The organism is Ponticoccus sp. (in: a-proteobacteria) (assembly GCF_048381735.1).
The window spans coordinates 1-111,547 of the sequence record NZ_JBLXGL010000013.1; the positions used below are offsets into that span (position 1 = coordinate 1).

Genomic DNA, 111,547 nt, shown 5'->3' on the forward strand with positions numbered 1-111,547 from the left:
CAGATGGAGGTCCACCAGGCCTTCTGGCCGAAGGGTTTCCCCGGCTCCTACGACGAGACGCCCTTCACCTATGATCCCGAGAAGGCCAAGCAGATCCTGGCCGATGCCGGCATCGAGACCCCCGTCGAAGTGACGCTGGACGTGATCAACGCGGCCCCCTTCACCGACATGGCGCAATCGCTGCAGGCCAGCTTCGCCGACGCGGGCATCGAGTTCGAGATCCTGCCCGGCACCGGCGCCCAGGTGATCACCAAGTACCGCGAGCGGACCCACCAGGCGATGCTGCTGTACTGGGGCCCCGACTTCATGGACCCGCATTCCAACGCCAAGGCCTTCGCCTACAACTCGAATAACGCGGACGACAACTACCAGGCCACCACCACCTGGCGGAATGCCTGGGCCGTGCCGGACGAGCTGAACACGCAGACCATGGCCGCCCTGTCGGAAAGCGATCCCGAAGCCCGTCTGGACATGTACCGTGACCTGCAGGCCAAGGTGCAGGAGAGCTCTCCCATCGTGGTCATGTTCCAGGCCTCCTACGAGGTCGCCATGGGCGCGGATGTCTCGGGTTACGTCAACGGCGCGACCTCGGACTACGTCTTCTACCGGCTGGTCGAGAAGGAGTAATCCCGCGACCGCCCGCAAGACCACAGGGTCGCCGGTTCTCCGGCGGCTCGTTTCGTTTCAGGAGTAGAGAATGTCCTATCTGATGCAGGCCCAAGAGCGCCTCTCGCGGCTGCGCGCCCGGATGGCGGAAACCGAAACCGACCTGGTGGTTCTGGGCCCCTCCAGCCACATGGCCTGGCTGACCGGGCTGAACCCGCATGGCGACGAACGCCCCGTGATGCTGCTGGTCACCGCCGAACACGCCGGCTTCCTGATGCCCGCGCTCAACGCCGCCATGGCGAAAGAGATCACCCCGCTGCCCCTGTTCACCTGGGCCGATGACGATGGCCCGATGGCGGCCCTCGGCGCCCTGCTGGACGCCAGCGACGCCCGCCGCCCCGGCCTGTCGGTGGTGCTGGACGAAACCATGCGCGCCGATTTCGCCCTGCTGCTGCTGGACAGCCTGAACAGCCCCCGCCGCCGCTTCACCGAGGATACCGTCGGCCTGCTTCGCACCCTCAAGGACGAGGACGAGGCCGCCCGCATCAAGGCCTCGCACCTGCTCAACGATGCCGCCGTCGAGGCCGCCTTCGCCGCCCTGAAACCCGGCATGACAGAGGCCCAGGTGGTCGAGCTGATCGAGGCGCATTACAAGGCCAACGGCGCCACCACGGCCTTCTGCTCTGTCTGCTTCGGCGGCAACGGTGCCTTCCCCCACCACCACCCCGGCGCCACCGCCCTGGGCCAGAACATGGCCGTGCTGATCGACACCGGCTGCGTGCTGGATGGCTACCCCTCGGACATGACCCGCTGCCGCTGGTTCGGCCCCGAACCCGACCCCGAGTTCCTGAAGGTGCGCGACCTGGTCGAGGCCGCCGTGCAGGCCGCCCTGGCCGCCGCGAAACCCGGCGCCCCCGCCAGCGCAGTGGATGCCGCCGCGCGCGGTGTCATCACCGCAGGCGGCTATGGTGACCGCTTCCTGCATCGCACCGGCCACGGCCTGGGCATCGACATCCACGAGCCGCCCTATATCACCGGCACCTCCGAAACGCCGCTGGCCACCGGCAATGTCTTCTCGATCGAGCCGGGCATCTACCTGGAGGGCAAGTTCGGCCTGCGTCTGGAAGAGATCGTGATCCTGCGCGAGGACGGCCCCGAGATCTTCTCGGAACTACCGCGGGTCTGAGCGCCCCTGGGCACGGCTTCCGAACCGGTAACATTGGGTGAAAGAGCATGTGCCCACCCGAAACCCGTCCTTGTCCTGACGCACGCGAACGCCGGGGGGCGATGCCCCCCGCATCGCCTGTCGCACCGTCAGGGGCCGCAAGACCGCTGCCGTCTGCCAACGATCGATGGCTGGACCCGTCGCATTCTCTGGACCCGTCGCATTCCAAAGACCTTTCCTGCCCGGTCCGGAAACGCTCTGCTCCACCGCGATCATGGGAACACCAAACAGGACCGCCCGGCCATTCAGGCGGCGAACGCGCATCCTCTCGCCGATCGGCATATCGGCGCAGTGCTTTCCGCAAGCTGCAACCGGATCATCGTGGATGACCATCAGGACTGCGGCCTGTCATCCCGCAACCGTTCTGCCGACCCTCGTCCCCGGCGATCCGTTGATGAGAGCCGCAACAGGCAGGGTGCAGGGCAAAAAGGCAGATCGCCGGACACCTTGCGAAGTTGATCCGGCACCCGCGGGTCACGGGTGCCGGACAGAGGGGTCAGGCGGTGCTCTTCAGGCGCGCCCGGAACATGTCTTCCATGGCCCGGCGTACGGTCACGGCTTGGCTGTCCGTGGCCTCGACATCGTCCCAGGTCAGCATTGCGCCTTCCGCCACGGCGCGCTTGAGCTTCATGCCGTGGGCCAGGCCGATGGGCAGGCCGCGCTTCTCAAGAGAATCCTCCGCACGCGCGATCCGGCCCCAGACGGTGAAGCCGCCTTCGCCATCGAGAATCTCGCCGGGCTTCAGTGCCTTCTTGGCGACCGCCACCACATCAGAGGTCAGGCTGTTGGTGCGGCCCGTGGGCTCGCCGCGCAGCGCGGCGCTGGCGACACTGACGCCAAGCTCTAGCCCGATCAGGTGGGACGGGCGATAGAGCGTGGCATAGCGACCGGAGCTGTCGGTGGTCACGCCGTATTCCCTGAAGCAGCGGCGCACGTAATCGGCACCAAGGCCGCTTTCGTCGCTCGCCTCCAGCGTCACGTAGACTCCCCAGCGCAGATCACCGACGACCTGCCGGCCGTCGCGCTCGAGGCTCGAGACCACCTCAACCATGCCCGCCTCTTCGAGCACGCCGCCATGTGCCCTGGGCTTGAGCACCTCAGGCAGGTCATGGGTGCCCGCCGGCGGGAAGAGCAGCCCGTCGCGCGGCGCGAGCAGGCCCGCCGCGTTCGAGATCGCCGCCATCTCCAGCGCAGACTTGGTGCCGTCGAGGAAAGAGTTGAACATCTGCGGATTCATCCCGCCCTTGGCCGCCTCCTCCGGCGTCAGGCCGTAGTAGTCCCACACGGTGTCGGGGGTCGAGGTGGCGTACTTGGGCAGATACTTGGTGCCCTTGCCCGCCGCGACGACCTTGAAGCCGCAGGTGCGCGCCCAGTCGATCTGCTCGCAGACCAGCGCCGGCTGGTCACCATAGGCCATCGAATAGACCAGACCCGCCTTGTCGAATTCCTGCACGAGGTAGGCGCCGGCCAGGACATCGGCCTCGACGTTGACCATGACCATGTGGCAGCCGTTCTCGGCGGCCAGCAGCGCATGACGGATGCCCGCGGCAGGGCTGCCGGTGGCGTCGATCACCACGTCGAGACCGGGCGTCGCGATCAGCGCCGCGCTGTCTTCGGTAAGGCAGGTCTTGCCGGTGTTCATGGCCTCGCCAAGGTCCGTCGTGGTTGCGGCATCCGCATCCCAGCCGGTGTCGATCATCGCTTTGCGCGCACGCTCGGCCGACAGATCCGCAATGCCGACCAGATGCATGCCGGGGGTGTGCCGCACCTGGCTCAGGAACATCGAGCCGAACTTGCCCGATCCGATCAGGCCGACGCGCACCGGATTTCCATCGTTCTGGCGCTGTAGCAACTTGGTATAAAGATTCATGTCTATTCTCCTCGGAAGAGGAGTGCAGGCCGGGACGAAGGGGGTCAAGCCAAGAACCGGGGCCGCGATCCGGTGCAAGGGCCGCATCTCGCGGGCGACGGATCCGACCGGAACGCGCACAATGGCGGACGCGACGAACAGCGTGGTGCCCCCGGGCAGCGTCAACACACCCTGGCCTCGGTCCTGGTCGCGCCCTCTGGGGCGACATGAGCCATCACGCGGTTTTCCGACTTGAAGCAACCCACCTGATCGGGTCGCGGGCTATCCGCCCCACCGAACAAGCGCCGAGGGCGGGCAACACCCTCAAGACAATGGCCAGTAGCGCAAAGAAAAAGCCCCGCCTTTTGGGCGGGGCTTTATTCATGGCTGGGGTGGTAGGATTCGAACCTACGGTGCGCGGTACCAAAAACCGGTGCCTTACCACTTGGCTACACCCCAACCGTGGCGCGCTATTTACGACGAGCTTTCCCGAGTATCAAGACCCCGAATGTCGAAAAAATCATTCTTCTGCAATGCGTCCGGCAGAAGGCTCCTCGGCGGTGCTCTCATAGAAGCGAAACTGCGCCCGGCCCGCGCGTTTCGAGGCATAAAGCGCCGCGTCCGACTGCAACAGGATCTCTTCCGGGGACGCCTTCCCGCCGTCCGACACGGTGATTCCGATGCTCAGGGACACCCGGCACTCTTCCGCGTCGACGGGAATCGGGTCCTCGACTCGCGAGATCAGGCGGCCTGCCATCTCTGCCAGGCGTTCGTGCCGGGTGAGGCCCGGGAACAGCAGCACGAATTCGTCACCGCCGATGCGCGCGACCGTATCGTCCTTGCGCGTCACCTCCAGCATCACCCGGGCCACCTGCCGCAAGACCTGATCCCCGGCGGCATGGCCCAGGCTGTCGTTGATCTGCTTGAAGAAATCGAGGTCGAGATGCATCAGCGAGAACGGCTCTCCGCTGCGGGTGACCCGGTCGAGCACCGCGTCGAGCGCGCGGCGGTTGCGCAGCCCGGTCAGCGTATCGGTGAAGGCGCGCTCCTCCGCCGCGACCATGGCCCCCTGAAGGCGGGTGTTCAGGCTGCGCGAGGCATCCAGCGCGGCGGATTTCGCCTCGACGAGGTAGAGCATTTCGACGGCAAGGTCGGTGGGCGCGAAATCGGTGTTGGTCAGGGCATAGTCCCGCACCGCATCCATGACCGAAATGCCGAAGGACAGGTTCACCACGGCCCCACCCTGCCCGTCCGGCACCATGATGCCCTTCAGCGGGGTCCGCAGGCCGCCGCGCAGGCGCAGGTGCAGCTTGCGCCCCCCGGTGGACAGAAGCTGCGCCATGCTCTCGACACGGCGGGGGCGGTAGACCTCGCAGACATCGAGAAAGCGCGCGCCGTCCAGCCCGCCCCGGCACAGCTTGCGCAGCGTCGGCCCGGCCTGCCGGATGCGCCCCCCGGGGTCGAGCACCGCATGCATCGGGCAGAGCGCCAGCAGGATCTCGGTGGGCACCCGGGTCATCCCTCCACCGCCGGCGCGCCGGACGCCGCAAGGGCGAATTGCCGCCCCTGCGAATAGGCGGTCTCGATCAGGGTGATGGCGATGGTCTGCCGTCCCAGGGTGCCGCCGTCACATTCCATCAGGACAAGCGCGCCGTAGTCGTCGGCCATGGCCCGCAGCACGCCCAGCAGGACAAAACCGAAGCCGGGCAGCCCGGCCCCGACCAGCAGCGTGAACCGGTTGGGCGCCACGTCCACAAGGTCCAGATCCGGCAGTTCCAGATCCGCGACGGCCAGCCGGGCCCGGTCTGGCAGATCCTCCAGAGAGTGCAGGAACTCGATGAAATCGACGCCGCCGAAACGCAGAAGACGGCGCAGCCCCTCGCTGTTCGGGTGCGAGACGAGGTAGGTGCCGACATCTTCCAGAAAGGCGTCCGAGGGCTTCCTCAGCTCCACCTCGGCGGCCCCGACAACCGCCGTGAAGATGTCCTGCGGATAATTGAGCATGGCCTCGAAATCCGGCGCGTCCAGCCCCGCCCCGTCGACGATCCGCCGCCATGGTTCAGGACCATAGGTGTCCTGAACGAAGACCTGAAAGGTCCGAAGGATCAATCCATGCATCATAGGCACCCTCGCCGCATGAGGGGGACCATGGGGCGGGCGGCCTTAAGAAAGGCGTAACAATCGCAATTGCGGATAAATAGTCGCCGCCGCGCCTCACTCGGGCAGGTACAGCAGCATATCCCCCAGCCAGAGCACCTCTATGGTCCGGCTTTGCGTGCCGACCCCGCCGCGATGCAGGGCCTCCAGCGCCGCGACCCGGTCCCCAGGACCCTGATCACCGTCCAATGTGATCAGCCGCCCGCCGGGCTGCCACAGGCCATCGCTCAGATGCATGGGCGTCAGGGTCACGAAGTCCTCCGAGACCTTCTGCAACAGCAGGGCCCGCGCCTCGCCCTGACGGTAGAACGCACAGCCCGGCCCCCCGGTCACCTGCCGCGCGCAGGCCTCCAGCAGACCGGATAGCTGGATCCCGTCCATCTCTGCCAGCGAGTCGCTGTCCAGCGTGGCGCCCTCGGGGTAGACCGGCAGGGCCGCGATCACCGCGGCGCGGCGCTCTGCCAGCAGCGATTCGGGTGCGGGCCGGCTGCGCCCGAGGCGCGCCAGCTCGATCTCGGCGGTCAGATCGGGCCGGGCTTCGGCGATCACATCCAACGCCGCCTGGCCCGCCCTGCCCCACTCCTGCGCCAGTTCCGGCAGCGGCAGGGTCGCACCGGCAACACCCGAGCGTGCCCGGTTCACCTGATCCGAAGCGGCTGTGCGCTCGGGCTCGAAGGCCGGGCTCAGCCACAGCAGGCAGATCGCCAGCACCGCAAGCGCCATCCATGTGTTCACCGCGCGCAGGCGCGCCATCCAGTGCCGCCCGATCAGGACCGACAGCGCATAGGCCAGCCCGTAGACCAGCAGCACGGCGGCCACGCTGGCCGCCATCAGCCGCGAGGGTGTCCAGCCGTATTGCGCCACCCGCAGCCACAGCGCCCAGCCCCCCAGCCCGGCCAGAAGCGGCACACAGAGCGCCAGCGCGCCGGTCATCATCCGCCAGGGGCGGCTGTGCACGGCCTCGCCATTGTCGCGGTCCACCGCCACGGTGACCAGAATCACCGCCGCCAGGGCCACCGCCATCAGGATCGCGGCGGGCGAGAAGCCCTGCGCCAGCCCCTCCCAGCCGCGCAGCGGCAAGGCCGCCAGGAAGACCAGCGTCACCACCAGCACCACCGGCAGCAAGAGCCGCAGAAGCCTGAGCAGCAGGACCGGAGAGACCTGCCCCGACAGCCGGAACATGACCGCCAGCGCCAGCCCGAAGACCGTGCCGGTCAGGGCCCATGCAACGGCCTCGATATCGGTCACCCACTCCAGCAGCCGCACGTCGACAAGCCTCAGCAGCGCATCCGAAAGCGACAGCAGCCCCCAGAAAAGCGCGGCAAAGAAGACACCCGCCAGCAGGCGCACCGTCGTTTCCCATGTCGCGTCGAAGAGCGCCGGGTAGTCCGTCCAGCCGCCCGGGCGCGACAGGCCCGCCACGAGGAAGGGTATGGCAATCGACAGCGCAAGGCCGAAGGCCGCAAGCGGGTAGCCCAGTTCGAGGAAGGACTGGACGTCGCCGTGCCGCCCCGACGCCCACCACAGCGCCGCCGCCAGCACCGCCCCCGCCAGCACCGACGGCAGCACCGCGCGCGCCGGCGCCACGGGCCCCGACAGGGCGAGCAGAAGCGTGAAGCCCGCCGCTGCGAGGGCGGTCAGGAAAAGCAGCGCGCGGGGCGCCAGAACGGCGCTGTCCCAGGCCTCTGTCAGGGCCCAGCCCGCCGCTCCGGCAAGCGCTCCGGCGATCATGAGGAACGGCAGCAGCCGTGCATTGGGGGTCGGTGTCATGGGCGTTGTCCCTTTCATGCGCCCTTGTCCCACGGACCGGCGGACGAGGCCAGAGGGCATGCCGCCGACCGGCGGCGCAAGGCCGGGACACCGCGCCAAAGGCCTGCACGAAGGCGCGCTCATCCGCGTCCCGGGGCGGGATCGCGCGGGCCGCGTCGCCGCATGAAAAAAGCCCGGTGCCGGTTTCTGCCGGACACCGGACCTTCAGCGGCATTCGTCCCTTGCGCCCTGCCCTTCTGGCCGGACGCGCCACCCGAATTCTTCGCGGGCACAGTCCCCTGCCCCTGTCGCACGCCGTGCCGGATGGGCTGGCTTTGCCATCGCGTGCCCGGGACCGGGCGCTTCGTCGCAAAGGGTTCTCCTCTCGGATGACGCCTCCCTAGCATGCCGTCACCTAATCCAAGGTTAACCCGGCCACCCCGCCCGGCACGGGCAGGCCTCACAGGGCTGGCCCGGGTGGGCGGGCCGCCTTTCCGCAGGAAACAGGTCCGCCCGCGCGGGCCCCGATCAGCCGATCTTCACCTTCGGGCGGGTCACCGCCACGCGCAGCGCCTCCACCAGCTCTTCCCGAGGCTGACCGGACCGGCGCACCAGCGTCCGCAGCCCGAAATGCACATGCGCCATCTGCTGGTAGTAGCTCGTATAGGCATAATTCGTGGCCGCCCCCGCCGCGGCGCCCAGCAGCGGCACCGTCTGCGTCGCCAGCTTCTGCCCCATGACCGTGGCCAGACGCGGCGCGATGCGGTTGATCAGCCCGTGAACCGTCGCCCCGGTCAGCGTCACCCGCGCCGAAAGAAAGCCCAGATCCGCCCCGTCATCCTGTGCCAGCGGCCCGGCCGAGGCGAAGACGGTCAGGCATTCCTTCGCGATCTCCGGGTCTTGCGGGTCATAGCCGTGTTCCGCCGCGATTCCCTGGATCGAGCGCAACAGCACGGTCGTGGTCACCGGCAGCTCTGCCAGCGCCGAGGGCAGCCCGCCAGCGCCGCCCGCCGCCCCCATGGCGGTGGCCAGCGCGGTGTTCAGCCAGCCCTTCTGGTCCGGCACCACCCCGCGCGACCCCTGCGCCGCGCGCATCGCCACCTCCAGCGCCCGCGCCGTGGCGCCTTCAAGCTGGTCCTTCACCCGGTCGGGCAGCCGCTCCAGAAGGTTCTCGGCCTGTCCGCCGATCAGGTTCAGCACCTGCATGCCCACGGAATTCGCGGCCCTGTACCGCTTTGCCAGCGCGGCGATCTCGGCATCGACCGAAACGGTCGGCAGGCTCATCTCGGTCTCTGCTGTCATCACGGGCACTCCTCAACATCTGTCACATCAGATGTGGCCGCCCCCGGCTTCGGTCAAGTTGACGCGGGCACGCCGGCCCTTCGCCGGGCGTCAGGCCCCCGTGCCACCCGGCTCAGGCCAGGCGCGTCACCGTGCCCCGGACGCCGTCCCATGCGCCATCGACCAGCGCCAGCCCCAGCACCCGGTCGGGATTCGTCGGCGGCGGCATCTCGACGCCTTCCAGCCGTTCGAAACCGAAGCGGGCGTAGTAGGGCGCGTCGCCCACCAGCAGGATGCGCGCGTAGCCCTGTTCTGCGGCGCGGGCCACCGTGTCGCGCACCAGCGCACCGCCCAGCCCCTCGCCCTGCGCCGTCGGGTGCACGGCCACCGGCCCCAGAAGCAGCGCCTCGTGCAGCCCCACCATCACCGGCCAGCAGCGGATCGCCCCGCCGAGGTTGCCGTACTGGTCGCGCGCCACCCGGCACAGGCCCGCCACCGGCGGCACCTCGTCGCGCAGCCGATAGGACGACAAGGCCGTGCGCCCCGGCGCAAAGCACAGATCGAACAGGGCTTCGACCTCCCACCAATCCTGCGGCATTTCCTGTGCAAGCGTGAACAAGCCGACCCCGTGCATTCCAAGCGCGAACCGCGTATCACGAGGCCGGACCCGACGCAAACCACGGAAAAGCCCGCGATGTTCTACCGCCCCGAAGACGGCCACGGCCTGCCGCACAATCCCTTCAACGCCATTGTCTCGCCGCGCCCCATCGGCTGGATCTCGACCCGTGGCGCCGATGGTCACGACAACCTCGCGCCCTACAGCTTCTTCAATGCGGTGGCCTATTTCCCGCCGCAGGTGATGTTTTCCTCGACCAGCGCCAAGCCCGACCGGGGCGATACCAAGGACAGCCTCGCGCAGATCCGCGAGACCGGGGTCTTCTGCGTGAACATCGTGGAATACGCCATGCGCGACGCGATGAACGTGACCTCGGGCCCCTGGGAAAAGGGCGCCGACGAATTCGAGCTCGCCGGGATCGAAAAGGCGCAGTGCCAGACCATCGACTGCCCGCGTGTCGCCGCGGCCCCGGCGAACCTCGAATGCAAGCTGACACAGGTTGTGCAACTGCCCGGAGCGGCCAATTTCGCCGTCTTCGGAGAGGTCACCGGCATCCACATGCGCGACGACTGCCTGAAAGACGGCATCTTCGACGTACTCTCGTTCAACCCCCTCTCGCGCATGGGCTACCGCGACTACACCGTCGTGCGCGAGAAATTCGCGCTGAAGCGCCCCGGCGAATAAACGGCCCCGGAGCTGGCAGGAGGCAGGCGGGCACCGCCGCCCTGCGCGCGCCGGATCACGGGTCCGGGGCATCCGCCCTGCGTCCCGGCGGGCAGCAGCAGCTTCCCCCATCGCCCCCCATCGCCCGGGCGCAGGACCCGGGGCCGGCAGGTGGGCGCCCTCGGCCGCAGGCCGAACAGTGCCACCCGGCGGCGCCTTGCCGCGCCTTGAAGCCCCCCCCGCCGGTGGCCAAACCGGCGCCAATCTGCTATGCACAGCCCCGCAACCGATGGAGAGCGCCGTGGACCAGCACCTTTGATCCCCTGACCTGATTTCAAGGATTCAAAGGAGGCCGCCGTGCCCGCACCCTTCGCCCTGCCCGATGCGTCGCTGACGCATCCCATCACCCTGCCCGACGGCACGCCCCATGCGGGCACCGTCTATCTGAAGAACGTCATCGACCACCCGCGCTTCGATGTCGGCGCCTACAGCTATGCCTCGGACTTCGACCCGCCCGCGCTTTGGGGCGGCGACTGGGCCGCGCGCCTCGCGCCCTATCTCTTCGCCTTCAGCCGCGAACATCTGCGGATCGGCAGGTTCTGCCAGATCGCCCACGGCGTGCGCTTCATCGGCTCGTCCGCGAACCACGCCATGGACGGGCTCACCACCTTTCCCTTCACGGTCTTCGATCCCGCCGCCATGACCGGCTACCAGCCCGACAGCCGCGACATGGTGATCGGCCACGACGTCTGGCTGGGCTATGGCGCCCTTGTCCTGCCCGGCGCGCGGATCGGCAACGGCGTGATCGTCGGGGCGGGTTCGGTGGTGCGCGGCACGGTTCCGGACTACGCCGTGGTCACCGGCAACCCGGCCCGGGTGCTGCGCCTGCGCTACACGCCGCAGGAGATCGAAACCCTCAACCGCCTGGCCTGGTGGCACTGGGAGCCCGAGCGTATCGCCCGGGCCCGCCCGGCGCTGGAAGGCGGCGACCTGCGCGCCCTCGCCGCACTGGCGCCCTGACCCCTGCAACAGGTGGTGGGAAGATTTTTCGAAAAATCTTCCCGCCCATCGGGCCGACCCGCCCTGCCGCGCCGAGGGTGCAGAGCCACCAAGGGCGCCCCCCTGCCGGATCGCAGCGCGGACCGCGCCCCGGCGCAGGGCCCGCAAAAGACAAAGGGCGGCCCGTTCACCGGACCGCCCGTTCCTGCCTGTTGCCCCGTCCGGCGCGCGCCGGACCGCGTCAGTGCCCGCCGAGGATGCCCGTGCGGACGTTGTAATCCACCGCCAGCTGGTAATCCGGATCGTCGTCCGAATCGACCATCAGGTGACCGGCCTTCGACAAGAGCCGGTGGCAATCCCGCGACAGGTGGCGCAGCTTGACCTGCTTTCCGGCCGCCTCGTATTTGCCCGCGATGGCCTCGATCGCCTGCAGGGCCGACTGATCCACCACCCGGCTGTCGGCAAAGTCGACGATCACCACATCCGGGTCGCCCTCGACGTCGAACAGCTCGGCAAAGCCATCGGTAGAGCCGAAGAACAGCGGCCCCTGGATCTCGTAGACCTTGGCCCCGGCATCGGTGACCGACTCGCGGGTCTTGGCGTGGATGCGTCGCGCGTTGTTCCAGGCATAGGCCAGCGCCGAGACGATGACGCCCACCACCACCGCGACGGCGAGGTCTTCCAGCACCGTCACCACGGTCACGAGGATGATCACGAAAGCATCCATCGCGGGCACTTTCGCGAGGATCTTCAACGAGTTCCACGCGAAGGTGCCAATCACCACCATGAACATCACGCCGACCAGCGCGGCCAGCGGGATCAGCTCGATCAGCGGCGCGGCAAACAGGATGAAGACCAGCAGGAAGAGCGCCGCCGCGATGCCCGCGATCCGCGTGCGCGCGCCGGATTTCACGTTGATCATCGACTGGCCGATCATCGCGCAGCCGCCCATGCCGCCGAAGAAGCCGGTCAGCAGGTTGGCCGCGCCCTGCGCGATGCATTCCTGGCTGGCGCCGCCGCGCTTGCCGGTGATCTCGCCGACGAGGTTCAGCGTCAGCAGCGACTCGATCAGGCCGATGGCGGCAAGGATCACCGCGTAGGGCAGGATGATTTCCAGCGTTTCCCAGTTCAGCGGCACCATGGGGATATGGAAGCTGGGCAGCCCGCCCTGGATCGAGGCCATGTCACCCACGCGCGGCGTGTCCAGCCCCAGCCCGATCACGAGGATCGCGACGATGCCGATCCCGGCCAGCGGCGCCGGAACCACCTTGGACAGCTTGGGCATGCCCCAGATGATCAGCATGGTCAGCGCGGTCAGCCCCAGCATCAGAGCCAGCGGCGTGCCCGACAGCCATTCGCCGCCACCGACCCCGTGGCCCGAGGCCTCTGCGCTGCCGGGCACCTTGAACTGGCCCAGCTGCGCAAGGAAGATCACGATGGCCAGCCCGTTGACGAAGCCCAGCATCACCGGGTGCGGCACCAGCCGGATGAACTTGCCCCACTGCATGGCCCCCGCAAAGACCTGCAGGGCGCCCATCAGGACAACGGTCGCAAAGAGGTATTCGACGCCGTGTTCCGCCACCAGCGACACCATGACGACCGCCAGCGCCCCCGTCGCGCCCGAGATCATGCCGGGCCGTCCGCCGATCACGGCGGTCACGAGGCCCACGAGGAAGGCGGCGTAGAGGCCCACCAGCGGGTGCACCCCCGCGACGAAGGCGAAGGCCACCGCCTCGGGCACCAGCGCCAGCGCGACGGTCAGGCCCGCCAGAAGCTCGATCCGGATCCGCGAGGGCGTCAGCTTGTCGCCCCCGGGAGAGATCGACAGATCCGGCATGGCAATGCGGTTGGCGAAACTCGCCAGAACGGTGTTCTTCATCAGGGGTCCTTTCGGTCGCGCGGCGGCCGGATAGCGCAAACGGCGCCGCTTCGCCACCACCTTGGCTGCACTGCAGCGCGGTTTGCGCGTTCTATAGCACCCTCTGCACGAAAATCACCCCCGGAAGCGCAGGTGTCCCTCGCCACCGGCCCATCTGTCCACCCCCCCGGATCGCCGGGCGCGGCGTCCCTGGCCTCTGCCACCTCGGGTCAGCTTGCCGCCCGGCTCGACACTCTGACCGGAGCGGCGCCCTGACCCGCGCGGCCCCGGGGCACCGCGCGCGCCGTCCCCGGCCCTGCCGCCTCAGGTCAGCAGCCATCCCATGTAAGCCGCGTATCCGCCCAGCATGACCGCGCCCTCGCGGCGGCCCAGCCGCCAGCCGGTGCGGGCGAAGACCACCAGAAGGACGGCGGCGGCGGACATCACCCAGATGTCGGCGCGGATGATCTCGGGCGGGACAGCCAGCGGCGAAACCAGGGCCGTGACCCCGAGAATCCCGAGGATATTGAAGATGTTGCTGCCCAGAACGTTGCCAAGCGCCACCTCTCCCTGCCCCCGGCGCACCGCGATGACAGAGGTCACGAGTTCCGGCATCGAGGTGCCGATGGCGACGATGGTCAGGCCGATCACCGTCTCTGACAGGCCCACCGCCTGCGCGATCTGCACCGCGCCGGTGACCAGCGCCCGGGCGCCCAGGATGGTGACCACCAGCCCGACAACAGCCAGCGCCAGCGCCAGGCCAAGGCGCATGTCCGGCCCCGGGACCGCCTCTGCCTGCCCCGCGTAGACCGGGGCCGCCGCCGCGCTGCGGCGTTCGGACCAGAGGGTGAAGGCGAGGTAGCCCGCCAGCGCCAGAAGGAAGCCTGCGCCGGTGATGCGCGGGATCGCTCCGGCCAGGACGGCCCCGAGGCAGAGCAGCGTGGCGAGAATCATCGCCACCCCGTCCCGGCGCAGGGCGGCGGGGTCGACGGCGATGGGCGCCAGCAGCACGGCGATGCCGAGGATCAGCAGCACGTTGCCGATATTGCTGCCCACCACATTGCCCATGGCGATGCCCGGGCTGCCCGAGAGCGCCGCCTGAAGGCTGGTCACCAGTTCCGGCGTCGAGGTTCCGAACCCCACCAGCGTCAGCCCGATCACCATGGGCGAGATGCCGAACCCCCTTGCCGCGCTGACCGCGCCGCGCACCAGCAGCTCTCCTCCGATCACGAGGCCCGCAAGGCCCGCCACCACCAGTCCGACCGTCTGCATGACGGAATTCCTTCTCCATTGCCCGCGCGGGGCGCCCTGCTGGCGCCGGGGTCGGGCCGCCGAGAGGTGGGAAGCCGCAGGCCCCGGCGCAATGCCGCGCAACCGGGGAATTTTGCCGCCCCTCCCCCGCCCTGTCCATCCCGGGCGCGCCTGTGCCAATCGCCGGTTGAAGGCGCTCGGCGCGCATGGCTAACTGCGCGCAAGATATCAGGGAGTTCCCCATGACAGAGACGATGATCGCCGTGATCGGCGGCTCGGGCATCTACGAGATCGACGGGCTGGAAAACGCCACATGGCAAAGGGTCGAAACGCCCTGGGGCGCGCCCTCCGACCAGATTCTGACCGGCACGCTGGGGGACGTGAAGATGGCCTTCCTGCCCCGCCACGGGCGCGGCCACGTGCATTCGCCCACGACGGTGCCCTATCGCGCCAATATCGACGCGCTGAAGCGGCTGGGGGTGACGGACGTGATTTCCGTCTCGGCCTGCGGGTCGTTCCGCGAGGAATATGCGCCGGGCGATTTCGTCGTCGTCGACCAGTTCATCGACCGCACCGTCGCGCGCGAAAAGTCGTTCTTCGGGACCGGCTGCGTGGCCCATGTCTCGGTCGCGCACCCCACCTGCCCGCGACTGGGCGAGGCCTGTTTCGAGGCGGCGCGCGAGGCCGGGATCACCGTCCACCGGGGCGGCACCTACCTGGCGATGGAGGGGCCGCAGTTCTCGACGGTGGCCGAATCCAAGATGTACCGGGAAAGCTGGGGCTGCGACGTGATCGGCATGACCAACATGCCCGAGGCCAAGCTGGCCCGCGAGGCAGAGCTTTGCTACGCCTCGGTCGCCATGGTCACCGACTACGACAGCTGGCACCCCGATCACGGCACGGTGGATGTGACAGAGATCATCCGGGTGCTGAGCGGCAATGCCGACAAGGCGCGCGCCATGGTGCGGCTCTTGCCGGGGCTCCTGGGCGCGGAGCGGGCGCCCTGCCCGCACGGCTGCGACCGGGCGCTGGACTTCGCCATCATGACCGCGCCGGACAAGCGCGACCCGGCGCTGCTGGCGAAGCTGGACGCGGTGGCCGGGCGCGTGCTGGGCGGCGCGGGCGCCTGATGCAGGCCTCGAAGGGGGCGCTGCCCCCGTCCCTGCGGGACTCCCCCGAGGTATTGTCGGGACCAAAGAAGCAGGGGGGTGCGCGGCATCTGCGACGGGGGGTTCCGGCGGTCCTCTGCCTGGGCCTTGCCCTGCCGGTATGGGCGGCGGAGGATTTCGTCGTGACCGAGGGACTGCTGTCGGATGACGATTTCTACCGGCTGGTGGCCTGCGGCGCGGCGCCGGGCGGCGACTGCGCCAAGCCCTTGCTGCGCTGGACGACCGAACGCCCCCTGCGGGTGGCGCTGGAATACGTGGATCCGGCCTTCCTTGGCGGTCGGCAGGCGCGGGCGCGGGCGGCCATCGTGCGCGCGGTGCAATACATCAACCGGGCGGGTGCCGGGATCACCCTTGCAGAGGTGGCGCCGGGCAGCGAGGCCGATATCCGGGTCTATTTCGTGGATACCGATGGCGCGGGGCCGGTGAGCGGGACCGGCATCGAGGGGGTCGACGGGGCCGTCGTCACCGGCGCACGGGTCACCGTCTGGTCTCGGCGCGACACCCGCACGATCCGCAAGGCGCAGGTGGTCTTCGGCACGCGGCTGCACATCAGCCACTACGAATCCGCGATGATCGAGGAATTGACGCAGGCGCTTGGCCTGTTGACCGATATCCGCAATCCCGCCTACGAAGGCGTGTCGATCTTTTCGCAGGACAGCAATGCGTCCAAGGACCTCGGTCCGCAGGACCTGATGGCCCTGCGCCGCCATTATCCCCCCAGGGAGTGATTTCATGGACCTGCACCTTTGGCTGACCTTCGTCGCCGCCTCGACCGCCTTGCTGCTGATCCCCGGACCCACCGTGCTGATGGTGCTGTCCTACGCCCTGTCCAAGGGCCGGTCGGTGGCGGTTGCCTCCGCCGCCGGGGTGGCGCTGGGGGATTTCCTGGCCATGACGCTGTCGCTGGCCGGGCTGGGGACGCTGGTGGCGACCTCGGCGGCGCTGTTCACCGCGCTGAAATGGGTCGGTGCGGTCTACCTGATCTACCTCGGCGTGAAACTGATCCGCTCGGCCCCGCGCGAGGGGCTGGCGCTGCCCCGGGCCGAGATCGACGCGGGCGGGGTGTTCCGCCATGCCGCCACGGTGACGGCGCTGAACCCCAAGAGCATCGCCTTCTTCATCGCCTTCGTGCCGCAGTTCGTCCGGCCCGAGGCGCCCCTGCTGCCGCAGTTCGCCATCCTGATCGGGACATTCGTCGCGTTGGGCGCCCTGAACGCGCTGGCCTATGCGCTGGCCGCGGACCGGCTGCGGGGCATGATCCGGCGGCCCGCCGTGCTGGGCTGGATCACCCGGGCGGGCGGGGCCTGCCTGATCGGCATGGGCGTCCTGACCGCCACCCTGCGCCGCGCCTGAGCCTTGCCAAGACGCAGGGCGGCAGGCTACCGCATGGGAAAAACGAGGGGGACCGGCCATGCCAGAGCCGAAGGACGTCAAGGATTACATCCGCACCATCGTGGATTTCCCGCATGAGGGCATCCTGTTCCGGGATGTCACCACGCTGTTCGCCGATCCGCGCGGGTTCCGGCTGGCCATCGACCAGCTGCTGAACCCCTATGCGGGCCTGCGCTTCGACAAGGTCGTGGGGTTGGAGGCGCGCGGCTTCATCCTTGGCGGCGCGGTGGCGCACCAGCTGTCGGCGGGCTTCGTGCCGATCCGCAAGAAGGGCAAGCTGCCCGGGGCCGTGATCTCGGAGGAATACACGCTGGAATACGGCGAGGCGGTGGTCGAGGTGCATGACGACGCCATCGCCCCCGGCGAGCGCATCCTGCTGGTCGACGACCTGCTGGCCACCGGCGGCACCGCGGAGGCGGGCATCCGGCTGGTGGAACGGCTGGGCGGCGAGATCATCGGCTGCGCCTTCATCGTCGATCTGCCGGAACTTGGCGGACGGGCCAGGCTGGAGGCCATGGGCATGGAGGTCCATGCGCTCTGCGCCTACGCGGGGCTGTAGCGGGCGTCACAGGGGGCCCTGCCCCCGTCCCTGCGGGACTCCCCCGGGATGTTTTCGGACAGAAGAAGCATGGGCGGCGCGCCTACGGCGGGATGGGCGCGGGCCGGCCTTGACGAGGGTTGCGGTGGCCCGGGGGGGGGGCGGCCTCGGGCGGCGTGGCGGGGTCTTGCCCTTGGTGGAGGGGTGGCTGGGGGCCCTGCCCCCGTCCCTGCGAGACTCCCCCGGGATATTTTCGGACAGAAGAAGCGCGGGCAGCGCACCTGCGGTGGGGTGGCCGCGGGCGGGCCTTGACGAGGGTTGCGGTGGCCCGGGGGGCGCGACGGGGCCTTGCCCGTAGCGGACAGCAGGTCGGGGGGCCCGCCGCCCGTGCCTGCGGGGCTCACGCCAAGGGTCTTGGGCAGCTGATGGCGCGCGGGGGCGGGACGGACCGGCGGGGCGGCACGGGTGGCGCCGCCGTCAGGGGTCAGGCGACGTTGGCCGCGACCGCCCTGGGCTTGGCCGCGTTGGCGTCGATGAAGTCCAGCACCAGCGGGCGGATGTTGTTGCGCCAGCTCTTGCCCGCGAAGATGCCGTAATGCCCGGCGCCCGGCTCGAGATGCGCGGCCTTCTTTTCGGGCGGCAGGCCGGTGCAGAGATCCAGCGCAGCAACGCATTGACCCGGCGCCGAGATGTCGTCGTTGGCCCCCTCGACCGTCTTGACCGCGACCCGGGTGATCTTGCCGATATCGACCCTGTGGCCCGCGACCACGAATTCGTTCTTGGCGATCTCGCAGTTCTTGAAGATCCGCTCGACCGTCGAGAGGTAGAACTCGGCCGGCATGTCCATCACCGCGAGATATTCGTCGTAGAAGCGGTTGTGGGCGTCGTAATCCGAGGCCTCGCCCCGCGCCACGCGGCCGATCTGGTCGCGGAAGGCCTTGCCGTGGCGGTCGGCGTTCATGCTCATGAAGGAGGAGAGCTGCAGGAGACCCGGGTAGACCAGACGGCCGACGCCCTTGTACTTGAAGCCAACGCGCTGGACCATGGTCTCTTCGAGCTGGCCCATGGTGACGCGGTTGCCGAAGTCGGTGACATCGGTCGGCGTCGCGTCGGGATCGATCGGGCCGCCGATCAGGGTCAGCGTGCGGGGCTGCGCATCCGGGTCGAGTTCAGCCAGGTAGGCGGTTGCGGCCAGCGTCAGCGGCGCCGGCTGGCAGACCGCGACGACATTGGTCTCGGGCCCCATGAAGCGCATGAAGTCCATCAGGTAGAGCGTGTAATCCTCGACATCGAACTTGCCGGCGGAGACCGGGATGTCGCGGGCATTGTGCCAGTCGGTGACATAGACCTCGCAGTTGACGATCAGCGATTTGACCGTCGACCGCAGCAGCGTCGCGTAATGGCCGGACATGGGCGCCACCAGCAGGATCTTGCGGGCCTGTTCCTTGCGGCCGGTCACGTCGAAGTGGATCAGGTTGCCGAAGGGCTTTTCCACCACGGTCTTGATCTCGACGAGATGGTCCTTTCCATCCTCGCAGGTGAAGGCGTGGATGTCCCAGTCGGGCTTGACCACCATGCGTTCGAAGGTGCGTTCCGTGACCTCGCCCCAGGCCGCCATCCAGGTCAGCGCCGGGTTCGGGATCGCCGCAAGCGCGGGGTAGGACGCCATCGTCCGGGCCGTCGCCCCCAACCACTGGTTGGTGTTGCGGATCGTTTCCATCAGGTCGTACGTCGCCATATAGCGCATGAGAGCCACTCCTGGGGTTGCAGGCCCTCCATGCGTTGCCCGCAAGGGGATACCCGAGCCAATTCGCCGCTTTGCTCCCCCTGCCCGCGACGGTATTCTGCACCTGCGACATTAGGGGGGAAATTTTCAGATGACAATAAACGAGGTTGACGCAGGCGAGAAACAGACCCGGCTGGAGGCGAACCTCGCCCGCGTCGAGGCGCTTTCCCAGCGGCTGGTGGCCGCCCTGACAAAACGTCACCCGACCCCCGTCGCGCTGAACGGCCCCGATGCCTCGCTCTATACCAAGGCGGCACAGTCCTACTGGCAGGAATGGGTCAACAACCCCGCCAAGCTGATCGAGCAGCAGGTCAGCTACTGGGGCAAGACCGTCACCCATTTCGTCGAGGCGCAGCAGGCGCTGGCGCAGGGCAAGCTACAGGCGCCCCCGAATCCCGGCCCCACCGACAAGCGCTTCAGGAACCCGGCTTGGGACACCCATCCCTGGTTCAACTACGTCAAGCAGCAGTACCTGATCAACGCCGAGAGCATTCACAACGCCATCGAGGCGCTGGACGAGATGGATGCCAAGGAAAAGCGCCGCCTGCGCTATTTCTCGCAGCAGATCGTCGACATGCTGGCGCCGACCAATTTCCTTGCCACCAACCCCGACGCGCTGTTGAAGGCGGTCGAGACCGAGGGCGAAAGCCTTGTGCGCGGGCTGGAAAACCTCGTCAGCGACCTAGAGGCCAACAATGGCGAGCTGATCGTGCGGCTGGTGGACGAAAGCGCCTTCGAGGTCGGCGAGAACATCGCCACCGCGAAAGGCGAGGTCGTCTACCGCAACCGGATGTTGGAGATCATCCAGTACAGCCCCACGACCGAGCAGGTCCACGAGGTGCCGATTGTCCTGTTTCCGCCCTGGATCAACAAGTTCTACATCCTCGACCTGAAGCCGCAGAACAGCCTGATCCGCTGGGTCGTGGATCAGGGCTATACCCTTTTTGTCGTCAGCTGGATCAACCCCGATCCGACCTATCGCGACGTGGGGCTGGAAACCTATGTCGAAGAGGGCTTTCTGAAGACCATCGCGGTCGCCAAGGAGATCTGCGGCGTCGAGAAGGTCAACGCGGTAGGCTATTGCATCGCCGGGACCACGCTTGCCGTGACGCTGGCGCTGATGAAGAAGCGCGGCGATGCCTCCGTGCGCTCGGCCACCTTCTTCACCGCGCTCACGGATTTCAGCGATCAGGGCGAGTTCACCCCCTTCCTGCAGGACGATTTCGCCGATGCCATCGAAGAGGAGATCGAGCAGAGAGGCGTGCTGCCCTCCTTCATCATGGCGCGGACCTTTTCCTTCCTGCGCTCCAACGATCTGATCTACGGCCCGGCGATCCGCAGCTACATGATGGGAGAGACGCCGCCCGCCTTCGACCTGCTGTACTGGAACGGCGACGGGGCGAACCTGCCGGGGCGGATGTTCCGCCAGTACCTGCGCGGGCTGTGCCAGCGCAACGAGTTCGCCGAGGGCCGGTTCGACTTCATGGGCGAGACCCTGTCGGTCAAGGACGTCGAGGTACCGCTGATGTCGATCGCCACCGAAAGCGACCACATCGCGCGGGCGGCGGATGTCTACCGGGGCGTGCAGATGATGGGCGCGAAACAGAAGCAGTTCGTGCTGGGCCAGTCCGGCCATATCGCGGGCATCGTCAACCCGCCGGGGCGGGACAAGTACGGCCATTACATCAACACCGACCTGCAGGCCGGTTTCGAGGACTGGAAAGCCGGTGCCGAACAGCACGCGGGATCCTGGTGGCCGCATTGGGAGGCCTGGCTGCGCCGGCGGTCCGGCAAGAAGGTTCCTGCCCGGACACCGGGTGATTCGAGCTATGAACCGTTGACCCCCGCCCCCGGAACTTACGTTAGGGCAAAGGCCGCCAAGCAAATTCAGTAGCTTGCGCGATTGATGCTGCACCGCAGAAAAAATTCTTGAAATGCCGCAATGCAGCATCCATATTCGTGTCAGCCGATCACGAACCGGGGTGGGCCCGGGCCGGCGAACACGAGATATGAAGGACCAGTAGCAATGGCACAGACCCAAGACTTCACCGCGATGCTGAAAGATGTCATGGGCGCGTTCCCCGTGGACACCAAGGCCATGGAAGATGCGTTCAAGACCACCGCGACGATGAACGAGAAGCTGACCGCAGTGGCTCTGGAAGCCGCCGGCAAGTCGACCGAGCTGTCCGCCGCATGGACCAAGGACACGCTGTCCAAGCTGTCCGAAATGTCGAAAGCCAAGGCAGAGCCGGCAGACTACGCCAAGGCGATGACCGATTTCGCTTCGGCCCAGGCCGAAACCGCCGCTGAGCACATGGCCGCCTTCGCCGAGATCGCGAAGAAGGTCCAGATGGACACCGTCGAACTGATGATGGCCGCTGGCAAGGACTTCTCGGAAGATGCGACCGCAGCCGTGAAAAAGGCGACCGACGACATGACCGCGACCGCCAAGAAGGCAACTGCCGCGGCCAAGTGATCTGCCTTTCACGGTAGAGACGGACTTTGCGCCCTCTCCTCCCAACAGGCGCAAAATCCCGGGGGGCGGGTTCTTCGGAACCCGTCCCTTTTTTGTTGTTGAAGAGGCGCGCGACCCGGCCATAGTGGCGGCATGAAGGTTGCCGCCCTGACCATGGTCTACCGCGATTACTGGGCCCTCGCCCACTGGTACGCGCATCACGCGGCGCAGCTGGGCGCCGAAAGCCTCTACGTGGTGGCCCATGGCCCCGACCCCCGCATTGCCCGGATCTGCCCCGGCGCCTCGGTCATCACCGTGCCGCGCGACGACCTGCAGGCCTTCGACCGGCGGCGCGGCGAGATGCTGAACGCCTTTCAGGCGGGCCTGCACCGGATGTACGACTGGGTGATCCGCACCGATGCGGACGAGCTGCTGCTGTGGGATCCTGCGCGATACGGCGGCCTGAAAGAGGCCTTGGCGGCGCAGGAGGCCGCGCCGGTGGTGACGGCGCTCGGTTTCGACCTGGTGGCGCAGGACGGCGACCCCGACAGCGGCAGACTGTTCGCGCGGCGGCGCAACCTGTGCTTCTCGGGGCATTATTCAAAGGCGGTGGCGGCGCGGCGCCCGGTGGGCTTTGTCCTGCACGGCACGCAGGTCGCGGCGCGACGGCTGCAAGGCTTCCCCTTCACCATGCCGCGCGGGCTTTACCTTGCGCATCTGAAGTACGCCGACCCCGAGGCCCTGAGGCGGGCCGTCGCGGTGCGCATGGCGGTGGCGGGCGGATCGGAGGGCGGCTTGCCCGGCGCAGGCTGGCGGGCGGCGGATGCGGATGCGGCGCGCTTCCTGTCGGACTTCGCCGAAAAGCCTGTGAAACCCTGGGAAAAGGCCGAGGCCCGGGCCTGGGAGACCCTGAGCGTCAAACCCGCGCGGCTGGAGAAATACGCGGTCGTGAAGACCCGGGCGCTGAAGTTCCCGCACCGCACCGTTCTGCCGGAGCGCTTCGCCGGGCTCTGTCCGCTGGTGGCGTGATCCGGCGGGGCGCGCCTGCGGCGCGCGCGCGATGCCTCGTTCCGGCGCCTGCGGCTTGGTCCTCGGGGTGGCGCGGGGTCGCACGGCCCGGGTCTTTGGCGGGGTTGGTGCCCGTCGCCGCGGCGGATGCCTCCGGCGGGGATATTTGGGGACAGAAGAAGAGCGGGGGGCCAGAAGACCGGAGCCTCGGCTCTGGGGCCTTCTGGGGATGCGCGCGACCGGAGCGGGGCCGGACGCGCGCGCAGGCGTCAGATGATGGTCGCCTCGGTGGCGGCGCGGATTTCGTCCTCGGTCACGCCCTCGGCGCATTCGACGATCTTCAATCCGCCCTCGACCACATCGAGCACACCGAGATTGGTGATGATGCGGTCGACCACGCCCTTGCCGGTCAGCGGCAGGGTACATTCCTTCAGCAGCTTGGATTCGCCGGCCTTGTTCTGATGATCCATGACCACCACGACCTTCTCGACGCCGGCCACCAGGTCCATGGCGCCGCCCATGCCCTTGACCAGCTTGCCCGGGATCATCCAGTTCGCGAGGTCGCCGTTCTCGGCCACTTCCATGGCGCCGAGGATCGCCGCGGCGATCTTGCCGCCGCGGATCATGCCGAAGGACATGGCGCTGTCGAAGTAGCTGGTGCGGTTCAGCTCGGTGATGGTCTGCTTGCCCGCGTTGATCAGGTCGGGGTCTTCCTCACCCTCGTAGGGGAAGGGGCCCATGCCCAGCATGCCGTTTTCCGACTGCAGCGTGATGTCCTTGTCGCCAACGTAGTTGGCCACCAGCGTCGGGATGCCGATGCCGAGGTTCACATACATGCCGTCTTCGAGTTCTTCCGCCGCGCGCGCGGCCATCTGGTTGCGATCCCAAGGCATTACGCTTCCTCCCGCTTGCGCGTCGTGCGCTGTTCGATCCGTTTCTCGTGCTGCCCCTGGATGATCCGGTGCACGTAGATGCCCGGCAGGTGGATGTGGTCGGGATCCAGCGCGCCGCGTTCGACGATCTCCTCGACCTCGACCACGCAGATCTTGCCGCACATGGCGGCCGGCGGGTTGAAGTTGCGGGCGGTCTTGCGGAACACGAGGTTGCCGGTGTCATCGGCCTTCCAGGCCTTGACGATGGAGAGGTCGGCAAAGATCCCCTCTTCGAGGATGTAGTGTTCCCCGTTGAAGACCTTGACCTCTTTGCCCTCGCCGATCTGGGTGCCGTAGCCGGTCTTGGTGTAGAAGCCCGGGATGCCGCAGCCGCCGGCGCGCATGCGTTCGGCCAGCGTGCCCTGCGGGTTGAATTCCAGCTCGAGCTCGCCGCCGAGGTACTGGCGCATGAACTCCTTGTTCTCGCCCACGTAGGAGGACATCATCTTCTTGATCTGGCGCGTATCCAGCAGCTTGCCGAGGCCGAAGCCGTCGACGCCGGCATTGTTGGACGCGACCGTCAGATCCTTGACGCCGCTCTCGACGATGGCATCGATCAGCAGTTCCGGAATGCCGCAGAGGCCGAAGCCCCCCGCGGCAATCAGCATGCCGTCGTGCAGAAGTCCGTCCAGCGCTTCTGACGCCGAACCGTAGACCTTTTTCATGGGAGCTCCCCCTCTTTCTTGACTGCCGGATATGTCGCCGCTCTGCAGCGAAGAGTCAACGCGGGCGGCGGGGGTACACCGCCCGCGTCGCGGGTCAGGCCGCGCCCTCGATCACGCCACAGGCGACACGCCCCCCGGCCCCGCCGATGGGCTGGCTGAGGTGGTCGTCGGCGCTTTCGTGGATGATGAAGCTGCTGCCGTCGGCATCCAGCAACCCTTCGACGGTAACCATGGTGGTATAGGCCTCCATCTCGCCGATGCCGTCCTCGGACACGAAGAGGTTGGGCAGATCGCCCGGTTCCGGCCCGTCCATGTTCAGCAGCCCGTGGCCGCCGTCTTCCTTGCCGACATGCCCGGTGGCCGAATCGAAGCCGCCCTCGTGTTTGCACTCGCCGACCGCATGCAGGTGCAGCCCGTGTGCGCCGGGGGTCAGCCCCTCGACCCGCAGGTGGATCAGGACGCCTGCCGGGCCCTGGGTCAGACTGGCCTCGCCAAGCGCTTCGCCGTCGGCGCCGACAAGCGCGGCCTGTGCGGTGGGTGCGGCCTTGTCCTGTGCGAGGGCGCCGGTGGCCAGCAGGGCGGCGGCGGCGGTGGTCAGGATGATACGATTCATGGGATCTCCTCTCTGGCCCGGGGTGCCCGGGCGCGCTGAGGGATCAACGCGCCCGGACGGCATCCGTTGCAGAGGGGTCCCGCAGGGTCAGATCAGGCGGACCTGCGTGCCGATCGGCGTGATCTCGTAAAGCTCGGCAACCTTCTCATTGTAGAGGCCGATGCAGCCATCCGACGAGGGGCGCCCGATCTTGCGGGTGTCGTGGGTGCCGTGGATCAGGTAGGCGGGCCAGTCGAAATACAGGGCATGGGTGCCCAGCGGGTTGTCGGGGGCGCCGCCCGCCACCGGGCGCCAGTCGGGGAAGCGTTCCATCTGGCTGGCGGTGGGGGTCCAGGAGGGGCCGACCTTCTTGCGCACGATCTTGGTGTAGCCGCGCTTGGTCAGTTCCTCGGACTTCGGCACCGAGGTCGGGTAGATGCGGTAATCCTCGCCATCCGCGGCCCAGTAGTGCAGCGCGCGGCTGGTGGTATCGCAGACGATCGCCCCCTTGCCCAGCGTGTCGAAATGGTCGCGCCAGTCCTGCGCCAGGAAGGACGAGGTATTGCGCCGCACGGGCGCGTCCTGCGCGCGGGCAGTGGCAGGCACGATCAGCGCGGCAGAGCCTGCGACCAGCAGGCCGCGGCGGGTAAGCCCCTTGTAGGACATTGGATTTCCTTTCCAGTCAGCGTGTTTGAGCGGAAGATGGATGCGGTCTGCATCAATTGGAAATCACACATCCTTGATCGTGAATATCAGTGCCGGAAAGCCACAGGCGGGGGGCTGTCGACCCCCGCCTGTCGGCTGATCACTCGGCCTTCTTGGCCGCCGGTTTCCTGGCCGCCGTCTTCTTCGCCGCCGGCTTCTTGGCGGCGGGTTTCTTGGCGGCTGCCTTCTTCGGCGCGGCCTTCTTCTTGCCGCCCTTCGAGGCCTTGGCCGCGATCAGCTCCAGCGCCTGCGCCATGGTCAGGTCGGCGGGTTCCACGTCCTTGGGCAGGGTCGCGTTGACCTTCTCCCACTTGACGTAGGGCCCAAAGCGCCCCTCCATCACGGCAATCTTGCCGCCGTCCGGGTGGTCGCCCATCTCGCGCAGCGCCTTGGCCGCCTGCCGCCCGCGCCCGGGGTTCGCGCGTTTCTCGGCCAGGAGTTCGACCGCGTGGTTCATGCCGATCTCGAAGACATCCTCGAAGTTCTTCAGGTTGACGTAGACCGGCTTCGGCTCGTCCGGCATCTGGTGCATGATATACGGCCCGAAGCGTCCGAGGTTCGAGACGATCTCGCCGCCGTCCGGGTGCATGCCGATGGGGCGCGGCAGGGTCAGCAGCGTCAGCGCCTTCTCCAGCGTCATATCCGCCGGATCCCAGCCGGGCAGATAGGCGCCGCCCTTCTTGGGCAGGCTCGCACGCGGCGGCTTCTTGTTCTCGGGCGTGGGTTCGCCGCGCTGGACGTAAGGCCCGAAGCGCCCGGCCTTCAGCCAGATCTCGTCGCCCGCATCCTCGCCCAGCAGCTTTTCCTCGCCGTCCGCGCCCTCACCCGCGATGGGGCGGGTATAGGTGCATTCGGGGTAGTTGCCGCAGCCGACGAAACCGCCGGTGCGCGAGGTCTTCAGGTGCAGACGCCCCTGCCCGCACTTGGGGCAGATGCGCGGATCGGACCCGTCGTCGCGCGGCGGGTAAAGCTGCGGCGCAAGCGCATCGTCCAGCACGTCCAGCACCTCGGCAATGCGCAGGTCGGAGGTCTCGGCGATGGCGGCAGAGAAATCGCGCCAGAACTTCGCCAGCAGGTCCTTGTAGTCGAAGGCCCCGGCGGACACCTGATCCAGCTCGTCCTCCAGCCCGGCGGTGAAATCGTATTCCACGTAGCGCTTGAAGAAGTTCAGCAGGAAGATCGTGACGATGCGGCCCTTGTCCTCGGGGAACAGGCGGTTCTGTTCCTTGCGGACGTATTCGCGGTCCTGGATCGTCGTGATCACAGAGGCATAGGTCGAGGGACGCCCGATGCCCAGCTCTTCCATGCGCTTGACCAGCGTCGCCTCGGTGTAGCGCGGCGGCGGCTGGGTGAAGCTTTGCAGGGCCAGCGTCGCGCCGTCGCCGGACAGCACGGCACCGGGGTGGCGTTGCATCCCCTGCCCGCTGTCGACCACGTCGTCGGTCTTTTCCGCCGCCTTGTCGAAGTTTTCCTGCAACGCGCCCTTGGCGAAACCGGCGGGTTCGCCCTGCATGATCTGCGGCAGGCGCTTGTCGTCATCCTCGACAGGCTCGTCGCGGCCTTCCTCGTAGACCCGCAGGAAGCCGTCGAACAGAACCACCTGACCGGTCGCGCGCAGGCCGACCTGCCGGTCCTCGCTGGCGATCTCGACCGTGGTGCGCTCCAGCCGCGCCGCCTCCATCTGGCAAGCCAGCGTGCGCTTCCAGATCAGGTCATACAGCCTGCGCTGGTCGGCGTCCTTCAGCTTCAGCGCCTCGGCGTCCTTGGTCATGTCGGTCGGACGGATACACTCGTGCGCCTCTTGCGCGTTCTTCGCCTTGTTCTTGTAGATGCGCGGGCTGCCGGGGACGTATTTCTCGCCGAAGCGGTCCTTGATCGCCTCGCGCGCCTGCGCCACGGCCTCGGGCGCCATGTCGATGCCGTCGGTCCGCATGTAGGTGATGTGCCCGGCCTCATAAAGCCGCTGCGCCGTCGACATGCAGACCTTGGCGCCCATGCCGAACTTGCGGCTGGCCTCCTGCTGCAGGGTCGAGGTCATGAAGGGGGCCGAGGGGTTGCGCGAGGCGGGCTTGGCCTCGACGCCGGTCACCGTCAGCGCGCGTTTCGCCACGGCATCGACGGCCATCTCGGCCTGCGTGGCATCGGCAAGGTCGAAGCGGTCCAGCTTGGACCCCTTGTAGGACACCAGCCGCGCCTCGTAATTCTGGCCGCGCGGCGTCGTCAGCTGCGCGCGCACCTGCCAGTATTCGCGCGGCTTGAAGGCCTCGATCTCCATCTCGCGCTCGACGATCAGCCGCAGGCAGACCGACTGCACCCGACCGGCAGAGCGCGCGCCGGGCAGCTTGCGCCACAGCACCGGGGACAGGTTGAAACCCACCAGGTAATCCAGCGCGCGGCGTGCCAGATAGGCCTCGACCAGCGGCGCGTCGATGTCGCGCGGGTTGGCCATGGCCTCGGTCACGGCGGCCTTGGTGATGGCATTGAATGTGACGCGCTTGACGTCCGTGGTCTTCTTGATCGACCGGCGCTTGGTCAGCGCCTCCTTCAGGTGCCAAGAGATCGCCTCGCCCTCGCGGTCGGGGTCGGTCGCAAGGATCAATGCGTCGTCGGTCTTCAGCGCCTCGGCAATGGCGGCGACGTGCTTGCGGGAATCGTTGGCGATCTCCCAGGTCATCTCGAAATCATGCTCGGGATCGACCGACCCGTTCTTCGCCGGCAGGTCGCGGACATGCCCGTAGGACGCGAGAACCGTGTAATCGGAACCGAGATACTTGTTGATGGTCTTGGCCTTGGCCGGAGATTCGACAACGACGACGGGCATCGGGTACTGCTCCCTTTATCTCTTGGGTCAAATGCCTTTGACGGGGCGGGATATGGCGGCGCAAGATGCAGGGTGCAAGGGGCAATCGTCAAGGCGGGCGTCCATGCCGCGCCCGGCAAAGACCCGGTCGCGGCCCCGGATGCCGCACCAGGAAGCCGCGCGCAACGCCCGTCCTTGCCCGCGTTTCGCGCCCCTTCCCGCGGCCCTCGACGCTGGGGAAACCCTCTCCCCCGGCAGCCCGGACCGCGCGGCCCCGATGGACACGGTCCGGCCCCACGCAGGGTCGGCGCATCGCGGATCTTCTGCCCCTGCGCCCGCGGAGCGGCGGCGCGGCTGCCTCTGCCGCGCCTCCCCCGCTGCGCCCCGACGGACCACAGATCGACCTGGCGACGAACCCGGTCCGCGACCGGTCCCGGGACGATCCCTTCCCATGGGACAGGGGGCGATGCAGGGGCATACCGGCAATCGGGCCGGACCCGGATCGCCGCCGTCAGGCACATGGGCCAACGGATGCCTGAAGGCCGCCCCCGGTTCTCTGCCCGCTCCGGCAAATCCCGCTGCCGGAGTTCTGCGGCCCCCGACCGGGCCGGCCTTCCGCGCCCCGGCCCAGAAAAAGGCCCCGGACCCTTGCGCCTCAGGCCCCGCCGACTGCCCGCCCGCCGGTCGCGCAACACGGGCGGCGCGCGCGATCCTGTGCTTCTTCTTGGTCCAAATACCTTCTTCTCTTGGCCACGGATTCTCTTGGCCACGGACGCCGCCGGTCCTAGCGGGGCACCAGCGCCAGCATCCCGCCCGGCTGGCGCTGCACCCGTCCTTCCAGTTCCAGATCGGTCAGCGCCGGGCTGACCGCCTTCGCCGCGGCGCCAAGGTCGCGGATCAGCTGGTCCTCCGAGACCGGCGACGGACCCAGCCGGTCGAGGATCTGCTGGTGCAGCGCCGCCGCCTGCTGCAGCGTGCGCCGGTCCTTCGGCGGCTCGGGCGGCACCTCAAGCGGCACCGCCCCCTGCCCCGGCGGCTCTGGCGGGGGCGGCAGCTGCTCGATGATATCCTCGGCGCTGCGCACCAGTTTCGCGCCGTCGCGGATCAGGATGTTGCAGCCGCCCGCGCGCCCGTCCAGCGGATGACCCGGAACCGCCATGACCTCGCGCCCCTGGTCCAGCGCGTTGCGGGCGGTGATCAGGCTGCCGGACTTGGCCGCCGCCTCGACCACCACGACGCCCGAAGCCATGCCGGAAATGATCCTGTTGCGCACCGGGAAATGCCGCGCCACGGGCTGAATGCGCATCGGCTGTTCCGACAGCCGCAGCCCGTCCTTCGCCACGATCTCGTCCGACAGGCGCGCGTTCTCCGCAGGGTAGACCACGTCGACGCCACCGGCCAGCACCGCAACCGTCCCGCCCTCCAGCGCCGCGCCATGGGCCGCCGCGTCGATCCCCCGGGCCAGTCCCGAGACAACGACATAGCCCGCCGCGCCCAGGTCCCCGGCCAGGCTGCGCGCCATCCGCAGCCCCAGCGACGAGGCATTGCGCGCGCCCACCACCGCCACCATCGGTTTCGACAGCACCTCCGCGCTGCCGATCGCCCAAAGCAGCGGCGGCGCGTCGGGCAGCGCGGCCAGCGCCCGGGGATAGGCCCCGTCGCCCCGGCAGATCATCCGCGCCCCGGCCATCCGTGCCGCCTTCATCTCTGCCAGCACGACACCCTCGGGGCACGGGCTATAGCCCTCGACCCCGGCGGCGCGGGCCACCTCGGGCAGCGCCTCCAGCGAGCGCTGCGCCGTGCCGTGATCCGCCATCAACTTCCAGAAGGTCGTCGGCCCCACCCGACGAGAGCGCAAGAGACGGAGCCAGGCCACGCGATCGTCTTCCGTGGTGGGTGGGAGTGGGGGGTGAGTGGAAGAGTAATCCTCGTCGCGCATCCCTGTCCCCGTCATCTTGCAGGCATAGCTCTAGCGCGCATTTGGTTAATCAATGGTAAACGCCGGCGAGAATGTTCAAGACAAACGGACAGGCGACTGATTTTTCGAAATATTCAATGACGCGAGATCAGCCGCGCGACGCGGGCGGCGCGGCCTTGCCCGGTGCTTTCGCCCTGCGCGGCCCGGGCAGGCTCCAAAGAACGGCCCAGCACAGCCAGCACTGCAGCGCGATGGCCAGCGCGAGGCGCGGCAGCGCCGAGGGCGCCTCTGTGGTCAGGTCGCCATGCAGGGCCCAATGGACCACCGGAAGCCCGATCAGCAGCCCCGCGGCCATGATCGACGCCAGCCCCGCCCAGCCCCGCGCCAGAAGCGCAAGCGCCGCAGCCCAGAGCAGCGGCATCAGGAAGAAGCCGACGAGGGGCGCGCCGACAAGCGCGGAGAGCACGAACAGGATCTCGTAGCGCAGGCCCCGGCTGCCCAGCAGCCCGGGCGGTCCGGCCAGGGACAACAGCGCCCAGGAGAGCAGCGCGGGCAGCAGCAGCCCCGCCGCCACCGCCAGCAGGGGCCGCAGGAACCCGGCCCCGCGCACCCCAAGGACCGGGCTGCGCCAGCCCAATGGCCGCGCGGGCGGCACGGGGGGATCAGACGCCAGAGCCGCCCACCGTCAACCCGCCGATCATCACCGTGGGCTGGCCCACGCCGACCGGCACCCATTGCCCCTGCTTGCCGCAGTTGCCCATGCCCGGGTCGAGCGCCATGTCGTTGCCGAGCGCCCGGATCTGCTGAAGCGCGGTCGCTCCGTCGCCGATCAGCGTGGCGCCCTTGACCGGCGCGCCGACCTTGCCGTCCTTCACGCGGTAAGCCTCTGTGCAGGAGAACACGAACTTGCCGCTGGTGGTGTCCACCTGCCCGCCGCCGAAGCCCACGGCGTAGATGCCGTCCCTGAGGTCGGCGAGGATATCGGCGGGGTCCGCATCGCCGCCCAGCATGTAGGTATTGGTCATGCGCGGCATCGGAATATGCGCATAGCTCTGGCGCCGCCCGTTGCCGGTGGGCGCAACCCCCATCAGCCGCGCGTTCTGGCGGTCCTGCATGAAGCCCACCAGCCGCCCGTCCTCGATCAGCACGTTCTTGCCCGAGGGCGTGCCCTCGTCGTCCACGGTGATCGACCCGCGCCGGTCGGGGATGGTGCCGTCGTCCAGCACGGTCACCCCCTTCGCCGCGATCTGCTGGCCCATCAGCCCCGCGAAGGTCGAGGCGCCCTTGCGGTTGGCGTCGCCCTCCAGCCCATGGCCGATGGCCTCGTGCAGCAGGATGCCCGGCCAGCCGGGGCCAAGCACGATGTCCATGACACCGGCGGGTGCCGGTTCGGCGCGCAGGTTCACCAGCGCGATCCGCAGCGCCTCGCGGGCCTTGGCCTGCCAGTCCTGCGGCTCCAGCAGGCCCTCCAGCGTGACGCGCCCGCCGCCGCCGGCGGTGCCGGATTCGCGGCGGCCGTTCTCTTCGACGATGACAGAGACATTGACCCGCGTCATCGGGCGCACATCCGTGACCAGCCCGCCCTCGGGGCGCAGGATGGCCACCTCCTGCAAAGAGGCCGCGATGGTTGCCGTCACCTGCACGACGCGCGAATCGAGACCGCGCGCAAAGGCGTCGATCTCTTTCAGCGTGTCGATCTTGACCGGGAAGGACGCCCCCGCGATCGGGTCGGCATCGGTATAAAGCGTGCGGTTCGTGCCCGCGGGCGGGGGCGCCATGACGCCACCGCCCTCGCCGACTGCCAGCCGCGCCGTCTGCGCCGCCCGCTTCAGCGCGCTTTCGGAAATCTCGGTGGCATGGGCGTAGCCCGCGACCTCGCCGTTCACGGCGCGCAGGCCGAAACCCTCGGCGGCATCGTAGCTGGCGGTCTTCACGCGACCGTCGTCCAGAACCAGCGACTCGGACCGGCGGCGTTCGAGGAAAAGCTCGCCATCCTCAGCCCCCGCAAGGGTTTCGCGCAGGATGGCAGAGGCGCGGTCCTGGTCCAGATGGGTCTCGAACGGGCGGAAGGGGGCGTCGCTCATGGGGTCCTCGGCTTGATCTGGATCAAAAAAAGCGGCGCTTTGCCGCAAGAGTACTGCTTTATCGTACCCCCGGAATATGGTTTTAAGCACCGCAGAACGCAATGGGAGGACCGGGCCGCGATTCCGTGGCGCGCGAAAGCCATTCCATGACCGATGACGCTAGATCAGGGTAGACCATGCAACTCAAGACGATGCTGACGGGCCTTGCCGCCGCCTTCCTCGCCGCGCCGGCCCTGGCGCAGGACCTCGATGTGGTGGGCAAGCCCCACGCCGGCGGACTGGGCTTTCAGCCCGCCGCAACCGAACTGGCCCGCGACCTGCAGTGGCTCGACGGCATGATCCTGGTGATCATCACCATCATCACGCTGCTAGTGGTGGGCCTGCTCGCCTGGTGCGTGGTGCGCTTCAACGCCCGGTCGAATCCGACCCCCAGTTCCTTCACCCACAACACCCCGATCGAGATCGCCTGGACGCTGGGCCCGATCGTCATCCTCGTCTTCATCGGCGCCTTCTCGCTGCCGGTGCTGTTCAAGCAGCAGGAGATCCCCGAGGGCGACATCACCATCAAGGTGACCGGCTACCAGTGGTACTGGGGTTACGAATACGTCGGCGAGGACCTGGCCTTCGAAAGCTACATGATCGGCTCGCCCGCCACCGGTGGCGAAAACCGCATGTCGCCGGAAGTCTCTGACATGCTTCAGGAAGCCGGGTACACGGACGAGGATTTCCTGCTGGCCACCGACACCGCCGTCGTGGTGCCCGTGGGCGCGACCGTGGTGATGCAGGTCACCGCCGCCGACGTGATCCACTCGTGGACCATCCCGGCCTTCGGCGTGAAGCAGGACGCCGTCCCCGGTCGCCTGGCCGAGCTGCACTTCACCGCCGAGCGTGAAGGCGTGTACTTCGGCCAGTGCTCCGAACTCTGCGGCATCGCGCATGCCTACATGCCGATCACCGTCCAGGTCGTCAGCCCCGAGGCCTATGACGCATGGCTTGCGGCTTCCAAGGAAGACGGCTGGCCGGTGGATGTCCGCACCATCCTGACGAACTGAAGCGGCGCGGCGGGTTGAAGACCCGCCCTGCCCCGACTTTTTGAACGACGTGACGGGTGGGCATCGGGCCCGCCCTGTTCACAGGAGAGACCATGAGCGACGCAAGCTTCGACAGCCAGCTTCGGGAGAACGAGGCGGAATTCGGCGATTACTTCGCCCTGCTCAAGCCACGCGTGATGACGCTTGTGGTCTTTACCGCCTTCGTCGGCCTGCTGGCGGCACCGGTCGCCGTGCATCCCTTCGTCGGCTTCTGCGCAATCCTCTTCATCGCCGTGGGCGGCGGCGCCTCGGGCGCGCTGAACATGTGGTACGACGCCGACATCGACGCGGTGATGAAACGCACCGCCAAGCGCCCGATCCCCGCGGGCCGCGTGGCGCCCGAAGAGGCCCTGGCCATCGGCCTGACCCTGTCGGTCTTTGCCTGCGTGTTCCTCGGCCTTGCCACCAACTGGCTGGCCGCCGGGCTGCTGGCCTTCACCATCTTCTTCTACGCGGTCATCTACACGATGTGGCTGAAGCGCGCGACGCCGCAGAACATCGTGATCGGCGGCGCCGCCGGGGCCTTCCCCCCGATGATCGGCTGGGCCGCCGCGACCGGCGACATCTCGACCGCCTCGGTGCTGATGTTCTGCCTGACCTTCCTGTGGACCCCGCCGCACTTCTGGGCGCTGGCGCTGTTCGTCCGCATGGACTACGACAATGCGACCGTGCCGATGCTGACCGTGACCCATGGTCGCCGCGCGACGCGCACACATATCCTGGCCTATACCGTCCTGCTGGCGGCCTTCGCCATCGGGCTGGGCTTCACGCAGGTCGGCGGACCGATCTACCTTGCCACCGCCCTGGTGCTGAACGCGCTCTTCCTGCGCGGCGCCTGGGCCATCTGGCGCCGGGACGAAGCCACCTGCGAGGCCGACAACTTCAAGGCCGAGAAAAGCTTCTTCAAGCTGTCCCTCGTCTATCTCTTCGCCCATTTCGGCGCGATCCTCGTCGAGGCGGGCCTCGACCGCATGGGAGCCTGGTAATGGCGGGTCTGGTCAAGGAACACGAACTTCATCGCCGCCGGAAGGGGCGCAACATGGGAGTGGGCCTCGTGCTCGTTGCCTTCATTGCGCTGATCTTCGGGCTGACCATCGTCAAGGTCGGCGGCGGCGACTATCAGGCAAGACCGGAAACGGAGGTCCAGGATGGCAATTGACGGCAAGCAGAAAACGGTTCTCCAACTCGCCGGCGTGGTCGTGACCATGGGCGCGCTGGCATGGGCCTCTGTCCCCTTCTACAACTGGTTCTGCCGGGTGACCGGTTACGGCGGCACGACCGCCGTCGCCCAGGGCTCTACCGGCGAGATTCTGAACAAGACCATCAAGGTCAAGTTCGACGCGTCGAAGGACCGCGACATGGCCTGGGAATTCAAACCCATGCAGACCGAGATGACGGTGCGCATCGGCGAAGAGGGCCTGGCCTTCTACGAGGCGCACAACCCCACCGACCGGCCCATCGCCGGTCAGGCCACCTATAACGTCGCCCCCTATGATGCCGGCAGTTTCTTCAACAAGATCGAGTGTTTCTGCTTCACCGAGCAGGTGCTGATGCCGGGAGAGCGGGTACAGATGCCGGTCAGCTTCTTCGTCGACCCCGAGATCGTCACCGACCGGGACGCGAAGTACACCAAGCACATCACCCTGTCCTACACCTTCTACGAGATAGACCTGCCCGAAGAAACGCAGGCCGCTCTCGATACCGGTGCCCTTGGCGCCGCCCCCCAAAACGATGCACAAGCATCCGATAACGAACGCCTGAACTGAGGGAACGCCATGGCGCATGCAAAAAATCACGACTACCACATCCTGAGCCCCTCCATCTGGCCGCTTGCCGGCGCCGTGGCGGGCTTCGTCATGCTGTTCGGCGCTGTGCTGTGGATGCACGACCACGGGCCCTGGGCCTTCCTGGTCGGCCTCGTCGGCGTGCTTTACGTCATGTTCGGCTGGTGGTCCGAAACCGTCGCCGAGAACCAGGTGGGCGATCACACGCCGGTCGTGCTGATCGGCCTCCGCTACGGCTTCATCCTGTTCATCATGTCCGAGGTGATGTTCTTCTTCGCGTGGTTCTGGAGCTTCTTCAAACACGCGCTGTACCCGATGGACCCGAACGGCAACTCGCCCGCCATCGACGGCCCCTGGCCGCCCGCCGGGATCGAGACCTTCGACCCCTTCCACCTGCCGCTGATCAACACGCTGATCCTGCTGTGCTCGGGCGCCGCCGCCACCTGGGCGCACCACGCGCTGGTGCACGAGAACAACCGCAAGGACATGGTGTCCGGCCTGACCATCGCGATCCTGCTGGGCCTGATCTTCTCGGTCTTCCAGGCCTATGAGTACAGCCACGCGGCCTTCGGCTTCTCGGGCAACATCTATGGCGCCAACTTCTTCATGGCGACGGGCTTTCACGGGTTCCACGTGATCATCGGGACGATCTTCCTGTTCATCTGCCTGCTGCGGACCATGCGCGGCCACTTCACCCCGGAAAACCACCTCGGGTTCGAGGCGGCGGCCTGGTACTGGCACTTCGTGGACGTGGTCTGGCTGTTCCTCTTCGCCTCGATCTACATCTGGGGCGCCTGACGGCCCCCATACAGACAGGGCTTGCACCCGCACCCTGCTGCGATAAACCAAGGCGCGCCCCATACGGCGCGCCTTTTTCGTGCCGCCTGCCCTGACCAAGACCGAGGCCACCCGTGTTGAACCGTCTTGCCGCCCCCCTGCTGATTGGCCTTCTCGGCGCTGCCGTGCTGCTGTGGCTGGGTTTCTGGCAGATGGACCGGCTGGCCTGGAAGCAGGGTGTGCTGGCAGAGATCACCGCAACCATCGACGGCGACCCGCAGCCGCTGCCGGTGCTCGTCGACCCCGAAGCGCAGCGCTACCAGCCCGTGACCCTGACCGGGCACATCGGCGACGGCGCGCTCTTCGTGTTGGTCTCGGTCAAGCGGCAGGGCGCGGGCTGGCGGGTGATCTCGCCCTTCACGACAGACGACGGGCGCACGATCCTGCTCGACCGGGGCTTTACCCCGGTGGCCGAAAAATCCGCGCCCCCGCGCAGCGGCCCCGTCACCCTGACCGGAAACCTGCACTGGCCCGACGACCGCAACGATTCGACCCCCGAGAACGACGAGGCGGGCAACACCTGGTTCGCCCGCGACATCGGCCCCATGGCCGAGGCGCTGAAGACCGAACCGCTGCTGGTCGTCGCCCGCGACATCACGCCGCCGGACTCGGGCATCGCCCCCCTGCCCGTCTCGACCGAGGGTATCCCGAACGACCACCTGCAATATGCCGTGACCTGGTTTTCCCTCGCCGCGGTCTGGCTTCTCATGACCGGCGCCTGGATCTGGCGCCGCCTGCAAGGCAAGGACTGACCCCATGCGCTATATCTCCACCCGCGGACAGGCCCCGGCCCTGACCTTCGAAGAAGCCATGCTTTCGGGCCTCGCCCGCGACGGCGGCCTCTATGTCCCCGAGACGATCCCGCAGATGTCCCCCGCCGAGATCAGGGCGCTGCACGGCCTCAGCTACGAGGAAACCGCCTTCCGCGTCATGCGGCCCTTCATCGGCGAGACCTTCGACGACGCCACCCTGCGCGAGCTGATCGCCAAGGCCTACGCCGGCTTCGGGCATGAGGCCCGCGCGCCGCTGAAGCAGCTGGCGCCCGGCCATTTCCTGATGGAGCTGTTCCACGGGCCGACGCTGGCCTTCAAGGACTTCGCCATGCAGCTGATCGGCCAGTTCTTCCAGGAGGCGCTGAAGCGCCGGGGCGAGCGCGTGACCATCGTCGGCGCCACCTCGGGCGACACCGGCAGCGCCGCCATCGAGGCCTTCAAGGGCCTCGACAATGTCGACGTGGTGATCCTGTTCCCGCATGGCCGCGTGTCCGAGGTGCAGCGCCGCCAGATGACCACGCCGTCCGAGTCCAACGTCCACGCCCTCGCGCTCGACGGCGATTTCGACGACTGCCAGGCGCGGCTGAAGGACATGTTCAACCACTTCGACTTCCGCGACGAGGTGCGGCTGGCGGGCGTCAACAGCATCAACTGGGCGCGGGTTCTGGCGCAGGTCGTCTACTACTTCTCCGCCGCCGTGTCGCTGGGCGCGCCCGAGCGCAAGGTCAGCTTCACCGTGCCCACCGGCAACTTCGGCGACATCTTCGCGGGCTTCATCGCCAAGCAGATGGGCCTGCCGATCCACCGCCTGGTGATCGCGACCAACCAGAACGACATCCTGCACCGCTGCATGGAAACCGCCGAGTACCGCAAGAACGGCGTGATGCCCTCGATCTCTCCGTCGATGGATATCGAGGTCTCGTCCAACTTCGAGCGCGCGCTGTTCTGGGCGCATGACAAGGACGGCGCCGCCATCGCCAAGCTGATGAACGAGCTTCAGACAGAGGGCAGCTTTGCCATCTCGCCCAACGCCATGGGCGCGCTGGCCGAGCATTACGACAGCGGCCGCGCCGACGAGGCGACCACCAGCGCCACCATCAAGGCGACCCGCGCCAGCGCCGGAGAGCTGCTCTGCCCGCATTCCGCCGTGGGCGTCCATGTCGGCACCGAGGCCGCCGCAAAGGCCCCCGAGACGCCGATGATCACGCTGGCCACGGCGCATCCGGCCAAGTTCCCCGACGCGGTCGAGGCGGCCAGCGGCATCCGCCCCCCTCTTCCCAATCGCATGGCCGACCTGTATGAGCGTCCGGAACGCGTGACGCGGGTCGCCAACGACCTGTCCGCACTCGAGTCCCTGATCAAGGAGCGTATCGCCCGGTGACCGTCCAGCTCGCGACCCTTTCCAATGGCCTCCGCATCGTCACGGAACGGATGCCCGGGCTGCAATCCGCCTCTGTCGGCCTCTGGGTCACTGCGGGCGGGCGGCACGAGCGGCCCGAACAGAACGGCATCGCGCATTTCCTTGAGCACATGGCCTTCAAGGGCACCGGACGGCGCAGCGCGCTGCAGATCGCCGAGGAAATCGAGGACGTGGGCGGCTATATCAACGCCTATACCTCGCGCGAGGTCACGGCCTATTACGCCCGCGTGCTAGAGGCCGATACCGCGCTGGCGGTGGACGTGCTGGCCGATATCCTGCGCAATCCCCTCTTCGAGGAGCGCGAGATAGAGACCGAGCGGCACGTCATCCTGCAGGAGATCGGGCAGGCGCATGACACGCCGGACGACATCATCTTCGACTGGCTGCAGGAAAAGGCCTACCCGGAACAGGCGCTGGGGCGGACCATCCTTGGCGAATGCGACCGGGTGCGGGGCTTTGGCCGCGACGACCTGACCGCCTTCGTCGACGAACACTACGGGCCCGACCAGCTGATCCTTTCGGCGGCGGGTGCGGTCGATCACGACACGCTTGTGCGGCAGGCCGAGGCGCTTTTCGGCGACATGACCCCGCGCCGCGCGCTGATCGCGGACACCGCGCGCTTTCACGGCGGCGAGGCGCGGCGCACGAAGGACCTTGAACAGGCGCATATGGCGCTGGCCTTCGAGGCGCCGGGCTACCGCGACCCCGCCTTCTACGCCGCGCAGATCTATTCCATCGCCCTTGGCGGCGGCATGTCCTCGCGCCTGTTTCAGGAAATCCGCGAGAAGCGCGGGCTGTGCTACACCATCTTCGCCCAGAACGGCGCCTATGCCGACACCGGCCTGACGACGATCTACGCCGGAACCTCGGGCGAAGAGATGCCGGAACTGGCGCATCTGACGGTGGACGAGATGAAGCGCGCCGCCGAGGACATGAGCGACGCCGAGGTCGAGCGCGCCCGCGCCCAGATGAAGGCGGGCCTGCTGATGGGCCTCGAAGGCTCTTCCTCGCGGGCCGAGCGCATGGCACGCATGGTGCAGATCTGGGGCGAGGTGCCGCCGATCGAGCGCACGGTCGAACGCATCGACGCGGTGACCCGCGCGGACGTTCTGGCCTTCGCGCAGGATCAGGCCCGGACGGCGGGCGCCGCGCTGGCGCTTTACGGCCCGGTGGATGGCGCGCCGACACTGGAACAATTGCAGGAACGACGGGCCGCCTGATGATCGCTTTCCGGCGCAAGCTGCGGCTCGAGACGGAGCGTCTGACGCTGCGCCCCCCGGTGCATGCGGATTACGCCCCCTGGGTCGCGCTGCGCCGGGAAAGCCGCGACTACCTGACCCCCTGGGAGCCCTCGTGGTCGCCCGACCACCTGTCGCGCAAGGCCTTCACCAATCGCGTCTACTGGGCCTCGCGGTCGATCGCCGCCGGAACCGCCCTGCCGCTGTTCCTGATCCGGCGCAGGGACGAGGCGCTCCTGGGCGCCATCACGCTGGACAATATCCGCCGTGGACCGGCGCAGGCGGGCACCCTGGGCTACTGGACCGGGCAGGCCTATGCCCGGCGCGGCTACATGTCCGAGGCCATCGCGGCGCTGGTGCATCATTCCTACGAGCGGCTGAACCTCAGCCGGGTCGAAGCCGCCTGCCTGCCCGAAAACGTCGCCTCGCGCGGGCTGCTGGAACGCTCGGGATTCAAATACGAGGGCGTGGCGCAAAGCTATCTTCAGATCAACGGGCGCTGGCGGACACATGTGCTTTATGCGGCGCTGCGCATGGACCGGCGCGGGCGCACCTCGGTCGGCTAGCACGGTCCGGGCGCGGCCCTGCCCGAGGCCCGGCAGGACAGGCCGGTGGCGCGGGCCGCTTGTCGGGTGAAGGGGACGCGCGCGCCTGACGCTCCTATCTAGGGCACATCGAAACGCCCCCGTTGCCCCGGCGCTTGGCCACATTCCGGCGAAGCCCCCCCAACCACAACCGGTGCCCCCGGCCTGCCCGTTTCCACGGCACGCCCCACCGCTGCGCCTGCCTCTGACGCCGTCGTGACTTTGGCGGCTGGGCTTTCGCGCCTAGGCTGGATGGACACCACGGGAGTCCGCCATGTTCCGCCGCAGCCTTCGGGTCCTGAGCGCCCAGATCCTGACCGCTTTGACCCTGACGCCCCTGACCCTGCCCGCATCGGCGCAAGAGCAGCGCCGCCCCAGCCATTGCATCGCCATCGCCGACGCCGCCCCGGGGCTGGAGGTCCTGCACAGGGCAAACTGGCAGGCGCCCCTGCCCCAGTACAGCGTTGGCATCCACTACATCGGCCATGCCTCCTTCCTGATCCGCACGCCGGGCGGGCTGGAGACGGTCACGGACTTCAACGGCTACTTGGGCCAGACGACGCTGATCCCCGATATCGTCACCATGAACCACGCCCATGACACCCATTGGACCGAGGCCATCGACCCGGCCATCCCGCATGTGCTGCGCGGCTGGGGGGAAGAGTTCGGCGCCGGGATCGACCACCACCTCGACCTTGGCGAGATGCTGATCCGCAATGTCTCGACCGACATCCGCTCGGCCTATGGCGGGACAGAACCCGAGGGCAATTCGATCTTCATCTTCGAAGTCGAGGGCCTGTGCATCGCCCATCTTGGCCACCTGCATCACGAACCCACGGATGAACAATACGCCGCGCTTGGCCGGGCCGACGTGCTGATGGTGCCGGTGGACGGCGGGCTGACCCTGCCCCTGCCGGTGATCGTGCGGGTGACAGAGCGGCTGAAATCCTCCATCGTGATCCCGATGCACTGGTTTTCCGGCTACGCGCTGGAGCGGTTTCTCGAAGACATCGACGAGAGCTTTGTCATCGACCGCCGGGACGGGCCTTTCATGACGGTCTCGCTGCGCGACCTGCCCGCGCGCCCGACAGTCGTGGTCCTGCAGCCGCAGTGGCTGACCGATACCCAGTGACCGCCCGGCTTGCCGCAGATAGTATCCAAGTGTATGCAATACTCAGCCCGACCGGGGCGAGAGGATTTCAGCCGCCACGAGGACCAGCATGCCGCTTTCCCCCGCCGATGACGCCTTTGCCGACAGTCTGGCAAAGACCCTGCCCGCCGATACCCTGCGCCGCGCCGAACCCCGCTATCTGGAAGAGCCGCGCGGGCACTGGAAAGGCAGCGCCGGCTGGGTCGCCCTGCCCCGCAGCGCCGAAGAGGCAGCGACGATCGTCCGTGCCTGCGCGGCGGCGGGCGTGGGCGTGGTGCCCTATGGCGGCGGGACGGGGCTTGTGGGTGGGCAGGTCTCGCCCGATCAGCCCGCGCCGCTGGTGATCTCGCTGGAACGCATGACCCGTATCCGCGCCGTCAGCGCCGTCGAGAACGTGCTGACGGTCGAGGCGGGCGCCATCCTGACCGACGTGCAGGCCGCCGCCGAAGAGGCCGGGCGCCTGTTTCCCCTGTCGCTCGGCTCGGAAGGCTCGGCGCGGATCGGCGGCCTGCTGGCGACCAACGCGGGCGGGGTGAACACGCTGCGTTACGGCAATGCCCGCGATCTGGTGCTTGGGCTGGAGGCAGTGCTGCCGGACGGCACGCTGTGGCACGGGCTGAAACGGCTGCGCAAGGACAACACCGGTTATGACCTGCGCCACCTGCTGATGGGTGCCGAGGGGACGCTGGGGCTGATCACGGCGGCCAGCCTGAAGCTGTTCCCCCGGCCCGCCGCCACCGGTGTGGCGATCCTTTCGGTCGCCGGACCGCAGGCGGCGCTGGACCTTCTGTCCATGGCGCGCGGACAGCTGGGCGAGCAGATCAGCGCCTTCGAGCTGATCCACCGCATGGGCTTCGACTTTCTGTCCGAGGCGATGCCCGAGGTCCGGCAACCCTGGCCGGAGCCGCCGGAATGGGCGGTGCTGATCGAGATCGGGCTTGGCGCCGGGCAGGATCCGGACGCGGCGCTGGAGCTACTGTTCGGCGAGGCGCTGGAGGCCGGGCTGGTCGACGACGGCATGGTCGCACAGAGCGAACAGCAGGCGGCGGATTTCTGGGCCTGCCGCGAGCAGATCCCGGAAGCCAACCGCCATATCGGCGCGATTTCCAGCCATGACATCGCCGTGCCGCTGAGCGCCCTGCCCGAGTTCATCGCGCGCGGCGGACCGGCTCTGGCGGAACTGGGGGACTTCCGGATCAACTGCTTCGGCCATGTCGGCGACGGCAACCTGCATTACAACGTCTTCCCGCCGAAGGGGCGCAAGGCCTCGGAGTTCCGCGCATTGCGCGAGGCGATCAAGACCTGCGTGCATGACGTGGTGCATGCGCTCGACGGCTCTGTCAGCGCCGAGCACGGCATCGGGCGGCTGAAGGTCGGCGACCTGGCACGCTACGGCGATCCGGCCAAGCTGGCGGCGATGCGGGCGATCAAGGTCGCGCTGGATCCGGCGGGGATCATGAACCCCGGCGCGGTGCTGCGCGGCTGACCTTCGTGGAGGGGCGCTGCCCCTCGCCCTGCGGGCTCACCCCGAGGGTATTTGGACCAAGAAGAAACCCAGGGCGCGCGGGCCTCAGCGCGCCGCCACCTGGAAGACGCAGCCGTCCGAGACCAGCATGGGGCGCGTCAGGCAGAGGCCCATGGCGACCTCGAAGGCGGCGAGCACCTTGGGCACGTAGTCGCGGGTTTCGGCATAGGGCGGCACGCCGCCATGCTGGCCGATGGAGTTTTCGCCCGCGTTGTAGCCTGCTAGGACGAGGATCGGGTCGCCGTCGAATTTCTGCATGAGGAAGTCGAGGAAGGCGACGCCGCCCGCGATATTCTGCGCCGGGTCGAGGCTGTCCGTCACGCCGAAGCGCGCGGCGGTGGCGGGCATGAGCTGCATCAGCCCCTGCGCACCGGCGCCGCTGACCGCATCCTTGCGGCCCCCGGATTCGACCGAGATCACCGCCAGGGCCAGCGCCGGCGAGACCCGGGTGCCCACCGTTTCCCGCAGGATGTCCTTGCCGTGGCGCGCCGCGATGTCCTGCAGCGCCTGAAGGCGCGGCGCAGCCACCCGTTCGCCCGCCGGCCCCTTGCCCAGCGTCATCAGCGCCGGTTCCAGCCGACCTGGACCGCTGTCTTCCTGCCTTGCGGAGACCGTGCTCCAGAACCAGCCGTAGCGGGTCGACGGGGCGGTGGGCGCAACGGCGGCGGCGGCGGTCGAGACAGGCTTTGCCTCTGGCGCAGGGGCGGATTTCTGCGGCAGCGGCGGCACCGCCGGGTTGGCGCGCGGCGCGATCTGCACGGTGATGCGCTTCCTGGCGCCCGAGGCGGGCGGTTTCACCCGCTTGGCGGAAAAATCGGCGAAGGGCTGCGGGGCTTCCGCTGCCGCGGACAGCGCAAGGGTCGCGCCAAGCGCGGCGGCGCAAAGGAGTCTGACTGCCATGGACCTGCTCGTTCTTCTGCCTGCGGCATCTTTTCCGCCAGTCTGGCATAAAACCGGACCCATTTCCACGAAGTGTTGCCCCTGCGTGAACGGCTGTGGCGGGTTTTCCCGTCCAAAGGACTGGTCTGCCGCCCCTTTCCAGAGAGAAATCCCTGAAAGAGGGGTTCAATTCCAAATACTTGTTCGCGCCCCGACAAGGCCCCGATCAAAACCCAAAATCAATCCAATCCGGTCCAAATCTCGCCGCAAAGGAAGGGCTAATTAGGGTCATACCAACGAGGGAACAGGGCAAGTGAGAGAGGCCCGCAGCAAGCCCCCGAAGGTGAATGTGAGCAAACACACTTCTACGGAGAGAGACCATGATCAACTTCATCAAGAACTTCCGCAAGGACGAAGACGGCGCAGTCACGGTTGACTGGGTTGTTCTGACCGCCGCCGTCGTGGGCCTGGCGATTGCTGCCTACGGCACCATCTCGGCCAACACCCAGACGCTGATCGGCACCGCCGCCACCGCCGTCGCAACCGAGAACACCAACTTCGGCAACTGATCTCCGGCATAGGTCCGGGGCTCTACGAAGAGGCCACAATGCGAACGCCCGCCGTACGCGGCGGGCGAGCGTGAGGAAAGCCAAGACCCCATACAGCCCCATTCCGGAGAAATGCGATGTGCAACCGCCTGTCGACCTTTTCGAACGAAGAAGACGGCGCGGTCACCGTCGACTGGGTCGTCCTGACCGCAGCGATGATCGGTCTGTGTATCGCCGCCTACACGGCGATCGAGACCTCTACGCTGGGATTGCGGGACGCTGTGGCAACCGAACTGACCGAACAGAACAACTTCTGACGTTTGCCCCTGTTTCCAGGCGCCCGTCTTCCAGACCGGAAGGCGGGCGCCCCTTTGCATTTCCGACCGAAACGACGGGCCCGGTGGCGCCGGAAAAGCACCGCGCGACCGCCCCGCTTTCGCCCCAAACCCCGGTGAGACTGGGGCAGACACTTCCCGGTCCGGCCCCGGTCGGACAGCTGTTTCAAAGGTGATCCAGATGCGACTTCTATTCGGACTTGTGCTCATCGCCGGGATCGGCCTGGCCGGTTTCGCCGTCTACATGGCGCAGAACTACATCGGCGCCTACGAAACGGCGCTTCAGCAGGAGCGCGCCAAGAACGTCGGCGCGATCCCGACGCAGCAGATCTACGTGGCCAAGCGCGCCATCGCCTATGGCGAGCCGGTGACCGCCGAGGACGTCGTGCTGGCAAACTGGCCGAAGGAGATCCTGCCCGAGGGCATCTTCGACGCCGAGACACCGCTTTTCCAGCCCGGCGATGCGCCCCGCGTTGCCATGCGCCCGATCGAGAAGTTCGAGGCCGTCATGGCGGTCAAGGTCTCGGAGCCCGGCGGCGATGCCGGCCTGACCTCGCGGCTGGATCGCGGGCAGCGCGCCTTTGCGATCAAGGTGGATGTGGCCACCGGCGTTTCCGGCTTTCTGCGCCCCGGCGACCGGGTGGACGTCTACTGGACCGGGCGGATCGGGTCCAACGATCCGAACCTGCCCAGGGGCGATGTGACCAAGCTGATCGAGACGGGGGTGCGCCTGATCGCCATCGACCAGATGGCGGTAACCGAGCTGAACTCTGCCACCATCGCCCGGACCGTGACGGTCGCCGCCAGCCCGCAGCAGGTCGCGGCCCTGGCTCAGGCGCAATCGACCGGCAACCTGTCGCTGTCGCTGATGGGCCACAACGACGACACCGTGGCCGAGGCCATCGAGGTCGACCAGCGCGCCTTGCTGGGCCTTGCCCAGGTCGAGCAGCAGGCACCGGAGGCGGCGCAGCCCTGCGTAACCCGCGTGCGCCGGGGCGCCGAAGTGGTCGAGATCCCGATCCCCTGCACCAACTGACCAAGGCCCGACGACCACGGGCAGCGCGGGGGCTTTCCGCATCCTCGGCCCCCCGGCCCGTGCGGGACCACAAGCCATGGCGCGATCCTAAACCCCTGCCCCGCCGGGCAACGGCGGGGTCGATGGCCCGGCAGCCCCTTGGCAAAGTCACGGGTTGAGGCCCGACGGGCAGACGCCCTGGGCGAGCCCGCCACAGACGCGCAACCTAAAAGAGAACACCCCGGGCCCGCCCATCACACCTGTTGCGAGATATCCACATAAAGGCCGGGCGCGAAGGCATTGATTGTTGCAAAAAATCGGGAATTGCAGCAGGCTTTGTCAAAATGCGGGCGAAAAGACCCGGATGCAGAGGCGTGATCGAAAGGCAGGTCACATGAAATTCGACTTTGTGAAGGCGGCCCTTCTGGGGCTGACCTTGGGGTTTGCCCCGCTGGCGGAGGCTGTCCAGGCCGAAACCGTGCATGTGGTCCGCACCGGGACCGAACAGATCCTCAGTGTCCCGATGAACCGGGCCGTGGTGGTCGAAAGCGACGTGCCCTTCGCCGAACTGTCCATCGCCAACCCGGCCATCGCCGACATATCCTCGCTTTCGGATCGCACCATCTACGTGCTGGGCAAGACGCCGGGCACGACGACGCTGACCATCCTCGACCCGCAGGGCCGGCTGATCACCAATGTCGATGTCCGCGTGTCGGCGGATGTGTCCGAGTTCAAGGAACGGCTGCGCCAGATCCTTCCGGACGAGAAGATCGAGGTGCGCACCGCCAACGACGGCATCGTGCTGTCGGGCACCGTGTCTTCGACCATGCGCATGCAGCGCGCGCTGGATCTTGCGGAACGCTACGCGCCCGAGCGGGTGTCGAATCTGATGGGCGTCGGCGGCGTGCAGCAGGTCATGCTGAAGGTCCGCTTCGCAGAGATGCAGCGCACGGCAGCCAAGTCGCTTGCCGCCTCCATCGCGACCGGGGGCTCTGTCCTGAACGGCGATCTGGGGCTTGAGGTCGGCACCGGCAATGCAGCCCCCTTCGCCAATGTGGACGCCGTGGCGGACAAGCTTCGGCCACGCACTGTCGACACGCAGGGCGCAACGCTTTTCGGTTTCAATGCCGGCGGGCTGGAAGTGGGCATCCTGCTGGAGGCGCTGGAGCGCAAGGGCGTCGTCCGCACGCTGGCAGAGCCGAACCTGACCGCCCTGTCCGGGCAGGAGGCCAAGTTCCTCGCCGGTGGCGAATACCCGATCCCGGTGGCCCAGCAGAACAACACGATTTCCATCGAATACAAGCCCTTCGGTGTCGAGCTGAACTTCATTCCCCGGGTGGTGGACGGCGATCTGATCAACCTCGAACTGGAAGCGGCGGTCTCTTCCATCGACACCAACAACGCGGTCGTCCTGTCCGACATCGCGGTCAATGCCTTCAGGCGGCGCGAGACCTCGACCACGGTGGAACTGCGCGACGGCGAAAGCTTTGCCATCGCCGGCCTCTTGATGGACGACTTCCAGGACCTCAACGACCAGGTGCCGTGGCTGGGTGACGTGCCGGTGCTGGGCGCGCTCTTCCGCAGCGCCTCGTACCAGCGCGAACAGTCCGAGCTGGTCATCATCGTGACGCCACACCTCGTGACGCCGACCCGGGGCGAGGCCTTTGCCCTGCCCACCGACCGCGTCGTGCCGCCGACCGAGAAGGACCTCTTCCTGCGCGGCAAGACCGTGGGCGCCGACCCGTTCCGCACCCCCGTCCGCGGCGGCGCCGGAGAGGTGGCAAAGCAGGATTACACCGGCTCCTACGGCTACGTGATGGATTGAACGGATGATGCAGACGCGAAAGACTCTCCGACTGACCATGCTGGGCCTCTCGGCCGGGGCGATGCTTTCGGGCTGCGCGGCGCGCGACGTCAACGGCTTCAACCGCGAGGCCGGGTCGCTGATCGACACCGGCGACTTCGGCAATGCCACGATGAACAATCACCAGTACATGACCGGGCAGAAGCAATACGTCTACGACCTGTCGCAGCGCTTCGCCTCGGAGGTGCTGACCACGGTCAACTTCGCCTTCAACTCGTCCACACTGGATCAGGGCGCCATCGACACCCTGCGCGAACAGGCGCGCTGGATTCGCCAGTTCCCCGAGGTCCGCTTCCGCGTCTACGGCCACGCCGACAAGGTCGGCAGCGCCGGGTACAACAAGGCGCTTGGCCTGAAGCGCGCCAATACGGTGGTGAATTTCCTCGTCAGCCAGGGCATCTCGCGCACGCGGCTCGAGGCGGTGGTCTCCTTCGGCGAGACCCAGCCGCTGATCGTGACCGAGGGCCGCGAACGCCGCAACCGGCGCACCGTGACAGAGGTTTCGGGCTTCGTGACCGGGCATCCGACCATCCTCGACGGCAAATACGCCGAGGTGATCTATCGCGAATACGTCAACAGCGCGGAACCGGAAAGCGGCCTGACCGGGCTGCAGGGCCGGGATTTCGGCATCGACCAGTAAAGGCGGCGCCGGACGGGGCACGCGCATCGGCAAAGGGGGGCGGCTGCGGCCGCCCCGTCGCGTTTCTGCCCCATTTCCGCGCGATCGACAGGCCGCTGCCCCCCCTTCACCACCCCCTTCCATGCGCGCAGGCATGCCTTGGCGCACGGTCCGAAACAGGACCGACACCCCCTCCCCGACCAGACCCGTCGTCCGGAATCACCGCACAATTTCGGTTTTTCGGCCCAAATGTTGCCGCCTTTTCCGGTGAGTTTGACCTCTCAGGACCACTCCGCCGACCCGACTCGGCGGTGGCGGTCGCGGAGCAAGAGGCCCGACAGAATGTCGTCGCCCCTCCGGGACCGAGCCAAGAAGGACGCGAGGCATGACGAGCTTGACCGATACAGAGGCAGAAGCCCCCCCCATCGTGGCCTGCACGATCAGCCGGGACGTGCAGAACTTCGACCTGTTGATCGAGGACATGGAAACCCTGCTGGGCGAGGCATGGGGCGACCTGGGGTTCGAGGAGGCCGCCGCCTTCTTTCACCAGCCCGAAGCCGCCACGCTGGAATTCATCGCCATGGCGATCGACGCCATCGACGAACCCGACCTGCCGATGCTGTCCAGCATCATCGCCAGCGCGCGGGATGCCGGCATCAAGGTCGTGCTGATCGCCGAAGACGTGACCCCGGCCTCGTTGCACCAGCTTCTGCGCAAGGGCGCCGACGAATTCGTGCCCTATCCCCTGCCCGAGGGCGAACTGGGCGCGGCGGTCGAACGGCTGCGCGCCCCGGCCCCGGCCCCTGTCGCGATCGCCCCAGAACCAGCCGCCCCTGCGCCCACCGGCGTCACGCTGAAGGGCGGCGGCGACGGCGTTCTGATCGCGGTACAGGGCCTTGCCGGGGGCGTCGGCGCCTCCACGCTTGCGGTCAACCTTGCCTATGAGCTGGCCACCTCCGGCGGCAAGGACCAGCAGCCGCGCGTCTGCCTGATCGACCTCGGGCTGCAGTTCGGTTCGGTCTCGACCTACCTCGACCTGCCCCGGCGCGAGAACGTCTACGAACTGCTCTCGGACATCGACGCGATGGACGGCGACAGTTTTGGCCAGGCGCTGTCCAGCTACGAGGGCAAGTTGCAGGTGCTGACCTCTCCGGCGGATATCCTGCCGCTGGACCTCATCGGCCCCGCCGAGGTGCACAAGATCCTCGACGTCGCCCGCGATCACTTCGACTACATCGTCATCGACATGCCGGGGACCGTCGTCCAGTGGACGGAAACGGTGCTGACAGAGGCGCAGATCTACCTGGCCATGGTCGAACTGAACATGCGGTCCGCCCAGAACGCGCTGCGGCTGAAGAAGGCGCTGAAGTCCGAGGACCTGCCCTTCGAGAAGATCCGCTTTGTGCTGAACCGCGCGCCGAAATTCACCGACCTTCAGGCGAAAAGCCGGGTCAAACGCATGGCCGACAGCCTGGAAATCGCGCTGGACGTGCAATTGCCCGACGGCGGGCGGGTGGTGGCACAGGCCTGCGACCACGGGCTTCCGCTGGCCACCCATGCGGCCAAGAACCCGCTCCGCAAGGAGATCGTGAAGCTGGCCCTCCAACTCATCGCCATCGGTGTCGACGACGCCGAGGCCGCCTGATCCCGCTGCCATAAGGACATCCGATGTTCTCGCGCTACAAGAAACCTTCCGTCCAGTCCAAAGCCCCGCAACCGGTCGCCCCGGCCAAGGCGCCGGAGGCCGTGGCCACGGCCGCGCCCAGACCCGTCGTCAAGCGCCGCGAACAACCGACGCGTGTCGCGGCGCAGGCCGCGCCGATGGACAAGGAAAAGAAGCGCAAGGAACGCATCGGCGAGATCAAGCTGGAGCTGCACCGCGCGCTTCTGGACAACCTCAACCTTGCCGCGCTGGATCATGCGACGGAACACGAGCTGCGCGAAGAGATCGGCGAGATCGCGCTGGAGGCCCTGCAGGACAAGGGCATCGTGCTGAACCGCGAAGAGCGGCGCGCGATGATGAACGACCTCTACGACGAGGTGAAGGGCCTTGGCCCGCTGGAGGCGCTGCTGAAGGACGATACGGTTTCGGATATCCTCGTCAACGGCCCGCACCAGATCTTCATCGAACGCAACGGCAAGCTCTCGCTTTCGGACATCACGTTCAAGGACGAGAAGCACCTGATGCGGATCATCGACAAGATCGTCTCGGCCGTGGGCCGTCGCGTCGATGAATCGAACCCCTATGTGGACGCCCGCCTGACCGATGGCTCGCGTTTCAACGCCATGGTGCCGCCGATCGCCATCGACGGCAGCCTCGTATCCATTCGCAAGTTCAAGAAGGACAAGCTGGGCATCGACGACCTGGTGAATTTCGGCGCCTTCACCGAGGAAATGGCGATCTACCTGCAGGCCGCCGTGGCCACGCGCCTGAACATCATCGTCTCGGGCGGTACGGGTTCGGGCAAGACCACCACGCTGAACGCGCTGTCCAGCTTCATCGACGACAGCGAACGCATCCTGACCATCGAGGATACGGCGGAGCTTCAGCTTCAGCAGACCCACGTGGGCCGGATGGAAAGCCGCCCGCCGAACGTCGAGGGCAAGGGCGCCGTGACGCCGCGCGACTGCCTGAAGAACGCCCTGCGGATGCGCCCCGACCGGATCATCGTCGGCGAAACCCGGGGCGAGGAAGTCATCGACATGTTGCAGGCCATGAACACCGGCCACGACGGGTCGATGACCACGATCCACGCGAACTCTGCCCGCGACGGCGTGGCGCGTCTGGAAAACATGATCGCCATGGCGGGCATCGACATGCCGCTGAAGGCCATGCGCAGCCAGATTTCCAGCGCCGTCAACCTGATCGTGCAGGCCAGCCGCCTTCAGGACGGCTCTCGCCGGATGACCTCGATCACCGAGATCACCGGCATGGAGGGCGACGTCATCTCGATGCAGGAGCTGTTCCGCTTCCAGCGCGTCGGCCTGACCCCCGACAACAAGATCATCGGCCACTTCACGGCCACCGGCGTGCGCTCTGCCTATTCCGAGCGCTTCCGGATGTGGGGGTATGACATCCCCGCCTCCATCTACGAACCCTTCCGCCCGGAGTAACCATTATGCTGTCCGCTGCCCCGATCATTTACGGCATGATCTTCGTGGGCGTCCTCGTGCTGGTGAATGGCGTCTATCTGGTCGCCTTCGGCAAATCGATCTCGCTGTCGAACAAGGTCAACCGCCGCCTCGAACTGCTCGACAAGGGCGAGCGCCGCGAGGACGTTCTGGCCAAGCTCCGCAAGGAGATGGACCAGCACATGGAAAGCCGGTCGCTGCCGCTGTATTCGCTGCTTGCGGACAAGGCGCAGAAGGCCGCGCTGGCCTTTACCCCGCAACAGCTGATGATGGTCATGGCGGGTGCCGGGGCCTTTGCCTTCGTGGGCCTGTCCGTCGCGACCGAGGCCAGCCTGCCGGTCCGCGTGGTGATGGCGGTGATGATGGGCGTCGGCGGAGTCTACATGTGGGTGAACCACCGCGCGAAGAAACGCCTTGGCATGATCGAAGAGCAGCTTCCCGATGCCGTGGAACTGCTGGTCCGCAGCCTGCGGGTGGGCCACCCCTTTACCTCGGCGATCACCATCGTGTCGAAAGAGCTGAAAGACCCGCTTGCCACCGAATTCGGCATCATCGCGGACGAGAACGCCTATGGCCGCGACGTCGGCGAGGCGCTCAAGCACATGGCCGAGCGGCTGGACATGCAGGATCTGCGCTTCCTCGCGGTGGCGGTGGCGATCCAGCAGCAGGCGGGTGGCAACCTCGCCGAGATCCTCGAAGGCCTCGCCAAGGTGATCCGGGCGCGGTTCCGCCTGTTCCGCCGGGTCAAGGCAATCACCGCAGAGGCGCAGTGGTCGGGCAAGTTCCTGTCGGGCTTCCCCGTGGCCTGCCTGATCTTCATCCAGGTGGCCAAGCCCGATTACTACGACAACGTGCTCGATCACCCCTGGTTCATACCGGCCTGCTTCATCGTCGGTATCATGCTGACGCTGAACGTGATTGTCATGCGCGCTTTGACGAATATCAAGGTCTGAGGAAACCCCGCCATGTTCGAACAGATCAACAACCAGATCACCGGTCTTCTGGGTCCCGCCGGACCGCTGATCGTCGTCGCGGGCCTTGCGGTCCTGCTGATCCTCGCCACCATTCCGATGATGCTGAATACGCGTCCGGACCCGATGGACAAGCTGAAGCAGTCCGGCAAGGACAAGCTGGATGCGCAGACCCGCGCGGTCCTGCGCGACAAGAAGAAGAACGAGAAGCTCAACAAATACGCGCAGTTCCTCGAACCGCAGGATGCCAAGGAACTGTCTGAAATCCGCATGAAGATGATGCAGGCGGGCTATCGGTCCAAGGACGCGGTGCAGTTCTACTACTTCGCCCAGTTCGCGCTGGGGCTGGGTCTTCTGAGCGCGGGCGTCCTTTACTTCCTGATGTTCGTCGACCCGGCAGAGGCGACGCTGAACCAGAAGCTGATGTATATCCTCGGCCCCGGCGCCCTTGGCTACATGGCGCCGAAATACTGGGTGACCAAGCGGCAGGCTCAGCGCAAGGAAGAGATCCAGCTGGGCTTTCCCGATGCGCTGGACATGATGCTGGTCTGCGTCGAGGCCGGGCAGTCGATGGACCAGTCCATCACCCGCGTGGCCCGGGAATTGCGCGCCTCCTACCCGGCGCTCTCCGACGAATTCGAGATCATCAGCCACGAGATGAAGGCCGGCAAGGACCGCAGCCAGGTGCTGAAGGACATGGGCGACCGCTGCGGCGTGCAGGATGTGTCGTCCTTCGTCACCGTGCTGAACCAGGCCCAGACCTTCGGCACCTCGATCGGCGAGGCCCTGCGGGTCTACGCCAGCGAGATGCGTGACAAAAGGGTCATGCGCGCCGAAGAAGCGGCAAACAAGCTGCCGACAAAGATGACGTTGACGACTATGATGCTGACGGTGCCTCCGCTGCTGATCATCCTGGTCGGTCCCTCCGTGGTCGGCATCACGCAGATGAGTGCAATGACGGGCAACTAGAATGAGCAGATGGTCCCGGGCGACCGCGCTGATCCTGACACTGACGCTGGCCGCCTGTTCGCAAACGGGCGGCCTTGACGCACGCGACAGGGCCTCTCCCTTCGCGCCGACGCTGGACCCGGGCGGCGAGGCCGTCGACGGGCTGACCGTCGGCCACCGGCTGATGGACGCGGGCCAGCACGAGCTTGCGCTTGACGCCTACCTGCGCGCGGCGGGCGAACAGGGGCTGACCGGCGAAGTGCTGACCGCGCTGGGGTCGGCCAATCTTGCGCTGGGGCGGCTGAACCAGTCGGAACGGCTGCTGCGGCAGGCGGTCGAGATGGACCCGGACTGGCCCGAGGCCTGGAACAACCTCGGCGTCACCCTGATGGAGCGCGGCCAGACCGCCGAGGCCTCGCAGATCTTTCGCAAGGCCTATGCGCTGGACAATGGCGAAAGTGACGCAATTCGCGACAATCTGCGCTTGGCCCTCGCAAAAATGGAAAATTCCCTCTATGATGAGGCCGCAGAACAAGATTTTCAGATCGTGCGGCGCGGCGGCGGGTCCTACCTGATCCGCTCGAAATCCGCGCTGGACGTCTGAGACAGGCAAGGGGCGCCCCTCGACGGGCGCCTTCCCCCGCAAAGGGGGGCAAGACAAAGGACCGGAACAGGTCCGGCAAAGAACAGGCACCGCCGAACACGGCGGGCACGAGGCAGAGCAGTAAGAGGACGCAGGCACATGCGCCATCCCATCGTTGTGACCCTTTGCGTGGCGGGTTTCGCCGCGCTGTCGGCCTGTGAAAAGGGCATCGACACAGCCGAGATGGACCGCAAGTTCCAGGGCGTGAACGCCATCGACGGCACCGACCTGAACGATGTCATGCTGACGGTCGGCGACCCGAACGAATCCGTGGCCTATTTCAAGCGCGCCAGCGAGGAACAGCCCGAGCGGATCGAGTTCCAGCGCAACCTCGCCGCTTCGCTGGTGCGCGCCAAGCGCATGACAGAGGCCAAGACAGCCTGGGCGCAGGTCGTGGCACATCCCGACAGCATCGACGACGACCGCGTGCAGCTGGCCGATGCGCTGATCCGCGCGGGCGACTGGGAACAGGCCGAAAAGGTCCTGAACGCCGTCCCGCCCACGGTCGAGACCTTCAAGCGCTACCGGCTCGAGGCGATGATCGCCGACAGCAAGAAAGAGTGGAAGAAGGCCGACAGCTTCTACGAGACCGCCGTGGGCCTGACCACCACCCCGGCCTCGACGCTGAACAACTGGGGTTTCTCGAAACTGACGCGCGGCGAACACGCCGAGGCGGAACGGCTGTTCACAGACGCCCTGCGCCACGATCCCAAGCTGTTCACCGCCAAGAACAACCTCGTGATGGCGCGCGGCGCGCAGGGCAACTACACCCTGCCGGTCATGTCGATGACCCAGTCGGAACGGGCGGAACTGCTGCACTCCATGGCGCTGACCGCGGTCAAGCGCGGCGATGTCGAGATCGGCAAGGGCCTTCTGCGCGATGCGCTGGAAACCCATCCGCAACATTTCGAGGCCGCCGCCCGCGCGCTCTCGGCGCTCGACAGCAGCGCCAGCGTCCTGAACTGACGGCAGGAGGACCGGACATGCAGCGCCTGCGACAGAAGACCCTGCGCCGCGGGCCGGTGCCGTGCTGATCCCCGCCAGCGCGGCGGCCTGGTTCCTGCCCTTCGCCCTGCCGATCTGCCTCTATATCTGCTACACCGACATGAAGGGGATGCGCATCCCCAACCATGCGGTGGTGGCCCTCTTCGCGGTCTACGCGATGGTTGGCCTGATCGCCCTGCCGCTCGATACCTACCTCTGGGGCTACCTGCATCTTGTGGTGGTCCTGATCGCGGGCATCGCGCTGAACGCCGGTGGCGCGCTCGGAGCCGGAGACGCCAAATTCGCCGCCGCCGCCGCGCCGCTGATCCACCTCGGCGACCTGCGCTTCCTGATGATCCTCTTCGCGGCCAACCTGCTGGCGGCCTTCTTTGCCCACCGCCTCGCCAAGCACACGCCGCTCCGCCGCCTCGCCCCGCATTGGAAAAGCTGGGACACCGGCTCCAAGTTCCCCATGGGCATGGCACTTGGCGGCACGCTGGCGCTCTACCTCGTGCTCGGCGTCTGGTACGGCCAGACACCGCCGCAGTAACCGGCAAGACCCTCGCCAATCCTTCCGGGAAACCGGCCCCTCCCGGCCACAGCGGGATGCCCCCATGGCGGTCCGCCTGACCGGCAAACCCGGCGGCATCGGGCCCATTGCGCGCAGGTATCGGGCCAGGGTCTTCACGCCCTTCGCCACGATCATGGCCGCGGCCCCTGCTGACCGCCCCGGGGCGCGCCTCCCACGCCATGCCCCCTTGCCAGCCCCGGCGTCCCCGCCCCGCGCGCCCCGACAGTCGCCCATGCCCGTGGCTCCCCCCAATGCGGCCCAGGTCACAAACCGGACGCCCCCTGCTTCTTTGGTCTTCCCAAATACCTCGGGGGGAGGCCGCAGGCCGGGGGGCAGAGCCCCCTCGGGACCACAGGCAGCCCCTCGCCGCCTCGCCCTGTGCCGCGCCCGGCAGCCACGGCGGCACCGCCCCGGTGGGTCAAACCCCCGGAATACCCCGAACCCACCCAGATCTCGCCACATTGCCCCGGCACCCTCCTGCCCAGGAACGACAGAGCAGGACCCCCGGCATGAACATGGCAACGACCACCGTGATGGCGCCCCCGGCGCCGAAGCGGATCGAGGACATGAACCTTTCCATCGTCATGATGCGCGACATCGTGCTGAAGACCATGTTCCGCAAGAACACCAACACGGTGAGCAGCCTCGCCCGGGCCGTCTGCCTTCCGGTGCCGGTGACGCAGGAACTGATCGACCTCAGCCGCGGACAGGGCCTGATCGAGGCGATGGGCACCATGGGCGCCGCCGGAGAGATCTCCTCCGAGATGCCCTACCAGCTGACCGACAGCGGCAAGGCCCGCGCCCTGGACGCATTGGCGCAGTCGGAATACTTCGGCCCGATGCCGGTGCCGCTGGAGGTCTACCGCGAGCAGGTCGAACGCCAGTCGATCCGCAACATCCAGATCACCCGCGACCAGCTGACCGGCGCCATGGGCCATCTGATCCTGCCCGACGACCTGATCGGCAACCTCGGCCCGGCCGTATCCTCGGGCCGCTCGATCCTGATGTACGGCCCCCCCGGCAACGGCAAGTCCTCGATCTCGAACGGCATCCGCGACGCCATGGGCGACCGCATCTACGTGCCCCGCGCCATCGAGTATTCGGGTCAGGTGATCACCGTCTACGACCCCATCGTGCATTCCAAGGCCGAGGAAGACGCCGAGAACCCGACCGCGCTGCGCCGCACCGCCCGCTTCGACCGCCGCTACGTGATGTGCAAGCGGCCCACGGTCATCACCGGGGGCGAGCTGTCGCTCTCGATGCTCGACCTTGTCTACAACCCCACCGCGCGCACCTACCAGGCGCCGCTGCAACTGAAATCCACCGGCGGCATCTTCATCGTCGACGACCTTGGCCGCCAGGCCGAACCGCCGCAGAAGCTGGTCAACCGCTGGATCGTCCCGCTCGAGGAGTCCAAGGACATCCTCGCCCTGCAATCGGGCGAGAAATTCGAAGTTCCCTTCGACACGCTGGTGATCTTCTCGACCAACTTCCACCCGAACGAGATCTTCGACCGGGCGGCGCTGCGGCGGATCTTCTTCAAGATCAAGATCGACGGTCCCAGCCAGGAGAACTTTCTGAAGATCTTCGCATTGGTGGCGCGCAAGAAGGGCATGCAGCTGGACGAGCCCAGCCTCGTTCACCTAATGAAGCGCAAGTATCCGACGATCGACAACCTCTATGCCAACTACCAGCCGGTCTTCCTGATCGACCAGATGATCGCGGTTTGCGATTTCGAGGGCCTCCCCTACAGGATGACGCCAGAGCTGGTGGACCGCGCCTGGGCCAATATGTTCGTCAAGGACGAGCACATCGTGAAGTGAAACCGGGCAGGTTTCCTGCCCCCGGGGCCCTGCTTCCGCCGCCCCTCTCCACCACACCGGGGGGATATGGACCGGCCAGGGCATTTTCGGCTTGACGCCAACGGCCCGCAACCTTATCCCCCGCGCACGGTCCGGCGCGGTAGCTCAGTTGGTTAGAGCGAACGACTCATAATCGTTAGGTCGGGGGTTCGAGTCCCCCCCACGCCACCACTTCCCCCCCCTACATCCGAAAACATCCCGTCAGGCTCGAACGGATGCCTTCGGCATTGGGCATGGCACCGCCTGTTCGCGATCGCCCCGGAAAACAGGCGCAGGACAGCCCGGCGAAGCCACGCAACCATTCGAAATCGTTGAAAAGGGTGGGATGTGGTCCCTGTGCGGGCGCGCCGGTCCGGTGGGACGCCGCACCCGACGCAGACCGGCCTTTGACGGCGCCCACACCGTCAGGCGCGGGCGCCGAAGCGGCAGCCCCCGACATCAAGGGCGGGGCCTGCCCCCACGGGCCGCGCGACACCGAGAGGTCAAAGCGCAGGCAGCGCGGGTGCGCTGAAACCGGGGGCGCCATCCGGACGGCGCGCCCCCGGCGTCGCGGTTTACCCGAGACAGTCGCGCAGCGTGTCGGCCATCGTCTGGATCAGCGCCGGGTACATGCCCGTGCCCGGCTTCAGATCGGCGCCAAGCGGGTCGATGATCCCGGTCCCGGCCTCCGTTCCCTGCAGGACGGTCCGCACCAGCCCCGGGTTGAACTGCGGTTCCGAGAAGACGCAGGCCACCCCAAGCTCGGAAACCTTCTGGTGCACCTCGGCGATGCGCGCCGGGCTGGGCGCCGTGGAATCGCTGAGGGAAATGGACCCGGCCGCCGCCATCCCGAACCGCTGCTCGAAGTACTGGTAGGCGTCGTGGAAGACCACGAAGGGCCGCTCGCGCACCGGCTCCAACTCTGCCGAGACCGAGCCGATCAGCATGTCCAGCTCGGCCTGGGCGCTGGCCGCGTTCTCCCGGTAGCGCGCCGCGTTCTCGGGATCGAGCTCCGACAGGGTCTCGGCGATGGCACCCAGCCAGACCCGCGCGTTCCCGGGGTCGAGCCAGACATGCGGATCGCTGCCGGAATGTCCGCCGTGCGCATGATCATGGCCCGCACCGTGGTCGTGGTCGCCGTGGTCGTGGTCGCCGTGGTCATGGTCGTGATCATGAGCCTCGCCATGGTCATGACCGTGGTCGTCACCGTGGTCATGCCCGTCACCCTCGGCATGGTCGTGGTCATGGTCATGAGCCTCGCCATGCTCATGGCCGTCACCATGGTCGTGCGCGTGGTCATCCCCGTGGCCGTGGTCATCCCCGTGGTCATGGTCGTGGTCCCCGCCATGGTCGTGCCCGTGGTCATCGCCATGATCGTGAAGATGCGCCTCGAAGGTCGCGCCCTCCCGCATCGGCAGCAGGGTTGTCCCCTCGACCGCCATCAGGCTGACGGTCCGGGCATCGCCCGCCAGCGTCTCCAGCGGGTCTTGCAGCCAGGGCGTCAGGCTCTCGCCGATCCAGAAGACCGCGTCGGCCCCGTCCAGAGCCCGCGCCTCGGACGGTCGCAGCGAATACCCGTGCGGAGAGGCCCCCGGCTGCACCAGCAGCGCAGGCTCTCCGAGGCCCGCCATCACCATGGCAGCCAGCGAGTGGACGGGCGGGATGTCCGTCGCCACGGAAGGCACCTCTGCCGCCGCCGCAGAGACCAGCCCGAGGCTGGACACGGTCCCGAGAATCAGACCCTTGCGCATATCGTTATCCTGTTATGTTGTAACACTGCCATTTCGGTATCTTGAATGTTACGATATATCAAGTCAGAGAGTCGCGGGCCGCCGCCACCGGACGCTCCGGGGCAAGGCAGGGCAGGAAGAAGGGAGAGCGTTCTTGAAACCGAGACTGACCCGGTGCACCGATTCTTGGCCCCCCGGCACGGCCCCCGTAGCGGGGCCACGCGCATGAGTCTCTTTGCCCTTTCCGATGTCAGCGTCCGCTACGGCGGCGAAGCGGTGCTGGACAGTGTCTCGCTCAGCATGGACGCCGGGGAAATCGTGACCATCGTCGGGCCCAATGGTTCAGGCAAATCGACCCTTTTGCGGGTGCTGATCGGCTCTGTCGCGCCGAACGCGGGCCGGATCACGCGCCAGCCGGGGCTGCGTGTCGGCTATGTGCCGCAACGGCTTCACATGGACCCGACCCTGCCGATGACCGTGACGCGGCTTCTGTCCCTGCGCCGCAGGCCTTCCAAAGAGGCGGTTCAGGCCGCCATGGCACAGGCCGGGGTCACAGAGATTGCCGACCGCCAGCTGAGCGTCCTGTCGGGCGGGCAGTTCCAGCGCGTCCTGCTGGCCCGTGCCCTGATCTCCAAGCCGCATCTTCTGGTGCTCGACGAGGCCACGCAGGGGCTGGACCAGCCCGGCATCGCCGCCTTCTACCAGCAGATCGAGACGGTCCGGCAGGAAACCGGCTGCGGCGTCCTGATGGTCAGCCACGATCTGCACGTGGTCATGAGCGCCAGCGACAGGGTGATCTGCCTGAACCGCCACATCTGCTGTCAGGGCGGGCCGCAACAGGTCGCCTCTGCCCCCGAGTACCGCGCCCTGTTCGGCAGCGGGACAAAGGGCACCATGGCGCTTTACACGCATCATCACGACCATCACCACGATCACCATCACCACCACGAATACCCCCACAGCCACGACGGGCCGGAGGCCGCGGAATGACCGGACTTCTCGACGATTTCATGGTCCGCGCCGCGCTGGCGGGACTGGGTCTTGCCATCGCCGCCGCGCCGCTTGGGTGCTTCGTGGTCTGGCGCCGCATGGCCTATTTCGGGGATGCCACCGCCCATGCCGCCATCCTTGGCGTCGCCCTTGCCCTGACCTTCGATGCCTCGATCTTCGGCGGGGTTCTGGCGATCTCGCTGCTCATGGCCTTCACCGTCTCCAGCCTGGCCGGGCGCGGCTACGCCATGGACACCATGCTGGGGGTGCTGGCCCATTCCGCGCTGGCCTTCGGGCTGGTGGCGGCGTCCTTCCTCAGCGGAGTTCGCATTGACCTGATGGCCTATCTCTTCGGCGACATCCTTGCCGTCTCGGCCTCGGATCTTGCGGTCATATGGGGCGGAGCCCTTGCCGTTCTGGCGCTGGTCGTCTGGCGCTGGAGCTCCCTGCTCATGGCGACCCTGAACCCCGACCTCGCCTTTTCCGAGGGCCTCGACCCGAAACGCGAGGGCATGGTCCTGACCCTCGCGCTGGCCATCGTCGTCGCCGTGGCGATCAAGGTGGTCGGCGCGCTGCTGATTACCGCGATGCTGATCATCCCCGCCGCCGCCGCGCGCCCCTTCAGCCGCACGCCAGAGGCCATGGCCGTGATCGCGACCGCCGTCGCCAGCCTGTCGGTGCTTGGGGGCCTGTGGTCGGCCTTCCGCTTCGACACCCCCACCGGACCGACCATCGTCTGCATCGTGGCGGCGCTGTTCGCGGTCTCGGTGACCGCAGCCGGGGCCCTGGGCGGCCTGCGGAAGCCGCGGCGCTGAGGGTCGCAGGTCGCCGGCCCTGCCCTGTCGCAGCCCCACCCCGACAAGGCGGTGTGCCCGCCGGGGCGGCAACCGAACGCGCGCATCCCGCCCCGCGCAGGGGCCCTTGGGGCGCGCGGGCATCCGATCCGCTTCGGCACCTGCGCGGGCTTCCGCCAACCGCGAATCGACCGGTTTCAGGGGCGGTGATGCAAGGTCCGTGTCACGGCCCCCCGCCCCGCCCGTAGGCTCGGCAGAGCCTCTTGCCGCCACTCCGGGACAACGGGCTTCGGTCAGACCGGCAGAGAGTCGCACTTGTCCTTGCCAGCCGCGCACAGGGCGTCCTGCGCGGCCCGGTTCACCTGTTCGGCGGCGGCGGTGACCCTGCCCGCCACCTCTTCCGAAGCCATGTGCCCCTGCGCCATAAGCCGCAGGGAGGTCTCGAGATATGTGACGAAATAGGCCTGCGTAGCCTGCATCGAGATCAGCATCATCTGCTGCGGCAGTGTCATGAGGGGAAACATGCGGCGGGCCTCCTTTGCTCTGGCAGGACAACCCCCGCCCCCCGATTCGCGTTGCATCGAAGGGCTGCCGGGCAGCGGGAACGCTCCGCCGCCGATCTAGAAGGCGACGCCAGGCTCGACCGGGTCCGTCACCGCGCCGGGTTCATCGGGGGACAGATCGCTTGCGCCCGCTTCGGGATCGGGCGTGTACTCGGGCTCGTCGCCGTCAGAGGCATGGGCCAGGCCGCCACCGTGCCGGTCATCGGACCCGGCCACCTCGCGCAGCATTTCGCCTTGCAGCCACCAGAGGTAATCGACCAGCTCCGGCATGGTCGGATCATTGCGGTTGATGTGCCGGATGCTCTGGCGCATCGCCTCTTGCAGCCGCGCCACGGGCACCGGCGCCAGCGCATGCGCATGGTTGTCCGGCGCGATCACCTCGGTGCCCTGGGTCGAAATGACTCCGCCGCCGCCGCCATCGGGCCAGCGCGGTCCCCCCAGCCAGACCGCCGCGAACATGATCTTCGCCCGCTTCGGATCTGTGCCGCCGACAATCAGCCCGTCGTAGAACATCAGATGGACGTCCTGCCAGTCGGCGCGGTGGAACATCGGGCCCGTCTCGTTTCCGACCCCGCAATAGGCATCGTGCACCGCCGCCGCGTTGATGTATTCCGGTGAGGTCGGCTCTCCGACGATCGAGACGAAGATCTTCGGGATAGAGGCCCCGTCGGTCAGGGTCCGGGCCGGGGCAACCCATTGGCTTCCCTTGGCATCGACGAAGTTCAACGGCTGTGCGACCGGAAAGAAGGTATAGGCCCGGTTCGGCAGGCGCACCGGTTCGTTCAGCACCCGGACCGGGCTTTGGTCGAAGCTGCACCCGGGTTGTGTCAGGCAAGAGACCTCGGGCTCGAATCCGCCGCCGCCGTGACGCGGAAGGGTTGGGGCACAGGCTGTCAGGGAAAGGGCTGCAAGGCAGAAAAAGCCGGATCTGAACATGGGATTTCCGAAACAAATTGGTTTTGCCGCAACCTATGGTGAAACCCCGGGCATGTTCAAGCCGAGGGCCTGACCTGGATCAAGGCGCCGCATCCGACCCTATGCACATGGTCCATGCACAAGCGAAAGGACCCCCCATGTTGCGCCTGGCCGGTATTCTTTACACCCTGATCTCGACCTCCCTTGCCGGAACCGCCGTCATTGCGGTTCTGGTGGCGGGCTACGACACGCTTCTGCCGATCCTGATCGCCGCAGCCCTTGGCTTTGTCGCGGCGCTGCCGGTGGCCTGGCTGGTGGCGCGCCGCCTTTACAGCTGATCCAGCAGGCCCCGCGCGCAGCGCTCTATCAGATCCAGCGTGCCGTCGAAGTCGCGCGTGTAATACGGATCCGGCACCGAGGCCCCGCAGCCCGGCGCGAAATCCGTCATCAGCCGCAGGTCGGCGCCACCGGGCGCAAGGGCGCGCAGATCGTCGAGGTTGTCGCGATCCATCGCCACGACCATGTCGAACCGGTCGAAGTCATCCCGGGTCACCCGGCGCGCCCGCAATCCCGACAGATCGTATCCCCGCGCCCGCGCCGCCTTTTGCATCGGGCCGTAGGGCGGCTCTCCGATGTGCCAGGCGCCGGTGCCCGCGCTGTCCAGGCCGACCGTCAGGCCCCGGTCCTCGGCCATCCGCCGCACCACCGCCTCGGCAGAGGGCGACCGGCAGATATTCCCGAGGCAGACAAAGAGGATGCGCTTTCCCATGCCCCTGCCCTACAATCCCGGAAAAGGGATCTCAAGGAAGACGGCATGGACAGGATCGTGGTTCTCACCGGCGCGGGGCTTTCCGCCGAAAGCGGGCTTGGCACCTTTCGCGACGCCGAGGGCCTCTGGGCGCAGCACCGGATCGAAGACGTCGCCACGCCCGAGGGCTTCGCCCGCAACCCGGCGCTGGTGCATGAATTCTACAACGCCCGCCGCGCGCAGGCCGCCGCGGCCCAGCCCAACGCGGCGCACAGGGCACTGGCCCGGCTTGCCGGGCACGCGCCGGTGACGCTGATCACGCAGAACGTCGACGGGCTGCACGAGAAGGCGGGCGCCGAGGCGATCCACATGCACGGCGCCCTGTCGCGCGCGCTCTGCGCCGCCTGCGGCCATGGCTGGGAGGCGCCCGCCACCATGGCGCCCGACGACCCCTGCCCGGCCTGCGCGGCCCGGGCCACGCGCCCGGACGTGATCTGGTTCGGCGAAATGCCCTACCACATGGACCTGATCGCGGACCGCCTTGCAGAATGCACGGTCTTCGCGGCCATCGGCACCTCGGGGCAGGTCTATCCCGCCGCCGGATTCGTGCAGGAGGCCGCCGCAAGGGGCGCCCATACGGTCGAACTGAACCTCGAAAGCACCGATGTCTCGGGCGCCTTCGACGCGCATCACACCGGACCCGCCAGCCGCATTGTCCCCCAGTGGGTCGACAGGCTGCTGGCGGGGTAAGGCACCGCGATCAGTGGCCGGCGTGACCGCCATGGCCCGAATGATCGGGCTTGCGCTCAAGGTCGACGGGGATCTCGACGACCTGCTCGCCGGCGTTTTCGAAGGTCAGCGTCACGGTGACCGTATCGCCCTGCTCCATGGTGCCATTCAGCCCCATGAACATGACGTGATCGCCGCCGCGCATCAGCCTATGCGTTTCGCCTGCGGGCAGGGCAAAGCCCTCTTCGACGTGCATCATCTTCATCACGCCACCGCCCATGTCGCGGTGGGTGTGCAATTCGACGCGCTTCGCCACGTCCGAGGCGGCGCCGATCAGGCGATCGTCCTCGGGGCCGGTGTTCTCGATCGCCATGAAGGCGGCGCCCGCCATGGCATTGGACGACCGCGCATAGGCGTCCTTGACGACGATTTCAGCGGCGGCGGGCATGGCGAGAACGGCCATCAGGCCGGTGAGCATAACGGTGTGTTTCATGAGTCTCTGCATTCGGTTTCAGGAAAGGGAAAGGCGAATCAGAGGGCGGGTGGCGGTCCCCGGGCCCGGCTGGCCCAGGGGCCGAAGCCCGCGGCACGCTGCTCTGCGGGGGCCACATGCACCACCGTTTCCAACGGGCGCCAAAGGCCCTTGGGGGTCGGGGCCGCAAGGGCGAGAATCAGCGAAAGGGCCTTTTCACCGCACAGATGCGGCGGCGCGACCGGCTGGCCGCTGGCGTCCACAGAGACCGTGACAGCCGACAGCCCGAGGCAAAGCTCCACGGTGCCCACGGCGGGCGCCTGCCCGCGCGCCCATGCTCCGCCGACCCCTGTCACCGTCAGCGACAGCAGCGTCAGCACCAGAACAAGGGGGCGGATCATGCGCATGGCAGGCTTATAGCGCGCCGCGACAGGGGACGCACGCGACAAAAGGCAACGGCCCCGGGCGTTTCCACCCGAGGCCGTCAAACCCTGGAAAAGAGAAAGGAAATCAGGCCTCTGCCTGAACCTTCGCAATCTCTTTCTTGACCTTCAGCGCGCGGTCGGACAGCTCGACGTCCTTGGCCTTCGCCAGAAACTTGTCGAGACCGCCACGGTGGTCCACCGAACGCAGAGCCGAAGCCGTGATCCGCAGCTTGATGCCACGGCCCAGCGCTTCCGAGCGCAGGGTCACGTCGTTCAGGTTCGGCAGGTAGCGCCGCTTGGTCTTGTTGTTGGCATGGCTGACATTGTTGCCAACCATCGGGCCTTTTCCGGTCAGTTCGCAAACACGCGACATGTCTTCGTCCTCGTTGTCTCAGGGCGCCGGGACAAGGCCCCACTCGCCAAAATCAAAGGGCGCCGCCCGTTTTTGAGTCGGGGGGCGCCCGGAAAGCTGTCGGGTGGCTTTAGCCGCAGCGCGCCCGCCCGTCAAGTCCCGCCCCCTCTATTCCAGCATCAGATGCGCGCGCAAAAGCTCTTCGGCGGCGGCCGAGGGGCTGATCTCGCCGTTTTCCACCTGCCCGGCCATGGACCTCATGGCGCCTTTCAGGGGCTCGCGCACCAGCCGCGCCAGCAGCCGGTCGCGCACCTCGGCCTCGAACCAGAACCGCGCCTGCGCCGCCCGGCGGGCCGCGAAATGTCCCTCGGCCCGGCGCCAGTCGGCAAGCGCGGTCATCTCGTCCCAGGCCTTCTGCAGGCCCTCTTCCTCCAGCGCCGAAACCGGCAGCGCCTTGGGGAAACCCTCGGGATCCTGCGGGCGTTTGCGCAACAGCCGCAGGGCGCCCGCGTAATCCGCGCAGGTGCGAATCGCCTGCCGCTTCAGCTCGCCGTCCGCCTTGTTGACCAGCAGGATATCCGCCATCTCCATGATGCCGCGCTTCACCCCCTGCAGCTCGTCGCCACCGGCGGGGGCCAACAGCAGCAGGAAGAGATCCGACATCTCGGCCACCATGGTCTCGGACTGGCCGACACCCACCGTCTCGATCAGCACCACGTCGAAACCCGCCGCCTCGCAGAGGTCGATGGCCTCCCGGGTGCGCCGGGCGACGCCGCCAAGCTGGCTTTGCGAGGGGGACGGCCGGATGAAGGCGCCCTTGTCGCGCGACAACCGCTCCATCCGGGTCTTGTCGCCGAGAATCGATCCGCCGGACCGCGCCGACGAGGGATCGACCGCCAGAACGGCCACCTTCAGCCCCTGGGCGGTCAGCTTCAACCCGAAGGCCTCGATGAAGGTCGACTTGCCCACCCCCGGCGTCCCCGACAGCCCCACGCGCAGGGCCTCGCGCCCGTGGCCCTTTAGCGACTCCAACAGCCTCAGCGCATCGGCGCGGTGATCCGCCCGCCCGCTTTCCACCAGCGTGATGGCGCGTGCCAGAGCCCGCCGCTCGCCCGCGAGGATGCGGGCCTTCAGATCGTCGATATCCATGCCCCTGTCATCCCGCGCCCCGGATCGAAAGTCCAGAACCCGTGCTTCTTCGGTCTCACAAATACCTCAGGGGGAGGCCCGCGAGGGCCGGGGACAGCGTCCCCCTCCCCACTGGCCAAACGCCCCGCCGCCGCGCTAAAGCGCTGACATGACCCGCCTGCCCATCGACGACGCCCTGCCCGACCTGCTTGCCGCGCTGCGCGCGACGGGGCGCGCCGTGCTGCAGGCGCCGCCCGGCGCGGGCAAGACCACGCGCGTGCCGCTCGCCATGCTCGAGGCGGGTCTGACAAAAGGCCGCATCGTCATGCTGGAGCCACGCCGCCTGGCCGCCCGCGCCGCCGCGCAGCGCCTGGCCGAACAACTGGGGGAAGAGCCGGGCCAGACCGTCGGCTACCGCATGCGGGGCGAGGCCAAGGTCTCGCGCTCGACCCGGATCGAGGTGGTGACAGAGGGCATCCTGACCCGCATGATCCAGTCCGACCCCGAGCTGCCGGGCGTGGGCGCGGTGCTCTTCGACGAATTCCACGAACGGTCGCTGAATGCCGACCTCGGGCTGGCCTTCTGCCTCGACATCGCCTCGGCCCTGCGCGACGACCTGATCCTGCTGGTGATGTCCGCCACGCTGGACGCCGCCCCGGTGGCCGAGCTCATGGGCGCGCCGGTGGTGACCTCGCAGGGCCGGTCCTACCCGGTCGAGGACCGCTGGCTCGACCGCCCGCTCGACAAGCGCAGCCGCCTGGAAGAGGCCATGTCGGACCTCATCCTGAAGGCGCTGGAGGAAACGCAGGGCGGCATCCTCGCCTTCCTGCCCGGCGAAGGAGAGATCCGCCGCACGGAAGCGCGCCTGAAGGGCCGCCTGCCCGCCGATGCCCGCCTGCACACACTCTTCGGTGCCATGCCCCTGCCCGCGCAGCGCGCGGCGATCCGGCCCGAGCCGCAGGGCCGCAAGCTGGTGCTGGCGACCGCGATCGCCGAGACCTCGCTGACCATCGAGGACATCCGCGTGGTGGTCGATGGCGGACGCGCCCGGCGCGCACGCTTCGACCCCGGCTCCGGCATGTCGCGGCTGGTGACGGAACGGGTGACCCGCGCCGAGGCCACGCAGCGCGCCGGGCGCGCCGGGCGGGTGGCACCCGGTATCGCCTACAAGCTGTGGACGAAGGGGGAGGAAGGCGCTTCAAGCGCCTTTCCCCCCGCGGAAATCGAGGCTTCGGACCTCGCTTCGCTGGCCCTGGAACTGGCGGCCTGGGGCGCCGTGCCGGATCAGCTGCCCTTCCTGACCCCGCCGCCCGCCGCCGCCTTCGGCGAGGCACAGGCGCTGCTGAAGATGCTGGGTGCCCTGGACGACAAGGGCCTGATCACACCCCGGGGAAAGGCGATTTCGCGCCTTCCCCTGCACCCCCGGCTTGCCCATATGCTGCATGAATCCGGGCCGGAAGCCGCCCGGCTGGCCGCGCTCTTGTCGGAACGCGATCCGCTCACAGGATCATCCACAGACCTTGCCCTGCGGATGGAGGCGCTGACCGATCCCCGGCGTTTCGCCGAGACCCGGTCGCAGGGGGTCGACCGCGGTGCAATTGAACGCATCCGCACAGAGGCGAAACGTCTCGCGCGCCTGACCAGGACCGCCGATGCCGGGCGCTCGGTCGCCGAGATGGCGGCGCTGGCCTACCCCGACCGGATCGGCCAGCGGCGGAGGGGCGAGGCGCCGCGCTTTATCCTCTCCGGTGGCAAGGGCGCGATCCTGCCCGAGGGCGATCCGCTTTCGGGCAGCCGCTTCCTTGTGGTGACAGACACGGATGGGAATCCGCGAGAAGCGCGAATCCGGCAAGCCATTCCAATTTCGGAAAGTGAGATCCGGGCACAGTTTTCCGATCAGATCGAATGGGTTGATCGCTGCTCTTGGGACAAGCGCGACAGGCGCGTTGTTGCAAGACGGCAAGAACGGCTGGGAGCCATCTTCCTTGACGACCGCCTCTGGAAGGATGCCAGCGAGGATGCGCTCTGCCTTGCGATGCTCGACGGGGTCCGGGATCTGGGCCTCGCGCCGGGCGATGCGGCGCGCCGCTTCATGGCCCGCGTGGCGCTGGCCCGGGAGAGCGGCGCCACCCTGCCCGACATGAGCCTGAAGGCGCTTGGCGACACCCTGGAAACATGGCTGCTGCCGCATCTTCAGGGCGTGCGGACCGCGCAGGACTGGAAGCGTTTCGACCTCTTGCCCGCCCTGCGTGCCATGCTCGACTGGGACCAGATGCAGGCCCTGGACAGGGCCGTGCCGGCGCATTTCACCACGCCGCTGGGGCGGCAGGTGCCCATCGACTATTCGGGTGAGCACCCGGAGATTTCCCTGCGCCTGCAAGAGCTTTTCGGCCAGACCACGCATCCGGTCTCGGGGCGGCGCCCGTTGAAACTGACCCTTCTCAGCCCGGCGCAGCGCCCGGTGCAGACCACCATGGACCTGCCCGGCTTTTGGGCGGGGTCCTACGCCGAGGTCCGCAAGGACATGCGCGCGCAGTACCCCAAACACCCCTGGCCCGAGGACCCGACCGAGGCCGCGCCGACCCTGCGGGCAAAACCGCGGAAGTAGCCGCTCCGGCCCCGCCCGGGACCGGAGGCCGTGCCGCTCAGACGCCCAGGCACCAGCGCATGATCGCCTTCTGCGCGTGCAGGCGGTTCTCGGCCTCGTCCCAGATGACCGAGTTGGGGCCGTCCATGACCTGAGAGGTCACTTCCTCTTCGCGGTGGGCGGGCAGGCAATGCATGAACAGCGCGTCCGGCTTGGCCGCCGCCATCAGCTCGGCGTTCACCTGATAGGGCCGCAGCATGTTGTGACGCCGCTCTTTCGCGGATTGCGCGTCATGCATGGACACCCAGGTGTCGGCGACGATCAGGTCGGCGCCTTCGACCGCCTTCTTCGGGTCGCGCTCGATGGTCACGGTGCTGCCCTGCCCGCGCGCCCAGCCGACGAATTCCGGCTCGGGGTCCAGCTGGACCGGCCCCGAGAAGGTCAGGTCGAAGCCGAACTGCCCCGCCGCATGCAGGAAGGAGGCGCAGACGTTGTTGCCGTCGCCGCACCAGACCACCTTCTTGCCCGCGATCGGGCCGCGGTGTTCTTCGAAGGTCAGCACGTCGGCCATGATCTGGCAGGGGTGCGTGCGATCCGTGAGACCGTTGATGACGGGAACGGAGGCGTACTCCGCCATTTCCTCGATCACGCTTTCGTCGAAGGTCCGGATCATGATCATGTCGACGTAGCGCGACAGCACCCGGGCCGTATCGGCGATGGTCTCGCCATGGCCAAGCTGCATTTCCGAGCCCGACAGCACCATGGTCTGGCCGCCCATCTGCCGCACGCCCACGTCGAAGGACACGCGGGTCCGGGTCGAGGGCTTTTCGAAGATCAGCGCGACCATGCGCCCCTCCAGCGGACGGGTGTCGTCCGGGGCGCCGCGCGGGCGGCCCTGACGCGCGTCCTTCATGGCGCGGGCAGTGTCGATGATGCCGCGCAGATCGGCCTTGTCGGTCTTGTGAATGTCGAGGAAGTTTTTCATTTCAAAGCTTTTCTTTTTTGCCGAGGGACGGGGGCCCTGCCCCCGCACCCCCGAGGGTATTTGGGCCAAGAAGAAGATCAGGCCGCAACGGCGCTGGCGGCCTTGTCGAGGCGGGTGACGGCCTCGGCGATTTCGTCTTCGGTGATATTGAGCGGCGGCAGCAGGCGCAGCACGTTGTCGGCGGCGGGCACCGTGATGACCTCGGCCGCGTAGCCCGCCTTGACCACCTCGGCGACATTGGCCCGGCACTTCAGGCCCAGCATCAGGCCCATGCCGCGCACGCCCTCGAAGACCTCGGGGTGGGCGGCGACGAGGCCCTCGAGCTTCTGGCGCAGGAAACCGGCACGCTGGCGCACAGCGTCGAGGAAGTCGTCGTTGCCGATGCGCTCGATCACGGCGAGACCCAGCGCGCAGCCCAGCGGGTTGCCGCCATAGGTCGAGCCGTGGGTGCCCGCGACCATGCCGCTGGCGGCCTCTTCGGTGGCCAGCACCGCGCCCAGCGGGAAGCCCCCGCCGATGCCCTTGGCCGACATCATGATATCGGGTGTGACGCCCGCCCATTCGTGGGCAAAGAGCTTGCCGGTCCGGCCGACGCCGCATTGCACCTCGTCGAGGATCAGCAGAACGCCTTTTTCATCGCAGAGCCGGCGCAGGTCCTTCAGCGACTGGTCAGGCAGGACACGGATGCCGCCTTCGCCCTGGATCGGCTCGATCAGGATGGCGGCGGTCTTGTCGGTAATCGCGGCGGTCAGGGCCTCGTGGTCGTCCCAGGGCAGATGCACGAAGCCCGGCAGCACCGGTCCGAAACCGCCGACCATCTTCGGCGCGCCCGAGGCGGCGATGGCCGCCGAGGACCGGCCGTGGAAGCAGCCCTCGAAGGTCAGGATCTCGACCTTCTCCGGCTTGCCCTTGTCGTGCCAGTACTTGCGGGCCATCTTGACCGCCAGTTCGCAGGCCTCGGTGCCCGAATTGGTAAAGAAGACCGTGTCGGCGAAGGTCCGTTCGACCAGCGCATCGGCCAGCGCCTGCTGGCCCGGGATCTCGTAGAGGTTCGAGACGTGCCAGAGCTTCTGCGCCTGCTCGGTGAGCACCTGCACCAGTTCCGGCGCGGCATGGCCCAGCGCGTTGACGGCGATGCCCGAGCCGAGGTCGAGGAATCGGCGCCCGTCCTCCTCGATCAGCCAGCAGCCTTCGCCCTTCACGAAGTGAAGCGGCGCACGGTTGTAGGTGGGCAGAACGGAGGCGATCATAGAGGTATCCTCGGGAAGTGAAGAGGCCCGATTGGTGGCAAGGCACCGGGGCCGAGTCAAGGTTTTAGGGGGGTTGCAGACGCAGAGAGAGATCGCGGCCCCGGATCGGGGCGCGGCAGGGGGCGAGGTCAGGCTCGTCGGATGCGGATCACGTGCGTCATGACCCGCAGATTGCGCAAAACGGCGCGCAATGCAAGAGGCCAGAGCGGCGGCACCCGGCCCTGCGGTGAGATCGGGGGTGGACAAGCACAGCCCGGGGCGCGGCACCGCCGGAGTGGCCTCTGGCCCCGGGGCCTCAGAAAACCGGGTCGGGGTAGCCCACGCCGGTCAGGTACAGCCCGTGCGGCGGGCAGACCGGGCCGCAGGCCGCACGGTCGCGCGCCGCCAGCGCCTCGCCGACGCGGGCGGGCGGCCAGGCCCCGGCGCCGACCCGCTCCAGCGTGCCGACAATGGAACGGACCTGGTTGTGCAGGAAGGACCGCGCCCGCAGCGAGAACCGGATTTCCGGCCCCGCCGCGCCCTCGATCTGTTCGATGCGGATCTCGTCCAGCGTCTTCACCGGAGAGCGCGACTGGCACATGACCGAGCGGAAGGTGGTGAAATCATGCTGCCCCAGCAGGAAGGCCGCCCCGGCCCGCATGGCCTCGACGTCCAGCGAATGCATCACCCGCCAGACCTGCCCGGTTTCCAGCGTTGCGGGCGCGCGGCGCATCAGCAGCCGGAACAGGTAGCGCCGCTCGACCGCCGAGAAGCGCGCGTGCCAGTCGTCCGGGACCGCCCGGCAGGCGCGGATTGCCACCGGGGCCGGCTTCAGGTGGTGGTTCAGCGCCTCCGACAGGCGGAACGGGTCCCAGTCCTTGACCATGTCGCAATGGGCCACCTGCCCGCGCGCATGGACCCCCGCGTCGGTGCGGCCCGCCGCCGCGATGGTATGGGCGCGCGGCTCCAGTCGCGCCAGCGCGGCCTCGATGGCCCCCTGAACCGAGGGCTGGTCCGCCTGTCTTTGCCACCCGGCAAAGGGACGACCGTCATATTCCACAAGAAGAGCATAGCGGGGCATGGCCGGGCCTTACCCTGACGCCCGCGCCCCCGCAACTGTCTCGGGCGGCCCGGGGTGCCGGACCCAGGGGGCAGTCGCCGCATTCAAGCCGCACCTCCGGTCCCACCCTTCCCCGCGCCGGAGGCCCGGCCTGTCCCGCCTGCCGCAGCCCCGTCCCGACGCGCCGATCGGCCCGGCCCGGGCGCCAAAGCCTTGAGGCCGGCCCGCCAAGGCCCTAACTGTTTCCCGCAAGCGCAAGGAAAGGCCCCTCATGGTCATTGGCACCATCGCCGACACCCTCACCCGCGGCGTAGAGAACGTGACGGGCACGCTCTCCGAGGCCTTTCTGGAGCCGACGCTCCGGCTGGGCGTCACCGGCCTGTCGCGCGCCGGCAAGACCGTGTTCATCACCTCTCTGGTGGCCAACCTGATGGACCGGGGGCGCATGCCCGGCCTCGTCGCGCAGGCCGAGGGCCGCATCCTCTCGGCCTTCCTGCAACCGCAGCCCGACGACACCCTCCCGCGCTTCGATTTCGAAACCCACCTCGGCGCCCTGACCGCCCGCGCGCCGCATTGGCCCGACAGCACCCGCGCGGTGTCGGAACTGCGCCTGTCGCTGCGCATCCGGCCCAATGGCCTGCTGTCCGGCCTGCAGGGGCCGCGCACGCTGCATCTGGATATCGTCGACTACCCCGGCGAGTGGCTGCTGGACCTCGGGCTGATGGAAAAGTCCTTCAGCCAGTGGTCCGAACAGATGCTGACCCGGCTCGAAACCCGCCCCGGCGGCCCCGCCCTGCTGGAACGGCTGAAGGCCACCGACAGCGCCGCACCGCTGGACGAGGGCACCGCGAGGGCGCTGGCCGAGGCCTATACCGCCCAGCTGCACGAGGCCCGCGAGGCGGGCTTTTCCGACTGTTCCCCGGGCCGCTTCCTGCTGCCCGGCGAGCTCGAAGGCTCGCCGGTGCTGACCTTCGCGCCGCTGCCGCCCAATGCCGAGGCCGGGCGCCGCTCGCTCTGGCGCGAATTCGAACGCCGCTTCGACAGCTACAAGGCGCGGGTGGTGAAACCCTTCTTCCGCGACCATTTCAGCCGCATCGACCGGCAGGTGGTGCTGGTGGACGCGCTCGGCGCGATCCATGCCGGGCCCCGCGCCGTCGAGGACCTGCGCCAGACCCTGACCGATATCCTCACAGCCTTCCGCCCCGGCGGCAACGCTTTCCTCAGCCAGCTTTTCCTGGGCAAGCGGATCGAGAAGATCCTCTTCGCCGCCACCAAGGCGGACCACCTGCACCACCTGCAACACCCCCGCCTGACCGCGATCATGGAGGCGCTGACCCGCGACGCCCGCGACCGCGCCCGCTTTGCCGGGGCCGAGACGCAGGCCTTTTCCATCGCCGCCCTGCGCGCCACGACAGAGCAGATGATGGACCATGGCGTCCAGACCCTGCCCTGCGTGCGCGGCACGCTGCTGGACACGGGCAGGCAGGCCGCCTTCTACCCCGGCGCCCTGCCCGAGGACCCGAACCACCTGCTTGGTCCCGCGCGCAAGGGCGCCCAGGCATGGCTCGACGGCGACTACTCGGTGATGCGCTTCGCGCCCGCGCCGCTGACGCTGAAGGCGGGCGAAGGCCCACCGCATATCCGCCTCGACCGCGCCGCGCAGTTCCTGATCGGCGACCGGCTATGAACACCGCAATTCTTCGCCGCGCCCGGCCCACCGATGCGGGCAGGCTGGGCGCCATGATCACCCAGGCCGCCCGGGCCAATGCCTGGAAGCCGCGCCTGCACAGCGGCGCCGAGGACATCGCCCATGCCGCCCAGATGATCGACCGCGGCTGGGTCACCGTGGCCGAGGCCAGGGGCGAGCCGCTGGCCTTCCTCGCCCGCGAGGGCAGCTATATCCACGCCCTCTTCGTCACCCCCGACGCGCAGGGCCGCGGCCTGGGCCGGGCGCTTGTCGCCGACGCCAAGGCCCGGACCGCGCGCCTCGACCTCTGGACCTTCGCCGAGAACCACGGCGCCCGCCGCTTCTACCGGCGCGAAGGCTTCACCCGCATCGCCCGCCCGCCCGCCAGCGACGAGGGCCTGCCGGAAATCCACCTCACCTGGACGCGCGACGCCGGGGCTTCTTCTGTCCGCAAATATCCCGGGGGCGCTCCGCAGGAGCGGGGGGCAGAGCCCCCCTCCCCGGCCGCCTGTCCCGCCTCCCTCAACGAAGGGCACGACGCATGACCAACCCGCCCAAAGGCCCCGTCCTCTTCGACCTCGACGAGACCGACAGCGCCCCCGGCCCCTCCGAGGCGCCGCCGGTCCCCGAACCGCATCTGGACCCGCCGCGCGGGCAGGCGATGCAAAGCGTCGCCGCCCTCACCGCCCGGCCCGGCTCGGCGCTGGCGCGCTGGTTCTGGCGGCTGCTGCTGGCGCTTGTGGGCACCTTCGCCTCCATCGCCGCGTGGAATGTCGCCACCGGGCTGATCGCCGCCAACCCGATCCTGGGCTACGCGGTCACCGCGCTGATCCTGGCCTTCGTCCTGGTCTGCCTTGCCATCGCTATCAAGGAAATCGCCGCCTTCTCGCGGCTGGCGAAGATCGACCGCCTGCATCACGCCGCGCAAGAGGTCCTTGCCGCCGAGGATCTGGCCGGGGCCCGCGCCCTGACCGACGACCTCGTGACCCTCTACAAGGCGCGCGAGGACACCCGCTGGGGCCGCGCGCAGCTGGCCGAGCGGCGGGACGAGATCTTTGACGCAGCGGGCCTCGTCGCCCATGCAGAAAGCGCGCTTCTGGCGCCGCTCGACAAGCAGGCCCGGCGCGAGGTCGAGGCCGCCGCCCGGCAGGTCGCCACGGTCACCGCGCTGGTGCCGCTGGCGCTGGCCGATGTGGTCGCGGCCCTGACCGCCAACCTGCGCATGATCCGCCGCATCGCCGAGATCTACGGCGGCCGCTCGGGCACGCTGGGCAGCTGGCGCCTGACCCGCGCCGTCATGTCCCACCTCGTGGCGACCGGCGCCGTTGCGGTGGGCGACGACATGCTGGAGCCCATTCTGGGCGGCGGGCTGCTGAGCAAGCTCTCGCGCCGCTTCGGAGAGGGCATGGTCAATGGTGCCCTCACCGCCCGCGTCGGCGTTGCCGCGATGGAGGTCTGCCGACCGCTGCCCTTCACCGCCGCCCCCCGTCCCTCGGTCCGGGGCATCATCCGCTCGTCGCTGAGCGGACTGGTGGTGACGGAAAAGGGATAGGACGCCCCCTGCGGCCAAGACACCGTTGCCCTGCGGCACACGCGGCGCAGCCGTGTGACAGGCGGCCCCGGATCGCCGGCGGGACGCTCTGGACCGGCCGCGCCGGTCCGATGAGGGCCAGACACGCCAGGCACTCCGACGCCGGTGGGGTTACCGCCAGCGCAGCAGCCCCTGCAAGACGCCCCCGGACTGCTCTCCGTTTGACAGCGCCCCCAGCGGCGGCAGCAGGTCGCCACAAACCAGCCCGGTCAGCCCCCAGAACAGCCTCGCGGCGCCCGCAGGACGGGCCCGACCGCCCTCAGTTGGACAGCGATCCCAGCGGCGGCAGCAGGTCGCCGCAGACCAGCCGGGTCAGCACGCCCGGCAGCGGTGACACCTGCGACAGCGGAAACAGCACCCGGTCGCGCAACAGCGGCAGCACGCGGCTGTCGGACTGGTACTGAGAGGTGAACAGGCGGCTCATCCCCTGATAGCCGCGCACGTGCCAGCGCCGGGCCTGCGCGTACCAGCGGGCCGCAAGCGCCACGTCGCCCTGCGCCCGCTCCAGCGCGCGGGCCAGCGCCCAGGCGTCCAGCAGCGCCATATTGGCCCCCTGCCCCAGCTGCGGGCTGGCGCGATGCGCGGCGTCGCCGATATGGACCAGGCGCCCGCCGTCCGACCAGGGGCGGCGCAGCGTACCGTGGGAATAGCGTGCCATGGTCATCTGCGCCGGATCGGTGATCTGGGCGGCGAAGGGTGCGTATTCGGGCCAGAGCGCGCTGGCCTCGGCGCGCCAGGCCTGCAGCCCGGCGGCACGCCAGTCGTCCTGCGCCCCGGCGGGCAGAGACCAGAAGATCGCGCATTTGCGCGCCTCCCCTCCCGGCAGATGCCCGACCGGCAGCACCCCCAGCATCCTGTCGGCCCGGCGATAGACCTGCCGAAGCTCGTTGTAGGGCAGCGTCGTGGTGTCGGGCCAGTCCACCGTCGCCCACAGCGCGCCATAGCTCAGCGCCCGCGCCCGCATGGGCGACAGCACCGACCCGGCGCCGGAGGCATCGACCACCAGATCGAAGGGCCCGTCCTGCCCGCCCGGCCCCTCCGGCCCGGCAGCAAACCGAACGGCGCCCGCCTCGACGGCTGTCACCCGATGGCCGGGCCGGATCTCTGCCCCGGCAGCCGTGGCGGCGTCATGAAGGACATCGAAGAGCGCCGCGCGGTGCATCGCCAGCCCGTAGCGCGGCACCCCGGGCGCGTCGTAACTGACGTCCAGCACGCGGCGACCGCTGTCTGCGTCGCGGCCCAGCATGCGGTGCACCTTAGCGCCCCGGCGCCGGGCCGTGTCGCCGACAGAAAGACCGTCCAGCACCGCCTGCCCGACCGGCTGGATCACCAGCCCCGAGCCCACCGGCGCGGGCGCGTCGAACCGGTCGAAGACCACGACCCGGTGCCCGGCGCCCGACAGCGCCGCCGCCGCAGCCAGCCCACCAATCCCAGCGCCCACAATCGCGATCGTCAAAGTCATCTCGCCCCCGCCTATGGGGGCCAGAGTCTCACCCGGACTCCCGTTAGCGCAAGCGTCAAAGGGACGCAGGCCCCCACCGGGGCGGCCCTGTCGGCCCTGGACGCTGGCCCTGGCGCTGCCGCGATGTCGATCCCGCAAAGGACAACGCCCCCGCCGGTTCGGGCGGGGGCGTGTCGGTGTGGTCGGTTTTACTGGCCCAGGGCCTCGTCGCAGCGCTTGCAGGTGCCGGGGTGCCTGTGCGTGCCCACGTCCGGCAGGATCTTCCAGCAGCGCTGGCACTTCTCGCCCTCGGCCTTTTCGAAGACCACCGTCACCCCGTCCACTTCCGGCAGGCGGAAGGCCTCGGCGGGCGAGGGATCGCCGGTCAGGCGCACGTCCGAGGTGATGATGATATCCTCGAAGGCGGTGGTCTTCAGCGCCGCCAGCATGTCGGCCTCGCGCACATGCACCACCGGCGCCGCCTCGAGCGAGGCGCCGATGACCTTGTCGACCCGCTGCACCTCCAGCGCCGCCGTCACCGCGCGCCGGGCGCGGCGGACCTGCGCCCATTTGGCGGCCAGCGCCTCGTCTTTCCAAGCTGCGGGCGTCTCGGGGAAGTCCTGCAGGTGGACGGATCCCTCGGGGAAACGCTCCAGCCAGACCTCTTCCATGGTGAAGACGAGGATCGGCGACAGCCATGTGGTCAGGCGGTGGAACAGGATGTCCATCACCGTCCGGGCCGCGCGCCGCCGCGCCGTGTCGCCGTCGCAGTAGAGCGCGTCCTTGCGGATGTCGAAGTAGAAGGCCGACAGGTCCAGCGTGCAGAAGTTGAACAGCTGCTGGAAGACATGCTGGAAGTCGAAGCGCGCATAGCCCTCGCGCACCACCGCGTCCAGTTCGGCGACCCGGTGCAGGACATAGCGTTCCAGTTCCGGCATGTCCGCCGGTTCGACCCGCTCGGCCTCGTCGTAATAGGCCACGGCGCCCAGCAGGTAGCGCATGGTGTTGCGCAACCGGCGATAACCGTCGGCCACGCCCTTCAGGATCTCGGGCCCGATGCGCTGGTCGGCGGTGTAATCGGTCTGCGCCACCCAGAGCCGCAGGATATCGGCCCCGTATTGCTTGATCACATCCTCCGGCGCCACGGTGTTGCCGAGCGACTTGGACATCTTGTTGCCCTTCTCGTCCAGCGTGAAGCCATGCGTGACCACGTTGCGATAGGGCGCGCGGCCCGTGGTGCCCACGGACTGCAAGAGCGAGGAATGGAACCAGCCGCGGTGCTGGTCGGTGCCTTCCATGTAGACGTCGGCGATGCCGTCCTCGGTGCCGTCGGGGCGGTCGCGCAGCACGAAGCTGTGGGTCGAACCGCTGTCGAACCAGACGTCGAGCACGTCGAAGACCTGATCCCAGTCGTCGGCCTTGTAGTCGGACCCGAGGAAACGCTCCTTGGCGCCCTCCATGTACCAGGCATCGGCGCCCTCGGCCTCGAAGGCCTCGTTGATGCGGGCGTTGACGGCTTCGTCGCGCAACAGGAAGTCCGGGTCGGTCGGCAGCGCACCCTTCTTCGTGAAGCAGGTCAGCGGCACACCCCAGGCGCGCTGGCGCGACAGAACCCAGTCGGGCCGCGCCTCCATCATGGAAAACAGGCGGTTGCGGCCCGATTGCGGCGTCCACTTGACCTTGTCGATGCAGGTCAGGGCACGGGCGCGGATGGTCTCGCCGTTCTGGTCCTGACCGTCGCCCACCGGCTTGTCGATGGCGGCGAACCACTGCGGCGTGTTGCGGAAGATCACCGGCGCCTTGGAGCGCCACGAATGCGGGTAGCTGTGCTTGATCTTGCCGCGCGCCATCAGCCCGCCGACCTCGACCAGCTTGTCGATCACCGCCTTGTTGGCATCGCCCTCGCCGCCCTTGCGGTTCAGGATGTATGTGCCGCCAAAGAACGGCAGGTCGGCGCGGAAGCCGCCGTCGTCCATCACGTTGTAGGTGATGACCTGTTCCAGCATCCCCAGACCACGGTAGAGCTCGTATTCCTCCATCCCGTGCGAAGGCGCGCAATGCACGAAGCCGGTGCCCTCTTCGTCGGTGACGAAATCGGCGGCGCGGAAGTCGCGCGGCTCGTCCCATTCGCCGTTCGATCCTTCGGCGCCCGCCAGCGGGTGGGCCAGCGACAGCCCGGCCAGCTCATCGGCGGGCACGTCGCGGACGCGGCGCCACTGGCCGTCCTCCAGACGTGCCTTGGCGAAGGTCTGCCCGGCCAGCTTGTCGGCGAGGATGAAGCGTTCACCCACCTCCAGCCAGCATTCGTCCGGCGTGCCGGTGACCTCGTAGAGGCCATAGGAATAGTCGGCGCCGTAGACGACGGCCTTGTTGGACGGGATGGTCCAAGGCGTCGTGGTCCAGATCACCACCTTGGCCCCGGCAAGCTCGCTCTCCCCCAGCACGGCGAACTTCACCCAGATCGTGAAGCTTTCCTTGTCGTGGTACTCGACCTCGGCCTCGGCCAGGGCGGTCTTTTCGACCGGGGACCACATGACCGGCTTCGAGCCCTGGTAGAGCGTGCCGTTCATCAGGAACTTCTGGAACTCCTCGGCGATCACGCGCTCGGCGTGGAAGGCCATGGTCAGGTAGGGATCGGCCCAGTTGCCGGTGATGCCCAGGCGCTTGAACTCTTCGCGCTGCACATCGACCCAGCCCTCGGCGAACTTGCGGCACTCCTGCCGGAAGTCGACGACGTTGACCTCGTCCTTGTTGCGGCCCTTCTTGCGGTACTGTTCCTCGATCTTCCACTCGATCGGCAGGCCGTGGCAGTCCCAGCCCGGCACGTAGCGCGAATCGTGGCCCATCATCTGGTGCGACCGCACGATCATGTCCTTGATCGTCTTGTTCAGCGCGTGACCGATGTGCAGGTGGCCGTTCGCATAGGGCGGGCCGTCGTGCAGGGTGAAGGGCGTCCGGCCCTCCTTCTCGCGCAGGCGGTCGTAGATGCCGATCTCTTCCCAGCGCGCCAGCCAGCCGGGCTCGCGCTTGGGCAGTCCCGCCCGCATGGGGAAATCGGTCTTCGGCAGATTGAGGGTATCTTTGTAGTCAGGCGTCTCGGCGCACATGTGCCTTGTCCTTGGAAACGGAAGTCTTGTCAGGGGGTGCGTGCGGCGCGGTATCCCATACGCCTTGTCCCGGCAGTCTGAGCGTTCAGAGTGCCGGGCACGTAATTCGAATGATGAAAGCCGTGGGGGTCATCATGTGCCGCCTTATAGGCGGTGCGGCGCCAAGGGTCCAGAGACCACGAAAAGGGGCGGGAACCTGCCGCCCTTCCCGCCCGGACCGGCGAAAACCCCCGGTCGCGCGCCCTGCCGCGGTGCGGCGTGGCCGAAACCCGCGCGGCGCAGGGGCCGCTTCCGGCAAACCGGCACCGATTCCGGCGCCCCGTGGCACCAACCCTTTCGACGGCGCGTTTCATCGGCATGTTCAAGGCACCGGCGCCGGAGGCCATGCCAGCGCGCCCGACAAGAGGAAAGAGACCATGACCTATCAGACCCACGATCCCTACCTGCAACGCCACGATGCCCGGCTGGAGCAGCAGGACGCCACGGGCGCCCGCTTTCCGACGACGCGCTCGAACACCGGCACGGCCATCGGCCTTGCGGTGGCGCTGGCCCTGCTGGTCGGGCTGGGGGTGATGCTGTCGCTTGGCCCCGACGCCACGACCACCCCGGTCGACGCACCGGACGGCCCCGCCGTCACGCAGCCGATGGCGCAGGATGGCATGGTTCCGGCACCGGCCGACCCTGCCGCCAACCCCGACAATACCATCACCCCGGCCGCGCCGGAGGCAGCAGCCCCCGCTGCTCCCGCCGCCACCGAATAACGGCAGCGGCTCCTCCATGACGGCCCCGAACGGCGCGCCTTCCCCCCGGCGCGCCGTTTTTGGTCGGTCCCTCGGGGGCCCGCCTTTCAGGGGACAGCGGCGGATCGGTCAGAGCGGCCCGAGCCGGGCCTGACACGCCCGGGCACAGGCCTGCACGATGCGCCCCACAGGCCGATGCGCCGCGCACCGGCATCGCGGCGCCTGACTTGCAGCGGACCAACGGAAGGCCGTCGCCCTTGGCGGCCCCGGGGCCGTTGCCCGCGCATGCGATCCCGCCCTGTCAGGCGCAGATCAGCCCCCGGGATTGGCGCGATGCGCAGGCCCCGCCACGGAAACGCTGAATTTGTTGCGTGAAACGAAGGATCATGGGTAAGCTCTTCCCCATCCCATCCGGAGAGCGCCCATGTTCCGCCGACACCTCCTGCTGACCGCACCCGCCTTCATTGCGCTGGGGGCCTGCACCGGGGGACCGCTTGGGCTGGCCATGGCGCCGAACTCGGTTCTGATCGTGACCCGCCACGCCGACCGCGAGGGCGAGGATCTGACCGCCAAGGGCCGGCAGAGAGCGCGGGCACTGGTTGCGGCGCTGGACGGGATGCCGCTCGACGCGATCTATGCGCCCGGCATCAAGAGGAACCTCGACACCGCCGCCCCGCTGGCCGCCGCCCGGGGCTTTGCGGTGCATCGCATCCCGCAGGAGGCGCCGACCGCCGCGCTGATGCAGGCGGGGGCCGGGAAATCGGTGATCTGGATCGGCAACAAGGGCAATATCGCGACCATCTGGGAGGATCTGGGTCTCTCCGATCCCGCGCCGCTGGCCTATGGCGACCTGCACATCCTGCGCAGCGACTCCGATGGCGGGCTGACCCTCGACCGCCGCCGCTACGGCCCCGACTGAGGCCGCATCGCTGGTCGTCACCGCCCCGAAAGCCCCGGCGCCACCGGCGCAGGCAGGGCCGAACCGGCCCCCGGCCCGGCTCTACGCCCGGCCCGCGGCGCTCAGGCCAGCCCCCGGTCGCGGGCGATCATCGCCGCATGGGTGCGGTTGCGCGCTGCCAGCTTGCGCGACAGCGTCTTGACGTGCAGCTTCACCGTGACCTCCTGAAGGTCGAGGTCGCGGGCGATTTCCTTGTTGGCCTTGCCCGCGCAGATCCCGCGCAGCACCTCCAGCTCGCGCCGGGTCAGCGGGCCGCCCTTGTCCGCGGGCTGCTGCTGAAGGAATTCGACCGGCACGTAGGTTTCCCCGGCGGCCATGAAGCGCGCCGCGCTCAGCAGCGAGCGCGCGCTGAGGGTCTTGGGGATGAAGCCCTGCGCCCCCGCCTTCAGCGCCGCATCGGCGATCTCGCGCGTGGCGCTGCCCGACAGGATCGCCACCGGCCGCCCGGCGTTCGCCGCCTGCATGCGCGTCAGCCCGTCCAGCCCGTTCATGCCCGGCATATTGTAGTCCAGAAGGACAAGATCGAAGCTGCCGGTCTCTTCGACCACCTGCACGGCCTCGTCGAGGGTGGCGACGGTCTGCACCTCCTCGATCTCTGTTCCGTTCAGGTAGGCGGCAATGGTTTCCCGCACCAGATCGTGATCGTCCGCCACGAGTATCCGCATAGTGTTCGTCCTGCTTCCCGCTCTGTCCGGGCTGCGCCGCCTTTCCAGCATATTCCTCTCCAAAACACGAACCGTCCGGGCGTCGTCCACCTGCCGGTGCGGCAAAGATGTGCCCTTTCGGGATTAAGGAGATGTTTAAACTGTCAGGGCATCTCGGGCAGAAATCTGCCGGCTTCGCATGTTCGTCCCGGGATGTAGCACCCCGCCTGCCCGTGCGAAAGCACACTATGCCCTGTCGGCGCAACATGTTGTAAAACGGTGGTCGTTCCGCACGCGCGCAACGCCATATTGGACCATCGCTATGCTGCCGATACCCCGTGCTCTCCTGCTTGCCATGGCCCTGCTCGTTGCCAGCGGCCCGGGCGCAACCGCCCAACCCCTGCCGGGGCCGGAAGGCCCGGTGCTGCTGACCCTGTCCCAGCCAGGGGGGCAGACGATCCGGCTGGACCGGGCGGCGCTGGCGGCGTTTCCGGCGACGTCCCTGCGGACAACGACGATCTGGACGGCGGGACCGCAGACATTCACGGGGGTCACGCTTCGCGACCTGATGACGCGGATCGGCGCAGGCGGCCAGGCGCTTCGGGCCCATGCGGTAAACGATTACGCCATCGACATCCCGTGGTCCGACGTGACCAGCGGCACTGCCCTGATCGCCTACACCCGGAACGGCCAGCCGATGTCGGTACGCGACAAGGGGCCGCTGTGGCTTGTCTACCCCTACGACAGCGACCCGGTCTTCCGGCAGGAAACCCACCACGCCCGCAGCGTCTGGCAGCTGGACCGGATCGAGGTGATCCCCTGAGACCGGCAGCGGGCGGCAAGCCCCGCACCCGATCGCCAGGCACGCGGCGCTACGGGCGATTTCCCCATGCAAGCGCGCCGCAAAGGGCTTAGGCTGCGGCCCGAGCGGTAACAGGAAAGCCCGTCAGAGGTGCAACGCAAGATCAACGTCGGATTTGCCGAGAACTACATCGTCCGCCGCGGCCTGACGGCCTTCGTGGTGTCGCTTTTCGTGACCACCATCGGCGTGCTGGTCATGGATGTCAGCCAACAGATGGGGTGGCTGTCCTCCTCTTCCTCGGACAACATGCAATGGACCCTGGGCCAGACAGAGACCGAGCTTGCGGCGCTGGAACTCGCCACCTATGCCGCCATGGCCGAGGACAGCGCCAGCGGGGCCGGCCTCGAAGAGGTCCGGCTGCGGTTCAATGTCTTTTACAGCCGGGTCCAGACCATCACCGACAGCACCCTGTTCCGCGGGCTGCGCAGCGTCCCCGAGGTTCAGGCGCAGCTGGACGAGATCCTCGCCTGGCGCGACTCCTGGGTGCCGGTGATCGACGGGCCGGATACCCGGCTTGCAGCGCAACTGCCCCGGCTGCAGACGGAATCCGCCCAGATGCGCGGCGTCGTGCGCAAGACCGCACTGGACGGCATCGCCTATTACGCGCGTTTCGACGACACCCGCCGGACCAGCATCTTCAGCACCCTGCTGCGCATCGGCGTGCTGACCCTCGCGCTGGTCGTGCTGCTGCTGGTGCTGATCCTGATGCTGGTGCGGCTGGGCCGTCAGCGCGAACTCAGCGCCCAGTCCAACCGCGAAATGCGCGAACGGCTGGAAACCATCATCTCGACCTCGCTGGACGCCATCCTGGTGGTCGACCGCGCCGGGCGCATCGTCGAGTACAACGGCGCCGCCGAACGCATCTTCGGCCGCCGCCGCGATCTGGCGATCGGCGCCGACATGGCCGCGCTGCTTCTGCCTTATGGCGCGGCGCTGGCGCCCTTCCTCGCCACCGGCTCCGGCACCCGGCAGGCCGAAGCGCGGCGCCGCGACGGCAGCCTGTTCCCGGTCGATGTCTCCTCGGCCCGGGCGCACAGCCCCGGCGGCGAGATCTTCGTGATCTTCCTGCGCGACATCTCGACCCGCGTCTCGGACGAGGAAGCCCTGCGCGAGGCCCGCGACCGCGCCATCGCCGGGGAACGCCAGAAGGCGGACCTGCTGGCGGTCATGAGCCACGAGATGCGCACACCCCTGAACGGCATGCTGGGCTCGCTGGAGCTGTTCGAGGGCGACAACCTGAACGCCCGGCAGAAGCGCTTTCTGCGGATCGTGCGGAATTCCGGCAAGGTGCTGCTGAACCACGTCAACGACGTCCTCGACATTTCGCGGCTGGACGCCGGCAAGATGACCCTGCGCAAGCGGCGCTTCGACCTTGTCGCGCTGATGGAAGAGATCGTCGAAAACCAGGCAGAGCGCGCCCGCGCGCAGGGCAACCGGATCGTGCTGGCGCCCTCCGATCCGGCGCTGCACACGGTCTACAGCGACCCCGACAGGCTGCGGCAGATCCTGCTGAACCTCGTCGGCAACGCGGTCAAGTTCACCCGCAACGGGACGATCACCCTGGAGGTCGATTGCGACGGCGGTCTGGACGCGGTCGAGTTCCGGGTCATCGACACCGGCATCGGCATCCCCGAGGCCGATCTGGACCGCATCTTCGACGACTTCGTGACCATCGACAGCTCTTACGCGCGCCGCACCACCGGCACCGGGCTGGGACTGGGGATCTCGCGCCGTCTGGCCCGGGCGCTGGGGGGCGATCTTGGCGCCGAAAGCGAGGCGGGCGAGGGCAGTGTCTTCTGGCTGCACCTGCCCATGGCCCTGCCCGGCGAAAGCCACGCGCCGCAGGCGACAGCGCCGGTCCGGCCACCGAAGGCAGAGCGGCTGCCGCCTCTTCGCGTTCTGGTGGTCGAGGACAACGAGATCAACCGGCTTGTCGCGCGGGAATTCCTGCATCGCGGCGGCCACAAGGTGACAGAGGCGCCGGGCGGGGCCGAAGGCGTGGCAGAGGCGGCAAAGACCCGTTTCGACGTCATCCTGATGGACATCTCGATGCCGGGCATGAACGGGATCGAGGCGGCCCGGGCCATCCGCGAGGGCGGCGGGCTGTCGGCCAATGTGCCGATCATCGCAACCACCGCCCATGCCCTGGCCGAGGAACGCCGCGCCTTCGACGAGGCGGGCATGGTCGGCGTTCTGGTCAAGCCGATCTCTGCCGCTTCGGTGCGCGAGGCCCTGGCAGAGGCGCTGTCGGGCAGACCGCTTTCCGTCGGCGCGACCGCGACCAGGGACGCGCCGGTTCTGGACCGCGCGCATCTTGCGGAATTGCAGGCGGACCTGCCCGCGGCGCGGCTTGCCGCCCTGCTGGCGACATTCCGCGCCGAGATGACCAGCTTTCTGGAGGGCATGGTGCCACAGACCGACCGCGCGGCGCTGGCTGCCGAGGCGCATCGCATGGCAGGCTCTGCCGGGGTCTTCGGCGCCATGCAGCTGACGCAGCGCCTGCGCGAGGCGCAGGTCTTCGTGCCAGAGGCCTCTCCGGACGAATTGACGGAACTGCGGGCCGCTCTGACCGCCTGCTGGACCGCTGCCGAAGCCGCGCTGCGGGATGTGACAGAGCCCCCGCAACGGCGCGCCGTCTGAACCCGGTGCGGCACCGGATGGGCCCCAGCCGATGCCGCCTGCCTTGACCGGCGCCCGGCTCAGGCCTTGTCCGGCGCCACCACCGCGTAGCCGCAGCGCGCGGGCTTGAGATCCAGCAGCGGCGTCCCGTCGAGGCAGTCCAGCCCCCGCACCACCAGCACGCGCCCCTCGCGCCGCAGAAGCGTGACGATCGACGTCCCGATCGGGTTCGGCCGCAGGGGCGAGCGCAACGAGAAGGTGCCCCGCTGCACCCCGTCGGACTTCGGCGACTGGGTCAGCAGGTCCCGCCGCGCCTCGTGCAGCCAGTACAGCACCTCGATCCGCGCGTGATCCTCGACCGCCAGAAGAGCGGGCTCATAAAGCGCGGCCACCTCGATCCGGCAGTCCGGCCCCTGCTCTGCGTCGCCGCGCCGGGGGCAGTCGGCCCGGGTGGCAAAGGGCGTGCGGATCACGCCGACAAAACGCAGCCCCGCGTCGGTCGCCTCTGGCAGGTCGGCGAGAATCTCCCCCGGTCTCCGGGCATCGCCGTGATGGTCCGTCATCTGCGCCCCCGTCCTCTGACCTGCCCGCCGCAGCCCGCCAGATCCCCTGCACCGGCGCAGCGACGGCGCGGGCCAGCGGGGCCGTCCATCCGCCGACCGGCCCAGACGCGCCCGGGCAGAGCCGCGCCGCGCTGCCCGCCACGGGGGCGCCGGGTCGCCGGATAGGCATGGGACCGGCCCGGCCCCCGGAACGGGGCAGCCGGTGGGCAGGCCACCCCCGGCGCCGGGCCCCCGGCGCCGGACCGACCGGACCGGCGGGGGCACTTCAGGGCAGCGGCGGTCACAGGATCACCCGGTGTTCGGCCTGCCCGCGCAGGCCCGGCTCCAGCGTGAAGGTACAGCCTGCCAGCCGGTCCTCTGCCGGGCGCCCCTCTGCCGCCGATGTCACGAACAGCCGGGACAGCTCTGCCCCGCCGAAGGCCGGGCAGGTGGTCTGCGGGGTCGGCAGATCCAGCGCCCGAAGAAAGCGGCCCTCCGGGTCGTAGCAGGCCACCCGGCCCGCCCCCCATTGCGCCGACCACAGGTTGCCCTGCGCATCGATCACCGCGCCGTCCGGGTTCAGCCCCTCGCCGCTCAGATCCAGCCAGGGAAAGGGGGTGCCCTTGGGCCAGCCCTCGGCATCGAGGGCAACGCGCTGGATCACCCCCGTGGGCAGGTCGGTAAAGAAGGCAAACTGCCCGTCCGGCGAGAAACAGGTGGCGTTGGGAATGCTGATGCCGGGATAGAGCACCCGCAGTTCACCCCCGTGGTATCGGTAGATGGCCCCCGCGCCCGCCTCGCCCGCGTGGCCCATGGTGCCGATCCAGAAGCCGCCATAGGGATCCGCCCGCCCGTCGTTCGACCGGGTGCCCGGGTTGTCGGCCTCCAGCGGCACAAGGCTGTCTGCTTTCCCGGTCGCGAGATCGAACAGGCAGAGGTCCGTCTCGGTCGCGATCAGCAGCCGGTCCCGGTCCACCCAGCCTGCGGCAGAGGCGGCACGATCCAGCGGCCATGACCGCTCGGCGGTGCCGTCATGCTCGAACAGCCGGTGGCCGAGGATGTCGAACCAGAACAGCGTCTGCCGCTCGGGGTGCCACAGCGGTCCCTCTCCCAGCGCGCATTTCGTGCGCGACAACACGCCGTCATCCGTCATCGATCCCTCCCCGGTGTCGCGGCCCATGCTGATCCGCCCCGCCCCGGGGCGCAAGGCCCAGCCGCGTCGAGGTGCCGGAAAGCGGCGACCGCCGGACGGGCCGGACAGGGCGGCGGCAGGGCAGAGGCAAACTTCACGCCGCAAGGGGCTGGATTCGCGCGCCGTTTTCGGGTCAATTCAGGCCGCAAGCCGCAGGGAGGCCCTTATGAATTGCGTTTTCGTCCAGATCCGGTGCACACCCGGCACCGCCTATCGCGTCGCCAAGGACATCACGCTGCGCGAGATCCACTCGGAACTCTATTCGACCAGCGGCGAATTCGACCTTCTGCTGAAGCTCTACATCCCCGCCGGGGATGACGTGGGCAAGTTCATCAACGACAACCTTCTGGACATCGCCGGGATCGAACGGACCCTGACGACACTGACCTTCCGCGCCTTCTGACCGGCGCAGGACATAGAACAACGGGGAAACAGACATGACCACATTCCGCAGCCTTGCCCTGGGCACGGCCCTTGCCGCGCTGACCGCCGCCACCGCCTCTGCCGAGGTCAAGGTCGGCATGATCACCACCCTTTCCGGCGGCGGCGCCGGTCTGGGCATCGACACCCGCGATGGCTTCATGCTGGCGATCGAGGGCGCGGGCCGCGACGACGTCGAGGTGGTGATCGAGGACGACCAGCAGAAGCCCGAGATCGCGGTGCAGCTGGCCGACAAGATGATCCAGTCCGACAAGGTCGACGTGCTGACCGGCATCGTCTGGTCGAACCTCGCCATGGCCGTGGTGCCCGCCGCGACGGCGCAGGGGCTGTTCTACCTGTCCACCAACGCCGCGCCTGCGCAGCTGGCCGGCCCGGGCTGCAACCCGAATTTCTTCTCGGTGTCCTACCAGAACGACAACCTGCATGAGGGCGCGGGTGCCTATGTGGCCAAGGCGGGCTTCACCAAGCCCTTCATCCTCGCGCCCAACTACCCGGCGGGCCATGACAGCCTGAACGGCTTCAAGCGCTTCTACGAGGGCGGGCTTGCGGGCGAGATCTACACCACGCTGGGCCAGACCGACTATGCCGCCGAGATCGCGCAGATCCGCGCCTCGGGGGCGGATTCGGTCTTCTTCTTCCTGCCCGGCGGCATGGGCATCTCCTTCCTGAAGCAATACGCGGATTCGGGTGTGGATCTGCCGCTGATCGGGCCGGCGTTTTCGTTCGATCAGGGCATCCTGCAGGCGGTGGGAGACGCGGCGCTGGGGGTGAAGAACACCTCGTCCTGGTCCAAGGACCTCGACAACGCGGCCAACGCCGCCTTCGTGGCGGCCTTCCAGGAGAAATACGACCGCCTGCCCTCGATCTACGCGGCGCAGGGCTATGACACCGCGAACCTGCTGCTCTCGGCGCTGGACAGTGCCGGACCGGAGGATGTCGATGGCTTCCGCGCGGCGCTGAAGGCGGCGGATTTCGCCTCTGTCCGGGGCGATTTCTCCTTTGCGGCGAACAATCACCCGATCCAGGACATCTACGTGCGCGAGGTGATCAAGGAAGGCGACCTGCTGACCAACAAGATCGTCGAGACCGCCATCGAGGACCGCGACAACGCCTATCTCGACCAGTGCAAGATGTGAGCCGCAAATTCCCTGGAAGGAATTTGAAAAATCCTTCGAAGGATTTTGGTCCCGCCGGGGTTCCGGCGGGCCACCCGGAATGAGACGATGACCCTGACCCTATTCGCCGAGCAGGTCCTAAACGGCCTGCAATCCGGCATCATGCTGTTCCTCATGGCCGCCGGCCTGACGCTGATCTTCGGCGTCATGGGGCTGATCAACCTTGCCCATGGCTCGCTTTACATGGTCGGCGCCTTCTGCGCGGCGGCGGTTTCCGCGGCGACGGGATCCTTCCTGCTGGGGCTGGTGGCGGCGCTCGCGGGGGCGGCGGCCATGGGTGCGCTGATCGAGCGGGTGGTGATCCGCCGCCTCTACGCCCGCGACCACCTCGACCAGGTCCTGGCCACCTTCGCCCTGATCCTGATCTTCTCCGAGGGCACGCGCTGGCTCTTCGGCTCCTTCCCGCTGTACCTCGACGTGCCCGCGGCGCTGTCCGGTCCCGTCACCCTGCCGGGCGGCATCCAGTATCCGCTCTACCGGCTGACGCTGATCCTGGTCGGCCTTGTGGTGGCGGCGGGCCTGTTCTGGCTGATCGGCCGCACCCGGCTGGGCGTGCAGATCCGCGCGGGCGAGAACGACCGCGAGATGATCGCGGCGCTGGGGGTGGATATCGACCGGCTCTACACGCTGGTCTTCGCGCTGGGGGCGGCACTGGCGGGGCTGGCGGGGGCGCTGGTGGGTGTCCTGCAGTCGGTGCAGGTTGGCATGGGAGAGCCGGTGCTGATCCTGGCCTTCGTGACCATCGTGATCGGCGGCATCGGCTCGATCCGCGGCGCGCTGGTGGGCGCGATCCTCGTGGCGCTGACGGACACGCTGGGCGGGCTCTTCCTGCCGGAACTCTTCAAGCTGGTGCTGCCGCCCGCCGAGGCGACCCAGACCGGTGGCGCGCTTGCGGCCATGGCGATCTACGTGCTGATGGCGGGGGTTCTGATCTGGAAACCCACCGGGTTGTTCGGAGCGCGGGCATGAGGGGTTTGGTGCGTGGCGCGGGCCGCTTGGGGTGCGTTTCCGTGCCCTCCGCGTGCCCGGCGCTGTCCGGCAGCGGTTGGAGGGGGCGCTGCCCCCGCTGCTGCGCAGCCCCCCCGGGATATTTCCGGACAGAAGAAGCTGGGCGGCGCTTCGACAAGGGCCTTGCTGCAGGAGAGGCGCGGGTATGAGCCGAGAGACGCTGTTGAATGCCGCGATCCTGCTGGGGCTGGTGGCGGTGCCGCTTTGGGCGCATCTGTCGGAGGAGCCCTTCACCGTCACGCTGGCGACGCGGGCGGCGATCCTTGCGCTGGCCGCCGTGGGGCTGAACATCGCGCTGGGGATCGGCGGGATGGTCTCGCTGGGCCATGCGGCCTTCTTCGGGATCGGCGGCTATGCCATGGGCATCCTTGCCTTCCACGCGCAGAGTTACACACCGGTGGCCGAGTGGCCCCTTGTGGTGCCGGGAACGAAGTCGATGCCGGTGATCTGGCTGGTGGCCGTGGCGGCCTCGGGGCTGGCGGCCTTCCTGATCGGGCTTCTGAGCCTGCGCACGGGCGGCGTCTATTTCATCATGATCACGCTGGCCTTCGGGCAGATGTTCTATTTCTTCACCATCAGCTGGGGCACCTATGGCGGTGAGTACGGCATGTCGATCTACCTGCGGAACGGTTTTCCCGGGCTGAACACGCTGGTGCCGATCCAGTTCTACGGGCTGTGCCTCGGGGCGCTGCTGCTGGTGCTGGGCCTGACCGCCCTGCTGCGCCGCTCCGCCTTCGGCCTGGCCCTGAACGCCGCGCGGCAGGCGCCCGAGCGGGCGCAGGCGGTGGGGCTGGATCCCTACCGGCTGCGGCTGGCGGGCTTCACCCTGTCGGGCGCGGTGACCGGGCTGGCGGGGGCGCTTTACGCCGACCTCAACCGCTTCGTCTCGCCGTCGATGTTCAGCTGGCAGCTGTCGGGCGAGCTGATCGTCTTCGTCATCCTCGGCGGCGCGGCGCGGCTGTTCGGGCCGGTGGTCGGCGCCGTGGTCTTCGTGGTGCTGGAGCATGTGCTGGGCGGGGTCACCGAGTTCTGGCACATCTGGTTCGGGCTGATCCTGCTGCTGGTCGTGCTGTTCGGCAGGGGCGGGCTGATCGGGCTGATCGCCGGGCGGGCGCGGCCCCATGGCTGAGCCGGTTCTGGAAACCCGCGGGCTGGTGCGCCGCTTCGGCGCCCTGACGGCGACGGACGGGGTATCGATCACCCTGCGCCCCGGCGAGATCCATGCGGTGATCGGGCCCAACGGCGCCGGCAAGTCGACCCTGATCGCGCAGATCTGCGGCACGCTGGCGCCGGACGCCGGGTCGGTCTGGCTGGCGGGCCGCGATGTGACGGCCCAGGCCGCGCCGGCCCGCGCCCGCGCCGGGCTGGCGCGGACCTTCCAGGTCAGCCGTCTGGCGCTGGAGGACAGCGTGCTGGAAAACGTGCTGCTGGGCGCCGTGGGGGCCGCCGGGGCCGCGTGGCATCCCTTCCGCCCGGTCCTGCGCAACCGTTCCCTGCGCGCGCGGGCCGAAGCGGCGCTGGCGCGGGTCGGGCTGGAGGCGCAGGCCGCCACCCGGGCCGCCGATCTGTCGCACGGGCAGCGGCGGCTGCTGGAGGTCGCGGTCGCCCTGACCTTGTCGCCCCGCGCCTTTGTCATGGACGAGCCCATGGCGGGTCTCGGGACCGAGGGCTCTGCCATGCTGACAGGCCTGCTGGACGGGCTGCGCGCCGAGGCGCCGATCCTGCTGGTCGAACACGACATGGACGCGGTCTTTGCCCTTGCGGACCGGATTTCCGTGCTGGTCTACGGCAAGGTCATCGCCTCGGGCACCGTCGCCGAGATCCGCGCCGACCGGGCCGTGGGCGAGGCCTACCTGGGGGATGCATCGTGACGCTTCTGACCGTGCGCGACCTAGCCGCCTTCTACGGCGCCAGCCAGGCGCTGTTTTCCGTGTCCTTCGACATCGCCGAGGGCGAGGTGCTGGCGCTTATGGGGCGCAACGGCATGGGCAAGACCACGACCATCCGCAGCCTCTGCCGCCTGCTGCCCGCCTCCGGCACCCTGCGCTTCGCCGACCGGGACCTGTCGCGCCTGAAGCCGCATCAGGCGGCGCGGCTGGGCATCGGGCTGGTGCCCGAGGGGCGGCGCTGCTTCGCGGACCTGACCGTGACCGAGAACCTGACCGCCGCCGCCCGCCCCGGGCCGTGGGACCGCGCGGCGGTCACCGCGCTGTTCCCGCGGCTGGCCGAGCGGTCCGGGCAGGTGGCCCGGTCGCTGTCCGGCGGCGAACAGCAGATGCTGGCCATCGGGCGGGCGCTGATGACGAACCCGCGCCTGCTGGTTCTGGACGAGGCGACAGAGGGTCTGGCGCCGATGATCCGGCAAGAGATCTGGACCGCCCTGTCCCGGCTGAAACGCGAGACCGGCATGGCCATCCTGATCGTCGACAAGTCCCTGAAGGAGCTTGCGCAGGTCGCCGACCGCGCGGTGATCCTCAGCCGGGGCCGGTCCGAGTGGACCGGGCCGCTGGACAGGCTGACCCCGGAAGAGACGACGCGCTACCTGGGAGTCTGACGCCCCCCTTCCGCCACGCAGGGGCAAGCGCTGACCGGCCGCCGCGCCCTTGCCGACGGGCTTGTCGCGGGGACCGGGCGCATGGAACAGATTTCTCAAGGGTTTGGCGGAACCATTCCGCGTGATCCGCGTTGCCCCCGCGAATGACACCAAAGGAAAGGCGCGCCGCCTGACCCGGACAGGCGCGACCGGGACGCCGCGAATGAACACTGCCAGGCTCGTCGAGCTGACCCGCCTTCTGCCCGAAATCATCGCCCTTGCCAAAGGCCATATCCAGACAGAGCTGCTTCTGGCGCGCCGCGAGATATCCGAGAAATGGGCCAGGGCCGGGTCCGGCGTGGTCCTCTACATCGCCGCCGCCGTGCTGGCGATGGTCATGCTGCAGGTGCTGGCCGCCGCCGCCGTGGCACTGATAGCCGCCAGCTTCGGCCTGTCGGTCGCGCTGTCGGCGCTGATCGTCGCGGGCGTCCTGCTGGGTCTGGCGCTGGTCTGCCTGCTGATGGCGCGCAGGCGCCTGTCGTCGCGGGCCCTGACCCCGGACAAGACGCTGGCCCAGCTTCGCGCGGATATCGCGGCGGTCGAGGAGGTGCTGCGTGCCCGGCGAGACCTCTAGACGCCTTGCCCAGCTGGCCGAGGCCGAGCGCGAGGCGCTGGCCGCGCGGCTGCTGGTGCTGGTGGCTCCGGCGCCCGAGGAACCGCAAGAGGCGCCCGTGCGCCCGGTCGAGGCCCCCGCGCCCCGGCGAACCCCGTGGAAGACGCTGGGCCTTGCCTTCGGCGCGGGCCTCGCCACCGCATGGCTGATCCGGCGGCGGCGCAAATGACGCCGGACCGCGCCCGGGCCGCCGACCCGCCCTTCCCGCCCCTGCCGGTGGCCCTGAACGCTGAAGGCCGCCCCCGCCGCACGGGTGTCGAGGTGGAATTCGCCGGGCTGGACGAAAGCGAAGTTGCCCGCGTCCTCTCCGGGGTGCTGGGCGGCGAGATCGAGCAAAGCGGTCCCTATCTCTACAGCCTCTGCGGGTCCCGGATCGGCGATCTGACCGTCGAGCTCGACACCGCGCTGCGCAAGAATTCCGACCGGCGGCTGGTGCAGGAGGGGCTGGACCTTGCCCGTGGCATCATCCCCGTCGAGGTAATCACCGCGCCCATCCCCGCCAGCGCCCTGCCCCGGCTTGACGCGGCCCTCTCCGCCCTGCGCGACGCCGGGGCCAAGGGGTCTGGTCAGGGGGTGTTCTACGGCTTCGGCGTGCACCTGAACCCGGAGATCGCGGGGCTGGATCACCCGCTGACTCCGGCCACGATCCGCGCCTACGGGCTGATCGAGGAACACCTGCGCGCCGAGGACCGCATCGACGGCACCCGGCGTTTGCTGCCCTTCGTCGACCGCTGGCCCGCCGCGCTGATCGACGCGCTGGCCGGGGCCGCGACCGCCTCGCTGCGCGACCTGATGGTGCTTTACGCGCGCCATACCACCAGCCGCAATCACGGGCTGGACCTGCTGCCGCTGTTTCGCCACCTCGACGACCGCCGCTTTCAGCGGCTCTTCGGCGGGGGCGACGGCGGCACCACCCATGCCCGCCCGACCTTCCACTTCCGCCTGCCCGACAGCCGCATCGACGAGGCGAACTGGTCGCTGTCGCAGGCATGGCGCGACTGGCTGCTGGTCGAGACGGTGGCCGCGGACGAGGCGCTGCTGGACCGGCTGGCCGCGGCGCGGCTGCGATACCGGGACCGCCTGCTCAGCGGGCGCGGCGACTGGCGCAACGAGTCCACCGCGATTCTGGCAGAGGCGGGGCACCGGGCATGAAACCCGTCATCGGCGTCACGACCTCGCGCCGCTCTGGCTGGCGCATCTTCCCGCTGGTGGCCTTCAACATCTGGTTGGCCGGGGGCAAGGCCGTCCGCTGGGACACAAGGCGCCCGCCCCGGCTGGAGGCGGTCGACGGGGTCGTGATCGGCGGCGGGGACGATATCTCGCCGGATCTCTACGGCGGGACCCTTGGCATCAGCGCCCGGCTTGATCCTGAACGCGACGCCTTGGAATGCGAACTGGCGCGGCAGGCCTTGGCGCGCAACCTGCCGGTGCTGGGCATCTGCCGGGGCGCGCAGATGATCAGCGTTGCCCTTGGCGGGACGCTGGATCAGAGCGCCTGGCAGACCTTCGGGATGGAGCACAAGATCCGCACCGTCCTGCCCCGCCGGGCGATCCGGATCGAGCCGGACACAAGGTTGGCGCGGATCGCAGGGCCAGAGGAGATGACGGTCAACGCGCTTCACACGCAGGCGGTCCGCGATCCCGGAAAGGGCGTGCGCGTCGCGGCCCGCGACATGGCGGGGATGATCCAGGCCATCGAGCGGCTGGACGATCCCTTTGCGCTTGGCGTCCAGTGGCACCCGGAACATCTGTTCTATTCCCGGCGCCAGCGCGCGATTTTCCGGGCGCTGGTCGCTGCGGCTGCCGCGCGGCGCGGCAACCTGCGGCAGGTCGATGCGGCTTTGGCATCCGGAAGGCGGGGGCTGGTTTGACGCGCAGTGCTTGCCATCGTGCCCCGCGCCTGATGGATGGCGCGAGGCCCGCACAGTTGTCCGGCGCATGCACAAGCGGATGGGATGTCCTGGGCCGTGTGCCATTCGCGGGGAACGGCGCGGCCTGCCAGGGGGCGAGGCGGGACACCCGCCGCCAGATGGCTCAGGCCTCGGGTCGCCCGCCAGCCTCTGCCCGGCGACTCGGCGGCACCGGATCGTTGCCGACCGTCGGCCTGCGAATAGCCGAGCGCGCGACGAAATGGCTGTTGCCTTCCGGGATGTGGCGCATCGCCTCGATGTTGATATGCAGCGTCACGCCCCCGCCCTGCGAGACCTGAAGCTGCCGCAGGGCCGCGTCACGCTCGTTGATCTCTATGTCGCTGATGCGGCCCAGCTCTCCCTCCGAGGTGAAGAAGGGCTTGCCGGTCACCTCGCTGCCCCAGACCCAGCTGGCCGGGGCATTCGCGGGCTTTTCCGGGACCGTCGGGCGCCAGGCCCGTTCCAGCAGGCTGAGCACCCGGCGGACCCCCCGCAAGGGCGGCCCGTCGGTGTCGGGACCGTCGGCGGCAAGCACATCCGGCAGCGTGCCGGTGGCCAGAGTATCCTCGTCCAGACCCTCGGCGGGATCGCCGCTTTCCAGCACCGCCGCGTCCGACAGCTCCAGCCGGACCGAATCCTCACTCAGCGCGGACCGGCTGGCGGATACCAGCACGGAACGCCGCGCCTTGCTAAGCTGCACCGACCAGTAGGTGACCCTGCGGTGCTGCATGTCCAGAAGCCCGTCACGGATGAACCCGACAGGCTGCGTCTCGCCAGAAATCATGACGGGCAGGGTCTTTATCCGGGTCAGTCGCATGTGCACCTCGATCCTTGCAGCGCCAATCGGCGCCCGTTGCAATCTGCCCAACGCCCCCGGACCGCTCGGGTTCCCGGGATGGTGCCGCAGCGCGGCAGAGCCTTCCCCCCTGCCCGTCTATTCCAGCTCCACGGTCGAGCGGCGCGGCGCTGTCCGGGCGCGCGGTCCGGGCGCCATGTCCCGGCGCAACAGGGCAGCGTTGCGGCGGTTTGCCTTCAGCGCGACGTCGGCAAGGTCGCCGAGGATCGGGACAGAGCCCAGCATCACATCGGCACAGGTGTTCAGGGCCATGCGCAGCAGGGTGCCACGGCGGGCGCCCATGCGGTGCGCTTCGGTCAGGATCCACAGCGACGGCAGCGCCGCGACCACGTCGCCCACCACGGGAACGAGACCGAGAATGCTATCCCAGCCAAAGCGGATGCCCAGCACCGGAACACGGTATCCGGCGTCCATCCAGTTGGCGAGCTTCTCGACCCGGCGCAAGCGGACGGCAGTTTCAGGGGCGTGCAGGCTGCTGTCCTGCACGCCGGTTTCAGCGGCGTGCGATGATGTAGACGGCATGGACGATACCCGGAATGTAGCCAAGGATGGTTAACAGGATGTTAATCCAGAAGTGCTTTCCGATGCCCACCTCCAGGAAGACGCCCAGCGGCGGCAGCAGGATGGCGGCGATGATTTTCAGAAGTTCCATGGTGCGTTATCCCTTTGTTCAAGGGACGAACGCCGGGGCGGGGCGGCTGTTCCCGCATGCCCGCCATACCCGGTTCGAAAGAGGATCCCTGTTGCGACGCCGCCGCTGTCAGGCCGCGGCGCGGCGGCCTTCTGCATCCCTTGCGAATTCGCGGCGCGAGAAGACCACGTCGTAGAGGTATTGCCCCTCGTCCTCGACAACCTCCGCCTCGCCCTCGATCTGCATCACGAAGGCCTTCATCAGCCGCGACCCAAGCCCGCTTGTTCCCGGGCCTTCCTCGTTCTGCACGGTGACCGGCACACCCTTGGTATTGGCAATCCGCAACCGCAGCCGGTCGCCGTCGTCCAGCCGCACAAGGGACACGCAGATGCGCGGGTCCGATCCGTCCGCCGGACGACCCACGTATTTGACCGCATTGGTCAGCGCCTCGGCGGACAGCATCGACAGGGGCACCGCCTGATCGGGGTAGAGGTCGGCCGGGATCACGTCCACGGACAGCGACACATCCGGCGGCAGCGACACCTGCGCCACGTCCTCGACAACCGCGCGCACCAGCTCTCCGCCGTCGACCGTGGTCATGTCGGGCGAGGCATAGAGCGTGCGGTGCAGCGTGGCGAGCCCGCGCACCCGGCGCTGAAGCCCGCGCAGCATGCGCCGCGCCTCGGGGGTCTCGGCGTTGCGCATTTCCATGTTCATGATGGAGACGATCAGCTGAAGATTGTTCTTCACCCGGTGGTGCACCTCTTTCAGCAGCACCTCCTTGTCCTGAAGGTCCTTCTGCTGGCGGATCTCGGCCTCGGAGATGATCAGCGCCATACGGCTGAAGGCGCGCGCCGCCTCGGCCAGTTCCTCGGGCGGGTCGTCCAGGGTCAGGGCGGCCACGGTGCGGTCGCCCAGGGCGAAGCGCCGCATCGCCGAGCGCAGCCCGCTGACGTGCCGGATCACCAGCCGTTGCAGGCCGACATAGGCCACCGCGATCCCGGCGATCCACATGACGATCGGGAAGACCAGCGCCAGGCCCGACTGCAACCCGCCGATCACGGTTTCGCCGTCCTCGACCGGCCAGCTTCCCACCATGACGACGCTTTGCGGCAGCACCGAGCTGACCGCGTAAAGACGGCGCTCGCCATCGTTGCTGACCGCCTCGAAGGTTTCGTCGCGCAGCTCGGACAGGCCCTGGTTCGTGATGTCGCGCGGCAGGAACCCCTGCGCCTCTTTCACGGTATTGTTGGCGACAACGATATCGCCGTTCGAATTGATCGTGGCGATGCGCACGGTCTCGACGCTCGACGCCTCGGCAATCAGCGCGCTGATGATCCGGTGCGGGATCGAGATCGAGATCATCCCCACGAGCTCTTCGCCGCGCCGGATCGGCTGAACCGCAACGGTCACCGCCTCGCCCGAATAGGTGCCGCGAATGGTGAAATCCACATAGGGCCGCTTCGCCTCCACGGCGCCCAGGATCGTCGGGCTTTGCGAGACGTCCGTGGGGGTGGCGGCGGAATTGCAGTCGGTCTGCAACTCCGGCGTGATCAGCCCGGCGAAGCTGAAGGTTTCATGCGACCGGACAAATTCCTGCATCACGGCGTTGCAGCTGTCCACCGGCATGCCGACCACCGCCGCGCCAAGGCCCTGCGCGGCGCCCAGCGCCTGCTGGATCAGCTCGCGCCCGGCATGGCTGGCGGCCACGGTCTCGGACATCAGCGAGGCGCGGGTCACATCCTGCGCATCGTCGATGACCTGTTGGGTCTGGTAAAGCGAAATCAGGCCAAGCGGCAACAAGGCCAGCGTCAGCAGCAACGCCAGCCTTGTCGAAATGCGTTTCCCGAAGGTCGAGACACGGTTCATCCACCGCGCTCCTATTCTAAGCGGCGCTCTGGTTGTCCGACACGATGCCCGCGGTCACGCTATCGGTCAACTCGAGCACGTCGTCCTCAAGATGCATCAACTTGGACAGTTGCGCCCGTGCGCGGTTCACCCGGCTCTTTATCGTGCCGACGGCGACGCCGCAGGTCTCTGCCGCTTCCTCGTAGGAAAAACCCGAGGCGCCCACAAGGATCAGTGCTTCGCGTTGCTCGTCGCTGAGGGTCGCAAAGGCGGTCTGGAAGTCGCGCAGGTTCAGACGCCCGTCGTGATCCGGCTTCTGTGCCAGCTGCGCGGACATCTCGCCCTCGCTGTCGGACACCTCGCGGCGGGCCTTGCGGTGGTGCGAATAATAGGTGTTGCGCAGGATCGTGAACAGCCAGGCCCGCATATTGGTGCCGGGCTGGAAGGTGTCGATCTTGGTCCAGGCCTTGACCACCGCATCCTGCACCATGTCATCGGCCAGCGCGGAATTGCGCGTCAGGCTCATGGCGAAGGCGCGCATGGCGTTGAGGTGGGTGACGATCTCGTCACGGGGATCAGTTGCCATCTGCACCGCTCCCGCTGGACGACGCGCTGTTATCCTGCGCGCGAAGCTGGTTCAGCAGGTCCGTGAAGCGGTCGGGAACATCCTCTTTCAAAACATCGTTGTAGGCGCGGCGAAGGTTTTCGTCGATCTCGTCCTGAAGCCGTGTGTGTTTCTTTGCTTGGGTCATTAGGGGGGCTGGGCCTGCGTTGATTTTTTACACATTCTCGCGGAACCAACCCGGGATATCCATGTTGGTTCCGTGACAGACCGAAAAAATGGGACGAAAATTATGACCGACGCCACAACCGGCACACTGACAGAGCAGATCGGTGCGCAACTGCCCTTCCTTCGGCGTTATGCCCGGGCATTGACCGGTTCCCAGACACGCGGCGATGGCTATGCGGCGGCCACGCTTGAAGCGATCCTGACAGACCCCTCTGCCTTTGATCGCAGCGCCCCCGCAAAAGTGTCTCTTTTCAAGGTCTTCCATACCATCTGGTCGACCTCCGGCGGCTCGATGGAGACCGAAGAGGATGGGCTGCGCGGGCAGGCCCAGAAGCATCTCGCCGGCCTCACCAGCGGCACCCGCGAGGCGCTGCTTCTGCACACCATCGAGGAAATCCCCATGGGCGATGTCGCCACGATCCTGGACCTCTCCGAGGACGAGGCCTCGAAGCTCGTGGATATCGCCTATGCCGAGATGGCGAAATCGCTGTCCGGCTCTGTCATGATCATCGAGGACGAGGCGATCATCGCGCTTGACCTCGAATCGACCGTCTCCGAAATGGGCCACCGCGTCACCGGCGTCGCCCGCACCGCGGATGGCGCGCGCGAATTGTTCGAGCGCGAGAAGCCCAACCTGATCCTCTCCGACATCCAGCTGGCCGACAACTCCAGCGGCATCGACGCGGTCAACGACATCCTGAAGGCCTCGCCCGATATCCCGGTGATCTTCATCACCGCCTTCCCCGAACGTCTGCTGACCGGCGAAGGGCCGGAACCCGCCTTCCTGATCCCCAAGCCCTACACGGTCGAGCAGGTGCGCTCGGCGGTCAGTCAGGCGATGTTCTTCTCGTCGACGGAAACCCTGCGGGTCTGAGACGTCGGCCCATGCAGACGAAAGGCCCGGGATCGCGCCCGGGCCTTTCGAGTCTAACGTGTCAGTCCAGAGCGTTCCGAGGCGCGGACAGGGCGGTACAGCTCGTGCCGACTGCGGCGGGATGGCGATCCCCCGTTCAGGTGCCGCGCCAGCAGCGACAGGAGGAAGAGCGCCCCGAAGATCAGGCACAGAACCTGGGCAACCGGCGCCGAAGCAGCGCCGAGGCCTGAAAAACCGAAGACACCGGTTACCACCGCAAGCGCCAGAAGAACGGATGGCCAGAAAGGCATCGTCGTCTCCTTTTCACTTGGTACTTGGTCATTCACTTGGGGAAAGAACGGCCATGCCCGGCCCGCCGTTCCCCATCCCGGCGCGAAGAATTTGTCGCAAAGGCAGGGAACCCGGAGCGCCATCGCGCGTTGCCGAGGTGAAGCATTCTCGAAGGAGAACCATCCGATGGCACTGAGCAAATCGAAAAGCAACGGGACCGACCGCCAGGCCGACTTCCAGGCGGTGAAGAAGCAGCTTCAGAACGCTGCGGCGGAAGCACAGGATGCCGTGCGCCACAGCGCCGCCGAGGCAGAAGAGCGGCTGCGCGACGCGACCCGCCAGGCGCAGGCGCTGGCCCGCGACACCTATGCCGAAGGATCCAACCGGGCGATGGCCCTGCGGGACGAGGTCGAAACCGGCATCCGTCGCCATCCCGGGCTGGCCATTGCCGGCGCCCTGGGTGGCGGTGTCCTGCTCGGGATGCTGCTCAGGCGCAGGCGCTGACGGCCCGCAACACATTCTCTCTCTGCGTGATCAAAGGCACTCTTCGCAGCAGATCAACTGGGCGGTCTCATTCGGGACCGCCTTTTTTATGGGCAATCGCAGCGGCATGGCCCGCGACACCCGCCGCCCTGCCCGGGAAACGGCCCCGGGTCAGCGCACCGTGAACGCGCGGAAGGCGAAGCTGGCCGTGCCGCCAGTGACCGCCACCTCTCCGACAAGGGTGCCGCCCATGACGCGCTCGATCACCGGGCGCAGCCACTGGCGCACATCCTGATCCTCTGGCCCGCAGGCAAAGCCCAGCCTGTGCGTGCCCTTCTCGTCCTCTTCCACGACCACCAGCCCGTATTGCGCCGCCGGAGAGGTCTGGAACCGGGTCTGCAGCGCGCTCAGCGTCACCTGCTGGAAGATCTCACTGGGCAGCGGCACCAGCCGCCCGCTGGGCGCCACGTCGTAGAACAGCGGCGTGCAGTCCGCAGGCACATCGGCGGCGACCGAAAGCTCCTCGCCCACCCCCAGCACCTCGGGATACAGCGACATCACCAGCGGCAGCGGTTTGGGCGCTGCCGCGGCGGTCGCCTTCAACACCCCGGACTGGCCGAGGATCAGCGCCATCGGCACGCCGAAGTTGATCCCCACACGGTCGTTGCCCGCATTGTGCAGGCCGATCACCTGCCGCGCCGAACTGTCGAAGATCGGCGAGCCGGAATTGCCGCCCAGCGTGTCGCAGGTGTGCCGCAGCCGGTTGCCCTCTGACGGCGGTCGCGCCGCCCGACAGCCCTCGCGGCTGATGCGTTGCGATTCCCCCTTGGGGTGGCCGATGATCCAGTAGGGCATGCCCTCCTTGGCCACCGCATCGGTCAGCGGCAGCACCGGGTAGCGCGACGCGGGATCGCCGCGCACCCGCAACACCGTGTAGTCAAGCTCTTGCGAGGTCTCGACCGGCGTCACGTCGACGTCGAAGCTTTCGGCTTCCTCGATCATCCCGGGATGGGTATAGCCCGCCATCCAGGTGACAGAGAGGATCTCTGTGGCCGTCACATCGGGATGCTCCAGCACGCCGGGGACGCAATGGTTGTTGGTCAGAAGATGCGTCTCGGAAACGAGGAAAGCGGTGCAGGGAAAGGTCCCGCCGTCGGTCTCGATCCGCAACAGGCCGACCCCCCGGCCCAGCTTCACGAAGTCCGCCTCGGCGGAATAGGTGCTGATCGGCTCGTTGTTGTAGCCCTCGATGGCCACCTCGTTGTCGATCCCCGCCTGCGGACCGGCAAGCCCCCCTGTCGCAAGCCCCCCGCAGGTGAGAGCAAGACAGGCAAGAGACGGCAAAAGGCGCATGACAATCCTCCGGGCGACAATCTATGGCCGGACCCTATCGCAGTTTGCGTTTTATTTGAATCGAAAGACGTGGCCTCGCCCGGCAATCGAACGGCACCTGTCGTTCCCTCCGGTCCGGATCGCGCGCAGGAGCGCAACAGCCCGCCCGGTCCGCGCAGGCAGGAAATCCCCCACTGGACCGCAACGGGGCACATGCGGCATGATGCCGACAGCATTTCCGGGAGCCTGCCATGCCCAAAGCCCTTTCGATCCTCGCCGCCCTCACCCTGCCCGCCGCCGCGCTTGCGCAGTCGACGGTGACACTGGACGACTTCTCGCTCGACGACCTGACCGACACAGCCCCGGCGCAAGCGGCGCCACAGGCAAAGCCGGACAGCGAAATGCGCGACTGCCTCATGGATCAGGCCAGTTGCGCCAGCGCCGAATTCGGCAATGCCGCGGATTTCACCCTGGACGATGTCTACAACCTCGGGGTCATCGACCGCTCGCAGCAGCAACGGATCGCCGCCGCCAACCCCGACCCGGCACCGCTGCCCTCGATCGACCTCGAAGTGCTCTTTGCCTACAACTCCGACGATCTGACACCACAGGCCATGGCCAAGCTCTCGACGCTGGCCACAGCGCTTGGCGACCCGCGCCTTGCGGGCAGCCAGCTGCTGTTCATCGGCCATACGGATGCGGTCGGCAGCGCCCCCTACAACACCGACCTCTCGCAACGCCGTGCACAGGCGGTGGCCAACTACGTGCAGGCGACCATGCAGCTGTCCTCCTCCCGGATCGAGGCGGTGGGCGTCGGCTTCTCGCGCCTCAAGAACACCATCGACCCGACCTCGGCGCAGAACCGCCGGGTGCAGCTGGTGCTCGTGCCCGGCGCCTGAGCCGCGCCACCGCACCGCGCAGCCCCCGGACCCGCCTTGCCCCGGAGCCTGCCGTCGCCTGCCCCGCATCGGACGGGCCCGCCCGCCGGGGGCCAGCGCAATCGCCGAGGGCCCCCCGCAGGGGGATACGGCTATTGCGCTTGCGCCCAAGGCCGGGTTCGTCACGAAAGGGCAAGGCGAGGGCAGGCTCCGGGGCTTTTGCCCGGGTGGGACCAGAGCTGCCTTTCCAACCCCGCCACCCCAAAGGGCCGGCGGGCGGGCGATGTGGCGCAGCCACGAGTCCCGCCCCGGCCCGCCGCGCGCAGCGCGCATAGACCGGGCAAGGGCTGCGGATCGGAACACCGCGCCATCCCCGCCATCGGCACCCCAAAATTTTACCAATTGATAAAATTTCGGACTGTGGCACTCTGATCCCACAAAAAAACAAACCGACAGGGAACCGCCATGCCCAGCCCACATTCGCCCGGCATCACCCCGGGGCGTCTCGACGCCGAAACGCTGACCCGCAATTTCTCCGATCTGCACGCGCCCTACGACGCGCATGAGGCCGCCGTCGCCGCCGACCGCTGCTACTTCTGCCACGACGCGCCCTGCGTGACCGCCTGCCCCACGGAGATCGACATCCCGCTCTTCATCCGGCAGATCTCCACCGGCCAGCCAGAGGCCGCGGCCCGCACGATCCTCGAACAGAACATCCTCGGCGGCATGTGCGCCCGGGTCTGCCCCACCGAAACGCTCTGCGAACAATCTTGCGTGCGCGAAACCGCCGAGGGCAAACCGGTCGAGATCGGCCGCCTGCAGCGCCATGCCACCGACAGCGTCATGGCGCGTCAGGACCACCCCTTCACCCGCGCCCCGGACACCGGCAAGCGCGTCGCCGTGGTCGGCGCCGGCCCCGCAGGGCTCGCCTGTGCCCACCGTCTGGCCATGAAAGGCCATGACGTCACCATCCTCGAGGCGCGGCCCAAGCCCGGCGGGCTCAACGAATACGGCATCGCCGCCTACAAGAGCACCGACGACTTCGCCGCGCGCGAGGCGGCCTGGCTGATGCAGATCGGCGGCATTTCCGTCGACTATGGCAAGACGCTGGGGCGCGACGTGACCCTGGGCCAGTTGCAGGCCGACTACGACGCCGTCTTCCTTGGCCTGGGCCTTGGCGACGTCAACCCGCTGGGGATCGAGGGCGCGGAGCGTGACGGCGTGCTCGACGCGGTGGCCTGGATCGCCGAGCTGCGGCAGGCCTCGGATCTTGGCGCCCTGCCCGTGGGCCGCAACGTCGTGGTGATCGGCGGCGGCATGACCGCCGTGGACGCCGCGGTGCAGGCCCGCCTGCTGGGCGCGGAAACCGTGACCATCGCCTACCGGCGCGGGCAGGACCGCATGGGCGCCAGCCGCTACGAGCAGGACCTCGCCACCTCGAAGGGCGTGCGCATCCTGACCAACGTGGCGCCGGTGGCCGTGCACGGCAATGGCGCGGCGACCCAGATCGAACTGGCCTATATGGCCGAGGGCGCCAAGGGTCTGGAGCCCACCGGCGAGACCCTTCGCCTGCCGGCAGATCAGGTCTTCCGCGCCATCGGTCAAAGCCTCGTCCCGCCCGAGGGTCTCGACCTCGACGGTCGCAAGATCAGGGTCGACGCGGCGGGCCGCACCTCGCTGCCCGGTGTCTGGGCCGGCGGCGACTGCACCCCGGGAGAGGATCTCACCGTGGTTGCCGTGGCCGAGGGCCGCGATGCCGCCGAGGACATCCATCGTGCCCTGGTGGCATAAATCCCTTGCCGCCCCCGCGCTTCCGGGCGCGGGCGACACGCGTCTGACCGAAAGGGGCCCTGCGGGGCGACCGGCGAGAGAAAAACCGGACCTCCGCGCACAAGCCCCTGTTTCGAAATGCCTACCCCTTTGGCGCTCCCGGATCGTTGCCGCTCGACTGCCCTGCCACAGGCGCGGGATCGACGGTGGCCCGGACTGCCCGATCATTCTTTCCCGCCTGCTAGCCGCAGCGCCCTCTTGAGAGGAGAAATACCATGGCCGACCTCACGACAGACTTCATCGGAATCACCTCGCCCAACCCCTTCTGGCTGGCCTCCGCGCCGCCGACCGACAAGGAATACAACGTCCGCCGCGCCTTCGAGGCGGGCTGGGGCGGCGTCGTCTGGAAGACGCTGGGCGCCGAAGGCCCGCCGGTCGTGAACGTCAACGGCCCGCGCTATGGCGTGATCCACGGCGCCGACCGCCGGGTGCTGGGGATCAACAACATAGAGCTGATCACCGACCGCCCGCTGGACACCAACCTCGAGGAAATGGCCCGCGTGAAGGCCGACTACCCGGATCGCGCGCTGATCGCCTCGATCATGGTGCCCTGCGAAGAGGCCGCTTGGAAGGCGATCCTGCCGCGCGTGATGGAAACCGGCGCCGACGGGATCGAGCTGAACTTCGGCTGCCCGCACGGCATGTCGGAACGCGGCATGGGCGCGGCGGTGGGACAGGTGCCGGAATACATCGAGATGGTCACCCGCTGGTGCAAGCAGTACTACGACCGCCCGGTGATCGTGAAGCTGACGCCCAATATCACCGACATCCGCAAACCCGCCGCGGCGGCGAAGAACGGTGGCGCCGATGCGGTCAGCCTGATCAATACGATCAACTCGATCACCTCGGTCGATCTGGACAATTTCGCCCCCGAACCGACCATCGACGGCAAGGGCAGCCACGGCGGCTACTGCGGCCCGGCGGTCAAGCCGATCGCGCTGTCCATGGTCTCGGAGATCGCCCGCGACGCCGCGACCCAGGGCCTGCCGATCAGCGGCATCGGCGGCGTCACCACATGGCGCGACGCGGCGGAATTCATGGTGCTGGGCTGCGGCAACGTGCAGGTCTGCACCGCCGCCATGACTTATGGCTTCAAGGTGGTCGAAGAGATGAAGCGCGGCCTGTCGCAATGGATGGACGAAAAGGGCTACACCCGGACCTCCGACTTCATCGGCAAGGCGGTGCCGAACGTCACCGACTGGCAGTACCTGAACCTCAACTACGTGACCAAGGCCCGCATCGACCAGGACGCCTGCATCAAGTGCGGGCGCTGCTATGCCGCCTGCGAGGACACCAGCCACCAGGCAATCTGGATGAAGGAAGGCCGGGTGTTCGAGGTCAACGACGCGGAATGCGTGGCCTGCAACCTGTGCATCGACGTCTGCCCGGTCGAGGACTGCATCACCATGGAGCGTCTGGCCCCCGGCGCCACCGACCCGCGCACCGGCCGCACCGTCGAGGCGGATTACGCCAACTGGACGACCCATCCGAACAACCCCATGGCCAAGGCGGCAGAGTAACGGCGCCGTCTCGCAAGAGTTCTCGACGAGAACTCTTGCCCGGTCAGGCTTTTCGGCGAAAAGCCTGACCCCGCGCGGATCAGACGTGCACCACGAGGTCCGAGGCCCGGCAGATGATCACGAACTGCCCGCCGCATTCGATCATGTGAAAGCCCGGTCCCGCCACCTCTGCCTTCAGCCGGTCGCGCCCGATCTCACGCTCCACGTCGCGGACGGCGCGGCGGACGATGCCGCCCCTGCGCGCCGCCTTGGCGTCGAAGATCTGCGCAAGCCAGCGTTCGTTTGCGGCGTGATGGGTCAGGCGGAGCGTCGGCATGAGCGCATTCTTGCCCCCACAGGGTTACGCTTCGGTTAACCTGCCCGGCCAAATACGCCAGACGCGCGGATCCTGCCGCGGCTTCCGGGCAAACCCGTCCCGCCATCGGCCCCGCGGCCTCAGGTCTTCAGCATCCGCCCGAAGAGCGTCTCGAGATGCCGCGCCGCGCCTTCGAAATCCTGTCCGCCCAGCACCGCCCGCACCTGCACATCGAAATCGGCATAGTGCTGGGTCTGCGCCCAGATCGAGAAGATCAGGTGACGGGCGTCGACCTCGGCCAGCCGCCCCTCGGCGACCCAGCCGTCGATCACCGCCGCTGTCTGGTCCACGAGATCGCGCAATTCGCCTTCAAGAAACGCCTGCATCTGCGGCGCGCCCTGGATGATCTCGTTTGCGAAAAGACGGCTTTCGCGCGGGAAATCGCGGGCCATTTCCAGCTTGCGCCGGACGTAGGCGAGGATCTCGTCCACCGGTTCGCCCTGGGGGTCGAGCGCCCGCAGCGGATCGAGCCAGGTTTCCAGAAGGCCGTGCAGCAGCGCGTCGTAGATCGCGTCCTTGGAGGCGAAGTAATACAGCAGGTTCGGCTTCGACAGCCCGGCCTCGGAGGCGATCCGGTCCAGCGTCGCGCCCCGGAACCCGGCCTCGGAGAAAATCGTCAGCCCGGCTTCGAGAATGGCCTCGCGCTTGCGGCGCTGAATCCGGGTCTGCGGGGGCTTGGGGGCTCCGTTTGCCGAAATATCCGCCATGTTCCGTCCCGATCCGCCCCGTAATCGTGCAGATGCCGCTTTGCGCGGCATGCCGCTTGACTGAATGCCGACCTCTGTTAGCGTTGTTTTGACCGATTGGTCAAATCGAAACAGGCCCGCGCAAGACGGGCCGGATATGACGGGGAAAGATATGGCGACTCAGGCAGCGAACCTGAAGATCGACGGCGACCGGCTGTGGGACAGCCTGATGGAGATGGCCAGGATCGGCCCCGGCGTGGCGGGCGGCAACAACCGCCAGACGCTGACCGACGAGGATGCCGAGGGCCGCGCGCTGTTCCGGCGCTGGTGCGAAGAGGCCGGGATGACCATGGGCCTCGACACCATGGGCAACATGTTCTTCACCCGCGCGGGCACCGACCCGGAGGCGCTGCCGGTCTACGTGGGATCCCATCTCGACACGCAGCCCACCGGCGGCAAATACGACGGCGTTCTGGGCGTGCTGGGCGGGCTGGAGCTGGTCCGCACGCTGAACGACACCGGCATCCGCACGAAGCACCCCATCGTCGTCACCAACTGGACCAACGAAGAGGGCACGCGCTTTGCCCCCGCCATGCTGGCCTCGGGCGTCTTCGCCGGTGTGCATACGCAGGACTGGGCCTATGCCCGGCAGGACGCGGCGGGCAAGAGTTTCGGCGCCGAACTCGACCGCATCGGCTGGAAGGGCGAGGAAGCGGTTGGCGCGCGCAAGATGCACGCCTTCTTCGAACTGCATATCGAACAGGGCCCCATCCTGGAGGCTGAGGGCAAGCAGATCGGCGTCGTCACCCATGGGCAGGGCCTGTCCTGGACCCAGGTCACCGTGACCGGCAAGGATGCGCATACCGGCTCGACCCCCATGCCGATGCGCCGCAACGCGGGCCTGGGGATGGCGCGCATCCTCGAGAAGGTCGACGAGATCGCCTGGAGCCACAAGCCCGACGCCGTGGGCGCCGCGGGGCACATCGACGTCTACCCCAATTCGCGCAACGTGATCCCCGGCAAGGTGGTCTTCACCGTCGACTTCCGCTCTCCCGAGCTGTCGGTGATCGAGGACATGGAGGCGCGGCTCAGGACCGAGGCGCAGGCGATCTGCGACGAGATGGGGCTGGAGGTGGCCTTTGAAAAGGTCGGCGGTTTCGACCCCGTGGCCTTCGACGAGACCTGCGTGGGCGCCGTGCGCGCGGCGGCGGAACGGCTGGGCTATGCGCATCGCGACATCATCTCGGGCGCGGGGCATGACGCCTGCTGGATCAACCAGGTCGCCCCCACCGCGATGATCATGTGCCCCTGCGTGGACGGCCTGTCGCACAACGAGGCGGAAGAGATCAGCAAGGACTGGGCGCGGGCCGGGGCCGACGTGCTGTTCCACGCGGTCGTCGAGACGGCACAGATCGTCGCATAGGGGGCGCTGCCCCCTGACCCTGCGGGCCCACCCCCGAGGGTATTTGGACCAAGAAGAAACACGGGATGGCGCGCGAGATGAGACTTCGGATTGCAGTGGTTGCCAGGCTGGCGCGGATGCCGGCCCCTGGCGCCCCGGCGCGGAAGCCCCGGGGCCTGGCGCTGCCCCTTTGGGTCGGCCCGAGAGCCTCCCGGCCGCCGAAGTCTTCGCCCGCGAGGATTTCCGTTTGCAAGACCGCCGGGACGGGCGGCACCATTTTCTGACATGCGTCGGCTGAAGACCGGCGGCCCCGGCGGGGCACAAACGACAGGAGAGACCCCATGACCACAGTGATCAAGAACGGCACCGTCGTCACCCATGACCGCAGCTACAAGGCCGATGTGCTGATCGAGGGCGGCCGGATCGTCGAGGTCGGCGAAGGCCTGGCGGGCGCTGAGACGCTGGACGCCACCGGCTGCTACGTCATGCCCGGCGGGATCGACCCGCATACGCATCTGGAGATGCCCTTCATGGGCACCTATTCCACCGACAATTTCGACTCTGGCACCCAGGCGGCGCTGGCGGGCGGCACCACCATGGTGATCGACTTCGCCCTGCCCTCGCCCGGTCAGGGCCTGCTGGACGCGCTTCAGATGTGGGACAACAAGTCGGGCCTCGCCCATTGCGACTATAGCTACCACATGGCCGTGACATGGTGGGGCGAGCAGGTCTTCGACGAGATCAAGACGGTGATCGAAGACCGTGGCATCACCACCTTCAAGCACTTCATGGCCTACAAGGGTGCGCTGATGGTGCAGGACGACGAGATGTATGCCTCGTTCCGCCGGATCGGCGAGCTGGGCGGCATCGCCATGGTCCATGCCGAGAACGGCGACGTGGTGGCCGACCTGCAGCAGCAGCTGCTGGCGGCGGGCAATACCGGCCCCGAGGCGCATGCCTATTCGCGCCCTCCCCAGGTCGAGGGCGAGGCCGCCAACCGCGCCATCATGATCGCCGACATGGCGGGCGTGCCCTTGTACATCGTCCACGTCTCCTGCGAAGAGGCGCATGAGGCCATCCGCCGCGCCCGCCAGCAGGGCAAGCGCGTCTGGGGCGAGCCGCTGATCCAGCATCTGACGCTGGACGACAGCGAATACGCCCATCCCGACTGGGACCACGCGGCGCGGCGCGTCATGTCGCCGCCCTTCCGCAACAAGAAGCATCAGGACAGCCTCTGGGCGGGCCTGCAGGCGGGGTCCCTGTCGGTCGTGGCCACCGACCATTGTGCCTTCACCACCGAGCAGAAGCGCTATGGTCTCGGCGATTTCACCAAGATCCCCAATGGCACCGGCGGTCTGGAAGACCGGCTGCCGATGCTCTGGACCCATGGCGTCGGAACCGGTCGCCTGACGCCCGAGGAATTCGTCGCCATGACCTCGACCAATATCGCCAAGATCCTCAACTGCTACCCCCGCAAGGGCGCGATCCTGCCCGGCGCCGATGCCGATATCGTGGTCTGGGACCCCGAGAAGGAAAAGACCATCACCGCCGGCACGCAGGTTTCTGCCATCGATTACAACGTCTTCGAGGGCCACAAGGTCAAGGGCCTGCCGCGCTTCACCCTGACCCGCGGCCATGTCGCCGTCTACGACGGAGAGCTGCGGTCGCGCGCGGGCCACGGCGAATTCGTCAAGCGGACCGGCAATACGCCCACCAACAGGGCGCTGTCGAAGTGGAAAGCCCTGACCGCGCCGCGCCCGGTGGAACGCTCGGGCATTCCGGCCAGCGGCGTGTGATGTCGGGCACCGCTCATGGAAACGGCGCACAGGCATGGCCCCAGCGCCCGGGGCCTGCCCGCGCCGCTGCAGGTCCGTACCGGGCTGGGATCGCGCCGCCTTTCCGGCCCGGCGACCCGCAGCGCGCCGCAGGGGCAGGCCGTTCATGACCGCCCCCGCGCTCTCCGGCGTGCTCGAAGCCGCGCTTTACGTCGACGACCTCGACAAGGCCGAAGCCTTCTACGCCGGTCTCCTCGGGCTGGAGCGCATCCTGCGCGTCGATGGCCGCCACGTCTTCTTTCGCGCGGGCGAGACCGTCGTCCTGTGCTTCGTCGCAAGCGCAACGCGGCAGCCACCCGCCGAAGGCGCCCTGCCCGTCCCGCCGCATGGCGCGTCAGGCCCCGGGCACCTGTGCTTTGCCGCCGCCTCCCTCGACAGGCTGCGCGACCACCTGACCGCAAACCACATCGCCATCGAGGCGGATTTTCACTGGCCGCACGGCCCGCGCTCGATCTACGTGCGCGACCCGGCGGGCAACTCGGTGGAATTCGCCGATCCCGCGCTCTGGGCAAAGCCATGACCCCTGCCGACGCCCGACCGCCCCCCCAAGGATCCAAGATCAAAAAGACGCCATGACCCAGACCCAAGCCAGCCCCGACCAACCGGTCATCCGCGCCAGCCACCTCGACCTGACCTTTCACACGGCGGACGGTCCGGTGCATGCGCTGAAGGATGTCTCGCTCGACGTGCCGCCGGGCGCCTTCGTCTCCTTCATCGGGCCCTCGGGCTGCGGCAAAACCACCTTCCTGCGCTGCATCGCGGCGCTGGAGACACCGACCGGAGGCAGCCTCACCGTCAACGGCATGACGGCGGATGAGGCCCGCCGCGCCCGCGCCTACGGCTACGTCTTCCAGGCGGCGGGGCTTTACCCCTGGCGCACCATCGGCGGCAACATCCGCCTGCCGCTGGAGATCATGGGCTTTTCCAGGGCCGAACAGGCGGAACGCACCGCCCGCGTCCTCGACCTGGTAGAGCTCTCCGGCTTCGAGAAGAAATTCCCCTGGCAGCTCTCGGGCGGCATGCAGCAGCGCGCCTCGATCGCCCGCGCGCTGGCCTTCGACGCCGACCTGCTGCTGA

Annotated in this window: 110 protein-coding genes and 2 tRNA genes (1 of these 112 cut by a window edge); 67 read left to right on the top strand and 45 right to left on the bottom strand. The window is 68.1% G+C overall.

Annotated features, from left to right (window positions below):
• A partial coding sequence (locus ACN5KJ_RS18055; RefSeq protein WP_418595310.1) for an ABC transporter substrate-binding protein occupies positions 1–627 on the top strand: 627 nt, incomplete at its 5' end.
• Between the two features lie 70 nt (positions 628–697).
• The gene (locus ACN5KJ_RS18060; RefSeq protein ID WP_418595311.1) at positions 698–1,792 is read left to right on the top strand and encodes a M24 family metallopeptidase; all 1,095 of its coding nucleotides are present in this window, start codon (positions 698–700) and stop codon (positions 1,790–1,792) included.
• Between the two features lie 535 nt (positions 1,793–2,327).
• Here the strand turns inward: ACN5KJ_RS18060 and ACN5KJ_RS18065 are convergent.
• From ACN5KJ_RS18065 to ACN5KJ_RS18095, 7 genes are all read right to left on the bottom strand, one after another.
• Positions 2,328–3,701, bottom strand: a complete 1,374-nt coding sequence (locus ACN5KJ_RS18065) for an NAD(P)H-dependent oxidoreductase (RefSeq protein WP_418595312.1) — start codon at positions 3,699–3,701, stop codon at positions 2,328–2,330.
• 363 nt (positions 3,702–4,064) lie between these two features.
• Positions 4,065–4,139, bottom strand: a tRNA-Gln gene (locus tag ACN5KJ_RS18070).
• Between the two features lie 61 nt (positions 4,140–4,200).
• The gene (locus tag ACN5KJ_RS18075) at positions 4,201–5,199 is read right to left on the bottom strand and encodes a diguanylate cyclase domain-containing protein (protein ID WP_418595313.1); all 999 of its coding nucleotides are present in this window, start codon (positions 5,197–5,199) and stop codon (positions 4,201–4,203) included.
• Positions 5,196–5,798 carry a heme NO-binding domain-containing protein gene (locus tag ACN5KJ_RS18080; protein WP_418595523.1) on the bottom strand — a complete coding sequence of 201 codons (603 nt, stop codon included), beginning with the start codon at positions 5,796–5,798 and terminating at the stop codon, positions 5,196–5,198. The genes ACN5KJ_RS18075 and ACN5KJ_RS18080 overlap by 4 nt, the downstream gene beginning before the upstream one ends.
• A gap of 96 nt (positions 5,799–5,894) precedes the next feature.
• On the bottom strand, positions 5,895–7,607 hold the full coding sequence (locus tag ACN5KJ_RS18085; RefSeq protein WP_418595314.1) for a DUF4153 domain-containing protein: 1,713 nt from the start codon (positions 7,605–7,607) through the stop codon (positions 5,895–5,897).
• Positions 7,608–8,114: 507 nt separating this feature from the next.
• On the bottom strand, positions 8,115–8,888 hold the full coding sequence (locus tag ACN5KJ_RS18090) for an EcsC family protein (RefSeq protein WP_418595315.1): 774 nt from the start codon (positions 8,886–8,888) through the stop codon (positions 8,115–8,117).
• A 112-nt stretch (positions 8,889–9,000) separates the two neighbouring features.
• Positions 9,001–9,486: an N-acetyltransferase gene (locus tag ACN5KJ_RS18095; RefSeq protein WP_347167018.1), complete on the bottom strand. Its 486-nt coding sequence runs from the start codon at positions 9,484–9,486 to the stop codon at positions 9,001–9,003.
• A gap of 75 nt (positions 9,487–9,561) precedes the next feature.
• On the opposite strand from ACN5KJ_RS18095, the gene ACN5KJ_RS18100 reads away from it, so the two are divergent.
• Together ACN5KJ_RS18100 and ACN5KJ_RS18105 are read left to right on the top strand one after the other, a co-directional pair.
• Complete coding sequence (locus ACN5KJ_RS18100) at positions 9,562–10,167, top strand: flavin reductase family protein (protein ID WP_347167017.1); 606 nt, start codon at positions 9,562–9,564, stop codon at positions 10,165–10,167.
• Positions 10,168–10,503: 336 nt separating this feature from the next.
• A complete protein-coding gene (locus ACN5KJ_RS18105; RefSeq protein WP_418595316.1) occupies positions 10,504–11,166 on the top strand; it encodes a CatB-related O-acetyltransferase in 663 nt (220 codons plus the stop codon).
• 220 nt (positions 11,167–11,386) lie between these two features.
• Here the strand turns inward: ACN5KJ_RS18105 and ACN5KJ_RS18110 are convergent, their stop codons facing one another.
• Together ACN5KJ_RS18110 and ACN5KJ_RS18115 are read right to left on the bottom strand one after the other, a co-directional pair.
• Positions 11,387–13,024: a SulP family inorganic anion transporter gene (locus ACN5KJ_RS18110; RefSeq protein ID WP_418595317.1), complete on the bottom strand. Its 1,638-nt coding sequence runs from the start codon at positions 13,022–13,024 to the stop codon at positions 11,387–11,389.
• Between the two features lie 303 nt (positions 13,025–13,327).
• Positions 13,328–14,275 carry a calcium/sodium antiporter gene (locus ACN5KJ_RS18115; protein ID WP_418595318.1) on the bottom strand — a complete coding sequence of 316 codons (948 nt, stop codon included), beginning with the start codon at positions 14,273–14,275 and terminating at the stop codon, positions 13,328–13,330.
• Between the two features lie 221 nt (positions 14,276–14,496).
• On the opposite strand from ACN5KJ_RS18115, the gene ACN5KJ_RS18120 reads away from it, so the two are divergent.
• The 4 genes from ACN5KJ_RS18120 (at position 14,497) to ACN5KJ_RS18135 (ending at position 17,374) form a co-directional block, all read left to right on the top strand.
• Positions 14,497–15,384: an S-methyl-5'-thioadenosine phosphorylase gene (locus ACN5KJ_RS18120; RefSeq protein WP_418595319.1), complete on the top strand. Its 888-nt coding sequence runs from the start codon at positions 14,497–14,499 to the stop codon at positions 15,382–15,384.
• A gap of 161 nt (positions 15,385–15,545) precedes the next feature.
• Positions 15,546–16,151: a DUF2927 domain-containing protein gene (locus ACN5KJ_RS18125; RefSeq protein ID WP_418595320.1), complete on the top strand. Its 606-nt coding sequence runs from the start codon at positions 15,546–15,548 to the stop codon at positions 16,149–16,151.
• Positions 16,152–16,155: 4 nt separating this feature from the next.
• Positions 16,156–16,776, top strand: a complete 621-nt coding sequence (locus ACN5KJ_RS18130) for a LysE family translocator (RefSeq protein ID WP_418595321.1) — start codon at positions 16,156–16,158, stop codon at positions 16,774–16,776.
• A gap of 58 nt (positions 16,777–16,834) precedes the next feature.
• A complete protein-coding gene (locus ACN5KJ_RS18135; protein ID WP_418595322.1) occupies positions 16,835–17,374 on the top strand; it encodes an adenine phosphoribosyltransferase in 540 nt (179 codons plus the stop codon).
• A gap of 463 nt (positions 17,375–17,837) precedes the next feature.
• Here the strand turns inward: ACN5KJ_RS18135 and phaZ are convergent, their stop codons facing one another.
• Complete coding sequence (phaZ, locus tag ACN5KJ_RS18140) at positions 17,838–19,100, bottom strand: polyhydroxyalkanoate depolymerase (protein ID WP_418595323.1); 1,263 nt, start codon at positions 19,098–19,100, stop codon at positions 17,838–17,840.
• Positions 19,101–19,230: 130 nt separating this feature from the next.
• Between phaZ and ACN5KJ_RS18145 the strand changes: the two genes are divergently transcribed.
• The 3 genes from ACN5KJ_RS18145 to ACN5KJ_RS18155 all read left to right on the top strand — a co-directional run bounded on the left by ACN5KJ_RS18145 (position 19,231) and on the right by ACN5KJ_RS18155 (position 22,623).
• Positions 19,231–21,033: a PHA/PHB synthase family protein gene (locus ACN5KJ_RS18145; protein ID WP_418595324.1), complete on the top strand. Its 1,803-nt coding sequence runs from the start codon at positions 19,231–19,233 to the stop codon at positions 21,031–21,033.
• A 132-nt stretch (positions 21,034–21,165) separates the two neighbouring features.
• Complete coding sequence (locus ACN5KJ_RS18150; protein WP_347167012.1) at positions 21,166–21,615, top strand: phasin, PhaP; 450 nt, start codon at positions 21,166–21,168, stop codon at positions 21,613–21,615.
• 132 nt (positions 21,616–21,747) lie between these two features.
• On the top strand, positions 21,748–22,623 hold the full coding sequence (locus ACN5KJ_RS18155; RefSeq protein ID WP_418595326.1) for a glycosyltransferase family 2 protein: 876 nt from the start codon (positions 21,748–21,750) through the stop codon (positions 22,621–22,623).
• Positions 22,624–22,871: 248 nt separating this feature from the next.
• Here the strand turns inward: ACN5KJ_RS18155 and ACN5KJ_RS18160 are convergent, their stop codons facing one another.
• From ACN5KJ_RS18160 to tldD, 8 genes are all read right to left on the bottom strand, one after another.
• Positions 22,872–23,495 (bottom strand): 3-oxoacid CoA-transferase subunit B, encoded by a 624-nt coding sequence (locus ACN5KJ_RS18160; protein ID WP_418595328.1) that lies wholly within the window; start codon positions 23,493–23,495, stop codon positions 22,872–22,874.
• On the bottom strand, positions 23,495–24,199 hold the full coding sequence (locus ACN5KJ_RS18165; protein ID WP_347167010.1) for a CoA transferase subunit A: 705 nt from the start codon (positions 24,197–24,199) through the stop codon (positions 23,495–23,497). The genes ACN5KJ_RS18160 and ACN5KJ_RS18165 overlap by 1 nt, the downstream gene beginning before the upstream one ends.
• 94 nt (positions 24,200–24,293) lie before the next feature.
• Positions 24,294–24,812, bottom strand: coding sequence for a superoxide dismutase family protein (locus ACN5KJ_RS18170; protein ID WP_418595330.1), 519 nt, complete (start codon positions 24,810–24,812; stop codon positions 24,294–24,296).
• Between the two features lie 87 nt (positions 24,813–24,899).
• Positions 24,900–25,457, bottom strand: coding sequence for a L,D-transpeptidase (locus ACN5KJ_RS18175; protein WP_418595332.1), 558 nt, complete (start codon positions 25,455–25,457; stop codon positions 24,900–24,902).
• 139 nt (positions 25,458–25,596) lie between these two features.
• Entirely contained in the window at positions 25,597–28,317 is a 2,721-nt protein-coding gene (gene topA, locus ACN5KJ_RS18180) for a type I DNA topoisomerase (RefSeq protein WP_418595334.1), read from the bottom strand.
• A 763-nt stretch (positions 28,318–29,080) separates the two neighbouring features.
• A complete protein-coding gene (gene dprA / locus ACN5KJ_RS18185; RefSeq protein WP_418595336.1) occupies positions 29,081–30,235 on the bottom strand; it encodes a DNA-processing protein DprA in 1,155 nt (384 codons plus the stop codon).
• 127 nt (positions 30,236–30,362) lie between these two features.
• Positions 30,363–30,869, bottom strand: coding sequence for a hypothetical protein (locus ACN5KJ_RS18190; protein ID WP_418595338.1), 507 nt, complete (start codon positions 30,867–30,869; stop codon positions 30,363–30,365).
• A 7-nt stretch (positions 30,870–30,876) separates the two neighbouring features.
• Positions 30,877–32,298 (bottom strand): metalloprotease TldD, encoded by a 1,422-nt coding sequence (gene tldD, locus ACN5KJ_RS18195; RefSeq protein ID WP_418595340.1) that lies wholly within the window; start codon positions 32,296–32,298, stop codon positions 30,877–30,879.
• Between the two features lie 176 nt (positions 32,299–32,474).
• On the opposite strand from tldD, the gene coxB reads away from it, so the two are divergent.
• The 11 genes from coxB (at position 32,475) to ACN5KJ_RS18250 (ending at position 42,661) form a co-directional block, all read left to right on the top strand.
• Positions 32,475–33,350 carry a cytochrome c oxidase subunit II gene (gene coxB, locus ACN5KJ_RS18200; protein ID WP_418595342.1) on the top strand — a complete coding sequence of 292 codons (876 nt, stop codon included), beginning with the start codon at positions 32,475–32,477 and terminating at the stop codon, positions 33,348–33,350.
• Between the two features lie 92 nt (positions 33,351–33,442).
• Positions 33,443–34,375 (top strand): heme o synthase, encoded by a 933-nt coding sequence (gene cyoE / locus ACN5KJ_RS18205; protein ID WP_418595344.1) that lies wholly within the window; start codon positions 33,443–33,445, stop codon positions 34,373–34,375.
• On the top strand, positions 34,375–34,548 hold the full coding sequence (locus ACN5KJ_RS18210) for a hypothetical protein (RefSeq protein ID WP_347167006.1): 174 nt from the start codon (positions 34,375–34,377) through the stop codon (positions 34,546–34,548). Before cyoE ends, ACN5KJ_RS18210 begins: the two co-directional genes overlap by 1 nt.
• Positions 34,538–35,155, top strand: a complete 618-nt coding sequence (locus tag ACN5KJ_RS18215; RefSeq protein ID WP_347167005.1) for a cytochrome c oxidase assembly protein — start codon at positions 34,538–34,540, stop codon at positions 35,153–35,155. The genes ACN5KJ_RS18210 and ACN5KJ_RS18215 overlap by 11 nt, the downstream gene beginning before the upstream one ends.
• A gap of 9 nt (positions 35,156–35,164) precedes the next feature.
• Positions 35,165–35,971, top strand: coding sequence for a cytochrome c oxidase subunit 3 (locus ACN5KJ_RS18220; RefSeq protein WP_418595347.1), 807 nt, complete (start codon positions 35,165–35,167; stop codon positions 35,969–35,971).
• Between the two features lie 116 nt (positions 35,972–36,087).
• Complete coding sequence (locus tag ACN5KJ_RS18225) at positions 36,088–36,762, top strand: SURF1 family protein (RefSeq protein WP_418595525.1); 675 nt, start codon at positions 36,088–36,090, stop codon at positions 36,760–36,762.
• 4 nt (positions 36,763–36,766) lie between these two features.
• On the top strand, positions 36,767–38,164 hold the full coding sequence (gene thrC / locus ACN5KJ_RS18230) for a threonine synthase (protein WP_418595349.1): 1,398 nt from the start codon (positions 36,767–36,769) through the stop codon (positions 38,162–38,164).
• Positions 38,161–39,423 carry a pitrilysin family protein gene (locus tag ACN5KJ_RS18235; protein WP_347167003.1) on the top strand — a complete coding sequence of 421 codons (1,263 nt, stop codon included), beginning with the start codon at positions 38,161–38,163 and terminating at the stop codon, positions 39,421–39,423. The genes thrC and ACN5KJ_RS18235 overlap by 4 nt, the downstream gene beginning before the upstream one ends.
• Positions 39,423–40,007, top strand: a complete 585-nt coding sequence (locus ACN5KJ_RS18240) for a GNAT family N-acetyltransferase (RefSeq protein WP_418595351.1) — start codon at positions 39,423–39,425, stop codon at positions 40,005–40,007. The genes ACN5KJ_RS18235 and ACN5KJ_RS18240 overlap by 1 nt, the downstream gene beginning before the upstream one ends.
• A gap of 292 nt (positions 40,008–40,299) precedes the next feature.
• On the top strand, positions 40,300–41,157 hold the full coding sequence (locus tag ACN5KJ_RS18245; RefSeq protein WP_418595353.1) for an MBL fold metallo-hydrolase: 858 nt from the start codon (positions 40,300–40,302) through the stop codon (positions 41,155–41,157).
• Between the two features lie 88 nt (positions 41,158–41,245).
• A complete protein-coding gene (locus ACN5KJ_RS18250) occupies positions 41,246–42,661 on the top strand; it encodes an FAD-binding oxidoreductase (protein WP_418595355.1) in 1,416 nt (471 codons plus the stop codon).
• 84 nt (positions 42,662–42,745) lie between these two features.
• Here ACN5KJ_RS18250 and ACN5KJ_RS18255 read toward each other — a convergent pair whose 3' ends face one another.
• On the bottom strand, positions 42,746–43,600 hold the full coding sequence (locus ACN5KJ_RS18255) for a lytic transglycosylase domain-containing protein (protein WP_418595357.1): 855 nt from the start codon (positions 43,598–43,600) through the stop codon (positions 42,746–42,748).
• Positions 43,601–43,959: 359 nt separating this feature from the next.
• Here ACN5KJ_RS18255 and ACN5KJ_RS18260 point away from each other — a divergent pair, with 359 nt between their 5' ends.
• The 14 genes from ACN5KJ_RS18260 to ACN5KJ_RS18325 all read left to right on the top strand — a co-directional run bounded on the left by ACN5KJ_RS18260 (position 43,960) and on the right by ACN5KJ_RS18325 (position 57,242).
• Positions 43,960–44,148, top strand: a complete 189-nt coding sequence (locus ACN5KJ_RS18260; RefSeq protein WP_418595359.1) for a Flp family type IVb pilin — start codon at positions 43,960–43,962, stop codon at positions 44,146–44,148.
• Between the two features lie 116 nt (positions 44,149–44,264).
• On the top strand, positions 44,265–44,444 hold the full coding sequence (locus ACN5KJ_RS18265) for a hypothetical protein (protein ID WP_347167001.1): 180 nt from the start codon (positions 44,265–44,267) through the stop codon (positions 44,442–44,444).
• Between the two features lie 199 nt (positions 44,445–44,643).
• Positions 44,644–45,498, top strand: coding sequence for a Flp pilus assembly protein CpaB (cpaB, locus tag ACN5KJ_RS18270; RefSeq protein WP_418595361.1), 855 nt, complete (start codon positions 44,644–44,646; stop codon positions 45,496–45,498).
• Between the two features lie 373 nt (positions 45,499–45,871).
• Positions 45,872–47,302: a type II and III secretion system protein family protein gene (locus tag ACN5KJ_RS18275; RefSeq protein ID WP_418595363.1), complete on the top strand. Its 1,431-nt coding sequence runs from the start codon at positions 45,872–45,874 to the stop codon at positions 47,300–47,302.
• Positions 47,303–47,339: 37 nt separating this feature from the next.
• Positions 47,340–47,981: an OmpA family protein gene (locus ACN5KJ_RS18280; protein ID WP_418595365.1), complete on the top strand. Its 642-nt coding sequence runs from the start codon at positions 47,340–47,342 to the stop codon at positions 47,979–47,981.
• A gap of 364 nt (positions 47,982–48,345) precedes the next feature.
• On the top strand, positions 48,346–49,605 hold the full coding sequence (locus ACN5KJ_RS18285; RefSeq protein ID WP_418595367.1) for an AAA family ATPase: 1,260 nt from the start codon (positions 48,346–48,348) through the stop codon (positions 49,603–49,605).
• A gap of 23 nt (positions 49,606–49,628) precedes the next feature.
• Positions 49,629–51,074 carry a CpaF family protein gene (locus ACN5KJ_RS18290; RefSeq protein WP_418595369.1) on the top strand — a complete coding sequence of 482 codons (1,446 nt, stop codon included), beginning with the start codon at positions 49,629–49,631 and terminating at the stop codon, positions 51,072–51,074.
• Positions 51,075–51,079: 5 nt separating this feature from the next.
• A complete protein-coding gene (locus ACN5KJ_RS18295) occupies positions 51,080–52,045 on the top strand; it encodes a type II secretion system F family protein (RefSeq protein ID WP_347166999.1) in 966 nt (321 codons plus the stop codon).
• Between the two features lie 12 nt (positions 52,046–52,057).
• A complete protein-coding gene (locus tag ACN5KJ_RS18300; RefSeq protein ID WP_347166998.1) occupies positions 52,058–53,032 on the top strand; it encodes a type II secretion system F family protein in 975 nt (324 codons plus the stop codon).
• Position 53,033: 1 nt separating this feature from the next.
• Positions 53,034–53,615 carry a tetratricopeptide repeat protein gene (locus ACN5KJ_RS18305; RefSeq protein ID WP_418595372.1) on the top strand — a complete coding sequence of 194 codons (582 nt, stop codon included), beginning with the start codon at positions 53,034–53,036 and terminating at the stop codon, positions 53,613–53,615.
• Positions 53,616–53,753: 138 nt separating this feature from the next.
• The gene (locus ACN5KJ_RS18310) at positions 53,754–54,620 is read left to right on the top strand and encodes a tetratricopeptide repeat protein (protein WP_347166997.1); all 867 of its coding nucleotides are present in this window, start codon (positions 53,754–53,756) and stop codon (positions 54,618–54,620) included.
• A gap of 61 nt (positions 54,621–54,681) precedes the next feature.
• Complete coding sequence (locus tag ACN5KJ_RS18315) at positions 54,682–55,188, top strand: prepilin peptidase (protein WP_418595374.1); 507 nt, start codon at positions 54,682–54,684, stop codon at positions 55,186–55,188.
• Between the two features lie 530 nt (positions 55,189–55,718).
• A complete protein-coding gene (locus tag ACN5KJ_RS18320) occupies positions 55,719–57,032 on the top strand; it encodes an ATPase (RefSeq protein WP_418595376.1) in 1,314 nt (437 codons plus the stop codon).
• 133 nt (positions 57,033–57,165) lie between these two features.
• Positions 57,166–57,242: transfer RNA gene (locus tag ACN5KJ_RS18325), tRNA-Met, on the top strand.
• A 383-nt stretch (positions 57,243–57,625) separates the two neighbouring features.
• Here ACN5KJ_RS18325 and ACN5KJ_RS18330 read toward each other — a convergent pair.
• Positions 57,626–58,801, bottom strand: a complete 1,176-nt coding sequence (locus ACN5KJ_RS18330; RefSeq protein ID WP_418595378.1) for a zinc ABC transporter substrate-binding protein — start codon at positions 58,799–58,801, stop codon at positions 57,626–57,628.
• A gap of 204 nt (positions 58,802–59,005) precedes the next feature.
• Here ACN5KJ_RS18330 and ACN5KJ_RS18335 point away from each other — a divergent pair, with 204 nt between their 5' ends.
• Together ACN5KJ_RS18335 and ACN5KJ_RS18340 are read left to right on the top strand one after the other, a co-directional pair.
• Positions 59,006–59,770, top strand: a complete 765-nt coding sequence (locus tag ACN5KJ_RS18335; RefSeq protein WP_418595379.1) for a metal ABC transporter ATP-binding protein — start codon at positions 59,006–59,008, stop codon at positions 59,768–59,770.
• Positions 59,767–60,585 carry a metal ABC transporter permease gene (locus ACN5KJ_RS18340; protein ID WP_418595381.1) on the top strand — a complete coding sequence of 273 codons (819 nt, stop codon included), beginning with the start codon at positions 59,767–59,769 and terminating at the stop codon, positions 60,583–60,585. Before ACN5KJ_RS18335 ends, ACN5KJ_RS18340 begins: the two co-directional genes overlap by 4 nt.
• A gap of 272 nt (positions 60,586–60,857) precedes the next feature.
• Here the strand turns inward: ACN5KJ_RS18340 and ACN5KJ_RS18345 are convergent, their stop codons facing one another.
• Positions 60,858–61,088, bottom strand: a complete 231-nt coding sequence (locus ACN5KJ_RS18345) for a hypothetical protein (protein WP_418595383.1) — start codon at positions 61,086–61,088, stop codon at positions 60,858–60,860.
• A gap of 96 nt (positions 61,089–61,184) precedes the next feature.
• Positions 61,185–61,916 (bottom strand): DUF1353 domain-containing protein, encoded by a 732-nt coding sequence (locus ACN5KJ_RS18350; protein WP_418595385.1) that lies wholly within the window; start codon positions 61,914–61,916, stop codon positions 61,185–61,187.
• Positions 61,917–62,200: 284 nt separating this feature from the next.
• Between ACN5KJ_RS18350 and ACN5KJ_RS18355 the strand changes: the two genes are divergently transcribed.
• The gene (locus ACN5KJ_RS18355) at positions 62,201–62,380 is read left to right on the top strand and encodes a CTP synthetase (RefSeq protein WP_347166989.1); all 180 of its coding nucleotides are present in this window, start codon (positions 62,201–62,203) and stop codon (positions 62,378–62,380) included.
• On the opposite strand, the gene ACN5KJ_RS18360 is transcribed toward ACN5KJ_RS18355, so the two are convergent.
• On the bottom strand, positions 62,371–62,811 hold the full coding sequence (locus tag ACN5KJ_RS18360; protein WP_418595387.1) for a low molecular weight protein-tyrosine-phosphatase: 441 nt from the start codon (positions 62,809–62,811) through the stop codon (positions 62,371–62,373). The genes ACN5KJ_RS18355 and ACN5KJ_RS18360 overlap by 10 nt on opposite strands.
• A gap of 45 nt (positions 62,812–62,856) precedes the next feature.
• On the opposite strand from ACN5KJ_RS18360, the gene ACN5KJ_RS18365 reads away from it, so the two are divergent.
• Positions 62,857–63,540: an NAD-dependent deacylase gene (locus tag ACN5KJ_RS18365; RefSeq protein ID WP_418595389.1), complete on the top strand. Its 684-nt coding sequence runs from the start codon at positions 62,857–62,859 to the stop codon at positions 63,538–63,540.
• 10 nt (positions 63,541–63,550) lie between these two features.
• Here the strand turns inward: ACN5KJ_RS18365 and ACN5KJ_RS18370 are convergent, their stop codons facing one another.
• From ACN5KJ_RS18370 to meaB, 4 genes are all read right to left on the bottom strand, one after another.
• Positions 63,551–64,012 carry a copper chaperone PCu(A)C gene (locus ACN5KJ_RS18370; protein WP_418595391.1) on the bottom strand — a complete coding sequence of 154 codons (462 nt, stop codon included), beginning with the start codon at positions 64,010–64,012 and terminating at the stop codon, positions 63,551–63,553.
• Between the two features lie 38 nt (positions 64,013–64,050).
• Entirely contained in the window at positions 64,051–64,392 is a 342-nt protein-coding gene (locus tag ACN5KJ_RS18375) for a hypothetical protein (protein WP_418595393.1), read from the bottom strand.
• A 109-nt stretch (positions 64,393–64,501) separates the two neighbouring features.
• A complete protein-coding gene (gene rpmB / locus ACN5KJ_RS18380; protein ID WP_023851286.1) occupies positions 64,502–64,789 on the bottom strand; it encodes a 50S ribosomal protein L28 in 288 nt (95 codons plus the stop codon).
• Between the two features lie 147 nt (positions 64,790–64,936).
• Positions 64,937–65,917, bottom strand: coding sequence for a methylmalonyl Co-A mutase-associated GTPase MeaB (meaB, locus tag ACN5KJ_RS18385; RefSeq protein ID WP_418595395.1), 981 nt, complete (start codon positions 65,915–65,917; stop codon positions 64,937–64,939).
• 148 nt (positions 65,918–66,065) lie between these two features.
• On the opposite strand from meaB, the gene hrpB reads away from it, so the two are divergent.
• Positions 66,066–68,504: an ATP-dependent helicase HrpB gene (gene hrpB, locus ACN5KJ_RS18390; protein WP_418595397.1), complete on the top strand. Its 2,439-nt coding sequence runs from the start codon at positions 66,066–66,068 to the stop codon at positions 68,502–68,504.
• A gap of 37 nt (positions 68,505–68,541) precedes the next feature.
• On the opposite strand, the gene argF is transcribed toward hrpB, so the two are convergent.
• The 3 genes from argF to truA all read right to left on the bottom strand — a co-directional run bounded on the left by argF (position 68,542) and on the right by truA (position 71,778).
• Entirely contained in the window at positions 68,542–69,468 is a 927-nt protein-coding gene (gene argF, locus ACN5KJ_RS18395; RefSeq protein WP_418595399.1) for an ornithine carbamoyltransferase, read from the bottom strand.
• A gap of 77 nt (positions 69,469–69,545) precedes the next feature.
• Positions 69,546–70,718, bottom strand: a complete 1,173-nt coding sequence (locus tag ACN5KJ_RS18400; RefSeq protein WP_418595400.1) for an aspartate aminotransferase family protein — start codon at positions 70,716–70,718, stop codon at positions 69,546–69,548.
• Positions 70,719–71,013: 295 nt separating this feature from the next.
• The gene (gene truA / locus ACN5KJ_RS18405; RefSeq protein WP_418595402.1) at positions 71,014–71,778 is read right to left on the bottom strand and encodes a tRNA pseudouridine(38-40) synthase TruA; all 765 of its coding nucleotides are present in this window, start codon (positions 71,776–71,778) and stop codon (positions 71,014–71,016) included.
• 250 nt (positions 71,779–72,028) lie between these two features.
• Between truA and ACN5KJ_RS18410 the strand changes: the two genes are divergently transcribed.
• Genes ACN5KJ_RS18410 through ACN5KJ_RS18420 form a run of 3 tightly spaced genes read left to right on the top strand, consistent with a single transcriptional unit; the run spans position 72,029 to position 74,996 of the window.
• Positions 72,029–73,444, top strand: a complete 1,416-nt coding sequence (locus ACN5KJ_RS18410; RefSeq protein WP_418595404.1) for a YcjX family protein — start codon at positions 72,029–72,031, stop codon at positions 73,442–73,444.
• A complete protein-coding gene (locus tag ACN5KJ_RS18415) occupies positions 73,441–73,989 on the top strand; it encodes an N-acetyltransferase family protein (protein WP_418595406.1) in 549 nt (182 codons plus the stop codon). Before ACN5KJ_RS18410 ends, ACN5KJ_RS18415 begins: the two co-directional genes overlap by 4 nt.
• A complete protein-coding gene (locus ACN5KJ_RS18420; protein WP_418595408.1) occupies positions 73,986–74,996 on the top strand; it encodes a YcjF family protein in 1,011 nt (336 codons plus the stop codon). Before ACN5KJ_RS18415 ends, ACN5KJ_RS18420 begins: the two co-directional genes overlap by 4 nt.
• A 298-nt stretch (positions 74,997–75,294) precedes the next feature.
• Here the strand turns inward: ACN5KJ_RS18420 and ACN5KJ_RS18425 are convergent, their stop codons facing one another.
• Both ACN5KJ_RS18425 and ileS read right to left on the bottom strand, forming a co-directional pair.
• Positions 75,295–76,497, bottom strand: a complete 1,203-nt coding sequence (locus tag ACN5KJ_RS18425; RefSeq protein ID WP_347168017.1) for an NAD(P)/FAD-dependent oxidoreductase — start codon at positions 76,495–76,497, stop codon at positions 75,295–75,297.
• Positions 76,498–76,685: 188 nt separating this feature from the next.
• Complete coding sequence (ileS, locus tag ACN5KJ_RS18430) at positions 76,686–79,583, bottom strand: isoleucine--tRNA ligase (RefSeq protein WP_418595410.1); 2,898 nt, start codon at positions 79,581–79,583, stop codon at positions 76,686–76,688.
• A gap of 416 nt (positions 79,584–79,999) precedes the next feature.
• Here ileS and ACN5KJ_RS18435 point away from each other — a divergent pair, with 416 nt between their 5' ends.
• Both ACN5KJ_RS18435 and ACN5KJ_RS18440 read left to right on the top strand, forming a co-directional pair.
• Complete coding sequence (locus ACN5KJ_RS18435; protein WP_418595412.1) at positions 80,000–80,344, top strand: hypothetical protein; 345 nt, start codon at positions 80,000–80,002, stop codon at positions 80,342–80,344.
• Positions 80,345–80,747: 403 nt separating this feature from the next.
• Positions 80,748–81,242: a histidine phosphatase family protein gene (locus tag ACN5KJ_RS18440; RefSeq protein ID WP_347166980.1), complete on the top strand. Its 495-nt coding sequence runs from the start codon at positions 80,748–80,750 to the stop codon at positions 81,240–81,242.
• A 101-nt stretch (positions 81,243–81,343) separates the two neighbouring features.
• On the opposite strand, the gene ACN5KJ_RS18445 is transcribed toward ACN5KJ_RS18440, so the two are convergent.
• Entirely contained in the window at positions 81,344–81,946 is a 603-nt protein-coding gene (locus ACN5KJ_RS18445; RefSeq protein WP_418595414.1) for a response regulator, read from the bottom strand.
• Between the two features lie 301 nt (positions 81,947–82,247).
• On the opposite strand from ACN5KJ_RS18445, the gene ACN5KJ_RS18450 reads away from it, so the two are divergent.
• Together ACN5KJ_RS18450 and ACN5KJ_RS18455 are read left to right on the top strand one after the other, a co-directional pair.
• Entirely contained in the window at positions 82,248–82,748 is a 501-nt protein-coding gene (locus tag ACN5KJ_RS18450) for a molybdopterin-dependent oxidoreductase (protein WP_347166979.1), read from the top strand.
• A 129-nt stretch (positions 82,749–82,877) separates the two neighbouring features.
• Positions 82,878–85,427 carry an ATP-binding protein gene (locus ACN5KJ_RS18455; protein WP_418595417.1) on the top strand — a complete coding sequence of 850 codons (2,550 nt, stop codon included), beginning with the start codon at positions 82,878–82,880 and terminating at the stop codon, positions 85,425–85,427.
• Between the two features lie 59 nt (positions 85,428–85,486).
• Here the strand turns inward: ACN5KJ_RS18455 and tsaA are convergent, their stop codons facing one another.
• Complete coding sequence (gene tsaA / locus ACN5KJ_RS18460; protein WP_418595419.1) at positions 85,487–85,969, bottom strand: tRNA (N6-threonylcarbamoyladenosine(37)-N6)-methyltransferase TrmO; 483 nt, start codon at positions 85,967–85,969, stop codon at positions 85,487–85,489.
• A gap of 280 nt (positions 85,970–86,249) precedes the next feature.
• Positions 86,250–87,101 (bottom strand): SMP-30/gluconolactonase/LRE family protein, encoded by an 852-nt coding sequence (locus tag ACN5KJ_RS18465; protein ID WP_418595421.1) that lies wholly within the window; start codon positions 87,099–87,101, stop codon positions 86,250–86,252.
• A gap of 205 nt (positions 87,102–87,306) precedes the next feature.
• Between ACN5KJ_RS18465 and ACN5KJ_RS18470 the strand changes: the two genes are divergently transcribed.
• From ACN5KJ_RS18470 to ACN5KJ_RS18515, 10 genes are all read left to right on the top strand, one after another.
• The gene (locus ACN5KJ_RS18470; protein WP_206564019.1) at positions 87,307–87,543 is read left to right on the top strand and encodes an Lrp/AsnC ligand binding domain-containing protein; all 237 of its coding nucleotides are present in this window, start codon (positions 87,307–87,309) and stop codon (positions 87,541–87,543) included.
• Positions 87,544–87,577: 34 nt separating this feature from the next.
• Entirely contained in the window at positions 87,578–88,717 is a 1,140-nt protein-coding gene (locus ACN5KJ_RS18475) for an ABC transporter substrate-binding protein (protein WP_418595423.1), read from the top strand.
• A gap of 87 nt (positions 88,718–88,804) precedes the next feature.
• Positions 88,805–89,725, top strand: coding sequence for a branched-chain amino acid ABC transporter permease (locus ACN5KJ_RS18480; RefSeq protein ID WP_418595425.1), 921 nt, complete (start codon positions 88,805–88,807; stop codon positions 89,723–89,725).
• Between the two features lie 184 nt (positions 89,726–89,909).
• Positions 89,910–90,893, top strand: a complete 984-nt coding sequence (locus tag ACN5KJ_RS18485) for a branched-chain amino acid ABC transporter permease (RefSeq protein WP_418595427.1) — start codon at positions 89,910–89,912, stop codon at positions 90,891–90,893.
• Entirely contained in the window at positions 90,886–91,635 is a 750-nt protein-coding gene (locus ACN5KJ_RS18490) for an ABC transporter ATP-binding protein (protein WP_418595429.1), read from the top strand. The genes ACN5KJ_RS18485 and ACN5KJ_RS18490 overlap by 8 nt, the downstream gene beginning before the upstream one ends.
• On the top strand, positions 91,632–92,318 hold the full coding sequence (locus ACN5KJ_RS18495; protein WP_347166972.1) for an ABC transporter ATP-binding protein: 687 nt from the start codon (positions 91,632–91,634) through the stop codon (positions 92,316–92,318). The genes ACN5KJ_RS18490 and ACN5KJ_RS18495 overlap by 4 nt, the downstream gene beginning before the upstream one ends.
• A 202-nt stretch (positions 92,319–92,520) precedes the next feature.
• Positions 92,521–92,931 (top strand): phage holin family protein, encoded by a 411-nt coding sequence (locus ACN5KJ_RS18500; protein ID WP_418595431.1) that lies wholly within the window; start codon positions 92,521–92,523, stop codon positions 92,929–92,931.
• A complete protein-coding gene (locus tag ACN5KJ_RS18505) occupies positions 92,912–93,139 on the top strand; it encodes a hypothetical protein (protein ID WP_418595433.1) in 228 nt (75 codons plus the stop codon). The genes ACN5KJ_RS18500 and ACN5KJ_RS18505 overlap by 20 nt, the downstream gene beginning before the upstream one ends.
• Entirely contained in the window at positions 93,136–94,122 is a 987-nt protein-coding gene (locus ACN5KJ_RS18510; RefSeq protein ID WP_418595435.1) for an amidoligase family protein, read from the top strand. Before ACN5KJ_RS18505 ends, ACN5KJ_RS18510 begins: the two co-directional genes overlap by 4 nt.
• Positions 94,119–94,841 carry a gamma-glutamyl-gamma-aminobutyrate hydrolase family protein gene (locus ACN5KJ_RS18515; protein ID WP_418595437.1) on the top strand — a complete coding sequence of 241 codons (723 nt, stop codon included), beginning with the start codon at positions 94,119–94,121 and terminating at the stop codon, positions 94,839–94,841. The genes ACN5KJ_RS18510 and ACN5KJ_RS18515 overlap by 4 nt, the downstream gene beginning before the upstream one ends.
• A 163-nt stretch (positions 94,842–95,004) precedes the next feature.
• Here ACN5KJ_RS18515 and ACN5KJ_RS18520 read toward each other — a convergent pair whose 3' ends face one another.
• The 6 genes from ACN5KJ_RS18520 to ACN5KJ_RS18545 form a co-directional block, all read right to left on the bottom strand.
• On the bottom strand, positions 95,005–95,697 hold the full coding sequence (locus ACN5KJ_RS18520; protein WP_418595439.1) for a hypothetical protein: 693 nt from the start codon (positions 95,695–95,697) through the stop codon (positions 95,005–95,007).
• Positions 95,698–95,814: 117 nt separating this feature from the next.
• Positions 95,815–96,258, bottom strand: coding sequence for a DUF4112 domain-containing protein (locus ACN5KJ_RS18525; protein ID WP_418595440.1), 444 nt, complete (start codon positions 96,256–96,258; stop codon positions 95,815–95,817).
• Positions 96,230–96,388, bottom strand: coding sequence for a YqaE/Pmp3 family membrane protein (locus tag ACN5KJ_RS18530; RefSeq protein ID WP_023852579.1), 159 nt, complete (start codon positions 96,386–96,388; stop codon positions 96,230–96,232). The genes ACN5KJ_RS18525 and ACN5KJ_RS18530 overlap by 29 nt, the downstream gene beginning before the upstream one ends.
• Positions 96,389–96,496: 108 nt before the next feature.
• The gene (locus tag ACN5KJ_RS18535) at positions 96,497–98,236 is read right to left on the bottom strand and encodes a sensor histidine kinase (protein ID WP_418595442.1); all 1,740 of its coding nucleotides are present in this window, start codon (positions 98,234–98,236) and stop codon (positions 96,497–96,499) included.
• A 16-nt stretch (positions 98,237–98,252) separates the two neighbouring features.
• The gene (locus tag ACN5KJ_RS18540; RefSeq protein WP_206564030.1) at positions 98,253–98,801 is read right to left on the bottom strand and encodes an RNA polymerase sigma factor; all 549 of its coding nucleotides are present in this window, start codon (positions 98,799–98,801) and stop codon (positions 98,253–98,255) included.
• Positions 98,791–98,967 (bottom strand): NepR family anti-sigma factor, encoded by a 177-nt coding sequence (locus ACN5KJ_RS18545; RefSeq protein WP_347166963.1) that lies wholly within the window; start codon positions 98,965–98,967, stop codon positions 98,791–98,793. Before ACN5KJ_RS18545 ends, ACN5KJ_RS18540 begins: the two co-directional genes overlap by 11 nt.
• A gap of 102 nt (positions 98,968–99,069) precedes the next feature.
• Between ACN5KJ_RS18545 and ACN5KJ_RS18550 the strand changes: the two genes are divergently transcribed.
• A complete protein-coding gene (locus tag ACN5KJ_RS18550) occupies positions 99,070–99,879 on the top strand; it encodes a response regulator (protein ID WP_347166962.1) in 810 nt (269 codons plus the stop codon).
• 53 nt (positions 99,880–99,932) lie between these two features.
• Here the strand turns inward: ACN5KJ_RS18550 and ACN5KJ_RS18555 are convergent, their stop codons facing one another.
• Positions 99,933–100,169, bottom strand: a complete 237-nt coding sequence (locus ACN5KJ_RS18555) for a DUF1328 domain-containing protein (RefSeq protein WP_418595444.1) — start codon at positions 100,167–100,169, stop codon at positions 99,933–99,935.
• A 166-nt stretch (positions 100,170–100,335) separates the two neighbouring features.
• On the opposite strand from ACN5KJ_RS18555, the gene ACN5KJ_RS18560 reads away from it, so the two are divergent.
• Positions 100,336–100,653, top strand: a complete 318-nt coding sequence (locus ACN5KJ_RS18560; protein ID WP_418595446.1) for a hypothetical protein — start codon at positions 100,336–100,338, stop codon at positions 100,651–100,653.
• A gap of 150 nt (positions 100,654–100,803) precedes the next feature.
• Here the strand turns inward: ACN5KJ_RS18560 and ACN5KJ_RS18565 are convergent, their stop codons facing one another.
• On the bottom strand, positions 100,804–101,985 hold the full coding sequence (locus ACN5KJ_RS18565) for a trypsin-like serine peptidase (RefSeq protein ID WP_418595448.1): 1,182 nt from the start codon (positions 101,983–101,985) through the stop codon (positions 100,804–100,806).
• Between the two features lie 230 nt (positions 101,986–102,215).
• On the opposite strand from ACN5KJ_RS18565, the gene ACN5KJ_RS18570 reads away from it, so the two are divergent.
• From ACN5KJ_RS18570 to preA, 3 genes are all read left to right on the top strand, one after another.
• Positions 102,216–102,863: an OmpA family protein gene (locus ACN5KJ_RS18570; RefSeq protein ID WP_418595450.1), complete on the top strand. Its 648-nt coding sequence runs from the start codon at positions 102,216–102,218 to the stop codon at positions 102,861–102,863.
• Positions 102,864–103,307: 444 nt separating this feature from the next.
• Complete coding sequence (locus tag ACN5KJ_RS18575) at positions 103,308–104,633, top strand: NAD(P)-dependent oxidoreductase (RefSeq protein WP_418595451.1); 1,326 nt, start codon at positions 103,308–103,310, stop codon at positions 104,631–104,633.
• A 254-nt stretch (positions 104,634–104,887) separates the two neighbouring features.
• Complete coding sequence (gene preA, locus ACN5KJ_RS18580) at positions 104,888–106,192, top strand: NAD-dependent dihydropyrimidine dehydrogenase subunit PreA (protein ID WP_206564038.1); 1,305 nt, start codon at positions 104,888–104,890, stop codon at positions 106,190–106,192.
• Between the two features lie 79 nt (positions 106,193–106,271).
• Here the strand turns inward: preA and ACN5KJ_RS18585 are convergent, their stop codons facing one another.
• Positions 106,272–106,508, bottom strand: a complete 237-nt coding sequence (locus ACN5KJ_RS18585) for a hypothetical protein (protein WP_418595453.1) — start codon at positions 106,506–106,508, stop codon at positions 106,272–106,274.
• A gap of 119 nt (positions 106,509–106,627) precedes the next feature.
• The gene (locus tag ACN5KJ_RS18590) at positions 106,628–107,254 is read right to left on the bottom strand and encodes a TetR family transcriptional regulator C-terminal domain-containing protein (protein ID WP_418595455.1); all 627 of its coding nucleotides are present in this window, start codon (positions 107,252–107,254) and stop codon (positions 106,628–106,630) included.
• Positions 107,255–107,405: 151 nt separating this feature from the next.
• Here ACN5KJ_RS18590 and ACN5KJ_RS18595 point away from each other — a divergent pair, with 151 nt between their 5' ends.
• The 4 genes from ACN5KJ_RS18595 to ACN5KJ_RS18610 form a co-directional block, all read left to right on the top strand.
• Entirely contained in the window at positions 107,406–108,656 is a 1,251-nt protein-coding gene (locus tag ACN5KJ_RS18595) for a Zn-dependent hydrolase (RefSeq protein WP_418595457.1), read from the top strand.
• Positions 108,657–108,976: 320 nt separating this feature from the next.
• Positions 108,977–110,431, top strand: coding sequence for a dihydropyrimidinase (gene hydA / locus ACN5KJ_RS18600; RefSeq protein ID WP_418595459.1), 1,455 nt, complete (start codon positions 108,977–108,979; stop codon positions 110,429–110,431).
• 145 nt (positions 110,432–110,576) lie between these two features.
• On the top strand, positions 110,577–110,990 hold the full coding sequence (locus tag ACN5KJ_RS18605; protein ID WP_418595461.1) for a VOC family protein: 414 nt from the start codon (positions 110,577–110,579) through the stop codon (positions 110,988–110,990).
• A 52-nt stretch (positions 110,991–111,042) separates the two neighbouring features.
• Positions 111,043–111,547 carry the 5' portion of an ABC transporter ATP-binding protein gene (locus tag ACN5KJ_RS18610; RefSeq protein ID WP_418595463.1) on the top strand. Its footprint extends 293 nt past the window's final position, so 505 of the gene's 798 nt are visible here — the first part of the coding sequence; it begins with the start codon at positions 111,043–111,045; the stop codon falls past the right edge of the window.

Coding starts and splice junctions, on each gene's coding strand:
- ACN5KJ_RS18060 (WP_418595311.1), top strand. CDS start 698: ATGTCCTATCTGATGCAGGCCCAAGAGCGCCTCTCGCGGCTGCGCGCC.
- ACN5KJ_RS18065 (WP_418595312.1), bottom strand. CDS start 3,701: ATGAATCTTTATACCAAGTTGCTACAGCGCCAGAACGATGGAAATCCG.
- ACN5KJ_RS18075 (WP_418595313.1), bottom strand. CDS start 5,199: ATGACCCGGGTGCCCACCGAGATCCTGCTGGCGCTCTGCCCGATGCAT.
- ACN5KJ_RS18080 (WP_418595523.1), bottom strand. CDS start 5,798: ATGCATGGATTGATCCTTCGGACCTTTCAGGTCTTCGTTCAGGACACC.
- ACN5KJ_RS18085 (WP_418595314.1), bottom strand. CDS start 7,607: ATGACACCGACCCCCAATGCACGGCTGCTGCCGTTCCTCATGATCGCC.
- ACN5KJ_RS18090 (WP_418595315.1), bottom strand. CDS start 8,888: ATGACAGCAGAGACCGAGATGAGCCTGCCGACCGTTTCGGTCGATGCC.
- ACN5KJ_RS18100 (WP_347167017.1), top strand. CDS start 9,562: ATGTTCTACCGCCCCGAAGACGGCCACGGCCTGCCGCACAATCCCTTC.
- ACN5KJ_RS18110 (WP_418595317.1), bottom strand. CDS start 13,024: ATGAAGAACACCGTTCTGGCGAGTTTCGCCAACCGCATTGCCATGCCG.
- ACN5KJ_RS18115 (WP_418595318.1), bottom strand. CDS start 14,275: ATGCAGACGGTCGGACTGGTGGTGGCGGGCCTTGCGGGCCTCGTGATC.
- ACN5KJ_RS18120 (WP_418595319.1), top strand. CDS start 14,497: ATGACAGAGACGATGATCGCCGTGATCGGCGGCTCGGGCATCTACGAG.
- ACN5KJ_RS18130 (WP_418595321.1), top strand. CDS start 16,156: ATGGACCTGCACCTTTGGCTGACCTTCGTCGCCGCCTCGACCGCCTTG.
- ACN5KJ_RS18135 (WP_418595322.1), top strand. CDS start 16,835: ATGCCAGAGCCGAAGGACGTCAAGGATTACATCCGCACCATCGTGGAT.
- phaZ (WP_418595323.1), bottom strand. CDS start 19,100: ATGCGCTATATGGCGACGTACGACCTGATGGAAACGATCCGCAACACC.
- ACN5KJ_RS18145 (WP_418595324.1), top strand. CDS start 19,231: ATGACAATAAACGAGGTTGACGCAGGCGAGAAACAGACCCGGCTGGAG.
- ACN5KJ_RS18150 (WP_347167012.1), top strand. CDS start 21,166: ATGGCACAGACCCAAGACTTCACCGCGATGCTGAAAGATGTCATGGGC.
- ACN5KJ_RS18155 (WP_418595326.1), top strand. CDS start 21,748: ATGAAGGTTGCCGCCCTGACCATGGTCTACCGCGATTACTGGGCCCTC.
- ACN5KJ_RS18160 (WP_418595328.1), bottom strand. CDS start 23,495: ATGCCTTGGGATCGCAACCAGATGGCCGCGCGCGCGGCGGAAGAACTC.
- ACN5KJ_RS18165 (WP_347167010.1), bottom strand. CDS start 24,199: ATGAAAAAGGTCTACGGTTCGGCGTCAGAAGCGCTGGACGGACTTCTG.
- ACN5KJ_RS18170 (WP_418595330.1), bottom strand. CDS start 24,812: ATGAATCGTATCATCCTGACCACCGCCGCCGCCGCCCTGCTGGCCACC.
- ACN5KJ_RS18175 (WP_418595332.1), bottom strand. CDS start 25,457: ATGTCCTACAAGGGGCTTACCCGCCGCGGCCTGCTGGTCGCAGGCTCT.
- topA (WP_418595334.1), bottom strand. CDS start 28,317: ATGCCCGTCGTCGTTGTCGAATCTCCGGCCAAGGCCAAGACCATCAAC.
- dprA (WP_418595336.1), bottom strand. CDS start 30,235: ATGCGCGACGAGGATTACTCTTCCACTCACCCCCCACTCCCACCCACC.
- tldD (WP_418595340.1), bottom strand. CDS start 32,298: ATGAGCGACGCCCCCTTCCGCCCGTTCGAGACCCATCTGGACCAGGAC.
- coxB (WP_418595342.1), top strand. CDS start 32,475: ATGCAACTCAAGACGATGCTGACGGGCCTTGCCGCCGCCTTCCTCGCC.
- cyoE (WP_418595344.1), top strand. CDS start 33,443: ATGAGCGACGCAAGCTTCGACAGCCAGCTTCGGGAGAACGAGGCGGAA.
- ACN5KJ_RS18210 (WP_347167006.1), top strand. CDS start 34,375: ATGGCGGGTCTGGTCAAGGAACACGAACTTCATCGCCGCCGGAAGGGG.
- ACN5KJ_RS18215 (WP_347167005.1), top strand. CDS start 34,538: ATGGCAATTGACGGCAAGCAGAAAACGGTTCTCCAACTCGCCGGCGTG.
- ACN5KJ_RS18220 (WP_418595347.1), top strand. CDS start 35,165: ATGGCGCATGCAAAAAATCACGACTACCACATCCTGAGCCCCTCCATC.
- thrC (WP_418595349.1), top strand. CDS start 36,767: ATGCGCTATATCTCCACCCGCGGACAGGCCCCGGCCCTGACCTTCGAA.
- ACN5KJ_RS18240 (WP_418595351.1), top strand. CDS start 39,423: ATGATCGCTTTCCGGCGCAAGCTGCGGCTCGAGACGGAGCGTCTGACG.
- ACN5KJ_RS18245 (WP_418595353.1), top strand. CDS start 40,300: ATGTTCCGCCGCAGCCTTCGGGTCCTGAGCGCCCAGATCCTGACCGCT.
- ACN5KJ_RS18250 (WP_418595355.1), top strand. CDS start 41,246: ATGCCGCTTTCCCCCGCCGATGACGCCTTTGCCGACAGTCTGGCAAAG.
- ACN5KJ_RS18255 (WP_418595357.1), bottom strand. CDS start 43,600: ATGGCAGTCAGACTCCTTTGCGCCGCCGCGCTTGGCGCGACCCTTGCG.
- ACN5KJ_RS18260 (WP_418595359.1), top strand. CDS start 43,960: ATGATCAACTTCATCAAGAACTTCCGCAAGGACGAAGACGGCGCAGTC.
- ACN5KJ_RS18265 (WP_347167001.1), top strand. CDS start 44,265: ATGTGCAACCGCCTGTCGACCTTTTCGAACGAAGAAGACGGCGCGGTC.
- cpaB (WP_418595361.1), top strand. CDS start 44,644: ATGCGACTTCTATTCGGACTTGTGCTCATCGCCGGGATCGGCCTGGCC.
- ACN5KJ_RS18275 (WP_418595363.1), top strand. CDS start 45,872: ATGAAATTCGACTTTGTGAAGGCGGCCCTTCTGGGGCTGACCTTGGGG.
- ACN5KJ_RS18280 (WP_418595365.1), top strand. CDS start 47,340: ATGCTGGGCCTCTCGGCCGGGGCGATGCTTTCGGGCTGCGCGGCGCGC.
- ACN5KJ_RS18285 (WP_418595367.1), top strand. CDS start 48,346: ATGACGAGCTTGACCGATACAGAGGCAGAAGCCCCCCCCATCGTGGCC.
- ACN5KJ_RS18290 (WP_418595369.1), top strand. CDS start 49,629: ATGTTCTCGCGCTACAAGAAACCTTCCGTCCAGTCCAAAGCCCCGCAA.
- ACN5KJ_RS18295 (WP_347166999.1), top strand. CDS start 51,080: ATGCTGTCCGCTGCCCCGATCATTTACGGCATGATCTTCGTGGGCGTC.
- ACN5KJ_RS18300 (WP_347166998.1), top strand. CDS start 52,058: ATGTTCGAACAGATCAACAACCAGATCACCGGTCTTCTGGGTCCCGCC.
- ACN5KJ_RS18305 (WP_418595372.1), top strand. CDS start 53,034: ATGAGCAGATGGTCCCGGGCGACCGCGCTGATCCTGACACTGACGCTG.
- ACN5KJ_RS18310 (WP_347166997.1), top strand. CDS start 53,754: ATGCGCCATCCCATCGTTGTGACCCTTTGCGTGGCGGGTTTCGCCGCG.
- ACN5KJ_RS18320 (WP_418595376.1), top strand. CDS start 55,719: ATGAACATGGCAACGACCACCGTGATGGCGCCCCCGGCGCCGAAGCGG.
- ACN5KJ_RS18330 (WP_418595378.1), bottom strand. CDS start 58,801: ATGCGCAAGGGTCTGATTCTCGGGACCGTGTCCAGCCTCGGGCTGGTC.
- ACN5KJ_RS18335 (WP_418595379.1), top strand. CDS start 59,006: ATGAGTCTCTTTGCCCTTTCCGATGTCAGCGTCCGCTACGGCGGCGAA.
- ACN5KJ_RS18340 (WP_418595381.1), top strand. CDS start 59,767: ATGACCGGACTTCTCGACGATTTCATGGTCCGCGCCGCGCTGGCGGGA.
- ACN5KJ_RS18345 (WP_418595383.1), bottom strand. CDS start 61,088: ATGTTTCCCCTCATGACACTGCCGCAGCAGATGATGCTGATCTCGATG.
- ACN5KJ_RS18355 (WP_347166989.1), top strand. CDS start 62,201: ATGTTGCGCCTGGCCGGTATTCTTTACACCCTGATCTCGACCTCCCTT.
- ACN5KJ_RS18360 (WP_418595387.1), bottom strand. CDS start 62,811: ATGGGAAAGCGCATCCTCTTTGTCTGCCTCGGGAATATCTGCCGGTCG.
- ACN5KJ_RS18365 (WP_418595389.1), top strand. CDS start 62,857: ATGGACAGGATCGTGGTTCTCACCGGCGCGGGGCTTTCCGCCGAAAGC.
- ACN5KJ_RS18370 (WP_418595391.1), bottom strand. CDS start 64,012: ATGAAACACACCGTTATGCTCACCGGCCTGATGGCCGTTCTCGCCATG.
- ACN5KJ_RS18375 (WP_418595393.1), bottom strand. CDS start 64,392: ATGATCCGCCCCCTTGTTCTGGTGCTGACGCTGCTGTCGCTGACGGTG.
- rpmB (WP_023851286.1), bottom strand. CDS start 64,789: ATGTCGCGTGTTTGCGAACTGACCGGAAAAGGCCCGATGGTTGGCAAC.
- meaB (WP_418595395.1), bottom strand. CDS start 65,917: ATGGATATCGACGATCTGAAGGCCCGCATCCTCGCGGGCGAGCGGCGG.
- hrpB (WP_418595397.1), top strand. CDS start 66,066: ATGACCCGCCTGCCCATCGACGACGCCCTGCCCGACCTGCTTGCCGCG.
- argF (WP_418595399.1), bottom strand. CDS start 69,468: ATGAAAAACTTCCTCGACATTCACAAGACCGACAAGGCCGATCTGCGC.
- ACN5KJ_RS18400 (WP_418595400.1), bottom strand. CDS start 70,718: ATGATCGCCTCCGTTCTGCCCACCTACAACCGTGCGCCGCTTCACTTC.
- truA (WP_418595402.1), bottom strand. CDS start 71,778: ATGCCCCGCTATGCTCTTCTTGTGGAATATGACGGTCGTCCCTTTGCC.
- ACN5KJ_RS18410 (WP_418595404.1), top strand. CDS start 72,029: ATGGTCATTGGCACCATCGCCGACACCCTCACCCGCGGCGTAGAGAAC.
- ACN5KJ_RS18415 (WP_418595406.1), top strand. CDS start 73,441: ATGAACACCGCAATTCTTCGCCGCGCCCGGCCCACCGATGCGGGCAGG.
- ACN5KJ_RS18420 (WP_418595408.1), top strand. CDS start 73,986: ATGACCAACCCGCCCAAAGGCCCCGTCCTCTTCGACCTCGACGAGACC.
- ACN5KJ_RS18425 (WP_347168017.1), bottom strand. CDS start 76,497: ATGACTTTGACGATCGCGATTGTGGGCGCTGGGATTGGTGGGCTGGCT.
- ileS (WP_418595410.1), bottom strand. CDS start 79,583: ATGTGCGCCGAGACGCCTGACTACAAAGATACCCTCAATCTGCCGAAG.
- ACN5KJ_RS18435 (WP_418595412.1), top strand. CDS start 80,000: ATGACCTATCAGACCCACGATCCCTACCTGCAACGCCACGATGCCCGG.
- ACN5KJ_RS18440 (WP_347166980.1), top strand. CDS start 80,748: ATGTTCCGCCGACACCTCCTGCTGACCGCACCCGCCTTCATTGCGCTG.
- ACN5KJ_RS18445 (WP_418595414.1), bottom strand. CDS start 81,946: ATGCGGATACTCGTGGCGGACGATCACGATCTGGTGCGGGAAACCATT.
- ACN5KJ_RS18450 (WP_347166979.1), top strand. CDS start 82,248: ATGCTGCCGATACCCCGTGCTCTCCTGCTTGCCATGGCCCTGCTCGTT.
- tsaA (WP_418595419.1), bottom strand. CDS start 85,969: ATGACGGACCATCACGGCGATGCCCGGAGACCGGGGGAGATTCTCGCC.
- ACN5KJ_RS18465 (WP_418595421.1), bottom strand. CDS start 87,101: ATGACGGATGACGGCGTGTTGTCGCGCACGAAATGCGCGCTGGGAGAG.
- ACN5KJ_RS18470 (WP_206564019.1), top strand. CDS start 87,307: ATGAATTGCGTTTTCGTCCAGATCCGGTGCACACCCGGCACCGCCTAT.
- ACN5KJ_RS18475 (WP_418595423.1), top strand. CDS start 87,578: ATGACCACATTCCGCAGCCTTGCCCTGGGCACGGCCCTTGCCGCGCTG.
- ACN5KJ_RS18480 (WP_418595425.1), top strand. CDS start 88,805: ATGACCCTGACCCTATTCGCCGAGCAGGTCCTAAACGGCCTGCAATCC.
- ACN5KJ_RS18485 (WP_418595427.1), top strand. CDS start 89,910: ATGAGCCGAGAGACGCTGTTGAATGCCGCGATCCTGCTGGGGCTGGTG.
- ACN5KJ_RS18490 (WP_418595429.1), top strand. CDS start 90,886: ATGGCTGAGCCGGTTCTGGAAACCCGCGGGCTGGTGCGCCGCTTCGGC.
- ACN5KJ_RS18500 (WP_418595431.1), top strand. CDS start 92,521: ATGAACACTGCCAGGCTCGTCGAGCTGACCCGCCTTCTGCCCGAAATC.
- ACN5KJ_RS18510 (WP_418595435.1), top strand. CDS start 93,136: ATGACGCCGGACCGCGCCCGGGCCGCCGACCCGCCCTTCCCGCCCCTG.
- ACN5KJ_RS18515 (WP_418595437.1), top strand. CDS start 94,119: ATGAAACCCGTCATCGGCGTCACGACCTCGCGCCGCTCTGGCTGGCGC.
- ACN5KJ_RS18520 (WP_418595439.1), bottom strand. CDS start 95,697: ATGCGACTGACCCGGATAAAGACCCTGCCCGTCATGATTTCTGGCGAG.
- ACN5KJ_RS18525 (WP_418595440.1), bottom strand. CDS start 96,258: ATGCCGTCTACATCATCGCACGCCGCTGAAACCGGCGTGCAGGACAGC.
- ACN5KJ_RS18530 (WP_023852579.1), bottom strand. CDS start 96,388: ATGGAACTTCTGAAAATCATCGCCGCCATCCTGCTGCCGCCGCTGGGC.
- ACN5KJ_RS18535 (WP_418595442.1), bottom strand. CDS start 98,236: ATGAACCGTGTCTCGACCTTCGGGAAACGCATTTCGACAAGGCTGGCG.
- ACN5KJ_RS18540 (WP_206564030.1), bottom strand. CDS start 98,801: ATGGCAACTGATCCCCGTGACGAGATCGTCACCCACCTCAACGCCATG.
- ACN5KJ_RS18545 (WP_347166963.1), bottom strand. CDS start 98,967: ATGACCCAAGCAAAGAAACACACACGGCTTCAGGACGAGATCGACGAA.
- ACN5KJ_RS18550 (WP_347166962.1), top strand. CDS start 99,070: ATGACCGACGCCACAACCGGCACACTGACAGAGCAGATCGGTGCGCAA.
- ACN5KJ_RS18555 (WP_418595444.1), bottom strand. CDS start 100,169: ATGCCTTTCTGGCCATCCGTTCTTCTGGCGCTTGCGGTGGTAACCGGT.
- ACN5KJ_RS18560 (WP_418595446.1), top strand. CDS start 100,336: ATGGCACTGAGCAAATCGAAAAGCAACGGGACCGACCGCCAGGCCGAC.
- ACN5KJ_RS18565 (WP_418595448.1), bottom strand. CDS start 101,985: ATGCGCCTTTTGCCGTCTCTTGCCTGTCTTGCTCTCACCTGCGGGGGG.
- ACN5KJ_RS18570 (WP_418595450.1), top strand. CDS start 102,216: ATGCCCAAAGCCCTTTCGATCCTCGCCGCCCTCACCCTGCCCGCCGCC.
- ACN5KJ_RS18575 (WP_418595451.1), top strand. CDS start 103,308: ATGCCCAGCCCACATTCGCCCGGCATCACCCCGGGGCGTCTCGACGCC.
- preA (WP_206564038.1), top strand. CDS start 104,888: ATGGCCGACCTCACGACAGACTTCATCGGAATCACCTCGCCCAACCCC.
- ACN5KJ_RS18585 (WP_418595453.1), bottom strand. CDS start 106,508: ATGCCGACGCTCCGCCTGACCCATCACGCCGCAAACGAACGCTGGCTT.
- ACN5KJ_RS18590 (WP_418595455.1), bottom strand. CDS start 107,254: ATGGCGGATATTTCGGCAAACGGAGCCCCCAAGCCCCCGCAGACCCGG.
- ACN5KJ_RS18595 (WP_418595457.1), top strand. CDS start 107,406: ATGGCGACTCAGGCAGCGAACCTGAAGATCGACGGCGACCGGCTGTGG.
- hydA (WP_418595459.1), top strand. CDS start 108,977: ATGACCACAGTGATCAAGAACGGCACCGTCGTCACCCATGACCGCAGC.
- ACN5KJ_RS18605 (WP_418595461.1), top strand. CDS start 110,577: ATGACCGCCCCCGCGCTCTCCGGCGTGCTCGAAGCCGCGCTTTACGTC.